The organism is Ureibacillus sinduriensis BLB-1 = JCM 15800, from assembly GCF_000772955.1.
In the GTDB taxonomy this organism is placed as follows: domain Bacteria; phylum Bacillota; class Bacilli; order Bacillales_A; family Planococcaceae; genus Ureibacillus; species Ureibacillus sinduriensis.
Genome location: NZ_JPVO01000055.1, coordinates 1 through 115,343 on the forward strand (window position 1 = coordinate 1; position 115,343 = coordinate 115,343).

Sequence of the window (115,343 nt, forward strand, 5' to 3'; positions counted from 1 at the left end):
GCGGTTTCTCTCCTTTTACGAGCGACTTTTTTCTTCTCGAGCGTTTCCGCACTCGTTACGAGCGGGCACCCTCTTTTTACGAGCGGTTTCTCTCCTTTTACGCATAGTAAGTCTGCTTTCGGTTTTATGTACCGAAGTGTTTCAAATAATGATGCAATCGAATTAAATAGAGGTGTCAAAACAATGACAATCCATATTGTCACGGTTTTGTCGCATTTATCGATGTAAATAGGCATTTTCCCAGCAAAAGATAGCAGAGTATCAATTTTTTTTGGTAAAATGGCGAAGGTATAGTTTAACTTCATTCAAAATTAGTACCTACAATTAATGAATGAGTTATAGTCTCTGGCTAGGACGGGTACAAATTAGACCAGGGCACATTTTGATAGGAGAGAGATAAATTTGAAACTTACGAAATGGATTAGCGCCACAGTGGCGTCAGCTTTAATCGCTGCATCATTCTCTTTAACGACTCCTGCTAAAGCACAGGAAACAAGAACGATTGCAGATGAAACAATATATGACTTACTGGTGGATCGATTTTTTAACGCCACTGCAGAAAACGATTACAATGCAGATCCCAAGGACAACACCCAATTTGCTGGAGGGGACTTCAGAGGATTAATCGATAAATTTTCATTAATTACAGATCTGGGATATAGCGTCGTCTCAATCGGCTCTATTTTCAAGACTGAAAAATATGACGGATCCATGGTCACAAGTTATGAAGAACTTGAATCGCATTTTGGTACAGCAGAAGAACTGGAAGCGGTAATTGATAGTTATAGTAAAAGTAACGTCAAAGTAATGGCTGACTTCCCGATGACGAATGTAAGCGAAAATCATGAATGGGCACAAGATCCCGAAAAAACGGGATGGATTGCAGGTAGCTCAGATGGCAAAGTGCAATGGGACCTTCAAAATGAGGATGTGCAACAAGCTTTGCTTGATGCCGTGGTAGACTTTGTTTCCACTTATAATTTTGGAGGCGTTCGGTTAACAAACCTGGGTAACGCGGATACTGAATTCTTAAATGAAGTAATTGGTGCAATAAAAGCAGTGAATGAGGATATCTATGTCATTTCAAACGAACAAAGCGGTGCAAATTTTGATGCAAAGTATTTTTCGGAAACAACCGAAGCTTTCCGTAATGTTTTCAAAAATGTGGACGAAGATTCATCCAATCTTTTAACGAATATTGAACCTTACGCACAAGGAAATCAAGTACCTACTCAACTTATGCTGGATAATCTGCTGACGGACCGTTTTACATTGACGAATGAAGCATTTCCTCCAACAAGGACAAGACTTGGCATCGTTGCGACATTGCTACTGCCGGGAGTTCCAGTAACCCAATACGGCACAGAACTAATCATGAATGGTGAAGCTGGCCCGGAAGCGCATCAGCTTTACAATTTCAAAACAGATGAAGAGATGACCGACTTTATCGGGGATATACAAACATTACGCTCGCAATCTGAAACTTTGAGAAATGGCGAGTTTAAGCTGCTTAAAAATGAAAATGGCTACTTGGCATTTGAGCGTTCTTCGGATCAGGAAAAGTGGATAGTGGTTATTAATAATACTGGTAAAACAACTAGACTTGATATATCAGAAGAAGAAATTGGCACCGGCAAAGAGCTTATCGCACTATTAGACAGTGATACAGTCCGTGTAAACAAGGATGGAAATTATCCGATTATACTTGATCGAGAAATTGTTGAAGTTTTCCAGGTGAAGGATGAAAAAGGGATCAATAAAGGCTATTTTGCGGCATTAGCAGTTGTCTATATATTATTTATTGCATTTATCATCACGATCATCAGACGGGGAAAACGAAATAGAGCGAAAACACAATAGAGGATAAAGGCAAGGTTACTTCGGTAGCTTTGCCTTTTTCTATTTGGTTAGTAATTATGTTGAAAAAGTATTGTGTAAATTATATAGCGATAATGTACTATTTCTAATAGATTTGACTCAATTTTTAGTTATTTCTGAAAAATAAAACTAAATTTTATTGACTTCATTTGTTACAGGAATATATAATTTATTGCAAGAATACTAAAAATATAGATAATTTAGTAAGTTTTTAATAATTTGAATATAATTTACTGTCATGAAAATTTGTAAAATTCAGTAATCATCATGACAACCGGAAAGGAGAGTTAATTTGAAAGGAAATGAACTTTTAAAAATCAATAACTTACATACTGGATTTCGAATTAAAGATACATTCTACGATGCTGTGGATGGTGTGTCATTAACAGTCAAGAAAAATGAAATACTTGCAATCGTAGGTGAGTCGGGGTGTGGTAAAAGTACTCTCGCAACATCCGTTATTGGACTATATGACCAGAATAAAACGCGCGTACAAGGCGAAATCCTTTTTGACAATAAAAACTTGGCGGCTCTTTCAGAAGAACAGATGAACGATATACGGGGTTTCCAAATTAGCATGATTTTCCAAGACCCGCTTTCTGCGCTGAATCCCTTGATGCGTATCGGGGAGCAGATCGAAGAGGGACTGGTCTATCATACGACTTTAAAACAGACCGAGAGAGAAAGCAGGGTTCTTGAATTATTGCAGCAAGTGGGGATTCGTAATCCGGAACGTGTCGCGAAGCAATTCCCTCACCAATTATCGGGTGGTATGAGGCAAAGGGTCATCATTGCGATTGCCATTGCGTGCAAACCCCAAATTATTATTGCCGATGAGCCTACAACAGCTTTGGATGTTACAATACAAGCGCAAATTCTCGATTTATTGATTGATTTACAAGCAGAAACAGAAGCTGGAATCATTTTGATTACCCATGACTTAGGCGTTGTAGCCGAGGTTGCGGACCGCGTGGCGGTAATGTATGCAGGGGAAATTATTGAAGAGGCTGCTGTGGAAGAATTGTTTGCAAATCCTAAACACCCGTATACACGCTCTTTATTTAACTCGATCCCACAGATGAATTCACAGTCGGATCGTTTGAATGTAATTGAGGGAATTGTTCCTTCATTAATGAATCTTCCGCGTTCAGGTTGCCGATTCTCTTCCCGTATCCCTTGGATACCAGGAGAAGCTCATGAAGAAAATCCAACACTTCACGAAATTTCACCAGGACATTTTGTCCGTTGCACTTGTTGGAAAGAGTTTCATTTTAAAACGGATAAAGGGGGCGGGACACATGAGCTTTATGCAAATAAATGATTTGAAAGTTCATTATCCTGTTCGCGGTGGTTTCTTCAATACGGTTATCGACCAAGTACTGGCAGTCGATGGCATTACAATGGAGTTTGAAAGAGGAAAAGCCTATGGATTGGTGGGCGAGTCCGGCTGTGGTAAATCCACAACTGGGAAAGCTTTGATCGGTCTGGAAAAAATTACGAGCGGAAGTATTATATACGAGGGCGAGAATGTCACAAATAAACGAAGAAATCGTAAATCTTCCTTCAATCGCGATGTGCAAATGATTTTCCAAGATGCGCACTCTAGCTTGAATCCCCGTAAGCGTGTAAGGGACATCATTGCCGAACCGATCCGCAATTTTCTAAATCTGACGCCGAAAGAGGAAGAACGAAAAATTAGTGAGCTATTGGAAATTGTCGGCATGCCTGAAGATGCGAAGCTAAAATATCCTCATGAATTCTCGGGAGGCCAAAAACAACGGTTGGGGATTGCACGTGCAATTGCCACCAATCCAAAGCTGATCATCGCAGACGAACCAGTCTCGGCACTTGACTTGTCTGTACAAGCACAGGTACTGAACTTCATGAAGGATATTCAAAATGAATTTGGTTTAAGTTATTTATTTATATCCCACGATTTAGGTGTTGTTAAACATATGTGCGATCATATTTCCATAATGTATAAAGGTAGATTTGTAGAAACGGGGACAAAGGCTGATATTTATACAAACCCGCAGCATATTTACACAAAACGCCTACTATCCGCAATACCGGAAGTATCACCAGTCGGAAGGGAAAATAGAAAACGTGAAAGAATCCGCGTCGAACAAAATTATCAAGCGGAACATAAAAACTATTTCGACGAAAATGAACGTGTATTTGATTTATTGCAAGTCTCGAACACGCATTATGTAGCGTCAACTTCACAAGTGAAGGGGGTCTTGTAACGATGTGGAAAACAATTGTCAGAAGATTTCTAATAATGATTCCTCAGTTGTTTGTACTAAGTCTTATTATCTTTATCCTTGCAAAAAACATGCCCGGTGATCCATTTACAGGATTGATAACTCCACAAACTGATCCGGCTCGTATTGTAGAATTAACCGAGAAAGCAGGACTGAATGATCCATGGTATGTTCAATATATGAGATGGGTAGGGAATGCTTTCCAAGGAGATTTTGGACTTAGTTATACGTATAAACGGGATGTAGCTGACTTAATTGGCGAACGAGCATTAAATACGTTTTGGCTATCTTTATTAAGTGTGCTTTTACTTTATTTAATCGCGATTCCATTAGGCATTTTAGCAGGAAGATATCAAAACAGCAGATTAGATAAAACAATTGTAATGTATAGTTTTGTTACATATGCAATCCCTACATTTGTTTTGGGATTAATCTTCCTTTTCTTATTTGGATATAAATTGGAATGGTTCCCTACAAGCGGCAGTGTGGATGTCCAATATGACCCAGGAACGTTTAGTTACTTTTGGAACAAGATCTATCACATTGTGCTACCATCCATAACTTATGCCATCTTAGGAACAACAGGTATTATCCAATATTTACGTTCTGAAATCATTGATGCCAAAGCAATGGATTATGTGCGGACAGCAAGAAGTAAAGGGATTCCGATGAGAAAAGTGTATTCAAAGCATATTTTCCGCAATTCTTTACTGCCAATTGCAGCGTTTTTAGGATTTACGATAACAGGCTTACTAGGTGGTTCTATCTTTATTGAAACAATTTTTGGTTATCCTGGGATGGGGGAGTTATTTGTAAGTTCCATCTTATCCCGTGATTACTCTGTCATTACAGCGTTAGTGATGTTATTTGGATTCTTAGCTCTTTTAGGCAGTCTATTATCCGATATTATTATGAGCATCGTCGACCCTCGGATTAGGATTGAATAGACAAAACCAAAAAGTGAAGGAGGATCCGAAATGGCAAGGAAAAATAAAAATACTGGAAACAACAACTATGTAAACTCTCCTCCTACAGGATTGCAGGTAATATTTCGAGAGTTTATGAAAGATAAATTAGCAATGTTCTCACTGCTCTTGTTAGTGATTGTAATTGTAGGTATCTTTGTCTGGACGTGGCTAGGGATTGATCAACAGCAGTTGCTCCGTGTTAGTTTAAGAGATAAATTTGCAGAACCTGGCGAGAAATTCTGGCTTGGTGCGGACCAAGGCGGTAAAGATATCGTCGGTCAAATGATTGTCGGTGCAAGAAACTCGATGTTAATCGCCATTGCCATCACCCTCATAACAGGCGTATTTGGTGTGGCAGTAGGTTTAATATGCGGATATTTTGGTGGTTGGATCGATAATCTGTTCATGAGGATTATTGACTTCTTTATTACCATTCCACAACTCATGTTAATCATTGTGTTTATCACAGTCGTTCCAAAATATACAGTCGGAGCATTCATCTTAATTATGAGTCTGTTCTTATGGACAGGAACTGCTAGGCTTGTCCGTTCCAAGGCCCTATCAGAAAGTAGGAGGGATTATGTTCTCGCTTCCAAAACACTCGGTACCAATGATTTTATCATTATTATTCGAGAAATATTACCTAATTTAAGTTCCATCATCATCGTTGAAATGACGTTGAACTTTGCTGGAAATGTCGGGATTGAAACAGGTCTTTCTTACTTAGGATTCGGATTGCCGCAATCAACACCATCGTTAGGTACTTTGGTAGCAAGTGCAAATAATCCGCTTGTATTGCAACAGTACTGGTGGTCATGGCTACCTGCAGCATTGTTTATATTATTCATGATGTTGGGCATCAACTATGTGGGGCAAGCATTGCGAAGAGCAGCAGATTCTCGTCAACGATTAGGATAGAGGAAAAAATCCCATTTATAAGTTCGGAAAATTTAATGTTTTGAAACTTTAAGATGAAACAGGGGTACCAACATATTTACAACAAGTCAGTAAATATGTTTAATTTATAAATAAATCTTATCGGTACAAATTAGAAAAGGGAGGAAAAGTTATGAAGAAAACGAAGTGGTCATTAATAGCATTGCTATTGTCGGTATTGTTAGTACTTGCAGCCTGCAGTGGCGGTGATGACGAACCGAAAACTGAAGAATCGGATGAAACATCATCTGAAGATACAACTAAGGGAGAACCAACATCTGAAAATTCAGGTGATCTATTTGAAATGGCTGTCACACACGAAGGCGAACCAATCGAAGGTGGAACACTTCAAGTAGCGATGGTTGCTGATTCGCCATTCCAAGGTATCTTCAACTGGGAACTTTATGAAGATAACTATGATTCAACTTTAATGGAATGGACAACAAACGAATTATTTGAAACAGATGAAAACTTCATGATTACAGATAAAGGGATTGCAACTTTAGAGGTTGACCAAGAAAACAAGAAAGCAACTGTTAAAATTCGTGAAGGTGTAAAGTGGTCTGACGGAGAACCGTTAACAATCGAAGACGTTATTTTACCTTACCATATTATTGGGCATAAAGATTACACGGGTATTCGTTATGATTCTGAATTCCAAAATATTATTGGTGCTGAAGAGTACCATGCGGGGACTGCTGATACCATTTCAGGCCTAAAAAAAATTGATGATCATACGTTAGAAATTAGCTTCAAACAAGTATCTCCGTCTATCAATTACGGTGGTGATGGATTATGGACTTACGCAGCACCGGCTCATCAAATTGCCGACATTCCTGTAGGAGAATTAGTCGAAAACGATGCAGTTCGTAAAAACCCTGTTACACTAGGTGCATTTAAAATCGATAAAATCGTACCGGGTGAATCCGTATCTTATGTGAGAAACGAACACTATTGGAAAGGTGTACCAAAGCTTGACGGCGTAGTAGTAAAAGTGGTTCCATCTAGCTCAATCTCCGTAGCTATCGGTTCCGGTGAGTATGATATTGTTCAAAGTTTCTCGGCTACAAAAATGCCTGAAATCCAAGACTTTGACAACATAACAATTTTAGGTCGTACAGAGCTTGCCTATACTTACCTTGGTTTCAAAGTGGGTAAATTTGATACTGTTGAAGGTAAAGTAGTGACAGATATGGAAGGCTCCAAAATGGGTAACCAACAATTGCGACAAGCAATGGGTTACGCTATAGATGTCGAACAAGTTTCAGAAGTGTTCTATGATAATTTACGAGAACGTGCAAATTCTCTTATTCCGCCAGTATTTAAGGCATTCTATGACGATGAACTAGCAGGGTACACATATGATCCGGAAAAAGCAATCGCTTTGTTGGATGAAGCTGGTTATGAAGATGTCGACGGAGACGGATTCCGTGAAGATCCAAATGGGCAACCGTTGGAAATTAAACTAGCTTCTATGGCAAGTGATGCTACTGCAGAAGAAATTGTTTCTTTCTACTTGCAAAACTGGGCTGATGTTGGCTTAAATGTGACATTAACAACTGGTCGTTTAATTGAGTTCAATACATTCTATGATATGGTTGAAGCAGATGACCCAGAAATCGATATCTTCATGGGTGCTTGGGGAACTGGTACGAACCCATCTCCATCAGGCTTATATGGTGATGCGGATCCATTTAACTTTAGCCGTTACACTTCAGAAGAACTGCAATCTGCTATTACAGCAATCGACTCTGCTGAAGCATTTGACACAGAATACCGTGCTAAACAGTTCAAAGCTTTCCAAGAACATATCGAGGAAGTGGCAACAACAATTCCAATGCAATTCCGTTATGAAATCTTCCCAGTTAACAAACGTGTGAAGAACTTTAGTATCGACTATGCGAATGAGTATAAATATCATTTACATGAATTAGAATTAGTAGCTGAAGAACCGATTGCTAACTAATTGCAACATCAAAGGTGAATCCGGGGTATAGATCCTTGGGTTCATCTTTTTTATTTTTCTTGTGGGAACTTCTAGGATGGCCGTGCACAAAAAAACGAGCTGTTTCTAAAAGAAACAACCCGGAAAAAATTAATAATCTTTATCTGTAAAGAAGATGGCGATTGTGCCAGGGCCTGCATGGGCACCGATACTTGAACCGACCATCGTGATTTCGAATGATTTCGGATGCAATTTCTCCTCAATCATCTTTTGTACCTCTTTGGCAAATTCAAGGTCATCCCCATGGCTAAGTCCGACTGTCTTGTTGGAGAAGTCGCCGCCACGTTCACTCATTAACTCGATGATCCGGTTGATGGCTTTTTTACGACCCCGAATTTTTTCTAGAGGAATCAGTTTTCCATCTTCTACATGTAATATCGGTTTGATGCTTAATAGCCCACCGATGAATGCACTCGATTTTGAAACCCTTCCTCCGGCAGCTAAATAACTTAAGTCTTCAACTGTAAATAGGTGATTCATATGCTCAGCCATACGGGTGATTGTTTGAGCTGTCTCATCGCAAGAATGGCCCTGATTTCGTAGTTGAACGGCTTCCTGTATAAGCATGCCAAGTCCAAATGAGACACACTTCGTATCAATAATTTTCAATTTCAAATTTGGATAACTTTCGCGTACTTGAGATGCAATCATCATAGCTGTGCTATATGTACCCGATAAATTGGAAGATAAGGCAATATAAATGCCTTCCTCATCATTTTTTGCAAGTTCTTCGAAACGATTTAAGAAGAGCTCCGGCGATACTTGGGAAGTTTTAGGTACCACTCCTTCCCGCATCGCGTCATAAACAACTTTCGGGTCAATATCCAAAACATCGTTGTATACCTGACCATTTAAATCCACACGTAATGTTAATAGTTCTACATTATTTTCGGTGAAAAATTCTTTCGGTAAGTCACTTCCACTATCTGTAAAAATTTTCAATTTCATACCTCCTTTTATAACGTGTTTCTAGCAAAAAGAAATAGCACTATTTCCACAATCTATACTTGCAACTTCAGTCTTTCAATAAGAATTTTGGCAATGCCATCCTCGTTGTTGCTTAAAGTAATTTCGTTCGCGATATTTTTCAAATCATCGATCCCGTTTGACATTGCGACACCAAGCCCTGCGTATTCCAGCATTTCCAGATCGTTATCCTCGTCCCCGAAAGCAATGATGCGATCACGTGGAATGTTCAAATCTTTTGCAACATGAGAAATTCCAACAGCTTTGTTCAACCCTTTTTTAACGATTTCCACGATATGGAAAGGGGCTCCCCAACGGCGATGTTCGATTAACTCGGCGTGCACGCTTTCCAAATGATCGCGAATGATTGGTACATTTGCTTCTTCAGCATGAATTAGCAAACTTGTTGGATCTTCGGTTAAATTTGTTTTTAGGTTTCCGATTGTTACACGTGGGTCGCCCATATTAAATATATCCATCATGCGGTTGTCCTCATTATGGATAAAGACATCATCCAGCACTTCGGCAATCAGGTTCTCATACTGATATTTATCAACCGATTCGACCACATCATGGACGACACTGATATCAATGGGGGAATGAATCATTTTCCATGACGCATTTGTAGGATGATGAACAAGGGCACCATTAAAGTTGACAATTGGGGTAGTTAACATCAGTTCTTTATAATACAGCTGGCTCGCCCGGAATGGACGACCAGTCGCAATCATCACCTGATGTCCTGCTTCTTTTGCCTTGAATAAAGTCATTTTCGTTTTTTCGGATATTTTTTTTTCATCCGTTAATAAAGTACCATCTAAATCTAATACAATTAAATGTTGTTTCATGAAGGAAATCTCCTTTCTGTCTCTTTAAATTTTATCCTTTTGGATATATTTAGTCAAAAATTGATAATCCGTTTTCTATCTTTCGCAAAAATTTTCCTTCAGTGATATGATAATTAAGAATAGTTTCTTCTGGGACGGACAAAAAAATTAGCTTTAGAAAAACTATTAAGGAATAGATCGACGAACCAGTTTAGGGGTGAAAGAAAATGTATGTTCAAGATGATATGTGGAATGGGATACCTTTATTACATGTTTACGATAATTCGATGGATGAGCAAACACCTGTGGTCATTTTTCTTCATGGCTTCCAAAGTGCAAAGGAGCATAACTTGCACTATGCTTACCAATTAGTGCAAAAGGGTGTGCGTGTTATCATGCCGGATGCTCATTTACACGGTGTCCGCAGTGAAAATCTTTCGGAAGTGAAAATGAATATGCACTTCTGGGAAATTGTCCTGAATTCGATACATGAAGTAAATACCATTTTTGGAGAATTGAAGGATCGGGGATATGGCGATGCCAAAATTGGAGTAGCGGGTTCATCCATGGGTGGAATCGTGACGGCAGGATGCTTGAATTCTTATGACTGGATAAGTGCTGCCGGGATATGTATGGGTGCTCCAGGATATGTCGAGTTAGCCAATTGGCAGATGGCCCAATTCGAGGCTGCAGGGATTAAATTGCCGATCGATGATATGCAAAAAGCGGAAATACTAAATCAGTTGGCCGAATATGATATTACAAAGGATCCAACACGGTTCAACGGGCGACCATTGATTTTTTGGCATGGACATAAAGATGGGACTGTACCTTTTAAAAATACATATCATTTTTATACACAATTGCGCTCACACTATGAGCATTCACCCGAGCAGCTTGTATTTATTGAAGCGAAAAATTCGGGGCATAAAGTTTCACGCAGTGGCGTGCTTGCCGTTACATCGTTTCTTTCGCAACATTTGGCATAAGGATATTCATTTGCTATGATAGAGTTAACACGTTAGAGAGAGGGGAATAAGAAAATGGCAATTAGCGAAGATATGAAAGAAAGCATGTTAGGCGCTTTAGAAAATGTAATCGATCCCGAGCTTGGCATTGATATCGTCAACTTAGGTTTAGTATATGAAGTAGATTTGGATGAAGAAGGACTGGCGACTGTTACAATGACATTGACATCTATGGGATGCCCACTTGGCCCGGTTATCGTGGATCAAGTGAACACGGCATTGGGTGAACTGCCGGAAGTGAAAAAAGTGGATGTGAATATCGTTTGGCAGCCAACATGGTCAAAAGATATGATGTCACGTTATGCAAAAATGGCATTGGGAATTCGTTAATATTAATTTTTAGCACATACACATGTTTTTGCCTTTCGGCCGCAGACAAACCAACTTGGGTTTGCCTGCGGTCTTTTTTTGAAATTGGGCGGCTCACAAATTTTCATGATTACCTTGCTTAAATAAGGGAAGTAACAATATAAGTTTGGAATATTGCTGAAAATCACTGAAAACTAGGAGGTTTTTAATATGAAAGCTGTTACTTTCCAAGGTGCCAAAGATATGCAAGTAAAAGAGGTAGCCGATCCCAAAATTGAAAAAAGTGATGATATTATTATCCGGGTGACGTCTACAGCCATTTGCGGCTCCGACCTTCACATCTATCAAGGAGCCCTTCCGGCTTCAAAAGATTATGTAGTCGGACATGAACCAATGGGGATTGTGGAAGATGTTGGACCTGCGGTAGAGAAAGTGAAAAAGGGGGATCGAGTGGTACTGCCGTTCAATATTTCCTGCGGCCACTGCCACTATTGCCAACATGATATGGAAAGTCAGTGTGATAACTCGAATCCAAATCCACATGTAGATTCAGGGGGGTATTTCGGCTTTACCGAACGCTATGGCGGTTATCAGGGTGGACAAGCTGAATTATTGCGCGTACCATTCGGAAACTTTGTGCCATTTGTTATACCTGAATCTGTAGAGCTTGAGGATGAGTCCTTGCTCTTTATGTCGGACGTACTTCCAACCGCCTATTGGAGTGTGGAAAGTGGGGGAGTTAAAAAAGGTGACACGGTGGTCGTCCTTGGATGCGGTCCAATTGGGTTGATGACACAGAAATTCGCCTGGATGAAAGGGGCGAAACGTGTCATTGCGGTTGATAATCTACCATACCGCTTAAACCATGCGAAGAAAATGAATAATGTCGAAATCATTAATTTCGATGATCATGAAGATACAGGAGATTATATTGCCGAAATAACAAAAGGCGGGGCAGATGTTGTCATTGATTGTGTGGGAATGGATGGGAAAAAGAATCCCCTTGAAGTTGTCGAGCAAAAACTAAAACTTTCGGGCGGTACAACGAGTGCCATTCGTATTGGAATGAAGGCAATCAAGAAGTTCGGTACATTGCAGATTACGGGTGTATACGGTTCAATGTACAATCACTTCCCACTAGGCAATCTTTTTGAACGAAATATTATCATCAAGATGGGACAAGCACCTGTTATCCACTACATGCCAATGCTATTTGAGATGATTAAGAAAGGTGAGATTGACCCAACCGAAATCATCACACATAAAGTGCCATTAGACCTGGCAAGTGAAGCCTACAAGACTTTCAATGATCACGAAGACGAATGTATTAAGGTTGTGTTAAAACCTTAAGCACTACAAGCTATAAAAAAGGTACGCAAGGATTTTTTGCGTACCTTTCTTTTTTATGGTAAATGTTGGTGCCTGCCAACTGTCCACCCTTCAATCAATTCGACAAATAGATGCGGGGCAATTTTCGCATGCTATTTCTTGCTTTAAGAAATTCAAATCCAGTACGGTGATATAGCCTTTTTCAAACGTAATAATATTTTGTTTCTTTAAATCATTCAGCATGCGATTAATCATTTCGCGGCTTGTCGAACACATATTGGCGATATCTGTATTAGTTATTTGAATATCGATGAAAAGTTCGTTTCCTTTATTTGGAAGAGGTTTTCCATAAGTGTTCGATAAACGGATCAATGTAGAAAATAGCGCCCCTTTTTTTCCATGGATCACTAAATCACGAATCAGGCTTTGATTTTTTAAATTCTCGGTTTGTATCCATTTTAAGTATTCAATCATGAGGGAAGGCTGTTCAGTTAGTATCATTTCCAATGAATGTTTGCCGAGTAGCAGTATTTCCGAGCGGGTGATCGCCTTTGCTGTAGTGGAGTGGAATGTGGAAGGACCAAATAATGAGCATTCACCGATGATACTTCGCTTGCCGCATACCCGAAAGGTAAGTTCCTTACCGTTTTCAGTTTCTTTGCTTATTTGGATTGAGCCATTCTTAATCAAAAATAGATCTCGCGCACTCTCGCCCTCATGGAAAATATGGTTCCCTTTTTCCGCCCTGATGAGCAGGCCATGTTTTTCAAATAGTTGATAAATATCCATTGATAAATGATCGGTCAATGTCATCCCACCACACCCTTTCGAAAGCCTAACTTGATATTAAGTAAAAAGTATTTTCAACCTATGATAGCACAGGTAACTTAAGCAAAATGTAAAATTTTAGTGCCAATTTTTGCAATTTGTCAGGAAACAACTTATAATCAGATTAGTCAAAAATGGTCAAACTAATTATAATCAGAAGGATTTGCTTAAGAACTTTTGAGTTATCTTTCGATAATAAAATACAATCTCTTGAAAGGGTGAACAAGAATGCAATTTCAACAGCAAGACAATCGTAGTCCATTGGAACAATTTGGTCGCAATTTAATTGAAGAAGTTAAAAATGGGAAAATGGATCCTGTTATCGGTCGTGATGAAGAAATTCGAAATGTCATTCGAATCTTATCGAGAAAAACGAAAAACAATCCCATCCTCATAGGTGAACCAGGTGTTGGTAAAACAGCTATTGTTGAAGGACTGGCACAACGAATTGTTCGGAAGGACGTACCTGAAGGGTTGAAGAATAGTATTCTATATGAACTGGATATGAGTGCACTAATCGCAGGAGCGAGCTATCGCGGGCAATTTGAAGAACGCTTGAAAGGTGTCTTGAAAGAAGTCAAAGATTCAGATGGGCAAATCATTTTATTTATCGATGAAATTCATACGATTGTCGGTGCAGGTAAAACAGAAGGCGCAATGGATGCCGGAAATATGCTGAAACCGATGTTGGCAAGAGGGGAGCTTCATTGTATCGGGGCCACTACATTAGATGAATACCGCATGTATATTGAAAAAGATCCCGCTCTTGAACGCAGGTTTCAGCAGGTGATCGTACGTGAACCATCTATCGAGGACACAGTCTCGATTTTGCGCGGCCTAAAAGAACGCTTTGAATTGCACCATGCCGTTCGCATTCATGATCGTGCAATTATTGCGGCTGCTGAGCTTTCAAATCGTTATATTACCGAGAGGTTCCTGCCCGATAAGGCAATTGATTTAATTGATGAGGCATGTGCCATGATACGAACTGAAATCGACTCCATGCCACATGAGCTGGATCTTGTGACCCGGCGTGTCATGCAGCTTGAAATCGAGGAACAGGCACTAACAAAAGAAAAAGATGAAGCAAGTAAAAAACGCCTTGAAGCATTAAGGGTTGAATTGGCTTCTTTGAAAGAATCGACTGACAAAATACGCAAACAATGGGAACAAGAAAAACAGGCACTGCAAATCATCCAAAAAAAGCGTGAACAACTGGATAGCAATCGCCGTGATTTGGAAGATGCGGAAAGTAAATATGACTTAAATAAAGCAGCAGAACTTCGCCATGGTAAAATTCCTGCACTGGAAAAGGAACTATCGGGATTGGAGGAAGCGTTGAAGCTTGGTTCTGAGTCAAGGATTCTCCGCGAGGAAGTAACAGCTGAAGAAATTGCCTCCATTATTTCGAGATGGACCGGCATCCCGGTTACGAAGTTGGTCGAAGGCGAGAGAGAGAAGTTGTTGAGGTTAAAGGATACCTTGAAGGAACGGGTGGTCGGCCAAGATATGGCGGTTAAACTAGTAACGGAGGCTGTATGGCGGGCACGTTCGGGCATTAAAGATCCCAATCGTCCAATCGGTTCTTTTATTTTCTTGGGCCCGACCGGAGTAGGGAAAACCGAGCTTGCGAAAGCACTAGCCGCACAGCTCTTCGATTCGGAGGATCATTTTATCCGCATTGATATGAGCGAGTATATGGAAAAGCATAGTGTGTCCCGCCTTGTGGGAGCACCTCCCGGCTATATCGGCTATGAAGAAGGCGGACAATTGACGGAAGTGGTCCGAAGAAATCCATATTCGGTCGTTTTGCTGGATGAGATTGAGAAGGCCCATCCCGATGTATCAAATATTCTTCTTCAAATTTTGGATGACGGACGTATTACGGATAGTCAAGGACGATTAGTGAACTTTACAAATACAGTCGTCATCATGACTTCCAATATTGGTTCACATTATTTACTTGAAGCGAAACCTGAAGACAAGCAATCAGTTGAAGATTTGGTGATGAGGGAATTACGCACCCATTTCAAACCTGAACTACTGAATCGTGTGGATGATATTATTACATTCCATGCATTGGGTGGTGCCCATTTCCATGCAATCGCTTTGAAATATGTCGGGCAATTGCAAGAGCGCGTTGCCCAACAAGAGATCGAGCTAAAAGTGAGTGATGAGGTTGTCGATTGGATTGTTGAACATGGCACGGACGCGCAATTTGGAGCAAGGCCCTTAAAACGTTTCATCCAACGCAATGTGGAAACAGCAGTGGCGAAAGAATTGCTAAAAGGGGAAGTGCTTCCGGGAGAAGCTTTACATGCTACATTGGACAACAATGAATTACTAGTGAAAAAATAACTAAAGTTGGGCAGCTTGCAATGCAAGTTGCCCACATTTTTTGTCCGGGGTTTCAACTCCAATAAAAAATGGGCAACCCGGTATAAGGGTTGCCCGTCTATTAACAAAATAAAAGCACTTCGATTAGAAGTGCTAAAACTCAAAATTAGTGATGATCAGCTTCTGGAGTCGGTTCGTTCGGAATAATTGCACTGATGATAAATACTAAAATTGTAAAAATAACGCCTAGAATTAAACTAGTTGTAACATCAAATGGTACAGCAAGAATAGAACTTACAACATAATTTAACATTAACATTAATAGTACAGACCAAACTAAAGTCATTACATATTGCATTCATTTCACCTCTATAAAACATTTTTAAATAGTATTCCAATTTTCATCTTATTTATCATATCATATACATTCATAAAAAAGAACTACTAACTTAAGAACAAATCGTGAATTAAAGGTTGAGGTTATTTTTTTTATGAGCTATAATTAAGACCAAGTACTAAATGTTAGTAGTAAAACGGGGGGATTTAAAATGAATGCAGGGATCGTTGGATTAGGGAAATATGTTCCAGAGAAGGTACTGACAAATTTTGATTTAGAAAAAACTTTAGATACAAATGATGAATGGATTCGTACAAGAACCGGCATAGAGGAAAGAAGGATCGCTGGAAATGAGGAGAATACTTCGGATTTAGCTCTTTCCGCTGCGAAAAAGGCGATTGAGGATGCGAATATTACAGCAGACCAGATTGGTTTAATATTGGTTGCAACGGTAACTCCAGATCGTGCCTTTCCAAGTGTTGCATGTCAAATACAGGAAAACCTAGGTGCTGTCAATGCGGCGGCTATGGATGTTTCAGCAGCATGCTCAGGATTTATTTATGGTCTTGCAACGGCAAAACAATTTATTGAAAGCAAAAGTTATCAATATATCTTAGTAGTAGGTGTTGAAAAGCTATCGAAAGTGACAGACTGGAATGACCGAAACACGGCAGTCTTGTTTGGAGATGGTGCATGTGCTGCGGTTGTTGGTGAAGTGAGTGAGGGAAGAGGTATTTTATCGTTTGAATTAGGGGCGGATGGAACTGGCGGTAAGCACCTATTCTTGAACGATGAACGTACAATCACGATGAACGGTCGCGAAGTGTTCAAATTTGCAGTAAGACAAATGGGTGAAACTGCGGTTTCTGTTCTGGATAAAGCTGGATTATCCAAGGAAGATGTCGATTTGCTTATTCCACATCAAGCAAATATTCGTATAATGGAAGCATCACGTGAAAGACTTGAGCTGCCGGAAGAAAAATTATCAAAACATATCCATAAATACGGAAATACATCTTCAGCTTCTATTGGTCTTGCTTTGGCAGACGAATTGGAAGATGGTAGAATTAAAGATGATGATATTTTGGTTTTAGTCGGTTTTGGCGGCGGCCTAACTTGGGGTGGAGCAGTCATCAAGTGGGGTAAATAATATCTTTTTAATACGAACTTATTTAAACACTAAGGGGGATATAAGAACGATGAAAAAAAGAGTAGTAATCACAGGAATTGGTGCTGTAACGCCTTTAGGTAACTCGATAGAAGAAACATGGGAAAACTTAATTGCAGGGAAATCGGGTGTTGGAGCGTTAACTCGATTGGATGCCGAAAAATTCCCGGTGAAAATAGCGGCTGAGGTTAAAGATTTCGATATTGAACAATATATCGAGAAAAAAGAAGCTAGGAAAATGGATCGCTTCACGCATTACGCTTTGGCGGCTTCAATCATGGCGATGAAAGATTCAGCGTTGGAAATTACAGAAGAAATCGCGCCTCGTGTTGGTGTATGGATTGGTTCAGGTATTGGCGGGATGGAAACGTACGAAAACCAATATATCACATTCCAAGAACGTGGTGTAAGACGAGTGAGCCCGTTCTTTGTTCCAATGATGATTCCGAATATGGCTTCAGGCCAAGTTTCAATCCATTTTGGGGCTAAAGGCATTAACTCTTGTTCTGTTACTGCCTGTGCATCAGGAACGAACTCAATCGGAGATGCTTTTAAAGTAATTCAGCGCGGAGATGCGGACGCAATGATTACTGGTGGTGCAGAGGCGCCAATCGTCAATATGGCGGTTGCTGGATTCTGTTCAAGTACAGCACTTTCGCTAAATCCAGATGCCGATATTGCTTCACGTCCTTTCGACGCGAATCGTGATGGTTTTGTTATCGGTGAAGGAGCGGGCATTTTAGTATTAGAAGAGTATGAATTTGCCAAAGCTCGTGGTGCTAAAATCTATGCTGAAGTTGTTGGGTATGGTTCTACTGGTGATGCGCATCATATTACGGCTCCAGCTCCGGAAGGGGAAGGTGCTGCAAGAGCGATACGTCAAGCGTTGGAAGATGGTGATGTTGATCCAACTCAAGTCGGATATATCAACGCCCATGGTACTAGTACGCCATATAATGATTTATTTGAAACGAAAGCGGTAAAAACAGTATTTGGCGAGCATGCGTATAATCTTGCCATGAGCTCAACAAAATCAATGACAGGTCATTTATTAGGCGCTGCTGGTGGGGTGGAAGCAATCTTTACCGCCCTGGCATTAAAAGAAGGCGTATTGCCTCCAACAATCAATCTGACAACTCCAGATCCAGAGTGTGATCTAGATTATGTTCCAAATACCGCACGTCATCAATCCGTAGAGTATGGGATGAGCAACTCGCTTGGTTTTGGCGGGCATAATGCAAGTTTAGTATTGAAAAAAGTTGACTAATTAGAAATGGTGTCGAGTTGCATGTGTAGCTTCTAGCCACTTCATAACTGCTTACAAAAATTTGGCCGATTGCAATGGATGTTTGCAATCGGTCTTAGTTGCCCTTATACAGATTATTGAAGGGTTTTCATTTAACGTATCAAAAAGCGTCTTTTGTCGATAATTCCAATTGTTTGGGTACTCATGATGCGGGTCATGAAGACGATGCAACAGGAGTGTTTTTGTTCTCGTTGACATGCCGGACGAGATCTACTGGCTCTATTATTGTCGATAAGTTAAATGCCTTTAGCGAACAGCTAAAGGCATTTTTGTGTTGGTAGATGAATATTTAGTTAATAAAGGGGATGGTGGACATGTTTCGATTTATGCTATTTTTGTTCAGCTATGGCATTTGCGTTATGTCGGTAGGCAATCTGCTTCTATATTTAAATTACCGTACACTTGGATATTCATGGTCGGCAGTTTGGGCATTTATAATTGGCACCCATGAACTTTATTTGGCACTTGCATCAATCATTGTGCTGTTTATCTTGATTTTCGACCTAATCCCATCGCGTTTTCCATTCTTGTAATTGTCTTTGAAGCGATGGCATTGGCTTTTTCTGCGCCTTCATCCAGGATCTTGTCTAATTCATCTGATTCAATTAACTCGTTAAAGCGGTGCTGAATCGGTTCTAGATGCTCGATAAGGCTGGTTGCTACGCCTTCTTTAAAGGCACCATAACCCAGGCCGTCATATTTTTGTACAAGAGACGGAATGTCGATCCCGGTTACTGCAGATTCAATTGTCAATAGGTTGGAAACACCAGGTTTATTTGCTTCATCAAATGCTACATAACCATCTGAATCCGTCACCGCGGATTTGATTTTCTTTTCGATTTGTTTAGGTGTATCCAGGAATCGAATGGTTGCTTTTGTATTTGGGTCGGATTTACTCATTTTTTTAGTAGGTTCTTGTAAAGATTTAATGCGCGCACCAGCTTTTGGCAATTGGATTTCCGGAACAACAAATACATCACCGAAACGTTTGTTGAAGCGTTCGGCAAGGTCACGCGTCAACTCGATATGTTGTTTTTGGTCATCCCCTACTGGAACGATATTCGTGTTATATAAAAGAATATCGCCAGCCATCAATGGTGGATAAGTTAATAGGCCTGCCGTTACCGATTCTTTTCCATCTGATTTATCTTTAAATTGCGTCATGCGCTCAAGTTCGCCGATTGTTGCGACACATTGCAACATCCAACCTGCTTGTGCATGGGCTGGAACTTCCGATTGTATAAATAAAGTCGCTTTGTTTGGATCGATTCCTGTTGCTAAGTACGTAGCGGCTAACGTACGGATACTTGAGCGTAGTTCTTTCGGATCCTGGGGAACTGTAATTGCATGCTGGTCGACGATACAGTAGATTGCATTTCCTTCATCTTGAAGTGACGGGAACTGCATAAAAGCACCGATATAGTTCCCTAAAGTAATAACGCCTGTTGGTTGGACACCTGAAAAAATGGTTTTCATTATATTAATCCTCCTAAAGTTTAAATAAAATAAAAAAAACATCATACGCCCTTACGTTTGCACGTAAAGGGACGAATGATGTTGAATCCGCGGTACCACCCAGTTTGTCAAAAATGACCACTTAGACTTCGTAACGTGAAGTGACGTGCTTTACTACTCATTTCATAAAGCCACTCAAAAGTCCATTCCAATTGCTCCGTCTTCTGTTTGCACCAACCACAGACTCTCTTTGCACGGGAGGCAAGTGTACTATTCTTTCTCATCGTTTTTTCATTTCATATTTCGCGATTGTTGAAAATTCGGCAAAACAATTCGCGGTTACTATTTTAAAGTTATATTAAAAATCATATACAAAAACGATTTTAAAAGCAAATTTTAATTTTTTATTCTTTTGAATGAAATAGCGCCGATTTGGGTAATAATTGTATCGTGAAAGATAATCATTTTCTTTTTGTGAAAACATTGTAAAATAAAGTTGTAATTAACAGAAAGTTGTGATTTTTTCTCGATTAATGTCGACTAATTGAGAATTTGCTATATCGCAATTATATTGGTTTACTTGAAGTAATTAAAGGGAAAATAATTGGTGTACTATAACAAAAATATGAATAATCCGCATAAAAGAGAAGAATAATGTAAAATTAATATTGCGTTATCTATCTTTTTTATATGTAAGCTATATCCAAATGACTAAGATTATTGTATAATTAATTCATTGATTTAATTAAACTAATTCTAAATTAATAAAACTTTATAATAGATCACACCATTCGTCCGGAAAGGAAGTGTAATAATGATTGTAACATTATTTACATCACCAAGTTGTACATCATGCAGAAAAGCGAAAGCATGGTTGGAAGAACATGAAATTGCTTATAAAGAACGGAATATTTTCTCTGAACCTTTAACAATCAGTGAAATAAAAGAAATCTTAAGAATGACTGAAGATGGAACAGATGAGATTATTTCTACACGTTCTAAAATATTCCAAAAATTGAATGTGGATGTTGAAAGTTTGCCACTTCAACAATTATATGAGTTAATTCAAGAATACCCTGGATTACTTCGCCGTCCTATCATCTTAGATGAAAAACGCTTGCAAGTTGGGTACAATGAAGATGAGATTCGACGATTCTTACCTAGAAAAGTTCGGGCATTCCAGTTACTTGAAGCGCAAAAAATGGTTAATTAATCATTTAAAGGAATATTCTAGAGAGTATATCGATAAAATCCATTATCACCGGATTTTATCGTTTTTATTTTTTGTACTTGTTTTAGGCGATCGAGCCCAGACATCCAGAGTATTTTTATTTCTTGTAGATTCATTACATATTTTTAGAAGATGAGGGAGATATTTCAAACTTTATTTTACTCGGTTTTGAAGACTTTCTACTTGATTTCAAATGTTTAGTCATCTACAATTTCAATATTCAAATTATTTTATTTTGCAGTGTTTTTTTCTTTTCATTTTATATAGGTAATCATACAATAGAATTATAGAATAAAGCATAGATATATAGAAAAACAGTTTTATTCTGCAGCTTGTTGAAATGTGTGACGTTTTGAATTGTTTGGTTAAACTTTAGCAATCCAAAACATACTAAGGACGCTTTCTTTGTTTTTCAACGAATGACTGTGAAGGGAGTTGAAGTCTAATGGACATCGAACGCGTAAACGAAAATACAATAAAGCTCTTTATTACTTACCGTGATATTGAGGACCGTGGTTATAGCCGCGAAGAAATTTGGTACAATAGAGCAAAAGGGGAAGAACTCTTCTGGGATATGATTGGCGAAATTAATACAGAAGATTACTTCGACCTTGATGGACCAATTTGGATTCATGTAAATGCTTCAGAACATGGTCTTGAAGTGATTGTAACAAGAGCTAATATAAATTCAGATGGGGAATCCAACTCTTTGCTATCCAGTTTCGAGGAGCATCGAGATGCTGCACATAAAAATTTAGATGAATCTATTTTTGACTCCTATGATGATGAGGATGTTAATCATCTGGATCTCAATAATATATCTCTTTATAAATTCAAGGATATTGATGAAATTATTCCTGTTGCGAACCGTCTAGTATCTTTTGGACTACAATCTTCATTGTATAAATTCGAAAAATACTATTACGTGGCGGTTGATTTCTCAAATATTGAAGAAAATCAGCAACGTCAGAATATCCGATCTATTATCAACGAATATCTCGCTGGTTCCAAAATGACGATCTATCGTATACAAGAATACGGTGAAACAATTATGGAAAAAGATTGTTTTGAAACAGTAATTCAATATTTTGCATAATATTTGAACAAAGTTTCATGCACATTGTTTGATAGTTAATATGATGGGTAATGAAGGAATTGTTTGACGGCAAATCCTATAAATCGAGGTGTCTATATAATGGGCATCTCGCTTTTTTCTTTTTAATTTTCCAAAATTCAAATTTGCTGATTTTTAGGCAAAAGGCATTGAATTGTCTCCTTATCCATTTTAGAATGAACATAAGGAGGTCTTCTATGCTTGTAGCTCACACAGAACAAAATAAGCCCTTTATTTTGGATTCAAGCATACCTCATACAACATTACACCAGCTTCGCAAGTCAAACAAATTTTACTGTCCCCTATGTAGACAACCATTATTATTAAAAATTGGCTCGTTAAAAATTCCCCATTTTGCTCATTACTCCAAAAGCAATTGTGAAAACCAGTTTTCGGAAAGAGAATCAGCGATGCATTTGAAAGGTAAAGAGCAATTGTATAGTCTATTTAAAGCATTGGAAATGGAGCCGGAGTTAGAGCCCTATTTACCAAATGTTAAGCAAAGACCCGACATCTTATTAAAAGGCAATACAACACAACGGATTGCTGTTGAGTTTCAATGCAGCCCCATTTCTGCAGAAAAATTAATCAATCGCAATAACGGGTATAAACGTGAGGATATACAGCCTATTTGGATTCCCATTACGCCAGATAAAATAATGAAAAAAGGGATTCGAAAAGTGTCAATTAGTAAAAATCACCAACAATTCAAAGTAACCGCAAGTCACCATCCATATATTATGTCGTACAATCCGAAAATGCGACAGTTTTTCTATATTTCCAATCCAGTCTACCTTCATGGCAATAGTTTCATTGCAAAAGTACAAACCATTCCGTTGACGACTCAGAAATTCCCCTTCTATCTGCCAAAACCTATAACCAATGAGGAATTCCACCAATATTGGCAAATCCTTCAGCAAACAAAACATAATTATTTACAAAAAAGAGTATTATTTACTAGAAGCGGTTTGAACGATCTTCTGCTTAGAAGTGCCTATGAATTGCGTATGAATTTACATTCATTGCCAAATTATATAGGTGTTCCTCTCAAGGGAAGTGAAGTGTTAAAGTTATCATGCATAGATTGGCAATTAGCCATATTTTACTTTCTTCATCTGACGAAAATTGAACTGCGCCAAATGAAAGGGGAAACACTCTATTATTTCTTAAAGTGGGCGAACTTGCCACAATCTAGAATTGCCTATGAAGCTGTCTCAAATTATTGCGATATTTTAGAGGAGCTATCAATTCAACACTGCTATCAAACGATTGAGGAAGAAAAGTTATTGGCGGTATTGTATCACCATTTTCTTGCAATGTAGACAAAATATTGAGAAAATGAACATGTTATTCGAATTACGAAATAAACGGTAACGGAGGTTTTATTAATGGCAAAAAAGTTATTAACTCGTGAAGAAGTACCTGTAGAATTAACATGGGATCTAGAAGGGATTTTTCAGTCCGATGAAGCATGGGAATTAGAATTCAAGGAAATTGCAAAGCTTATTCCAGAGGCGGAAAAGTTTAAAGGAAACGTTGCCAAAGGAGCTGAAAATTTATATGAAACATTACAATTTAGCGATAAATTATCGGAGCGCTTTGGCAGGCTTTACGTATATAGCCATTTGAAACATGACCAGGACACAACCAACGGCAAGTATCAGGCGATGGATAGCAGAGTGCGTTCATTGGGAGCGAAGTTTTCTGCTGCATGGTCTTTTGTTACGCCTGAAATTTTGTCAATTGATGAAGAAACAATCAAAAACTATATTCACGAGTATGAACCTCTAAGTCTATATAATCAAATGCTGACTGAGTTGAACTTGCAACGTCCTCATGTCTTATCGGCTGATAAAGAGGAGTTGCTTGCTCAATTTTCTGAAGTAACTGGTTCATCGGGTAATACATTCAGTGCATTAAACAATGCAGATTTGGAGTTCCCGGCTGTTACAAATGATAAAGGGGAAAAGATTCAGTTAACCCATGGTAATTATGTGACGTTTTTAGAGAGTGACAACCGAGAAGTGAGAGAAAGCGCATTTAAAGCCATGTACCAAACTTATGGCAAATTCCAAAATACTTTTGCTGCAACATTATCCGGAAACGTAAAAGCACATAATGTGAGGGCCAAAATTCGCAAGTATGATTCGGCTCGACAAAGTGCGATGAGTAATAACTACATTCCTGAAAAGGTGTACGATCAGCTGATTTCAACGATTCATGAATTTCTGCCAATTTTGCATCGCTACGTTGCACTTCGAAAAAAAGTGTTAGGTTTGGATGAGTTGCACATGTACGATTTATTTACTCCACTTGTAAAAGAAGTGAAGTTCGATATGCCTTACGACAAAGCGAAGGAAATTATGGTGAAGAGCTTTGAACCGCTTGGTGAAGAATATCAAGCAATTGTACAAAAGGGGCTGGACAGTCGTTGGGTCGATGTTTTGGAGAACAAAGGAAAACGCAGTGGCGCTTATTCTTCAGGTACATTTGGGACAAACCCATTCATATTGATGAACTGGCAAGATAACCTGAATAACCTCTTTACATTGGCCCACGAGTTTGGCCATAGTATGCATAGCTACCTTACTCGTCAAAACCAGCCATATCCTTATGCAAGTTATTCAATTTTTGTGGCCGAGGTGGCCTCAACATGCAACGAAGAATTATTATTTGATCATCTTTTAAAAACAACTGAGGATGCCCAAAAGAAAATATACTTATTAAATCATTGGTTGGACGGTTTCCGCAGTACAGTATTCCGTCAAACAATGTTCGCTGAATTTGAACATATTATTCATGAATTAGATCGCAACGGGGAAGCATTGACTGCGGAGCGTTTGACGGAAATCTACTACGACCTAAATAAACAATATTTCGGCGAAGAGATGACAGTAGACGAAGAAATCGGATTAGAGTGGGCAAGAATACCGCATTTCTATTACAACTACTATGTTTACCAATATGCTACTGGTCAAAGTGCAGCTACCGCATTAAGCAAGCAAATTTTAGAAGAAGGGCAACCTGCTGTTGAACGATATCTCAATAATTTCTTAAAAGCAGGATGCTCGAACTTCCCAATCGAAGTATTAAAAGCGGCAGGTGTGGATATGGAATCCCCTGCACCAATCCAGGAAGCATGTAAAGTATTTGAAGAAAGATTAAGTGAACTGGAAGCATTATTATTGAAATAAGTCCCTAGACTTGATGCGCCCCACAGTGTTTTTGAACTGTGGGGTTTTTGCCTTGTTGTTTTTAAATAACGGCTATTGTATATACTAGAAATTCTGAAGGATGACTTGAATAATAGAATCGAACGATCGCTAAAAAAGCAAAATTGGTGAAAAGCACTATTGCAAATCCTAAAAGATGATAACTAAGATAATTGCTATACAAATCTTAATGTAACTAAAATAGATTCCTTTAAGTTGTTATAAATATAATAACAATTTTGTATTCAATTTCATCCCATTGTTCCACATTTTTGCTTCTTACGAACAAATCATATTTATTTGAATGCTTATAAATGAGTAGATTTAGTGAAAACGGTTACTATTTGACGAATTTGTGAAACTATTTTCATAGTATTGCATACATAATTATTCCGTGATAAAGTAAATACGTGAAATAAATCACATAACAAACATACACCCCTTTGTTTGAACGTGAACATTTCTCCCATCCCCTTTAAGAGGCGTCAGTCGATGACGTCTCTTTTTTAATTCGTAGAATACAAGTAAATCCCCGACAACCTAATCCATTGCTATTCCCGTCCGCTTTTCATGCCGTTTGTTATTCATTGAAATGAATGTGGCTCCCCAGTGCAAATCATCACGATCTCTTGTAACACAAAAAAATAGACAAAGCCAAGATGACTTTGTCTAGTAATAATATAATAAGGTAATAGATTTTTAGGATTATGAGTGCCGATTAATTAATTTTATTGCGCCAGAGCGTAATTTCTTCACACTGAAGACGTTCAATTTTTTGTTGAAGCATACGTTTTTTTAATTCCCGTTCTGCATCTTGGATGGATATCGAGTAGATTTCGGCTACATCACTTGTCGTTAACGTCTGAAAACGAGAGAATAATTCATCAAATGTAGGAAGGGGATTACAAATAATCTCTTCATTCATCATTTCTTGCAATATTTGGACATACACTTCATAGGTGTACATTCCGCTTACTTTTAATCCCTCATCTTCAATACATTCATTAAAGAAAACAATGCTTGGGACTTCCTCAATTTCCATTTCACGCATGATATGTAAATCACATTGAAAAGCACGGGCCGCTTCCTTGGAGCCAAAATCCGAAGTGAATTCATCAATGTCAATATTGGATTCCTTGGCGATTTCTATGAGAGCGGAATAGGAAGTAACTTCCTTCGTTTTTAACAATGCATGCTCCTGCAACTTTAGCAGAAAGCGGGATGATGCACGTTTACCTTGCAATTCTGCAGCTTTCACCGCGATTGAAGGCAGTGCAGGGTGTGTAATATCCAGCTCAGCACCGGTCAGGCAACCTTTTGTCCGGCGCCCTAGAGTATTGAGTGAGGCAAGCTTTGTACTTAGAATATAGCGCCATGTAAAATAATGTTCATATTGCAGCTGAAGTTTACGCAGCATCGTTTGCATTGTCAGGGCTTTATTACAAAGCGGATCAATAAAAATATATAATTCTATTGGTTTGGTAGTAGATGCCGGGGCAGGTTTTGACAATAATTGAACATTATTCACTCTGAACCCTCCTCATCTTCATTTGGCGAGTTAATCATATGATTCGCTGTCAAGACAAGACGTTGGTAATAGACATCACGGAAGTTTCCTTCAAGTCCAACTTCATCCATTGCTTCTTTCATGCACTCCAACCACGCTTGAGCACGATCTGGTGTAATTTTAAATGGGATATGACGAGCTCTTAGCATCGGATGTCCATGTTCTTCTGTATATATATTAGGCCCACCTAGGTACTGGGTCTGAAATTGAATTTGTTTTCTTATTGTTTCAGTTAAGTCTTTCGGAAAGATAGGTATTAACTGTGGATGTCTCCCGACACGTTCATAAAAAGCGTGAAGGAGCTCAGAAAGTTTTTCAGCACCAATTTCCTCGTAAGGAATCGTGTATTTTCGATTCATAGGTGTACTCCTTTACTTCTTTTAGTATACGCAAGAAAATCCATGTATTGTATACTGTTTAGTCTATAACCACTGTTTAAAAATATATGTGGTAAATACATTCTAACAACGTATACCTTTTTTCTCAAACAAATAGCATGACCGAGCCGCAGGACCATATTCAAAATCAGGGAAAACAAGGTGAAAAATATATCTATAAATCAAGCATTATAATATTTCATTATTTTATTAACATAGTTTTGTGTCTCGTTAAATGGAGGGATTCCGCCATATTTTGAGACGTTTCCAGGGCCTGCATTATAGGCTGCTAAAGCCAATTCGATATTTTGATCGAATTTATTTAGCATTTGACTTAAATACTTTGTTCCACCCATTATATTTTGCACTGGATCTTTTGCATCATTCACACCAAGATATCTTGCTGTGCCAGGCATTAGTTGCATTAATCCTGTAGCGCCAGCCGAGCTGACGGCATGTTCATTGTAATTTGATTCTTGTTTCATGACAGCGGCAATCAATTTCCCTGGCACCCCATATTTTTGTGAGGCTTCCTCGATAATACCACTATATGCGTTAGCCCCTGCCAATACGTTTGTATATCCAGCGGTATTTGAGTAATCTTTATTTATATAATTGGAGAAGACATTTTCTTCATTTTGGATTAGGTCGTTATAGTAGGAGTTAGGTAAATAATTCTCCCTGCTATTGTAAGTAAAAGATGCTAAATAATTATTATCTATAGAATTTGCCGTTGTATTATCGCTGCTTGCATAATAACCGAGTAAATTTTCAGAGTTGGTTAATGAAGAAGTGGAAGAGCTCATCATTTCTTCAAGTAACTCCGTAAAAATTGACGGATCGTTCGCCAGTGACTCAACACTTTGTTGAGTATTGCCAATTGATTGAATTGCTTGCAGTTCTAACAACATTTTCATCGATGATATGTTCAATACAATCAACCTTTCTGCATTTTTAGTGCACTCATGAAGCGGGCGATTTTTTTATCTGCCGCTTTTTGTGGGATGTCGTTTTCTTTCAGGAAGTTTTCAAAAACTTTTCTACCGCGATTTTCTTCGTTTGTTTCATATTCTACCTCATAATCATCGCAGTTTAAATAGAAAGAATGGTCAAACACGAGAGTTCCACCTTTGTGAGATATTTCCACGCGTTCTGTCGATAATGTGCCGAAATGATGTAGATGTTCAACGGGGACCCCCAATTGAGACAATCTGATTTTTACACTTTCTGCAAAGAAGCCTCTCCCTGTAAGCATTAAATCAGCTTGTTCCCTTGTTATGACATCGGTTGTCTCAAGGTGGGTGTTCGTTGCGGTGCGTTCTTTTAGTGTACAGACAATCTTTTTATTTGTCACACGGATCCTTAAACCACTAAACAATTCCTTTAACCGAAACTCCTTTGTATCAAAATAGTGATTCGTCTGATGAACAATCATCTCATTCGATACGTGGAATTTTTTTAGCAAAGTTTCATATTGTTGTTTAGTTAAGACATTTTTAAATTCAATTTCTAACTCTTGTGTCATGTTTTTTCCTTCCTTAGTATGTATTTTCCACATTCTCTTTCTCGAATCGCGAGCAGCTATGTTAAAATATGAGAAGAAAAGTGTAGAAGGGAAACTTACATAATGCGAACTATTTATTTAATTGAAAAATACCAATTCGTACATAATGATTTACACCTTAGTTTAAACGAAAACCAAAGCAAAATTCAAATTCAACCTGCAGGGCAGATCCTGGCAGATTCAGACCATCTAGCATTTATCTATCTTGTTGAAGAACAGGGTGAATATAGCTATATATACATGCCGGAAGACTTATGGCCGGCATTGGTGAGGGTGTTGAAATCTGGAAAAAACCCTTATCTTATTTTAGAGGAACAAAAAATTGAACTTACGAATTTTACTGATGAATTACATATGCTCCTTTTCAATATCGAAGGAAATGAAAACTATGGAAATGCTTTCGTCGAAGCGGTAGAAACAGCTTTTGCCGAAATCTTAAAAGAAGAAGCATAGGATTTTCATAAAATCCATGTACTTAATATAAAAGTTTGAAAGTCATTGCATTTGGGAGGAGTCTTCGATGGGAACTTGGGGAAATTTTTTAAGCCCATATATTCAGGCAGTTGATGAGTTGAAAATAAAATTTAAAGGGATGCGCTCACAGTTCGGTGCTACAGGAACAACTTCTCCGATCGAATTTGTGACAGGCCGTGTAAAACCTTTGGCAAGTATATATGATAAAACCCTTGAAAAAGGGGTTTCATTTGAGCCTTCAAAACAATTGGCTACGGAATTGCAAGATATAGCAGGTATACGGATTATGTGTCAATTTGTTGATGATATTTCGACAGTGGTCAACCTAATACGGCAACGGGATGATTTGAAAGTGATTGAAGAAATAGATTACATTACCCATAGCAAGCCTAGCGGTTACCGTTCTTATCACATGATAGTAGAATATCCGGTGGAGACCATTCAAGGTAAAATCGAGGTATTGGCCGAAATTCAAATAAGAACGTTGGCAATGAATTTCTGGGCGTCCATTGAGCATTCAATGAACTATAAGTATAAAGGGTTATTCCCGGAAGAAATCAAAAATCGATTGCAAAACGCCGCAGAGGCTGCTTTCAAGTTAGATGAGGAGATGTCTTCCATAAGGAGCGAAATACAAGAAGCACAAGTATACTTTAGTGAATTCAAAGATTCAACAAATCCCAAAATACGAATTCAATCAACTACCGAGGAAAAGGAGCGTGAGTAAGCTTTGCGATTTTCAATCCAATCACGCAGAGATCCCCAATCAAATGAATTGATGGAGCTTGCAAAAACGTATTTAACAGATTTTGGTCTTATTTTGGATGAAGAAGAACCGGAAATCGTTATTTCAATCGGTGGAGATGGAACCCTTCTCCACGCATTTCATCGTCACGCCCATCGTTTGGATGAAGTAGCTTTCGTAGGGATCCATACGGGACATCTTGGCTTTTATGCCGATTGGAAGCCTTCTGAACTAGAAAAGTTGGTGCTTTCGATTGCAAAAAATGAATTTAATGTAGTGGAGTACCCGTTGCTGGAAGTGCAAGTGCATTGCCACAAGTCGGAAACGGTAAGATATTTGGCGTTAAATGAAGCAACCATTAAATCTCCGGATGTCACTCTCGTGATGGATATCGAGTTAAATGGCAATCAGTTTGAACGGTTCCGTGGAGATGGTCTATGCGTTTCAACGCCATCCGGCAGTACAGCGTATAATAAGGCACTAGGTGGCGCAATTATCCATCCGACCCTTCAGGCAATCCAGATTACCGAAATGGCCTCAATCAATAACCGGGTATTCCGTACTGTGGGGTCATCTCTTGTGTTGCCTGCACATCATAATTGCACTCTAAAGCCCGTAAAAGATCAACAATTCACGATGACGATTGACCATAAACACTTTGTACAGAGCGATTTAAAATGGATTACATTCAATGTGGCCAGTGAGAAAGTCCGTTTTGCTCGATTCCGTCCATTTCCATTTTGGGAACGGGTTCATGACTCATTTGTTTCGAATGACTGATTGGAGTTTGCATGAACATGGATAAAAGGTTCAAATTACAATTCCAAGCTACAAGCGATGGCCAGCTTTTGCGGGATGCAATAAGCAAGTTCGGTATATCTAAAAGAGGATTAACCTCCATCAAGTACAATGGTGGAGCCTTATTGGTAAATGGGCAGGAAAGGACAGTCCGGCATGTCCTAAATCGTGGAGATTTAATTACAGTTTTCTTTCCGCCAGAGGAATTCAGTGAGGGGCTTATTATCGAGCATAAAGATCTAGCAATTTTGTACGAAGACGATGCTTTTCTCATACTTGATAAACCCCCCTTTTTGAATATCATTCCTTCACGAGAGCACCCAACAGGCAGTTTAGCTAACTATATTGGTGGGTACTTTGAAGAAAAGGGCATTCATTCCACGGTACATATTGTCACGCGATTGGACCGTGATACTTCTGGTATCGTGTGTATCGCCAAACATAGTCATGTTCACCATTTAATGGGGCTACAGCAAAAGCAAAGCTTGATCAACAAACAATACGAAGCAATTGTCCACGGGCACTTAAAAGAAACCGAAATGTCCATCGAGGCGCCAATTGGACGTAAAGAGACAAGCATTATCGAAAGGGAGGTTCGTGCAGACGGACAGTATTCCCACACAGATGCCAAGGTAGTAAAAAGAGGATATACAAAAACGATGGAGCCGATCACCCATGTCAGGCTGAAACTGCATACCGGCAGAACACATCAAATTCGTGTTCATATGGCTCATATTGGTCATCCACTGGTTGGCGACGAGTTATACGGGGGTAGCAGGAAACTTTTTAATAGACAAGCGCTTCATTGTGTATTTCTGGAATTAGTGCATCCGTTAACTGGACAACAGTTACGTTTTACAAGTGAGGTTCCCCAACCGATGAGTGAGCTGCTGAATAATTAGACGAAAAGATGTTCGAGGAGAAAGCGAACATCTTTTGTTTTTGGCATCAGCTATGGAAAACGCCGATGCAATCATCAATTTGAATTTTTATCTTCAATTAATTGAATTATTAAAACTTTGTGATGTATTAAAAATCCCTTTACGACAAAACATTTTCCACCTATTATTACATTGAGAGGAGGGGACAAGCATGGTAGAACAACAAAATAATAAAAACGAAGAGCTCTTCAATGAAGAAGAATTACGGCAATACCTAATCGACGAGAACATCGACCAATTTCGTGAAATCTTTTTAGAGCTCCATTCCTATGACCAGGCCCAATTTTATGAGAAGGTAGGACCTGATATACGAAAAACCATCTATCTATTCTTGTCTCCTCAAGAAATGGCCACAATATTTGAAACAATTGAATTAGAGGATAAAGAATACGAGCAATTCCTGAATGAAATGGATACTGCATATGGGGCAGAAATGCTTTCCTATATGTATACAGATGATGCGGTAGACGTTTTGAATGAATTGGATGATGAACAACGCGAAAGTTATCTGGAAATGATGGACAGCGAAACCGCCGAGGAAATCAATGAACTTCTGGGATATGCGGAGTACACTGCCGGAGCAATTATGACGACCGAGTATGTTTCGGTTTATGAAAATTCAACCGTCCGTTCAGCAATGACCGTTCTTCGAAACGAGGCACCGAACGCTGAAACTATTTATTATGTTTTCGTTGTCGATGATGATCGGCGTTTAAGTGGCGTCATTTCCCTCCGAGATTTAATTATTTCCGATGAGGACACATTAATTCATGACATCATGAATGAACGTGTCGTGTATGTAAAGGCTTCGGATGATCAAGAAGATGTGGCACAAATCATGAAAGATTATAACTTTCTGGCGATCCCTGTTGTCAATGATGCGCAAGAAATGCTGGGAATCATTACTGTCGATGACATTATCGACGTAATCGATGAAGAGGCAACAGACGACTATTCCAAACTAGCAGGGTTATCCGATGTGGATGACGTCGAAGCCAGTCCCTTTAAAGCAGCGAAAAAACGACTGCCGTGGTTGATCATGCTATTGTTTTTAGGTATGATAACCGCCACGTTGATGGGACAGTTTGAGGCGACTTTGGACAAAGTGGCATTACTTGCCCTCTTTATCCCGCTCATTTCGGGGACATCCGGAAACAGTGGAACGCAAGCGCTCGCCGTGGCTGTGCGCGGTATCGCAACAGGCGAAATAGGGGATAAAAGTAAATTGAAAATGCTGCTTCGCGAGGTATTGACCGGATTAATAACCGGAATAGTTTGCGGCTTGATTGTCGTGGCCATTATATTTTTCTGGAAGCACAACTTAATCATCGGTTTATTGGTGGGTGCGGCAATCAGTACGTCCATACTTGTAGCCACAATTGCAGGTTCCTTTATCCCGCTGCTTATTCATAAACTAGGAGCGGACCCGGCAGTCGCATCAGGTCCCTTTATCACAACATTAAATGATGTGACGAGTATTTTAATCTACTTGGGCTTAGCATCCATTTTCTTGGGGCAGCTGATGTAACCAAGAAGCAAGATGATTAGAAATTTATCTCTTAGACGGGATTCACGAAAAACTTCAATTTGCATATTTATAAGTAAAAAAGGATGTGTAAAATGGAAGAGCCAATCCTGTTTATTTCAAGTCCTCCCGTTTATTTTACCGAGATTGCTGAGATTAAGGAAACATTCTTGGAAGAGAGTACATCTGTTTTTGTACCGAATCGTTCCGACCGTATAGCTGATCAAGTGATTGCCAGACAGCTTAATTACTTTTCACAGCCTATTAACCAATTTAGAACGTTGGTCTTTCATCTCGTAAATGGTGAAAAAATGGTGGGGAAAGTGCAGGAAGTTTTAGGCAGCGATGTAAAAATTAAGTCAGCCAACAAAGTAAAGTTGATTAATGGAAATGAAATAGAGACAATCACGATAGCAAATGATTTCTAGAATATAGGGAGCGGTTCACTTTTAAGGTGAATCGCCCTTTTTTATGTGAAAGATGTCTTTTGAATAAGCAAAAATTCAACAGTGCAAAAAAGCAAGGACGTATCTCGGTTGGCAAGAATGTGCAAATCACGCGAACATTTTTCACCAGGGTGCAGTATATACAAAAAAGCCGCCAACAGCCGTTTTACTCGGCTGTCGGCGGCTATGCCTGCTTAATGATGGTGGATGTTCAGGTCAACATCTGCCACACATTGAATTGCAGTGAAGTTATTTAAGTCAACAGTTACGCAAGTTTCTGTTTTCTTGAATTTAGTAATGTCTTCAAATGCTTCTGCTACCATTTCATTTGTTCCTTCTTCGAATAGCTCTACAGCTTCTTCTTCTTCAACAGCAACGACCGCACGTAAAGTAGCGCAGCAGTCACCGAATACATCTTCTACTCGGAAGAATGGTGTAAGTGAGTAAGTGCAATCTTTCCCCTTAGCTACCACTTTAAATGGTCTACCTAAGTTATCCAATAGCATGAAAACGCGAGTATCCGCGTGACCATGTTTTGTTAGACCACCAATTGGTTCTATGAAACAGCTAGTTCCGCAAGTATCGTCATTTCTTACTGCTTGATTTTGTAGCTTTAAAATTGTTTTAACAACTTCACAAATACAACCTGTATTCATCATCTCTTCTCTTGATGAACTCTCGAATTTATTTTTTCCACAACCCATTTTTGTTTCACCCCTCTTAAGTTTAGTTCAATCTACAATATGTGATTTCGGAAATGAAAACCGGGCTTTTGTACTGAAGGCTTAAAATTCCTCGAAATTTTCTTATGCGGAAGTACCGTTTAACCTAACTGTACGAATTGAATAGTTTGGATTTTTAATGCCCATAATAAGTAGAAAAAGGGGGTTGAATCTTGAAAAAATTGGTAGCGTTATTCTTTGTTCCACTTTTTTTAATTGGATGCTCTAATGAACAAACAATTGAAATATCCGGAGTCAGCACGGATGAAGTGAAAAAAGTTGAAATTGAAGACATGATCCGCAATTCCAAGGAAGTGTATTCAGGAACGGCCATAATGGTCAATAATGAATTGCTTGTTGCCATACAGGTCAAACCTTGGCTTGGGTTCAAAGAACAAAAGGTCGAGAAAAAATTACAAAAGGAAATAGAAGAAAAGTATCCCGACTTGGATGTCCTTGTGTCTTCGGACTACAAAATGCATTGGGAAACACAAAAGCTTCTGGAAGAAGGGGATAGCACTAAGGTAACAGAGGAAGTCAAGAAGCTGAAAAGTTTAGCGAAGGAGGAGACTTAATTGGATCCACAAGAATATCAACAAATCGAACAGAAGATTACACCTCCTACCCCATATTTTAAAAACGCACTAAAAGCATTTTTGGTAGGCGGAATCATTTGTACAATCGGACAAGCCATAACATATCTATATATTATCTTTTTTGATTTTACGGATAAAACGGCCGGAAATGCTACAGTTGCCACGATGGTATTCATAGCGATGGTGTTGACGGGTCTCGGTTTATACCGCAAGCTCGGTGCGTTTGCCGGAGCTGGCAGTGCTGTTCCTGTAACAGGATTCGGCAACGCGGTTGTGTCTGCGGCAATAGAAGGGCGGACAGAAGGATGGGTTTTAGGTGTGGGAAGTAATATGTTCAAACTGGCGGGGTCGGTAATTTTGTTTGGGGTTGGTTCAGCCTTTTTCATCGCATTGATAAAGCTGATACTCGTATCGATGGGTGTAGTGGAATGGTAATTTTATTCCCTTCGAAACCGTCCATCCTTGCTTGTGGTGCTGTAGCTGGTCCGCTTGAAAATAAAAGTGTTTTTAAATCATATTTTGATGCCATTTCCGAAGATGAAAGATGGGGTCAAAAAACAAATGAGCAGGGGCACTCCAAAATGATTCAAGAAGCCTGTAATATTGTCATGAAGAAAGTGGATTTGAAAAATTTGGATGTTGATTACTTTTTAAGTGGAGATCTTGTGAACCAGATGACCCCAACCAATTTTGCAGCGAGAGAGCTTGCTATATCCTTTATCGGGCTATTCTCTGCTTGTGCGACTTCTGTTTCTTCAGTAATTATCGCGAGTCTTCTAACAGAATTAGGGGCTTCTCAATTCGCTATTGCCGGGGCAGCTAGCCAACATAATGCAATTGAACGCCAATTCCGTTACCCAATCGACTATGGGGCACAAAAGCCGGCAACCGCTCAGTGGACGGTGACAGCAGCGGGGTATGCACTAATCGGAAAACATGATCCTAAACTACCCTCTGTCGTTGCAGCAACTGTTGGAAAGGTTGTGGATTATGGGGAGGTAAGTCCGTTTCATATGGGTGGAGCCATGGCCCCTGCTGCGTACGATACAATCAATTCCCACTTAAAGAAACGTCATCAAAAGATTACGGATTATGATCTAATTATGACGGGGGATTTGGGGAAAATCGGATTGAAGATTTTGAAGGCGATGTTTGCTCAAACAGGCGCAAAACAAGAAGAACTTGAATTATTCCGAGATGCTGGTGCGGAATATTACGGAGAAGATAAGGCATTCCAATCGGGAGCTAGTGGTGCGGGTTGTTCTGCATCTGTCTATTTCAGTTATATCGAACAACAATTGAAAACAGGACGCTTTAAAAGAGTATTATTAGTAGCAACAGGCGCTCTTCTTTCTCCAATGTCTTTCCAACAAGGGGAAACAATCCCCTGTACTGCGCATGCGATTGAAATTACGATGGAATGAGGAGAAAAACATGCTTTTTTTTAGTTTTTTAATTGCCTTTATTGTGGGCGGTTTAATTTGTGTGGTCGGGCAGTTAATCATGGATGTGGGAAAACTGACACCCGGCCATACATTAGCTATTTTAGTAGTGGCAGGTGCCGTCTTGGATGGCTTGGGATTATATGAGCCATTGATTGATTTCGCGGGTGCCGGAGCAACAATCCCCATCACTTCCTTTGGTAATTCATTAACCCATGGGGCATTGGTCGAGGCTGAAAAACATGGATGGGTCGGTGTGTTGACAGGGATGTTTGAAGTGACAAGTTCCGGCATAAGTGCGGCGATTGTCTTCGGATTTATCGCAGCATTAATTTTTAAACCAAAAGGAAAAGCAAACTAGACGAATACCCCAACTTTTCTTTGTGTACTGTCATAGTATACAAAGTGAAAGGAGGGGATTTTTTATGTGGAATCACTGCGGTCAAGTAAGCCCTGCCTATGATTATTGTGGACCAACTTACAGCATGCCTGCATATGATATGTGTGGAGGCGATGGAGGATACAAAGGTTCTTACTTTGTGTTAATCGTTGTATTATTTATTTTATTAATCATTGTAGGAAAGTGCTATATGTAAGGAGGGGAGATAAATGCAAAACCCTTTTTTTAAGCAGATAGAAAACAAAACCGGCGTAAGTATGGAGGAAATCTTTGCGCTGGCAAATGCAATTCAGCATGCTGATTTTACGAATGAAAAGCAAGTTCGTAAAATTATAAAACGAGTAAGCAAAGTGGCGAATAAACCGGTAACAAAAGAATTGGAAGATCAAATTGTAAAGTCGATTGTGCAAGATGGAAAATCATTGGATTTAGGTAAAATCCAAAAAATGCTTGGCTAATCAATCAAAAAGCAGTCGCCAAATATCGCGACTGCTTTTGTTAATCATTATGGAATCCTAGGGCTAAAGAATTGATTTCTCCATTGCACGATGTGGAATTCCCGCATCCAGAAATTCCGGGGATGTGACTGTGTAGTGCAGCTTCTCATAAAAAGGAACGGCATAGCTTTGTGCATTAAGCTTTAGCTTCACCAAGCCGAGCTCTTTTGCAAATTCTTCAATATTCTGCATGATGAGCAAACCAAGTTTCTTGCCTCTATATGGTTCAAGCACACAAACACGTTCCACTTTTCCGGTGTTTTCTTCTATTTTGCGAAGCCGGGCAGCTGCTATCGGCTGGTCTTTTTCTTTTACGATAAAGTGGGTAGAGGAAGAATCATGCTCATCCAGCTCCAGGTGCTCAGGCACACCTTGTTCTTCAACAAAAACTCTTTTTCTAACGAAAAATGCCAAACCAAGGTCTTTTTCGTTTTCTACAATGTCAAATTGATACAATTATTATTCAGCCCCAGTTAATCGGTAAGTTTCGTAAGTAGTCCAAGAGCCATCCTCAAGTTGGTATACTAGGTGAATTCGATCGATTACTTCCTGTTCATCGACACCAATCATTCGCAACTGACCATAAATATCGTCATGTTCAGTTTCAGTTAAATCCTGCGCAATGGTGAAGTGTGGGATGAAGACGTGTTTCGGCTCCCCGATATTCAACTGTTGCTGGAGGTCTTGATGTATTTTATTGAGCTGATCAGTTGGCTCCACTTTAAAATAGATGACATTCGTTATCGGAAAGAATGAACTAACTTTAGAAGCATGTATATTTAAAGGTGCATGGTTCTCTGCGATAGAAGCAATTGTTTTGGAAATCTTGCTGATTTCTTTTTCATCTGCTTCAAAAGCTTCTTTAAGTGTAAGATGCGGTGTGATTTTTGAATAATGAGAATCGTAACGTTTGCGATATGTGTTTGCTAAATCTTGAAATTTTTTGGATGGAAATGCTACAATACCGTATTTCATTATTTAAGCCCCCCTAAATTTTCTGATACTAACAATTATAACAGAATTTTAAAAAATTCGACATTTCTCATTCTGTTAATTAACTGAAATTTTGAATTAGTGCTCTTTTAAGATCAGGTTTCCAATATTTCCATGTATGATTACCATCGAATTCATCATAAAATGTTTTATAGCCCTTCGCTGAAAGTACCGAGTGCAGCTGACGATTCGGTGCCAGAAAGTCTTTGATCTGTTTATCTGTCGTTACGACCTGATCTTCACCTTTTCCAATAACATGATAAAATGAAACCGCATTCATGATATTCGATTCTTCCACGATTTTTAAAACATGCTCATCCACATACGGAGATTGTAAAATAGCTTTTCCGAAAATAGTTGGGTATTTTAATGCCGCTAGCAATGATACGGTTGCGGCCATTGAATCCCCAATTACACCTCTGGTCGAGCCAAGTTGCAAAGTGGAATATTCCTCATCCAAGTAAGGAACGAGCTCATGTGCGAGAAACCTTAAGTAGGCCTCGTGAAGTTTGCCGGTTGGGATATACTTCTGTCTCCGATCCTCCACACTCTTGTATGGAATACCAACGATAATCAAATTTTCGATTTCATAATCTTCGAGCAACTGATCAGCCAATCGAGGGATTCCACCCAATTGGAAATAATCTTTCCCGTCAGAAGCAATCAAAATGTTATATTTATTTAAGGGAGTATAGTTTGCGGGTACGTAAATTAATAACTCCTGTTCTTCATTCAGTGAAGTACTGAAAAATGGCACTTCCCTGATGGTTCCGTGGTTCATGCGGCTCCTCCTTCTATACTAAGGTGATTTACCGAAATTGTATCATAATGAAACTTCCACGTGTACTATGTAGTATGGAAATAAGTGCATAATAAAAAGACTTAAGTGTACATACTCTAAATGAAAGAGGCTTGATAATGTGCAAGATAAAAAAGAACGAGTGCCATCGGAAGCAGTTGCACAAGCAACAAAAGAAGCGTTGAAACGCCGCGGAGTGAAAATGGATGACATCGCTGATATTGTCTATCAATTGCAATTACCATATAATGCAAGCTTGTCGATGGAGGATTGTGTCGATTCAGTCGAACGAGTTTTATGCAAAAGGGAGGTACAACATTCTATACTGGTAGGAATTGAGCTGGATGAATTAGCAGAGAAGAAACTACTATCGGAGCCATTGCAATCAATCATCGAATCCGACGAAGGCTTGTTTGGGGTTGATGAAACCCTTGCACTTGGCGTGGTTATGACATATGGAAGCATTGCTTTAACCACTTTTGGTTATTTGGATAAGAGTAAAATAGGGATTATAAAAGAACTTGATACAAAACTAGATAGCAGTGTCCATACATTTCTGGATGATTTGGTTGCCAGTATTGCGGCCAGTGCGGCGTCAAGAATTGCACATCGACTGCGTGACCTGGAAGAAGATAGAAGCGCTATGGTGGATACTACAGAGCTAGTACTGGAATCTTCATCAAGTTCAAATTCAGATTTTTAATTTGAGTATATATATCGTAAAATAAAATAGTGATGAAATGAATTTTTAAGTAAATGGAGCAAAAAGATGACACCAAAAGATATAAAAACATTAATTACTAGCGGTACGGTGATTTTAGCCGTAGTTCTTTATTTATTATTTAGATAATGACCTAAAAGGCAGCCCCCCAGCATGAATGGAGGTCTGCTTCAAAGTATAGACAAAGTCGATCTCCGACTTTGTCTATACTTTTTTTAGGTTATTTACTTAAATGAAAAATTACCCAGACTGTCTTGGAAACGCTTGGCAGACAAGGCGGGCAGTTGAGTGAAGAGATGAATAGAACAAAGCGTTCATGAGGGGACGAACGAGACAACCAACGCAGGATGAAAGCGTTTGTCAACAGTCTGAAGCAGCCCACCAGCATAAATGGAGGGCTGCTTTTCATCGTTTTCTCAAAAGGAGTTTGAAAATAAATATAGACCCTTCTCAAAATGAAAAGGATCCAATTCTTTTTATTCAAACTTAAAAGTTTTCCAAAAACAAATACTACTTGAGATGATTAATAGTCAACTTGGTGCTGACCGAAATCAATCTGTGGCAATTCTTCCCCATCCTCTTTCAAGAATAAAAAAGATTCGTCCTTTAACTGATGTAATTTTTCTTCATTTAATCCAATAGACAAAGGTCCTGAAAAAATTTTCTCCCACCAAGTATCAGTCGAAATCATTTAAAATTGCCCCCTTCAGTTTGTCTCTTTCCTTCTAAATACCATCTGTACAATAAAATTAAACATTTTAGAAGGAATTAGACGATAAATTGTAGTAAATTGTACATAGTTATTATGAACAAATTAATTTTAATTATGTATTAAGGAAAGGGATGTAGATGGCAAAATATTCAGCACAAGACGTTGAAAAGATGATAGAGGAGCAAAAAAACTTTTTTTTAACAGGGTATACAAAAAATTTAGAATTTCGGAAAAAACAATTATTAAAGCTGAAAAATAAAATAAAACAATATGAAAAAGAAATATTGAAGGCTTTAAACTTGGACTTAGGAAAAAGCGAGTTTGAAGCTTATTCGAATGAAATCGGCATTGTGCTTGATAGCATTAACCACTTTATAAAAAATATCGATGAGTGGTCAAAACCTGTGCATGTTAAAACACCTATTCATTTCCAACCGGCAAAAAGTTTTATTATCAGGGAGCCGTACGGGGTTGTATTGATTATCGGCCCGTTCAATTATCCTTTCCAGCTTGTAATGGAGCCTTTGATTGGAGCGATTATCGGCGGTAATACAGCGATAGTGAAACCATCTGAAACAACTGCGCACACAACAGAAATTATAAAAAAGATTCTTGAAGAAACATTTGATACTTCCTATATCAGGGTGGTAGAGGGGGAGAAGGAGGAAGTGACCCACCTGATACACGCCTCATTCGATTACATTTTCTTTACTGGCAGTGTAGCGGTTGGAAAAGTAATTATGCGAGCAGCGGCAGAAAGGTTAACGCCCATTACATTGGAACTTGGCGGGAAAAGTCCTGCCATCGTCGACCAAACGGCCAATTTGGATGTGGCGGCTAAACGGATTGTTTGGGGGAAATTCAATAATACCGGTCAAACTTGTGTTGCACCGGATTACTTGTTGGTGCATTCTTCGATTTACGATGAATTCATCAAAAAATTGCAAAACACGATCGTACAATTTTATGGCGAGGATGCCCAATTCAGCGATGACTACGGGAGGATTGTCAGCAACCGCCATTTCACTCGGCTGCAAAAATTGCTTGAAGCCGAAAACGCGAATATTACATTCGGGGGCAAACTGGACGCCGAGAAACTTTATATCGAACCAACGATTCTGGAAAATGTTGATTGGTCCAGTCCCATTATGGAAGATGAAATTTTCGGTCCTATTTTACCCATTATGAAATACGATAATCTAAAATATACAATCCTTCAGATTCAAAAATTGCCTAAACCATTGGCTGCCTATTTCTTCTCGGAACACGAAAAGGCGATTGATTATTTCCTTGAAGAATTACCATTTGGAGGCGGCTGTATAAATGATACGGTGACGCATGTGGCTAACCCGTATTTACCATTTGGTGGTGTCGGGCCATCAGGTGTAAACGCGTACCATGGGAAAGCAAGCTTTGAAAACTTTACACATCCTAAATCCATCATGAAGCGTTCGTCGAAAATGGCGAATAACCTATTATTCCCACCATATAAGCAAAAATTGAAATTAGTAAGAACAATGTTGAAATAAGAATATTATTAAAAAAACAACGATTTCCGCAAAGCGCTAGCGGAAATCGTGTTTTTCAAAAAATCTATAACTTCCTTATTATTGGAATGCAATAGAAGTGGTATAATATTGTATACAAACATAAATGGAATGATCGCTTACCATTTTAAAAATAATTTGGAATTACATACTTTATAAGGTGTCGATTATTGTTGAATTTTGATATCATTAATTTATTTAGAAGTTACGGAAATTGAGGGGGCTTTTTAGTGAATAATGTATTTGATGAAAAACGAACAATTGATCTCTTGCATCAATTGGTGAATATTCCTAGTCCATCTGGTTATACCAATACAATTATGAAATTTATAGGGAATCATTTACATAACCTAGGTATTGCATTTAAACAAACTAATAAAGGTGCCATAATTGCTACAATGGAAGGTGAAAATACAAGTGATCACCGCCTATTGACTGCACATACCGACACTTTGGGCGCAATGGTGAAAGAAGTAAAATCAAACGGCCGATTAAAACTGACGATGATTGGCGGTTTTAAATGGAACGCGGTTGAAGGCGAATATTGTACAATCCACACCGCACAAGGCAAAAAAATCCGTGGTACAATCCTGCTCCATGAAACAACAGTCCATGTCTATCCGAATACAGATGCAATTAAAAGAGATGAAAATCATATTGAAGTCCGCATTGATGAAAAATGCTTCAATGCGGATGATGTACGCTCCATCGGTATTGAAGTGGGGGACTTCGTTACTTTCGACCCCCGCTTTGAGGTGACGGAAGCCGGCTTTATCAAGTCCAGACACTTGGATGATAAAGCAAGTACAACTCTACTCTTGCAATTAATGCAATTCATAAATGAAAACGATATTAAGTTGCCTTACACAACACATTTTTATATTTCTAATAACGAAGAGATCGGCTATGGCGGAAATTCCAATATTCCTGAACAAGTAGTAGAGTATATTGCCGTTGATATGGGAGCAATCGGGGATGGTCAAAGTTCTGATGAATACACGGTATCTATCTGTGCAAAAGATTCGAGCGGCCCATATCATTATGAGTTAACGAGACATTTAGTGGAACTTGCTAAATCGAATGCCATTGAGTATAAACTTGATATTTATCCATTTTATGGCTCTGATGCTTCTGCGGCTATCCGCGCAGGCTTCGATGTAAAGCATGCTTTATTTGGACCGGGTATTGAAGCTTCTCATGCCTATGAGCGTACTCATGTTGATTCATTGAAAGCGACGGCACAATTGTTATACGCTTATGTAATTTCACAAATGGATTCGGAGGATTAATATGTATACAGAGGAATTATTAAGCATCATCCCATTGAAGAAAATTACCGGGCAGTTACCGAATACAATTAAAGACATTTCAATCGATTCAAGAAGTGTACAGCCGAAAAGCTTATTTGTGTGTATTAAAGGCGAGACAGTGGATGGTCATAATTTTGCACAAAAGGCAGTGGATGCCGGTGCAACAGTAGTTGTAAGTGAGCGCGAGCTTTCTTTGGAAGGGGAAGTGGCCCAAGTAATTGTAAAAAGTACAGAACGTGCGCTGGGATTACTTGCTTCCAAATTTTTTGATTATCCTTCCAATGATCTGATGATGATCGGTGTAACCGGAACAAATGGAAAAACAAGTGTCTCAGGAATAATCCATCATATGCTTGTTGGGATGGGGGAACGGTCGGCACTGTCGGGAACAATCGGCTTCGAATTAAATGGTGTGCTATATGAGACAGCCAACACGACAAATGATGTGTTAAGTACGCAGCAGATGATCTTCCGTGCAAAGATGGAAGGTTGCAGAGCGATGGTCATGGAGGTTTCCTCCCATGGCTTGGCTTTGGGCAGATTGGCAGGTGTAGATTATGATGTTGCGGTATTTACAAACCTGACGCATGATCACTTAGATTTCCATGGAACAATGGAGGAATATGGAAATGCTAAGGGACTATTGTTCTCTCAAATGGGTCAAGACTTTACTAAAAACAAGTATGTTGTATTAAATGCAGATGATCCGTGGTCCGAAAAGTACGAGAAGATGACTTCTTATCCAGTTTGGACATATGGTTTAAAAAATGACGCTATCTTTAAAGCGGAAAACTGCAATTATGAAGACGGGCTAACAACTTTTGATATGCATACACCTGAAGGTAAATTCCCGGTATCCATGCATTTGCTAGGCGAATTCAATGTTTATAATGTGTTGGCGGCTACTGCAGTTTTTTACGCCAGAGGGTTCACGATTGAAGAAATCATCGAACAAATTGAGGATTTAGCGCCGGTACGCGGTCGGATGGAACGTGTCAAGACGGACTTGCCATTACAAATATTCATTGATTATGCACATACACCGGATGCCATTGAAAAAGCTATCAGTGCCGCATTACCTTATAAAAAACAAGAAAATAAATTGATTTTCTTGTTTGGAACTGGTGGGAACCGTGATAAATCGAAACGTCCAGCCATGGCAAAAGAAGCTTCACGGGCAGATTATGTGATACTTACAACGGATGACCCGCGTTATGAAGAGTATGATAGTATTACGAGTGATTTAGCTAAAGGGATGACCCACGACAACTATGCTTGTATCGGGGACCGCGCAGAAGCAGTTCGTCATGCAGTATCGATTGCGGAGCCGGGGGATATCATTATCTTCGCTGGTAAAGGGCATGAAGATTACCAAATCATCGAAAATACAAAATACCCTCATAGCGATGCTGAAATAGCGATCGAAGCCGGGCGACTAAAATTCGTTTAATGCAAAGAAAGAGGATATAACTTTTTGTCTTTAGGCTGTTCGGTAAGCGGTTGTTTACTGGGCAGCCATTAAAATTTAATTGGAAGTGCATGTTACCGGGACACTTGAAGGCAATTGTCCGTAATATAAAAAGCGGGTTATAGGAAAAATGGTTGTACTACCAACCGTTAATCTTTTATTATACTGATATGTACTTAAAATGAAATCGGAATAAGGAAAAACAAATCGCCATTGATTTGGCGATAAGCATATTTCCTTATAGCTTGGATATAGAAAAAGGAGAAAAAGAATGACTTCAAAATTAGAACAGGACATATTATCACGTCGCACTTTTGCCATCATCTCTCACCCGGATGCCGGTAAAACGACGATTACGGAGAAACTATTACTATTCGGTGGAGCTATCCGTGATGCTGGTACAGTAAAAGGGAAAAAATCAGGTAAGTTCGCTACATCCGACTGGATGGAAATCGAGAAACAACGTGGGATATCGGTTACATCCTCCGTAATGCAGTTTGATTACCTTGGAAACCGGGTCAATATACTGGATACACCTGGTCACCAAGACTTCTCGGAAGATACGTACAGAACTTTAATGGCGGTGGATAGTGCGGTGATGGTGGTTGACGCTGCAAAAGGGATAGAGGCACAAACATTAAAGTTATTTAAAGTTTGTCGTCTGCGCGGGATTCCGATTTTCACTTTTATCAATAAATTGGACCGACAAGGGAAAGAGCCCCTTGAGTTAATCGAAGAGTTGGAAGAAGTATTAGGAATCAATGCTTACCCAATGAACTGGCCTATCGGGATGGGGAAAGAATTTTTAGGTATTTATGATCGATATAATAAACGTATAGAACAATTCCGTACAGATGAGTCAGATCGATTTTTGCCGATTGATGAAGATGGAGAGCTAGCCATTGACCATCCAATGAAAGTTACTTCTTATTATACACAAGCAATGGATGACATTATGCTTTTAAACGAAGCTGGGAATGATTTTTCGGAGGATAAAATTCGACGTGGTGAATTAACGCCAGTATTCTTCGGATCCGCCTTGACGAACTTTGGTGTGCAGACATTTCTTGAGACGTACCTGCAATTCGCGCCCACACCACAACCGCGCTTAACAGAGGATGAGCAGTTTATTGACCCGGTAGAGCATAATGAACTTTCTGGATTCATTTTCAAAATCCAGGCAAACATGAATCCGGCTCACCGTGATAGAATTGCATTTGTCCGTATTGTATCAGGCAAATTTGAACGTGGGATGAATATCACCCTTTCACGTACGAACAAATCTTTTAAAGTTACGCAATCTACACAGTTTTTGGCGGACGATCGTGAAACGGTGGATGAGGCTGTTGCCGGCGATATTATCGGTCTTTATGATACAGGAACTTACCAAATTGGAGATACAATTGTTGGTGGCAAGAAAACGTTCCAATTTGAAAAGCTACCTCAATTTACTCCGGAGTTATTTGTCCGTGTAACGGCGAAAAATGTAATGAAATCAAAACAATTCCATAAAGGGATTTTACAATTAGTGCAAGAAGGGGCTATTCAATATTATAAAACGCTTCATACGGAAGAAGTAATTCTTGGGGCTGTTGGTCAATTGCAGTTTGAAGTGTTCGAGCACCGTATGAAAAATGAGTATAATGTTGAAGTGCAAATGCAGCCGATCGGTTCAAAAATCGCCCGTTGGATTGAAAATGAAGAAGAAGTGAAAGAATCCATGCATTCAACTCGCTCAATGCTTGTGAAAGACCGCTTCGATAACCTAGTCTTCCTTTTCGAAAATGAGTTTGCCATGCGCTGGTTTTCAGAGAAAAACGAAGATATTAAACTTTACAGCTTATTATAAAAGACCAAAGAGCCGCATTTTTTGGCGCTCTATTTACTAGTTAAATTCATCTTTTTAAAAAAATTATATTGCATTTACTCCCAACCATGCTATAATTAATTTAAATAATAACTGAATAACCATTTGACTATTGTCAAAGGGGAGTAGCTTATAAGTATTGAAAGATACTTACTTCACATTCGTCATTACATGGTGGGAACCATCGGGTGTGAAAGCAGATGAACAATCGATTTCAAATATTTTTGAAGTCATTCCAATTGCTTAGCAAGACCTTTGCCTATTTATTTAGGCATGGGTCTTTTTCTTTTTGCCTAAAGATGGTTATTCAGCAAAATTTATTTATAAGCAGTCAGGAAGGCAGCAAGATTTCCAGGCTGCATGAGTGCGGGCTTATCAAGACCTAATGATTGGATAAGCTATTTTTACTCATAAAAATCCCTTAACTAGGGTAAACAAATGTCAAGGAGGAAGATGTTGTGGAAATATTTTTGGAGTATGCATGGGTATTACTTGTACTGATTGTATTAGAAGGATTGCTAGCTGCGGATAATGCAGTCGTTATGGCTGTAATGGTAAAACATTTACCTGCCGAGCAACAGAAGAAAGCATTATTTTATGGATTGTTTGGAGCATTCATCTTCCGTTTTGCAGCACTGTTCTTAATCACGGTTTTAGTAAACTACTGGCAAATCCAAGCCATTGGTGCAGCTTATCTGTTATTTATCTCAATAAAGAATATTTATGATCAGAAATTTAAAAATGGCGATGAAGATGAGGATGATGTTGAAGAACACACTAAAAAAGGAAAGGGCTTCTGGGCTACAGTTGCAAAAGTTGAAATGGCGGATATCGCATTCGCAGTAGATTCAATGTTAGCTGCTGTTGCGATAGCTGTGACGTTGCCTGAAGTAGGTAATTTCGATATCGGTGGCATTAATGCCGGACAATTCGGTGTTATGTTCTTCGGTGGGGTTGTCGGCCTGATTCTTATGCGTTTCGCAGCTCAATGGTTCGTGAAGGTCTTGCATGATTACCCTGATTTAGAAACTGCTGCCTTTTTGATTGTAGGTTGGGTAGGTGTGAAGCTTGCTGTCTTAACACTAGCTCATGATAAGATCGAAATCTTGCCTCATGAGTTCCCTCATTCAACAACATGGAAACTGATCTTCTGGATCGTATTGCTTCTTATCGCACTTGGTGGATGGTTCCTTGGCGTTTCGAAAAAGAAGAAACAAACAGAACAACAATAGAGTAATAATCTGTTCCTCACAGAGTGTAGGCAAAGTCGATGTTCGACTTTACCTACACTTTTTTTAGGTTATTTCCTTAAATGAAAGATTATCCATACTGTTTTGAAAACGCTTAGTAGGCAAGGAGGGTGCCTAGTGAAGAATCGAATGGAACAAAGCATTCACGAGGGGACGAACGAGACAACCAGCGCAGTATGGAATCATTTGCCAACAGTCTGAGAGGGACGATGAAAACTGTTCCTCTTTCTATATGCTTGAATGAAATAAAATGTATTTAGCCAAACTATAATAAATGAATTCTCTTTATTAGAGGGTGTTCGAAGCATTATAGCTGGAATGTGGTTTGCAAATCTATGCAAAGTATTAAAAAAGTTGCAACAAAAATAAAGGTGGAAGGTTCACATTATTTTCTATTTCCATTATACTTGTAGAACTAGAACAATAAATAAAAGAGGCGAATAAAGTGGCCCGAAATCCAAAAAAAACTAGAACAATTACACCATTTCAGCTTCTTGTAAGTTATTACTTCATTGCGATAGCTACTTCCTTCATATTACTAAGAATACCTGCAGTGTACAAAGATGGAGTGGAGGTATCTCTTGTCGATACATTGTTCACGGCAGTAAGTGCGGTGAGTGTTACTGGTTTGACAGTCTTTGATATATCTGAAACGCTAACACCTTTTGGACTTGTTGTATTACTGGTAATTCTCCAGCTGGGGGCCATCGGGATTATGTCGCTAGGGACATTTCTATGGATTATTTTGGGGAAGCGAATTGGGATGCGTGAGAGGCAATTAATAATGATTGATCACAATCAATATAATTTATCTGGTGTTGTGCATTTATTGAAGGAAATCGTCAAGATCCTCTTTATAATTGAGGCAGTCGGTGCATTCATCCTATCGATCCATTTTGTCCGTTATTTCGATACGTGGGGTGAAGCAGTGAAGCATGGAATTTTTGCTTCGATTTCCGCTACGACCAATGGCGGTTTTGACATTACCGGCGATAGTCTCATACCTTACCATACAGATTATTTTGTACAATTTGTAGTCATGATTTTAATCGTATTGGGGGCAATTGGCTTCCCTGTATTAATAGAATTGAAAAAGTTCCTGTTTCGTAAAGAATCTGCATTTCGATTCAGTCTTTTCACCAAAATTACAACCGTAACCTATGGATTGTTATTTATCTTGGGTACTTTAGTTATTTTGCTGATAGAGTCGTTTCATTCGTTAAAAGGGATGGTATGGCATGAAAAACTATTTACTGCAATGTTTCATTCCATCTCTGCACGTTCGGGAGGCTTAACTACTTTTGATGTGTCTTTATTTAGTGAAGCTACAGACATCTTCTTGAGTTTCTTAATGTTTATAGGTGCTTCGCCAAGTTCGGTCGGCGGGGGAATTCGAACAACGACTTTTGCACTCGCCATTTTGTTTCTATATAACTTTGCAAATGGCCGAACAGAAATACAATTGTACGGGCGGGAAATTTATTTAATTGATATTTTTAGATCCTATGTAGTTATTATTTTGGCTTTCTTCATGGTAATGATATCGACAATGATATTATTAATAACAGAGCCTGCCGCCACAACTACACAAATTATCTTTGAAATAACCTCCGCGTTCGGGACGGCTGGAATGTCGCTGGGTATTACAGAACAATTATCGACTGAAGGAAAGTTCGTTATGATGATTCTTATGTTTATCGGTCGTGTCGGATTAATATCATTTTTATATACACTGGGTGGGAAAGTGGACAAACCGCCATATCGCTATCCAAAAGAGCGTGTAATAATCGGATAATTATACTAAGGCCTCATAGAATATGGGGCTCAGCGTGTAGACAAAGTCGATCTTCGACTTTGTCTACACGTTTTTTATTGGCTATTTCCTTCAATGAAAAATTTGCCCAGACTGTCTTGAAAACGCTTGGCAGACAAGGCGGGCAGTGAAGTGAAGAGATGAATAGAACATTGCGTTCATGAGGGGACGAACGAGACAATGAATCTAGGATGAAAGCATTTGTCAACAGTCTGGGCCCCATAGAATATAGGGCTATTTTGTTGGCGTAAAAAAATTTAGAATTTACAGATTTTTAACGTGCAATTTTTTGTAAAATTAGATAAATTAGAAGTAACTTACAAATATTATAAGTATTTTCTTTAGTTTTAATATTTTTACAAAACATTAATTAAATTAACACAGATAAATTTTACAAGTAAAAACACATATTATAGGTTAAAAGGACTGTGCTTATCGATTTTTCATACAATATGATAAGGCCGAATGACACAGATCTAAATGATTAGTGAAAATATATAATTACTAATTAGTATAAAAAAGCATTATTAAAATAGTTTTTATACTCTGAAAATGGTGTATTCTACCCATTTAATTTAAAAAATAACTATGGAATAATTTGTATTAAATGTATATTTTGAATATTTAGTATAATTTATATTACAAAGTCATAAAAACCCGAAGTTATTAATAGAATATATATATACGAATTGCGTGGAAGAGGTACTTTTTCCAAGTGGAAAGGATTGGTGAGGGGAAATGGTGAAAACTGTTCGACCTATTTTTAGGAAGTTGTTTCAAACCGTTAAAGATCCAGTACTAATATTAAATACTTCCTGTCAAATAGAGTCAGTTAATGACTTTGCAGCGCAAATGCTAAATATAGATCAGTCATCAAGACAACAATTAGAAATGGACGAAATTTCAAAGTTAAGATGGAAAGGCTATTTAGAAAAAATAAAAAGCAATTTGGGTGGATTTTGTAACCTCAACCTCAAAATTGATGAAAATCAATTCCAAGAGTTTCGAATGATGGGATATTATCATGAGAAAAAGGACCTCATCTTTGTCAGAATATCACCGCAATCCGAAACTAATTCCATTCTTCAAAGCAACAGCATCGACATCTATTCTATGCTCAATGATGTTTCTCATGGTCTTCTGCTGACCGATCTGGATGGAGAAATAGTGGATGCCAATGCATTGGCCCTACAATATATCCAGTGCGAAAAAAGTCAGATTGTCCAGAGACAGCATGAAGTGCTATTTGAACTTTTCACTGACTATGAATATAGCAAGCTTCAATACTTCGCCAATGTATTGAACACTGGACAGGCTTCCATAAATGTATCGGGTGTGAATGAAAATGGACAGATTACGTATTATCAATTGGATAGTAAGTTTAACTATAATATGAATTTAATTGTTACGACAATTACAGACCAGACAGAAAAAATCTTGCTTAAACAGCAACTTGATCAGCAAGAATCATTAAATTCGATCGGTCAAATGGCGGCTAGCATTGCCCATGAAATTCGTAATCCGATGACATCTTTAAAAGGGTTTGTGGATTTGCTAAGGCTAAACACCAACGATGAGAACCAAAATTACCTCAATGTCATGGATTCTGAATTGCAGCGGATGGAAACGATTTTAACAGAACTGCTGTACTTATCTAAGCCGAAAGAAAGGTTTTATGAGGAAACTTCAATAAGACAAGTGGTGCAAGAAGTTATTGAATTAATGATTCCTCATGCAATGAACCATAACATTATGCTAAAAATGGTTGATTGCAATTACTACCATATGCATATTATGGGGAACCATAATCGTTTAAAGCAAATGCTCATTAATTTAGTCAAAAATGCAATTGAAGTAATGGGTAATGGTGGAGTAATCAAAATAAAACTTGAAAGCCATGATGGTTGTGTAGAAGTCTCTGTCATTGATGAAGGCAGAGGTTTGTCAGATATGGAAATGAATCATCTATTCACTCCATTTTTTACTACGAAATCAACAGGGACTGGTTTAGGACTAGCTTTGGTTAAAAAGGTAGTGGAAGAGCACAACGGCTTTATTAATGTCGAAAGTTCAATGGGACTGGGGACAACCTTCAGAATCTCGTTGCCGGTTTGTGAGAGTCAATATATTCGGCATGAGGAAGATGAATCGATCGAACTGTGGATGAATCCCAAATCTTTAAACAGAATACCTGTTGTTTGAGTAATGTAAAGTTGAGGATTTTGACAAATGTTTCTTTTTATCGCTATAATTCATTTATATTATTGATAAAAAGGATGTTTTGTCATGTCTTCTAATGAAATTAAGCAATCGCTTAAATTGTATATTGTCTTGTCCAGGGCTAATAAGGCAATAAATGAAGTGACGAATCAATTTTTTCAACAGCAAGGTTTAAACCCGACTGAATTTGCAGTATTGGAGCTACTCTACCACAAAGGTCGCCAACCACTTCAGCAGATTGGAAACAAAATCTTACTTGCTAGTGGATCTATTACTTATGTGATTGATAAGTTGGAAAAAAGAGGATATTTAAATCGAGTCTCTTGTCCTTCGGATCGACGCGTTACATTTGCTGAAATAACAGAATCAGGTGCAGAATTTATGAAAAAACTATTCCCGGAACACGAAGAAAATTTGCATGAGTTATTAAGTGTTTTGACGCCCGAAGAAAAGGATACCGCTATTGAGCTGTTAAAAAAATTAGGGCTCTCCATCAAGGATTTGTCATATTAAAAGGAGTTGTCTCATCAAAAATGAGGCAACTCCTTTTATCATTCAAAAACAAGCCCCAAGTTACTCAATCGTTAATCCCATTTTGATCATCGCTTCAGATAAATCTACATCTAATCGGTCGAAAATAGTTAATCGAACTAGGTTATTTGCTTTTTCAAACACTACAGTAATAACCTCTTCACTATCAAGGTTAGCAATATAGGCTGTTGAGTTTTCTAAATCATAATCTCCGACAAAATCAGCAATATCATATTGTTCATAATCTTGACTGATAGCTCCCATAGTTTCCTCAGTATTGGCCACCAAGTCGTCAAAGGTCGAATCATCTGTTGTCATTGCTTCTATGCGCATGTTAATGGAATCATCTTCATCGTAATACAAAACATCTTTTCCAGGTTCTTCAGGTGTAAGGCTGAAACCAGGAATTACTTGGATACTGTATTGCTCACCGTCAACTTTGGAAAGTTCGGCAGTTTTGCTCTCTCCATTAGAAGAGAATGAAATGGTAGATTCAGTATCAGTTTCTTTTGACGTTTGATCTACTTTATTTCCTTCCTCTGTTGTTGGTTCTTCCGTATCTACAGATTCGTTCACTTCTTTGCCTTCAGTATGCGCACTACCTGTTGCACTATCTGTTTCTGTGGATTCTTGTTCAGTGTTACATGCTGCTAGAATCGTGATTGTTAAAAATAAAGTTATGATAAACTTAAGAGTTTTTGACATTTTTTATCCTCCTTAATAAATTAACGTATTAATACAATGAAAAGTTCCAAAATCATTCAAGTTACATCACAAGCTCAATGAAGTGGTAGTACCATAAACAATAGTAAAATAAAAATCTCATGAGAGACAATAATAAGAGGCATGCTTTTTTTCCACTCGTAAAGGAATCCCCATAACAACCCCGCAATGAAAGCTGCCACAACCCCTGGCCAGAAACCGCTGATTGCTACAGATAGAGAAAATAGGATACTGGTAATAATGACAGCATTGTTGGATGATACCCAATTTTTTAAATGCTGCTGTATAAAACCACGCCAAAATAGCTCTTCACCAATGACGATAATGAATATTAGCAAGATATAATGCCAAATATTATCTGGACCGTAATTTTTCAGGAACTTAGTAATCGCATTTTCTGCACCTGCGTCCACCTTTATGAGAAGAAAGTGGCCAAATCGTACAATTCCATAGAGTATCGTCCCGTAGCCAATGCCAAACAGCAGATATTGCCATGTTGAAATTTCATCTCTAAATTTCCCATATATTATCGCTATTGCAATGCCTACTAAAAGTGTAAAGGTGTATAAATACCAGAAGATCTTGATTTCTTCAAACGTTATATACAACATTACATAAATGAAGATTAAAGAAAGAAGGAGTCCGATCAATTGTTTAGATTTATCCATAAAAAAATGACCTCCTTCACATTATTTTATCAAAAAAAAAATCTCCTATCATCTATTAGCAAATGAAAAGAAGATTTTTATTTATTAACTTTGGATGATTCACTATGGAATCAACAGTTTTTACTTCCTATGCCTCCACCCATGGTTGCGAATCAACAAAGAACTCGTGGAGGGATTTGCCCGATGTTTTATTACAATTTATCGAGGCATGCTCATTCATTCTAGGAATACAAAAGGCTATGATTTATTTAATAGAATTAATGTTCATTAGGGTGGTTTAAAATCTTATAGCGTTTGTGATTAATAACTGTTTTTTCTTCCATATCCAGGTCATGGAAGTTTTCCATAATCGTTAAGTCTACAATGACAGAGTTTTCGTTTACTTTTTCAACCACTCCTTGTAAACCCTCTTTAAACTCGACAATATTTCCAACCTCTGCTATTTTCATAAGAGTCAGCTCCTTATCGATTAATATTAAGAAATTTTGCATGAAAAACCAAGAAAAGTAAAGTGAATTTTTGAATTTTTACTTAATTTTAACTAAAATTATTAAATAGAAGGTGATTTCAATGGAAAAATATGAAAAAATGATTGAACAACTTAAAACTGGAGAATTGGAAAACATCACGATTACTAAAGAAGAATTCCTGCAATTCCGCAAGCTTCTTGTACAAGATCCAATGTTCAAACACTTTCGTGGTGAAGCTCAACAGGGCGGAGATGTAACCTTCACGTTTTTAAAAGTTCCTAGGAGTTAAACCGCAGGAAATGTCGAACTTTGTCTAGCGATTTTCACCCTTTATCTCGCATGAACCTTTATAATAGAAGCATCATATTTTTTTAGGAGGAATGTAGTGGAAAGGGACCTTTTAAAAGAACTTGAGAAAAAAAGACAGCTAATGATTCAAACTGGAATACAATATGGTCTTCAAAACCATCGAACGATTCGTATCAGCAAAGAATTGGATCGTTTAATGAATGAACTAGATATTGAAATTGCAAATAGAGACGAACAATTAGAGGAAAATAAAGAGTACAATTATATTTTGTAAAAAATTTTGTATAAATTGTTTAAAAAGCGATTAATGGGGATATATTATTTATGAACACAGCAACATTCTCATTTCCCCCTTTTAGAGCAGGAGCATTTAGCTTCTGCTCTCTTTTTTTATTTTTATTTTTCGAAACACGTAATCGAAGGGAAGAAAAAGTTTTCTCCATTTATTAAGATATGACACCTTTAATGTAAAATTTATGTAATTATTTGCAATTTATAATCAATAATTAAAAAATGTTTGGTAAACTATAAAAAAACTTGATTTACAATCACTCTTCAAGGCAAAAGAAGATAGTATCAGATGCCATAAAATTTGCGAAGAAATGAATTAGGGAAGGGTTGTTAAAAATTATGATACATACGAAAAGGATTGCTTTTGTTGGAACTGGAGTTATGGGAGCTAGTGTAGTCAAACATTTATTAAACGCACAGTATGAAGTAACCGTGTACTCGCGTACGAAGTCGAAGGCAAATGACTTGATTGAACTCGGCGCAAACTGGGCTGGGACTCCGAAAGAAGCTGCAAATGAAAAAGATGTCATTTTTACAATGGTTGGTTTTCCTTCAGACGTTGAAGAGGTCTATCTTGGCGAGAACGGTCTATTGCAATCTGCAAAAGAGGGGTCAATAGTCGTAGATTTGACAACCTCTGAACCTACTTTGGCAAAAAAAATATATGAAGTTGCAAAACAAAAAGGGGTTTCTTCGATGGATGCACCAGTGTCCGGTGGTGATATCGGCGCGCAAAATGGCACGCTTTCCATTATGGTAGGTGGAGAGAAGGGTACTTTCGAAGAGTTATTACCGATTCTACAAATCTTTGGCGAGAATATAGTATATCAAGGAGAAGCCGGCTCAGGACAACATACAAAGATGTGTAACCAACTACTTATAGCTACGAATATGATTGGGGTTTGTGAATCAATCTCGTACGCACTGAAGGCTGGATTGGATATTGAAAAAGTGCTCCAATCCATTTCTGCTGGAGCAGCGGGGTCATGGTCACTTAGCAATTTAGGTCCACGCATGATTAAAGGAGACTTGGAACCAGGTTTTTATTTGAAGCATTTTATTAAAGATATGAAAATTGCAATTGATGAAGCAGAAAAAATGAACTTAGATCTTCCAGGTGTAAAGCTTTCAAAAGAGCTTTATAACACACTACTGGAAAAGGGTTACGGCGATAAAGGAACTCAAAGCTTGATCAAATATTATATGGATTAATGGCTTTATTTCGTTAATCAACCAATACAGTGTGTTTAATTTAAAGTTAAGGGAAAATAATTATGAGGAGCGAAGACTTTGGGGAAAACTTTCAATAACCAAAACTCGAAAACAAGAGGCCCACTTGCCTTATATCTATCGCTACCCATTATTTCATGGGCTTTCTATGATTTTGCCAACACTATTTTTTCATCCAACATCAATACTGTTTTTTTCCCTTTTTATATGGATGAAGTATTGGGAACTGACGAAGTTAGACAGCAGGTGGCAAGTACATTTATTTCGTACGCTAATGCCGTAGCAAGTTTCTTTTTGGTGATCTTTTCCCCTCTATTTGGAGTGTGGATTGACAATACGGGTTACAAGAAGCGTTTTATCGTCTGGTTTGCTTCCATCTCAATCCTCTTTACTTTCATGATGGGGGTTTTTGGCGGCTTACATATAAATGTAAATTATTCCGGTGTCCCCTTGAGTCTATTTTTAGTAGTTATAAGTTTTGTTATCGCAAAATTTTTCTTTAATTCAAGTTTAGTATTTTATGATTCAATGATGGGTGATTTGGGAACAAAAGAAGAAATGCCCCTAATTTCAGGTTTTGGGGTGGCAGTAGGTTACTTAGGTACTATTTGCGGTTTGCTCGTTTATTTGCTTGTCAGTGATGGGGATTTCCACCGTGCATTTATCCCGACTGCCATTCTCTATTTGATCTTTTCTCTGCCGTTATTTTTCTTTATGAAGGATAAGCCCGTACCTAAGGAACAAAGAAGAAAAATAAAGTTTTTTGAAGGCTACAAGGAGATTTTCCAAACCTTTAAGGAAATGAAAAAGTATAAGGCCATATTTACGTTTATGATTGCTTACTTTTTCTTGAATGATGCAATCGCGACAACAATCGCCATGATGGCTGTCTATGCAACAGCGATTGTCGGTTTCACATCATCCCAGTTCATCGTATTGTATCTAGTGAGTACGATTTCCACTGTAATTGGGTCAATGATTTTTGGATATGTCGCCAAATCAATAGGGTCAAAACGATCCGTGACAATTGTGGCGATTATTATGATTATTGCATTGTTCATTGCTGTATTTGCGACAGCTCAGTGGATGTTCTGGATTGCGGGCAGTTTATTTGGTGTCTCCCTTGGATCGATGTGGGTAACTTCTAGGACTTTAATCATTGAATTGTCGCCAGAAGAGAAGCGGGGCCAATTTTTCGGTTTATTTGCCTTTTCCGGCAAAGTGTCATCGATCATCGGGCCAGCTTTATACGGGACAATCACATTACTCCTTAAAGATTACGGCACAATAGCAAGTAGAACAGCACTTGGTTCGTTGATCATCTTAACTATAATTGGGCTAATCATCCATTTACAAGTAAAACCTGTAAAAAATAGATGATAGGAGAAAACCGTTCCCTATGTTACAATTTACTTAGAAAAAATGTATCAAAAGTTGCTAAAATTATATATTTTAGCCGGGAAAGGAAAGAGTCATTTGGAGCATAAAGGTATTTTACTAGAAAGTGGAACAAACGAACTTGAAATTGTAGAATTTGAAGTTGCTAATAATAAATTTGGCATTAACGTTATAAAGGTTAAAGAAATTATCCAGCCAATTCCTGTTACTTATATTCCACACGCACATCAGCATGTAGAAGGGATTGTCCAACTGCGTGGCGAAGTTCTGCCTGTGGTTAATATGCTAAAAGTATTAGGGATTTCCAATGCTTCATTTAGTGCACAACAAAAATATATTGTTGCTGAATTCAATAAGCAAAAAGTTGTATTCCATGTTGATAATGTTACACAGATCCACCGAATTTCATGGAATGATATTGAAAAGCCTTCGGATATGTACCAGGGCGGGTCAAGTCAAGTAATCGGTGTCATTAAACAACAGGATACAATGATCTTGTTATTGGATTTTGAAAAAATTATGGTCGACATCAATCCGGAATCTGGTATAAACGTGGATTCTGTCAAAAAATTAGGAAAACGTGACCGTTCAGAGAAGAAGATCGTCATAGCAGAAGATTCACCTCTTCTTAGAAAACTTCTGCATGATACGATGAACGAAGCAGGCTATGTCAACCTGGAATTTTTTGAAAATGGGCATGATGCCTATGAATATCTTGAATCACTTCTTCGTACAGGCAGCAATATCGAAGAACATGTACAGTTAGTGGTGACGGATATTGAGATGCCGCAAATGGATGGGCATCATTTTACGAAAAAAATAAAATCGCATCCACAATTAACAAAGCTTCCAGTCATCATTTTCTCAAGCTTGATTACTGACGATCTTCGACATAAAGGGGAAGTAGTGGGTGCCGAGGAGCAGATCAGTAAACCTGAAATTGCAGAACTAATATTAAAAGTAGATGAATTGATCTTATAACAAAGTATATTTTAAGGTATCCATAAATCTATATTTTATTTAGTAAGGCTCTTCCCATGGCGTATTGATTTGCATTTAGAACACGGTCGGATACCTTTACGGTTTTTCGGCCGTGTTCTTTTTTCTTCTCGTGTTTAAATATGGGATTATTCATCCATTCTTTAGTGTGTAGGGGAGTATCTCTTCCATATTAAAATTCAAAGAAAGAGTGATTACTATAGAAAATATGGAAAATTTAAGAACGGCTATAATCGATATCGGTTCAAATACAATTCGTCTAGTACTTTATAAATATAATAGGCTTGAAGGGTTAAAAGAATTCGGAAATATAAAAACAGTAGCAAGATTGCGAACATACTTGCAAGAAAACGGCGATATGTCTGAACAAGGCATTTCCTTGTTGGCTGAGACATTAAGTTCATTCAAAAAGATACTGGATGATTATCAAGTAAGCGACATTAAAGCCACCGCTACCGCTGCAATTCGACAAGCCAGGAATAATCAGGAAATTATCTCCCGTATGGAAAACGAAACGGGCATTCTCATTGATTTATTGACAGAAGAAGAGGAAGCGTATTTTGGATTCGTAGCCGTGGCTCATTCCATGGATACGAAATCTGCAGTGACGATTGATATCGGCGGGGGGTCAACAGAGATTACCCTGTTCAATGATAAAAAATTGCAAAAGACGATCAGTTTCCCTTTTGGTACGGTTTCGCTCAAAGAAAAGTTCGTTTCTGGTGAAATAATCAGTAAAGAAGAAAAGGACTTATTGCAACAATATATTAGGCAGCAATTTGAAAAGCTGGATTGGATTCGGCAACTCGGGATACCAGTAATAGGAATCGGTGGAAGTGCACGCAATATTGCACAGATTCACCAACAGTTAATTGACTATCCCATCTCAGGAGTACATCAATATGAACTGAAAATGGATGAGTTAGTAAGATTATGTGACTACTTAGAAAAATTGACGTTTGAACAGTTGAAACAATTGGACGGGCTATCTTCCGATCGGGCCGACATTATCGGAATTGCTTTGGAAGTGTTTAAAGAGTTGATGGCCCTCGTCAATGCAAGGAGCTTCCAAATAAGTAAAAAAGGCTTACGGGAAGGATTAATTTATAAACGTGTGATGCAAAGCAATGTTAGTGCTTTTGATAAGTACAATGTTTTTGATGCGTATGCAAAACGGATTACCTTCGAATATGGGCGGTCAGAAAAAGAAGGTGCATTCCTTCGATCAATCACAGAACAATTCTACAGGGAGTGCTGCAATTTAGGCTTCTTTCAATATAGTGAGCGACACCTTGAACTATTGAAAAGGGCTGCCCAAGTATTTGCGATCGGCGAATACATTGAACAGGACTCCTCCAATCAGCATACTTTTTATTTGCTGGCCAATCAATCCATTGCGGGCATGAATCATGTAGAACGTGTGAAGCTCGCACTTCTTGCATCTTATAAAAACAAAGATTATTTCAGAAGATTTTCTGCTCCATTTATAACTTGGATATCAAGAGAAGAGTTGAAAACGTTAAAAGATTACGGGGCTATGCTGAAGTTTATATATGCTTTAAATGTCTCTAAACGAAATATTGTGAAGTCTATAAAAGTGGAAAAAGTAGATGAATTCATTCAAGTGAATGTGGAAGCTGAACATCTACCAATGGCTGAGATTTATCAGTGTGAACGCCAAAAAAAACATATCGAACGACTGTTTAAAAAACCTGTGCAAATTCATTTTTATAAAAAGGGTGAAAAGTGATGACTACCGAAATTAGATTAGATTCCCATGGAGAGAAAAATAACGAAGAGCTGATGGATTATGAGCGTATTTTAGAAGAAATTGCAAAGCCGCAATATTACAATAACCGAGAACTAAGCTGGCTGGCATTTAATGAACGTGTATTGGAAGAAGCGGAAGATGCTACGAATCCATTGCTGGAACGTTTGAAATTTCTGGCTATATTCAGCTCTAATTTAGATGAATTTTTCATGGTCCGTGTAGCTGGCTTGCAGGATCAAGTCAGAGCAGGTTTTCATAAACCCGAGAATAAATCAGGTCTAACACCAAAAGAACAGTTGGCTGAAATTGCCCAAAAGACACAAGCCCTTGTACGTAGGCAAATGGAAGTTTTCCGTTATCTTGTATACGATTTATTGCCGCAAGAAAAAGTGTATGTTCGTAAATTTAAAGCATTAAATGAACAACAAAAGCAGTTTGTGAATGAATTGTTTGAAGAGACTATCTTCCCGGTATTGACGCCTGTAGCTGTGGATGCTTATCGTCCTTTCCCTACATTGATTGGGCGGACATTGAACTTGCTCGTGATGCTGGAGGAAAGTGTGTACAGTGAGCATAATGAGAAAGTTGCGATTGTGCAGGTTCCTTCCGTTTTGGACCGTTTTATAGAAGTACCGAGCGAAAAGGGGGAAAAGGTTTTCGTTTTATTGGAAGACGTTATCTCTTCCCATATCGAAACACTATTTTATGGATACAATGTTAAATCTATTCAAGCTTTTCGTTTAACTCGAAATGCAGATTTAACCATCCATGAGGAGGGGGCGCGGGATCTCCTTGTAGAAATTGAAAAAGAGCTGAAAAAGCGAAAATGGGGCGTCGGCAGCCGTTTGGAAGTGCGGGATGGGGAAATTAGCGATGATGTCCTTGACTATCTTTTAGAAGAATTTGAGATTCAGGAATCGGATGTCTTTAAAATTGGTGGACCGCTTGATCTAACATTCCTGTTTAGTTTTGTGAAGAAAATTTCTGTCGGGCGTGAACACTTGCAATATGAAAGCTTCATACCGCTCCGTCCAAAAGACTTAGCTTCGGACGAAAATATTTTTGATAAGGCGTTGTCACAGGATATCTTTTTCCATCATCCATATGAATCATTTGAACCCATTGTAGATTTTGTAACCGAAGCGGCAACGGACCCTTCCGTTTTAGCTATCAAACAAACTTTGTACCGGGTTAGTGGAAATTCTCCTATTATTAACGCCCTTAAACAAGCAGCAGAAAACGGGAAACAGGTCACAGTATTAGTTGAGTTAAAAGCCCGATTTGATGAAGAAAACAATGTTCATTGGGCGAAAGAACTAGAACAGGCGGGATGTTTGGTGATTTATGGAATGAATAATTTAAAGACTCATTCCAAAATTACACTTGTTGTTCGGCAAAATAATGGGAAAATTGAACGTTTTGTACATCTAGGGACAGGCAACTATAATGATGCGACAGCCAAAGTTTATACAGACATGGGGATCATTACATCAGTAAAGGAATTTGGAATTGATGCCACTAATTTTTTCAATTATTTAAGTGGGTATACAGAAAAACCAAAATTCCATCATCTGGTGGTGGCACCTTTTGATATACGGGACGAGTTTATTGAATTAATAGATGAAGAAATACGTTGTCATAAAAAATATGGTAATGGCTTTATTCGTGCAAAAATGAATTCATTAACAGATAAAGATTTAATTATGAAGTTCTATGAGGCATCAATAAATGGAGTCAAAATTGAACTTGTAATTCGCGGGATTTGTTGTTTGCGTCCCGGAATCAAAGGAATTAGTGAGAACATTACGGTAACAAGTATTGTCGCACGATTCTTGGAACATACAAGAATCTATTGGTTCCACCACAATGGTGAAAATAAAATTTACTTATCTTCAGCGGATTTAATGACACGGAATATGGTCAAGCGTGTGGAAATATTATTCCCGCTATATTCCATTGATATTAAAGAGAGATTAATGGATATTTTAACGACGCAAATTGCCGATAATGTAAAGGCGCGTATACAGGATTCAACTGGCAAATATCATTATAAAGTAGTAGATCATGCCGAAAGTAAAATCAATTCACAAGAACTGTTCTTACTTGAAGCAATGAGTACGGTAGTAGTGGAAGAATAATTTTTGAAGTGCATTGCAAATGTTATCTCCCGCCTTGACTGGTGGGAGTGAATTTTGAATAGGTAAATATTCATGGTTGAATATACATTTTTTTAGTGGAAATGGATTTGTTATACAATCGTCCTAAAAATAGATGGAAATATCATTACTTATTGGATTATAGTGTTATAATATAACTATATTTTATTTTGTGCATCACGTCGTGTAGCTATGGGGGATAAAAATGATTACTTTTCCAACAAAAGAGTTTGAAAGCTTCTTGCAAGATATGATGAAACTAAATCCATTTGATTCTGTCGTCATATTGAAAAGACATAATGGAAGAGAGTTTACTGTAGAGATGATAAATTCTAATGCCTCAGTTCTTTCCCCTGTTCCTTATGTAAAAGGAATGGATGCAAGTGTATTTTTTCAATGGATCGATTGGGAAGACTTATTGCAAATGCTCCAATATCCAAAGGAGGAAATAGAATCTATTTCCATTAGTCGGAACAAACAACTATCTATATATATTCAACCTATTACGATTTTTACCGAACAATACATTGCATTAATCATAAAAGAAATTAGTAACGAAACTACAACTTTTAGCCAGCTTACTTTTCAAAATGAAAATACAGGCCTATTGAACAAAAGGGCATTGAATATTAAATGGCATGAGCATTATCAAAATTATAAGGATTCTTGCAATATTTCTTTGTTACTTGTGGATTTGGATCGTTTTAAAAAATACAATGAGTCTCTAGGGAAGCATAAAGCAGATGAAATGATTAAACAAATCAGCGAACGCTTCAATCAAGTGCGGAGCGAATTTTGTGAACTTTATCATTATTCTGGTGACGAGTTTGTATTTTTGGTTCGCCATACTCTACGTGAAGAGGTTGAGCTAGTCGTCAATAAAATTTTCGAGCTGCTTAAGGAGCCTTTTCTAATTGATGTACATGAATATTTCGTTACTTGTTCCATTGGTATTTCAACGATTTCAGCCAATGGTGTCCGAGATTTAGAGACATTATTACGCCAAGCTGAACAAGCATTATTCTATGTAAAAAAACATGGTCGTGCCCATTTTAGGTTTTATCGCGAGGAAATGAGTCATACCTTCCAGAATGAAGTGCTGATGGAAGCCCATTTAAGAAGGGCCATCGATTTAAATGAACTTTCACTTCATTTACAGCCACAGATTGATTTCGATACATATGAAATAGACAGTTTTGAAGCTTTGATCAGATGGAACAATCCAAAGTTTGGATTTGTACCGCCCTCACAATTTATTCCCATTGCTGAATCGTCTGGGCAAATTATACAAATTGGGGAATGGGTATTAGAACAGGTTTGCAAATATCAGCAGGAATGGAAAGCAAAAGGGTACAGACCCGTGCGTATTGCTGTCAACATTTCACCAAAACAATTCAAACAAGAGGATTTTGCAGAGAAAGTAAAACGAGTGATCCTTAAATACAATGTCGAACCAAAATATATTGAACTAGAAATTACGGAAAGTTCGATGGTGAACGTGGATGAAACCGAGAGCATTTTGAAGAACTTAAAGGCTCTTGGCGTGTTCGTTTCAGTCGATGACTTTGGGACAGGCTACTCCTCGTTAAGCTATTTAAAGAAATATCCAATTGATATTATTAAAATTGACCAGTCGTTTATTGCAGATTTAAATAAAGACGACAAAAATGAGGCCATTGTGAAAGCAATCATCGCCCTATCTCAAAATTTAGAAATGGATGTTATAGCTGAAGGCGTGGAGGAAATTTCTCAAGAAAATTTCCTGAAACTCCATCACTGCAAAAAAGGTCAGGGCTACCTTTATAACAAGCCCTTGCCGGTAGACGAAATTGTAGAAAAATACCTAATCAAATAACTGGAACCAGCAACCAGCAAATTTTATGGACCATAAAATTTGTTGGTTTTTTTATGTTAGATTTGCGTGTGATTTAAGTAGAGACTAAGAATAATAGCTCCAACGTTTCGAACCAATTTTACTGAAATGCTTTTCGAGAATGCGTTGGATGGTCTTTTTAGAGGTGTCCATATGACACCATTCATGAATTTTGCTCGTTGTAATGTTTTCTAGGGGAAATAATATTTTGAATTCTTTCAACGTGCGGAGAATTGCGATTTCAATCTTTTCTTTATAGCCGCAACTAGTACAAGTTACAATTCCTCCATATTTAGTTGAACTGATGGAAAAAGACTCGCAAATAAAACATTTGACACCTTTTTTCAAATTAGGATACTCGTAAGCTGGCAGCTGTTGAAGGGGGTGCTCCGGCATATGTTCCGCTACTAATTTTCCCGCCAGCTCTTTATCTCTTTGGTTGAGTGTAAATTGTTCATAATTGAGATTTTTAATGAGTTGATTCAGTTGAGTAGGTAAAATAAAAGGCTTGTCTAATGGGGCTTTGTATAGTGTGAACTCTGGGTTGATAAAAATAACTGAAGGTTGAATGGATGTTGGCAATTGATAATGTGTTAACCACTGGCGGAGTAACGATTCTGTTCGTTGTAATTGGGTGAGGGGATTAAAAATTTCAGTCCCGTCTTTCTGGAAAAATCGATCCGATTCAAAATAAAAGTCACCTTTATAATTTTTAATTTCAAACAGATGAATCTGATTATTTAAGATAAGTAAGGTATCAACTTGAAAAGTTTGATTGTTCACTTTTAACAACAAGTCGTTTAGAACTAAACAGTCACACTTTAAATCTTGCAGCAGTGCGTCAAAAAGTCTTTCCCCTTCGTAACCTTTCGAGAGATTATAGTAAGTTTGTTGATCTAACTTTGACAATGCCATTCTCGATTTTAAGGTTCTAAGAAGAACTAGTTGCGAAGGTTCTTGCCGTTCTTTATAAATCAGAAGCATTCATCCTTTCCAAATTTTGATACCACTATTTTAGTAGAAATCAATCGGACTTTCTAGATTTTTTTGAAACAAATTTGTCTATTAAGTCAATTCTCAGAGACAATTATTGTGGAAGCAGGTGGAAATTGTCCAATAGGTGGTGACTCAAAGACAAATACCTGGTGAAACGGTTAGGTTTGTCTAATAGAAGCGGTTTAAGAGACAAATACGTTGTGTACAGACAAAGAGAGTCTAATAGAATCAGTCTAAAAGACAATTAGTTAGAAAACCCCCGAAGAGAGTCCAATAGAGGCGGTCTAAAAGACAATTAGTTAGAAAACCCCCGAAGAGAGTCCAATAGAGGCTGTCTAATAGACAAATACATCGAAAATCCCGAAAGAGTGTCTAATAGAACCGGTCTAAAAGACAATTAGTTTGAAAACCCCCAAAGAGAGTCCAATAGAGGCGGTCTAAAAGACAATTAACTTGAAAACCCTCGAAGGAGAGTCCAATAGAGGCGGTCTAAAAGACAATTAGTTAGAAAACCCCCAAAGAGAGTCCAATAGAGGCTGTCTAATAGACAAATACATCGAAAATCCCGAAAGAGTGTCTAATAGAACCGGTCTAAAAGACAATTAGTTTGAAAATCCCGGAAAAGAGTCCAATAGAGGCGGTCTAAAAGACAATTACTTCGAAAAACCCCCAAAGACTGTCTAATAGAGGTCGCTATGAAGATAAATAGCCGGGGAATTGAATACGTAGAAAGACATCAACCTGGAGACCGGAGACAAGTTAGCGGGTAAAGGAGTTCCTATACTTGTCAATAGTTGTCTATAAATTCAGAAAACTGTATGACTTTATTGTAAATTTATAGTAAGATAAAAGTGAATGGACATTCATAAAGGGGTAGGGGGAATTTTCATGGTGAGAAATGAGACGATTATTATTACGGGTGGTTCCAGTGGGATGGGACTTGCTATGGCGAAACAGTTTGTAAAAGATGGAGCCAATGTTGTGATTACGGGCCGGGATAATGAACGGTTGCAAAATGCGAAAAATGAAATTATGGCGTTTGGTGAAAGTATAAGGACATTTCAAATGGACGTGCGTGAAATTGACCATGTTAAAGCAATGGTTCAATTTGCTGTCGAGGAATTCGGCAAAATCGATGGATTAGTAAACAACGCAGCAGGAAACTTTATAGTGGCGGCGGAAAAGCTTTCGCCAAATGGATGGAAAGCGGTCATTGATATCGTTTTGAATGGAACGTTTTACTGCTCATCTGAAATAGGCAAGTATTGGATCGAGCATGGAATTAAAGGCAAGATATTAAATATGGTAGCGACATATGCATGGGGAGCGGGTGCAGGTGTGGTTCATTCCGCTGCTGCCAAAGCAGGGGTATTGTCGTTAACCCGCACTTTGGCTGTAGAATGGGGACACAAATATGGAATCCGCGTAAATGCCATTGCACCAGGACCAATTGAGAGAACAGGCGGTGCGGGGAAATTGTGGGAGTCGGAAGAACAAGCAAAACGTACGTTAAATTCTGTTCCATTAAAGAGACTTGGAACACCGGAAGAAATTGCTGATCTTGCTTTGTTCATCATGTCCGAAAAGGCTTCTTATATGAATGGTGAATGTGTCACATTGGACGGCGGACAATGGTTGAATCCGTTTCCGTTTTAGTATTGTATACGATATTTTCCAAAGGGTAGCCTGAAACAATCTAGAAAATACTGGCATCCTTTGTATTAAAGAATAAACAATGCGGTGTTGGTTGCATACTAATTACACTTTCTGAACTTAGAGAAAAGGGGGGTGTAATGATCATGGGTATGTGGACAATACCGACGATTATTGCAGGGGCACTGATCGTTCTCGTATCATACTTACTGACAGCTGGTGTGATGAAAAAGACAAGGCACCGTGAATCTGCAGCCGATGTACCAATCAGCAAAATTGTCAGGGACCATCCCGTGGCGATGAACCCGATCATTATTATGTATCTTATTTTCGGGCTATTTACCGGAATCATCATCTTTTATTATTGGTCAATTTATGGATATTAGTATGTGATATTTTTTTGAAATCATCCTTCTACTCCAAAATACTGGTTCCATATCATGGTCAATTGTGAACAAATTGTGATATGATATAAGGAGAGTGTAGTTTCCCTGTTTGAAAGTTATTGACAGGAAAAGGAGTAGAAGGTCATGATTTCAACTAACACAAGAGCATTATTGGAGACACCAATTAGTGACTTTATTATTTCATCAGAAAAAGTTGCACATGTACAAATTGGTAATAGTGCCGAACATGCTTTACTCGTCTTAACAAAGACAGGTTATTCTTCTGTGCCCGTATTGGATATTAAGTATCGCCTGCATGGTCTATTGAGCAGTAAGATGATAACGGAATCCATATTAGGATTAGAGCGAATCGAATATGATAAGTTGGCGAATATCAAAGTTGACGATTGTATGGATTCTGATGTTACGTATTTGAAAATAACTGATACTTTCCAAAAAGCATTAGATTTAGTCATTAATCATGCTTTTTTATGTGTGGTGGATGAAGAAGGAACTTTTGTCGGTATTTTAACTCGTCGCGTCATTTTAAAGCAGCTAAAAAAGTATATTTATCAAGTAGAAGATTAATAGATTTCATAAAAAGACTCGACAAAACCTACGAAAGGGTTTTGTCGTTTTTTACACTTAGACTATATGAGGGGGGAGTTAGATGACAGCAACTGAGACAGAAATCATCAAGGTACTGGCAGAAGAGAAAAATATGAGAAAAGCTGCAGAGCGTTTGTTCCTGACACAGCCGGCCCTCTCCCAAAGATTGCAATCAATCGAAAAGGATTGGAATGCACAGCTTTTTATTCGTTCACAAAAGGGGCTAACGCCAACTCCTGCCGGGGAATTGGTCATTCAATATGCAAATGAAACCATACTCAGGAAAGAGCAAATCTTTGAGACTATCCAAGCACTTAATTCGAAAGTGCATGGAACATTAAAAATCGCTTGTGCATCAATCGTCGGGCAAAATTGGCTGCCAAAAGTGCTGAAGGAATTTGTAACCATCTATCCTGATGCCAAAATTTCACTCATTACAGGGTGGAGTTCAGAAATTGTAAAAGCATTGTACGAAGGGGAAGCGCATGTTGGGATTGTGCGCGGGCAGGTTGAATGGAAAGGGAAAAAAGTGCATTTGTTCCGGGATATGATGTACCTTGTCGATAAGGAAATCGAAAAAATCGATGATATTTTAACGACGGATCGTCCCTTCATCCAATTTAGAAGTGATTCGAACTATTACCAGGAAATTCAACTGTGGTGGCAACGTCATTTCTCTTCAAACCCGAAAAGGCAAATTATCGTGGATCAAATTGAAACATGTAAGCAGATGGCCATGAATGGAATAGGCTATGCCATTCTGCCATCCATCACTTTAAGTGGCGAAGAAGAGGTAAACAAGATTCCATTAACCCAAAATGAAAAAGATACCGGCCTTACGCGTGACACTTGGCTAATTGGCTACGATTCATCTTTTGAGTTAAGGCAAGTAGCTGCTTTTATGGAAGTGGTGACCCAACATGCCAGTTGCCTTTATGATTATACGAAGTAGTGTATATTTATTACGAGAAACTAGGCTGATTTGCGTGCTATTTATTTGAAAATTTAGTACAATCAATAGGTGAGTATATTTTACATAGATAAGGAGATTTACAAAACAATGACTACTAAACTTAATGCACAAGAAATTATTCAATTTATTTCTGATTCAAAAAAGGTAACACCTGTGAAAGTATACGTAAAAGGTGAAGGTGCTGCTTCTTTATCATACGGGGAAAACTCCAAAGTTTTCGGTGAAGGGAACAGCGCCGTTGTATTCGGCGAATGGAACGAAATTGAAGCAAGTTTAAAAGAACACGGAAGCAAGATTTTGGATTATGTGGTTGAAAATGATCGCCGTAACTCTGGTGTCCCTTTATTGGATCTAAAACATCAAAATGCACGTATTGAGCCGGGTGCCATCATTCGTGATCAAGTAACAATCGGGGACAATGCGGTAATCATGATGGGTGCAATCATCAATATCGGCGCTGAAATCGGTGAAAAAACAATGATCGACATGGGGGCTGTATTGGGCGGCCGTGCAACTGTCGGTAAAGGGTGCCATATTGGAGCAGGGACGGTTCTGGCAGGCGTAATTGAACCACCATCAGCGACTCCGGTAATCATTGAAGATGATGTTGTAATTGGTGCCAACGCAGTAGTGTTGGAAGGTGTACGTGTAGGGAAAGGTGCTGTTGTTGCAGCCGGTGCAATCGTCATTAGCGATGTGGAACCTTATACAGTTGTCGGTGGTGTACCTGCACGCGTTTTGAAACAATTAGATGAAAAAACAAAATCTAAAACTGAAATTATCGATGCTCTAAGAAATATTTAAGAAGGTGTTATGATGGATACACTCATTCAAATCCGCAGGGAGTTACATCAAATACCTGAGTTGGGCTTTCAGGAATTCAAGACCCAACAGTATTTGCTGAATAAGATTGCTCAGTTTCCGCAAGAAAACATTCGTGTAACGACATGGGAAACAGGCATCGTAGTGAAAATTGTAGGCAGTCAGCCAGCCAAAACGATTGGTTGGCGTTCGGATATTGATGGTTTGCCAATTGTTGAAGAAACTGGCCTGCCTTATTCCTCTACTCATGAAGGAAATATGCATGCTTGTGGACATGATTGCCATATGACGATCACACTTGGCCTGGTGGAAGCGTTAGCGAACAATCAGCCAAAGCACAATGTAATCATTTACTTTCAACCAGCTGAAGAAGGCCCTGGTGGTGCCGAGCCGATGCTGAATTGGATTGAAGCCGAAAGACCTGATCTTTTACCTGATGAAATCTATGCGCTGCACGTTGCACCGGAATATCCAGTCGGGACTGTAGCAACGCGTCCAGGGTTATTGTTTGCCAATACATCAGAGCTTTTTATTGATTTAAAGGGACTTGGAGGACATGCTGCCTATCCGCATAAGACGAGGGATATGACTGTGGCTGCTGCTAATCTGATAATGCAGCTGCAGACGATCGTAAGTCGGAATATTAACCCGATGGAAAGCGCAGTGATTACCATCGGAAAACTCACTTCTGGTACTGTTCAAAACATTATTGCTGAAAATGCAAGACTGGAAGGAACCATTCGTACGCTCAATGCGGAGGCGATGGCCGATGTGAAGAAACGTGTCGAGGCCATTTGTGCCGGAATTGAAGCTTCATTTGAATGTGAGATTCACATTGATTATGGATCGATGTATTACGAGGTTAATAATGATCCGGAATGTGCAAAAAAATTACTCGAGTTTGCTGAACAATACGAGGGGGCAACATCTTATGAGTGTCCTGCAGCAATGACGGGTGAAGACTTTGGTTATTTCTTGAAAGGAATACCCGGAGCGATGTTTTGGGCAGGTGCTAATTGTGATTATGGACTCCACCATGCAAAAATCAACCCAGATGAAGAGTTGTTATCCTTTAATGCAAAGTTTGTTGAGCAATTTATTAGAAGCCTATAATAAAAAGAGGAAATGCCCTTTTATGGACATTTCCTTTTTTTATTTTGAATCGGTTGTTGGAGATAGTAAATGAGGCGATTTTTTCACTGTCCAGACGTAGGCTAATCCAAAGCAGCCCAGTAAAATAACAGCGCCTAATATGAATGGGATCGACAAATGCCATTCCAATAACACCCCTGCAAGTGCGGGACCAATCATATTCCCCAAACTCATATACGCATTGTTCATGCCCGCTGCAAAGCCTTGCTCATTACCAGCAAATTTCGAAATCAGTGTATTAACTGCTGGTCGGATAAATACGGTTGCAATCTGGAACAAGGTTGCCACCGCCAGAATGATGAAGAACCCTCCGACATACACCATGGCCACCATAGTTATTGCTGCTACAACTAAGTTGATTAATATAACTTTCATCTCCCCAAAACGTTTAAATAATTTATCAATGATAAACATTTGGAGAACAACACCAGCGAATCCACCTACAGTGATAACAATTGCAATATCAGTTGCCGTGTAGTCAAATTTATACGTTAAAAACATCGATAGTGTTGATTGGAAGTTCGAGATTCCAAAGCTAAAAGTGAACACAACAATGAGTATGACGAAATAAGGTGTTTTAACAGACCGAATTAGTTGATTGATCAAGTTTTCACGAGGTGCATTTTTTACTGTCTCATCCACCTGTGGCTGAACATTCGGTAAAATAATGAATGACAAGAGAGCTGCTGCCAGGGAGACAAAGCCTGCTAAAAAGAATGGGAAATGTAAATTCACATTTGCCAAAAATCCCCCTAATCCAGGCCCAATCATGAAGCCCAGAGAAATGGCGGCCCCGATTAATCCCATGCCTTTTCCGCGTTCTTCAACCGTTGTAATATCGGCAACATAAGCCATAATCGTTGTCATGATGAAGGCAGCCCCAAAACCGCTTAGAAAGCGCCCTAAATATAAAATCCAAACTTCTGTAGCAATACCGAAGAGAAGTTGTGAAATGCCATATATTATAAGTCCGCCAACGATAAATACTTTACGACCGAAACGGTCTGATAAAGTTCCGGCCAGGGGCGAAAATAAAAATTGTGCCAAGGCGAATACTGCAATTAACGTGCCGTAGACCTCGCCACCTACACCGAAAATATCCAAGTATGAAGGGAGTACAGGAATGACAATTCCTACTCCACCCATCGTAATAAACATATTAAGCATCAGTATCATTAAAGTTAGTTTTTTCTTTTTTTGTGACATCCCAGTCCACCTTTCCTTATATCCCCAAAATTTTAATTCGTGTATCTAAAAGCTTATCATATTGTATATCGTTAAACTACTTTTAACTAGTAGTCTTTAGGCCGAAATTCGAAAGAAAAGCCGATGAGATTCTTGAAGAATGTCATCGGCTTGTGTAAGAGCTATATTAACGTATACTCATTTTAAATTTTAAGAACTGTTCATTATATTTCCCTAGCCATTCAAGACCAAGGTTTTCATAAACTTCCAATTTCGCGCGAAGCTCTTCATTTGGGTAGAAGCGTTCATCCTCTATCACTTCTGGATCCATCAGTTCCATTGCTGCGGCGTTTGGTGTGGAGTATCCGACATAATCATTATTTTGTGCCGAAATTTCTGCATCTAACATGAAGTTGATAAAGGCGTGGGCTCCATCGATATTGGCCGCTGTCTTTGGAATTACAAAGTTATCAAACCATAAATTTGAACCTTCCTCAGGAACCGCAAAGTCAAGGTCTTCATTTTCCCACAACATGTCCGCGGCCTGGCCGGACCATATAAGAGCAACCGATGCTTCATTATTAATCATTAGTGGTGTGATTTCATCACCAATGATGGCTTTAATATTAGGCGATAATGAAGTTAATTTTTCCGTTGCTGAACGGAGAAGGGCATCGTCCTTTGCATTAAGGGATTCACCTAAGGAGTTCAACCCCATTCCCATTACTTCACGGGCTCCATCAACCAAGAATACTTTGCCTTTCAAGGATGGGTCCCAAAGGTCTTCCCAAGATTTAAAAGTTAGATGATCTCCCACTATACTTGGATTAAAGACAACTCCAACAGTTCCCCAAAAATAAGGAATAGAATATTTGTTTCCTGGATCGAAAGCTAAATCGAGGAAGTAGGGATCAATATTTTTGAAATTAGGCAGCTTCGAATGGTCAATCGGTAGAAGCAAATCTTTTTCTTTCATCATTTCCACCATATATTCGGATGGCACGGCCACATCATAAGCCGAACCGCCTTGTTCCACTTTTGTCATCATTGCCTCATTAGAATCGAAAGTTTCATAAATGACTTTAATGCCGGTTTCCTCTGTAAACTGATTCAATAAATCTGGGTCTATATATTCACCCCAGTTATAAACAGTAATCGTATCTTTACTTCCTGCAGAACCAGCTGACTCCAGGCGGTCTACTGCAAAGAACAGGAGAGCACAAACGACTAGGATGGCAATCGCAGCTTGAATTAATGATCTCATCGTTGTACCTCCTCATTTACACGTTTTGCACGATTTGTTACGAAATAGTAGCCAATGACTACTAAAATGGTTACAAAGAAGACTAGGCCTGAAATTGCGTTGACAGTTAAAGAAATTCCAGCGCGCGCCATGGAATAAATTTCAATGGATAATGTAGAAAAACCATTTCCGGTTACAAAAAATGTAACAGCAAAATCATCCAATGAATAGGTTAAAGCTAAGAAGAACCCTGCAAAGATTCCCGGTTGGATATAGGGAAGAATCACCCGTGTTAGTACATCACGCTTCGATGCGCCCAAGTCGCGTGCCGCATCGATGAGGGAAGTGTTCATTTCCAGCAGTTTTGGCAGTACCATCAGGACAACGATGGGAATGCTGAAAGCTACATGCGATACTAAAACTGAAGTGAAGCCTAGTTTCACTCCAATCATTGTAAACAGGATTAAGAAACTTGCCCCAATAACAACATCAGGACTTACGATTAGTACGTTGTTTAAAGAAAGTAAAGTTTTGCGCATTTTCTTATCTTTAATGGACACGATTCCGATGGCTCCTAATGTACCGATAATTGTCGCGATCAGTCCCGATAATAGAGCAACAATCACAGTATTGATCAGGATGACAATCAGTCTCGAGTCTTCAAATACGGCTTTGTAATGCTCGAATGTGAAGGACTCAAAGTTATTCATGGAGCCCCCACTGTTGAATGAATAAAAGATTAGATAGAAAATCGGCGCATATAACACAACAAAAACTAACAGTAGATAGACTTTTGATGCAGTGGATAATTTTTTCATTGTGCACGGCCCCCCTTCTTCTGACCAGTCAGGAGCATAATAATGACCATAATAATAATCAGGAATACTGCAATCGTTGAGCCCATGCCCCAATTTTGGGAAACAAGGAATTGTTGTTCAATCGCTGTTCCCAATGTTATCACTTTATTACCGGCAATTAAGCGGGTAATCATGAATAATGAAAGCGCCGGTATGAATGTTACCTGAATTCCGGACTTCACCCCATCAATTGTCAACGGAAAAATAACACGACGGAAAGTGGTAAAACTAGAAGCACCTAGGTCACGTGCTGCATACACTAGTGTCGGATTCAATTTATCAAGTGAGTTGAATATCGGAATAATCATAAATGGAATAAAAATATAAACAGAAACAAATATAAAGCTGAAATCCGTGAATAAAACTTGCTGTGCATCCAGGCCAAATACTTCCAAGAAGGCATTGATTGGACCATATAATCCGAAGATGCCGATAAAAGCATACGTTTTTAATAGCAAGTTAATCCAGGATGGGATTATAATCAGCATCAACCATAAATGTTTATGCTTGGTCTTTGTTAAAAGAAAAGCTGTCGGGTAGGCGAATAATAATGTAAACAACGTAATTAAAAAGGCATACCAAAAGCTTGTCAGAGTCATTTTTAAATAGACCGATGAAAAGAAAGTTTGATAATTATTCAGAGTAAAGTTTCCGTTTAAATCCAACATGGAATAATAAACAATTAGGACAATTGGCGCGATGACAAATAAGGCAATCCAGATAGTATAGGGAAATAGCGAGCCCTTTGATGCTTTATTAAACATTATCTTCTTCTCCGTAAGACTCTAGTCGTTTATCAAACTCTTCTTCAGTTTCGTTTAAACGCATAACATGGATGCTTTCTGGGTCAAAGTCCAATCCTATTTGCTCGCCAACTTCTGCCTTTTTAAGTGAATGAACGAGCCATTCATTGCCATCTTTGTCGTATGTAGATAGTTCATAATGAACACCACGGAATAGTTGTGTATCTACAGTTACAATCAGTTTCCCTTTATCCACTGTTGTAATCTCGAGATCTTCCGGACGTATAACGATATCTATTTTCTCATTCGGTTTCATACCTTGGTCAACACAATCAAAAGTTTTCCCGGTGAATTGTACTTTAAAGTCCTCAACCATGACACCGTCGACAATATTCGATTCACCTATAAAATCCGCAACAAAACGGTTGATTGGTTCATCATAAATGTCCACCGGTGTGCCGGATTGTTGAATTTCGCCATCGTTAAGGACGAAAATTTCATCAGACATGGCTAGGGCTTCTTCTTGGTCGTGTGTCACAAATACAAAAGTTTTGCCTAGGCGCTGCTGTAATTCGCGAAGCTCGTATTGCATTTCGGAACGCAGTTTTAAGTCGAGTGCAGATAAGGGCTCGTCCAAAAGGATGACTTCAGGATCATTTACAATTGCACGGGCAATGGCTACACGTTGTCGCTGACCGCCGGACATTTCTGAAATTTCACGATTGCTAAAGCCTGCCAGGTTAACGAATTTCAAAGCCTCCAATACACGGTCCTGAATTTCTTTTTCTTTAAGCTTTTTAATGCGAAGACCAAATGCGACATTTTCAAACACATTTAGATGGGGAAACAAGGCATAGTCCTGAAAAACTGTGTTAACTTGACGCTCGTTTGCAGGAATTTGGTTTATCTTTTTATCATTAAAATAGATTGAACCTTCAGTTGGGTCTGTAAAGCCGGCGATAATTCGAAGGATTGTCGTTTTTCCACAACCGGAAGGACCTAGAAGTGTGTAAAACTTTCCTTTTTCAAGTTCAAAATTGATATTTTTTAATACAACTGTTCCATCGTCATACGATTTGGTAACATTCTCAAATCGGATAATTGTATTGCTCATCCTCTTGCCTCCTAGACTATAAATAAGATTCTGTTGCAACTAACAGCAATTCGGTTTTTCCATTATTAGCATTGAATATTTGATGATTGGCTGATGCTTCATAATAAATCGCATTCCCTTCACAAGCAATATACTCATGATTATCTAATACAACTCTTATACGACCTTTTATCACATAAATAAATGTCTCTGCCAGAGAAGGTTCGAACTGTTTATACTCGCCGTTCTTTTGAAGAGTTATCAGTACAGGTTCCATTTCCTTTTCATTCGAAGTGGGTATGAGCCATTGGATTTTATAACCTTTATCTTCATCGACAAAAGAGGTTTGATCGTTTATGTCATATACTACTTTTTGTTCCGATAAAGAATCGTCGAAGAAATCCTTTGGGGTTGTGCCTAATACTTCCAAAATGGAAAACAGTGTTTCAATCGATGGCGAATTTAAATCACGTTCAAGCTGGGAGATATAACCTTTCGTTAAATCAGTTCTTTCACCTAACTCTTCTTGAGTAAGTCCTTTTTTAAGTCGTAATGCTTTAATTTTCGAACCAATTTGCACATGAATAACTCCTTGTCAGTTTAATATACATAAACTTAAAGTATGAAAGTTTACTATTTTATAACTTAATGTTTACTATTACCGATACTATTATACAGAATCATTTAAGCAATTCAATAGACGATTAACAAATATCTCCCAAAAATTTTAATGTTCTTTGAAACTGGTAGTAAGGGATTCTTCAATGTTGAACTCTGCTATGTACTTCAAAACTGGAGGAAGCAAAATGCATGATTTAGTAGTTGGCAAAACTGCACCAAACTTTGTGATGGAGGCCGTGATGCCCGATAAGACTTTTGGAAAGGTATCTTTGGAAGACAACATAAAACAAGAAAAGTGGACAGTTTTATTTTTCTACCCGATGGATTTTACGTTTGTTTGTCCTACTGAAATTACGGAAATGTCCGATTACTACGACGAATTCGATGAACTTGACGCAAGGTTGATCGGTGCTTCGACAGACACGATATACACACACCTTGCATGGATTAATACAGAACGAACAAAAAATGGTCTTGGCCAACTCCGATACCCCCTGGCAGCGGACACTAATCATCAAGTCGCTAGGAAGTACGGAGTTTTGGTAGAAGAAGAGGGGGTTGCTCTAAGAGGGTTGTTTATTATTAGCCCTAAAGGAGAACTTCAATACATGGTAGTGCATCACAATAATATTGGCCGTGATACGGAAGAGGTGCTCCGTGTGCTTCAAGCACTACAGACAGGCCGCCTTTGCCCGGCAAGTTGGCGACCAGGTGACGACACGATCTAACACTAATCGTTGGAAGCCTGATACTTTTAAGGGGGAATTTGATGAAATTACGATCACAAATGCCAGAGTTAAAGGGTGAAGCTGCATGGTTAAATGGAAGCGTCAAGCGGGAAGATTTGGTGGGAAAAAAGCCAACCATCATTCATTTTTGGTCCATGAGTTGCCATGATTGTAAAGAAACAATGCCTCAATTAAATCAATTCAAAATGCTATATGAACAGCGGGTCAATTTTATATCCGTTCATATGCCAAGATCGATGGAGGATACGGATATAGGGAAAATAAAAAAAGCAGCCCGTCGATATAAAATGACACAACCAATTTTTATTGATAACCAAATGACGCTCACCGATATTTTCAATAATCAATATGTGCCTTCTTATTATCTATTCGATCAAAATGGGGTACTGCGACACTATCAATCTGGGGGAAATGGCATGAAAATGCTTGAAAAACGAGTGCTTAAACTACTGAATGAAATATGAAAAGATTCATGGAAAAAAGTGTAGACGCAATGAAGATTGTCTACACTGTTCCAAATTATACCGACTTTGATTGTGCCAGCTTCATTAAATAGTACTGTTCCTCTCTAGCCATATGGTCAGCCATTAATGCGGAAAATATCCCCAAGCTTTCCGCATTAAGCTCCATCTCCTCGAGTTCATGTAAAAACGTTTTGAACAAGTTCATCTCGATTTCCACATCCTCATTGAACTTTGACAAGGCAGGGAATTTATGGACATTTGTTCGTAAAAAACCAGTCAGCTCCACAGCTTTTAAATAGAAATGGTCAAAATGCATTGTAAAGTTATGACTTTTTTCTTTCAGTCTTCTTTCAACACCATCCAGACGATCATTAATTGCACCGGCATGGCCGGAAGCATCCAGTAGCCAAAGTAAATGATGATGGAGCTCATGGAAAATTGGAGGGATTTCTCCTCCCCCTACAAAACCAATGATGCGTTGGTATTCTTCCAATTCATTAACCATATGATTAACAAAGCTTGGGGTAAGATGGATTTTAATTTCTCCTGTTATATGGCGTCGGATGATGGAAAGTTTAAATGCTTTCAGATGGTTCACATGATCCTCCACTTGTTTTGTGAAAGGAATCATTGTAGATTCATTTTGTTTTTCTACTGATCCAAGCAATTGATCAAATATTTGAATGAACCGAGCTGCTTTTGCAATATCCTCTTTTTCAGAAGGATATAGAGAATCGTGTATAAATCGAGAGTGGTCGCCCAGAATTCTTAACCAAAACTGATGTTCAAACACCGCACTTTCAAAAAAGAGAGACAAGCTGTTCACACCTCCAAATTTGATCCAGCACACTATTGTATTCAATTGAGAATGGGTTTATTAAAAATCCATCTTAATACTTTTTACTTATAAGTCTGATAATATATCGGTATATTCACTGAATAGCTTTTACAATATGATGTTAGAAGATAAAAAAGGAATTGCCATGGTAAAATATTGAAGGATGGAGCAAAAAATTACTCGCGGGGAAAAGGGGAAAGGCTAATCTCATGCGGAACAGGGATATAGAAAAAGTAAAGGTTATTTGTACAAAATAAAGATACTAAGTTAAAATAGTAACATTGAATATTGTACGGAGGTTTAAGATGAAAAAAGAATTTGTAGTAGTAGGGTTGGGACGTTTTGGCGGAAGCATCGTGAGGGAGTTGATTCGTCTAGGTGCAGACGTTTTGGCCATCGATGCAGAGGCTGAACGAGTAGATGAATTTGCAAAGATCGCAACACAAGCTGTTATTGCGGATACAACAGATGAAGAGGTAATAATTTCGTTGGGTCTTCGGAATTTTGAACATGTAATTATTGCGATTGGCGAAAACATTCAAGCCAGTATTTTAACAACGTTAATCCTGAAAGATCTGGGCGTTCAACAAATTACCGTTAAAGCGCAGAATGATTATCATGCAAGGGTTCTCCATAAAATTGGCGCTGATCATGTAGTCCATCCTGAAAGGGACATGGGTATCCGGATTGCGAACAATATGATGTCAAGCAATGTACTGGATTACTTGGAGCTATCCGATGAACATTCCATCATGGAGATACGGGCCAATGACCGTATTGCAGGTTATTCATTATTGGATCTGGACATTCGTGCAAAATATGGGATTAACATTGTCGGACTTAAAAGAGGGGAATCTATTATCATTTCTCCTGCAGCAGACGACAAAATATTGCTTGGCGATATTTTACTTGTCATCGGTGCAGATGTAGATATTAATCGATTCGTAAAAAAAATGATGAGCTAATTGCGGAGTAACAGGAAGAGTGTTCATTACGTCTGTCTTCTCCGGCAAAATAAAAAAGGTTGTCCAATGTCGGACAACCTTTTTAAATGCCTAAACTTCCATAATGATTGGCAAAATCATTGGACGTCGTTTTGTTTTTTCAAATAAATATGGCCCTAGAACGTCGGTAATTTCATTTTTCATTTCAGTCCATTGTGTAGACTTACCTTGGACCATTTCATTTAAATGACTATTTAACATTTTTTGAGCTTCGCTAATTAGTGAACCGGATTCACGCATATAAACAAATCCGCGTGAGATAATATCCGGACCGGCAACAAGTCTTTGTTTTTTCATATCGACACTAACAACGACAATGACTAAACCTTCTTCGGATAGAATACGTCGATCGCGTAAAACGATATTTCCGATGTCCCCGATCCCACTTCCGTCAATATATACATCTCCAGAAGGGATTTTGCCTGCAACATGGGCTTCGTTCGAGCTTAAAGCAAGCACTTCTCCGTTTTCCATAACAAATGTATTGTTTATTGGAACATCGCAATCCTCTGCTAGTTTAGTATGCATTTTTAGCATACGGTACTCACCGTGAATCGGCATGAAGAACTTCGGTTTCATTAAACGGAGCATCAGTTTTTGCTCTTCTTGAGAACCGTGTCCAGAAGTATGGATATTATTTAAAGATCCATGGATAACTTCTGCGCCAGCTCGGAACAATAGGTTGATGATCTTATTGACACTCATCTGATTTCCTGGGATAGGTGAAGAAGAGAATACAACCGTATCGCCAGGTTGGATTTGAATCTGTCTATGTGTTCCGTTAGCAATCCTTGATAATGCTGCCATTGGTTCACCTTGTGAGCCTGTACATAATATCAAAACTTCATTCGCCGGTAAGCGGTTAATCGTTTGCGCATCGACGAATGTTTCTTTTGGTGCCGTTATATAGCCTAATTCACGTCCGATCGAGATGGCATTATCCATTGATCGTCCGAATACTGCGATTTTTCGCCCGAACTGTGCCGCAGCGTCAGTCACTTGCTGCAAACGATGGATATTGGAAGCGAATGTAGCAAAAATAATTCGGCCATCCACTTTTCGCAGAATATCGTCAATGCTCTCGCCGACTTTACGCTCAGACATTGTAAAGTTCGGCACTTCTGCATTTGTACTGTCGGATAGCAAACACAAGACACCATCGCGGCCGATTTCAGCCATTTTTGTTAAATTTGCAGGTTCACCAACCGGTGTGAAATCAAACTTAAAGTCTCCAGTGTGCACAATATTGCCAGGAGGTGTTTTAACAACAATTCCATATGCGTCTGGAATACTGTGAGTCGTACGGAAGAAGCTAACTGATGTTTTTCTGAATTTGATGACATCATCTTCTTTAATTTCAATAAGCTTTGTTGTACGTAATAACCCGTGCTCGTCCAGCTTGTTTCGCAATAGTCCCAAAGCAAGCTTGCCGCCATACACCGGAATATTTAATTGGCGCAATAGATAAGGAATTCCGCCAATATGGTCCTCGTGTCCGTGGGTAATAAATAAACCTTTGATTTTATCGACATTTCGCACTAAATAAGTGTAATCCGGAATGACATAGTCGATTCCTAGTAAATCATCATCCGGAAATTTGATTCCAGCGTCAATGACAATAATCTCATCCTGGAATTGTACCGCATATGTGTTTTTTCCGATTTCGCCCAGTCCGCCGAGAGCGAATACCGCTGCCTGATCATTTTTTACAAATTTCATAATAATCTAGGCATTCTCCAAATGGAAGTTCGGGCTATTTTTTTCATACTCTAAATAATTGCCCTCAAGTAATTGGATATACTCAATATTGTAATTACGATCTTTTAGATAGCTGCGCACTTCTCTTTCTGAAGCTGCTTCTAAATAAAGACTCTTAGTATTTTCGCGAACTGGTACTTCTTGAGCATTTTCTTGGTAATAAACTTTGTAAATCATGATTTCTCTCCTTTAATTAACGTACATTTGCGTGCATCGTTTAGATTATTTAAAGTGAACTACTTGCCATAAAAGAGTAGCGTTACAATTGCATAAAATAAAGATAATAAAAAATGATGGATCAAAAGCTACCGATTTTGCAAAAAGCTTTATCTTCTTTTCAATCATTTTTTAAACACGAAAAAACACTTGTACCCATTTTACCATCAATTGGTCAAAGAGTCTTGTTCAACTAATAAGGTAATTTAAAATTTCAAAAACAACCATATAAATTGGCGATCTTTTGTATCTTTGGATAGAGTTTGTCTTTTCGATATTGTAAGAAGATAAATGTCAATAATCCAGGGTTGGAGATGCATTTCCTTTATATTATCACGCGTCTGTCCTAAAATAAAGAAAAGCCCTCCATTTTGAAGGGCTCAAGCAATTGATTTTTTTCCGAGGATGCCATTTAATCGTTTCAGAATTCTCTTTTTGAGTCGCTTTAACATGGCGTATCACTCCTAACTTAGAGAATAATGACTTTTCTCTATGTAAAGTATTTTCCGTTTACATATAAATATGTGTATAGAGGGGTAAGAAATGACAAGTATAATATTTTTCGATGTTGACGGTACACTGTATAATAGTGAGAAAAAAATTCCCGATTCAGCCAAGAAGGCAATTGAAGAGGCACGCGGCAATGGATATGAAATAGCGATTGCAACAGGCCGGGCACCTTTCATGATTCAAAGCATACTAGACGAGCTTGAAATCGATACTTATGTTACATTCAACGGACAGTATGTAGTGTATAAAGGGGAAGTGATATACACCGATAGTGTCCCGAAAGAATACCTAGCTAAAATTATTGATTTTGGGCACGAGCGAAATCATCCGGTAGTGTTTATTGATGACAAGGAAATGATTGCGTCGATTGAAGGACATTCTTTTATCGAACAGAGTTTAAACACTTTAAAATATCCGTACCCTATGAGCAACCCTTTATTTTACAGGGACAATGACGTTTATCAAACACTGATATTTATGGAAGAATCAGAAGAACAATTGTATAGGGACACCTTTTCGGAAGTCAATTTTATAAGATGGCATCCGTATTCATGCGATATTTTGCCTAAGGATGGTTCGAAAGCTAGAGGAATTAAGACGTTATTGGAAAAAATAAATATACCCATTGAAAAAACGATTGCATTTGGCGACGGGCTGAATGATATTGAGATGCTTCGAGAAGTTGGCACTTCCGTCGCCATGGGCAATGGGGTGGAGCAGGCAAAGGAAGTAGCCGACATTATCACGGATCATGTCGATCGCGATGGCGTAGCGAAAGCGATGAAAATCCTTCATATCATTTAGATAGAAGAATTTGCTCACGTTGATACAATCCTTCTTACTAGTCTATGTAGTATGTTTTAAAATGCTTAGATTATAAATAAAATAATTTGTTAATAATGAAAGTGGGCGTCTAAAAAGCAATTTTTGAGACGCCCACTTTGCATTTATGGCCAAAATTTCAGGCTCGAAGCGAAAAAGAGCTCATTTCCTAATTCTATTTGATAAAAGAATAAGGAAAAGGTGTCCAGAAGTAACTCACTGAACACCTTCATATTTATTCAGTTATTCTTCGCCCAGTGGGAATGAGTTCGGCACTTGCTCGAATGGGTTATCGTTGTTGATGTAGTCGTAAAACATGATTCCATTCAGATGATCCAGCTCATGTTGGAAGGCAATGGCCGGGAATCCTTTTAGACGCATTTTCTTTTCTTCCCCATCCACCGTGAAGAACTTCACCGTAATTCTTGCATAACGTGGGACATACCCCGGGATTGATCGGTCGACGGATAAGCACCCTTCCCCGGAAGGAAGGTATGTTCTTTCGACAGAGTGACTAACAATTTTAGGGTTTACGCAAACAAAGCTGATTTTTTCGCCATTTTCATCGTCCAAATGCAGGGCAAACATCCTTTTTAATGAGTTGACTTGATTGGCTGCCAAACCAACTCCAGGACGCAGACCATATTTTTCGGATAGTTCAGGATCCTGGCTGTTGATCAAATACTCCAGCATGTCACTGGCTAGTTTTTTATCTTCTTCAGTTAGAGGGAACTTCACTTCCTGTGCTTTTGTTCTTAAAGTAGGGTGGCCTTCACGTATAATATCTTCCATTAAAATCATAAATAAACTTCCTTTCAAAAAACTATGTATTTAAAGTATAGTAGTAAACTTTGCTTCTCGCCAAGTATTCTTTGGGCAAAGCTTGGATGCTCTTAACGAAAGAACCTTATTTTTTCTACTTTCCAAAATAGCACATGTTGCTTTTTTTTGCTTAGGAAAAGTTTAGGTATAAAAGTATATGTGAATACAAATAAAAACGATTCTCATGGGGGAAATTATTTGAGGAAACTAATAACTATATGAGTTGGTAATTTCTGTTGTAATACAGTTTTGTTATTAATATATAACAGTGGTGTTTAAAAGGGGAAGGGATTATTGAGAGAAAAAGTGCAAAATAAACGGAAATCAATGATTGACCGAATGAATTTATTTCTATATACTCAAGTTAATAAGTTATTGTACTAATATATTTGAAATTAATTTTAATACAGATTATAAGGAGAGGTGCTATATGGGAGAAAAAAATTTAAAACAATTTGATCCAGCTGCAACTTTAGCGTCAATAGAAAATAATTTTGAAATGTTCCAAATTCTGAATGAGGAAGGAAAAGTTGTCAACGAGGAAGCGATTCCGAATTTATCCGACGAAGAGTTGATTGAACTAATGTCGCGTATGGTATATACGAGAATTCTTGATCAGCGTTCTATTTCGCTGAATCGTCAGGGAAGACTTGGTTTCTATGCCCCAACTGCTGGTCAGGAGGCATCTCAATTAGCTTCTCACTTTGCATTGGAGAAGAATGACTGGATTCTGCCAGGTTACCGTGACGTCCCGCAAATTGTTTACCATGGTCTACCACTTTGGAAAGCTTTCCTATTTAGCAGAGGACATTTTGTAGGCAATCAAGTTCCCGAAGGAGTAAACGTTCTTCCGCCACAAATCATTATCGGTGCGCAATTCGTTCAAGCTGCTGGGGTTGCACTTGGCATTAAAAAACGCGGTACAGCAGATGTAGCCATTACTTATACAGGCGACGGCGGTTCATCCCAAGGCGATTTCTATGAAGGAATCAACTTTGCAGGCGCATTCAAGGCTCCGGCAATATTCATCGTACAAAATAACCAATTTGCTATTTCAACACCACGTGAAGTGCAAACAGCTGCAAAAACAATCGCACAAAAAGGGATTGCTGCAGGTATCCCGAGTGTGCTAGTTGATGGCATGGATCCACTTGCTGTTTACGTAGCAACGAAGGATGCACGCGATCGTGCCGTTAGAGGCGAGGGTCCATCATTAATCGAAACTATGTGTTACCGATATGGTCCACACACAATGTCGGGCGATGACCCAACACGTTACCGTACTTCCGATATCGATAATGAATGGGCAGCAAAAGACCCAATCGTTCGTTTCCGTATTTATCTGGAAGGTAAAGGATTATGGAATGAACAAAAAGAAACAGAAGTGATTGAACGAGCAAAAGAGGAAATTAAAGCAGCGATTAAAAAAGCTGATGAAACACCTAAACAAAAAGTTACGGACTTAATTTCAAATATGTATGAAGAAAAACCATTTAATTTACAAGAACAATATGAAGTTTTTGAAGCAAAGGAGTCGAAATAACCTATGGCACAAATGACAATGATTCAAGCGATTACGGATGCACTCCGATGTGAACTAAGAGATGATGAAAATGTTCTAGTGTTCGGTGAAGATGTAGGTGTAAACGGTGGGGTTTTCCGTGCTACAGAAGGTCTTCAAAAAGAATTCGGTGTAGATCGAGTATTTGATACACCACTTGCCGAGTCTGGAATCGGTGGATTGGCAGTAGGTTTATCTCTGACTGGTTACCGTTCAGTTCCAGAAATTCAATTCTTCGGATTCGTCTACGAAGTAATGGACTCAATCAGTGGCCAGCTGGCTCGTTACCGCTACCGTACGGGTAATACTTTCAATATGCCAGTGACGATTCGCTCACCATTCGGCGGAGGCGTCCATACACCTGAAATGCACTCTGACAGCCTTGAAGGGCTAATGGCTCAACAACCAGGCTTGAAAGTAGTCATTCCTTCTACACCTTATGACGCAAAAGGATTGTTAATTTCATCAATCCGAGACAACGATCCGGTTATTTTCTTGGAGCACTTGAAATTATATCGTTCTGTAAAAGAAGAAGTACCTGAGGAGTCATATACAATCCCCCTTGGTAAAGCGGATGTTAAACGAGAAGGAAAGGATTTATCAATCTTTGCTTATGGTTTGATGGTCCACGAAAGCTTAAAAGCAGCACAGGAGCTTGAAAAAGAAGGATACTCAGTGGAAGTGGTGGATTTACGTACGGTTCAACCATTGGACATCGAAACAATTATTGCATCCGTCGAAAAAACCAACCGCGCGATCGTAGTGCAAGAAGCTCAAAAACAAGCTGGTATTGCAGCAAACGTTGTAGCAGAAATAACGGAACGTGCAATTCTAAGCTTGGAGGCGCCAGTTCTGCGAGTAGCAGCGCCGGATACAATCTATCCATTCCCGCAAGCTGAAAATATTTGGTTGCCAAACTATAAAGATATATTAGAAACTGCGAAAAAAGTTTTAACATTCTAATGATTTGTAACACGAAAGGGTGAAAAATATGGCGTTTGAATTCCGCATGCCTGATATTGGAGAAGGTATACATGAAGGTGAAATTGTAAAATGGTTCGTTAAAGCGGGCGATAAAATTCAAGAAGATGATGTACTATGTGAGATTCAAAATGATAAAGCTGTCGTAGAAATGCCTTCACCAGTAGAAGGAACTATCCAAGAAATACTTGTTGAAGAAGGTTCTGTAGCGGTTGTAGGGGATGTCATCATTCGAATTGATGCACCTGGCTACGAAAATTTACAGTTCAAAGGCGATGATCATCATAAAGAAGAGTCAACTTCTACGACGAGTGAACAAGTTCAAGCTACTGCCGAAGACGGAAGCGCTGTTGAAAAGGCACCAGTAGAAGGGGATTCTAAGGAAGATCCGGCAGTTGACATCTCAGGAGAATCTACAAGTAATTCACAACGCATTATTGCTATGCCATCTGTTCGTAAATATGCGAGATCAAAAGATGTCAATATTCAGCTTGTAAGTGGTTCAGGCAAGAATGGGCGTATCCTGAAAGAGGATATTGAAAGCTACTTGAATGGGGAAACAACATCTCCTAAAAATGAAACAGCAGCAGCTGAAAGCACTATTGTTGAGAATGCAACAACTGAAGAAACAGTCAAGCCAACAGCACAAGTGAATCTTGAAGGCGAATTCCCTGAAACTCGCGAGAAAATTTCTCCAATCCGTAAGGCGATCGCCAAAGCAATGGTTCACTCTAAGCAAACTGCGCCACATGTTACATTAATGGACGAAGTGGATGTATCAGCATTAGTGGCACACCGCAAAAAATTCAAAGATATCGCTTCGGAAAAAGGAATCAAGTTAACATATTTACCTTATGTAGTAAAGGCTTTGGTTTCTACATTGCGTGAATATCCAGAATTCAACCGTTCGTTTGATGATGCAACGAATGAAATTATCCAGAAGCATTACTTCAATATCGGGATTGCAGCAGATACTGAAAAAGGCTTACTAGTACCTGTTGTAAAACATGCTGATCGCAAATCAATATTTAATATTTCTGCCGAAATTAATGAATTGGCGACAAAAGCTCGTGAAGGTAAACTTTCACCTAACGAAATGAAAGGCGGTTCATGTTCGATCACGAATATCGGGTCTGCTGGAGGTCAATGGTTTACACCAGTAATTAATCATCCTGAAGTAGCAATTTTAGGCATTGGAAGAATTTCTGAGAAACCAGTGATAAAAAATGGTGAAATTGTAGGTGCACCTGTGTTAGCATTATCTTTGAGCTTTGATCATCGAATGATCGACGGAGCCACAGCACAAAATGCTTTAAATCATTTAAAACGTTTGTTAAGTGACCCGGAACTTTTATTAATGGAGGCGTAAAACAATGGTAGTAGGAGATTTCGCAATCGAAATTGACACTTTAGTAGTAGGGGCTGGACCTGGTGGTTATGTTGCGGCAATTCGCGCGGCTCAAACTGGTCAAAAAGTTACAATCGTAGAAAAAGATGTAGTAGGTGGCGTTTGCCTTAACGTAGGATGTATTCCTTCAAAAGCGTTAATTTCAGTTGGTCACCGTTTTGAACAAGCACAACACTCGGAAGATATGGGTGTATTCGCTTCTGAAGTGAAACTTGATTTTGAAAAAGTTCAGAACTTCAAAAACAGTGTAGTTAATAAATTAACTGGCGGTGTTGAAGGTCTTTTAAAAGGCAATAAAGTAGAAATCGTTAAAGGGGAAGCATACTTCAGTGATGCAAATACAGTGCGTATCATCAATGGAGATTCCGCTCAAACATATACATTCAAAAATGCAATTTTAGCAACTGGTTCTCGTCCTGTTGAAATTCCAACTTTCAAATATACAGACCGTGTACTAAATTCTACAGGTGCTCTTAACTTAAAAGAATTACCAAAAAAATTAGTAGTAATCGGTGGAGGCTATATTGGTACGGAATTAGGATCTGCTTTTGCAAACTTCGGAACTGAAGTAACAATCGTTGAAGGCGGAAAAGATATCTTGGCTGGCTTCGAAAAACAAATGACGGCAATCGTGAAAAAAGGTCTTAAGAAAAAAGGCGTTACGATTGAAGTGAATGCATCTGCAAAAGGTGTAGAAGAAAACGAAAACGGTGTAATCGTTACTTATGAAGTTGGCGGGGAAGAGAAAAAAGTTGAAGCTGATTACGTATTAGTAACTGTAGGTCGCCGTCCAAATACGGATGAAATCGGCTTAGAGCAAATCGGTATCGAATTTGCTGAACGTGGTTTAATCAAAGTTGATAAACAATGCCGCACAAACATTCCTAACATTTATGCAATTGGTGATATCGTTGATGGTCCACAACTTGCTCACAAAGCTTCTTACGAAGGTAAAGTTGCTGCAGAAGCAATCGCTGGTGAAAAATCAGTTGTTGACTACTTAGCAATCCCAGCTGTATGCTTCACAGATCCAGAAATGGCTACTGTCGGCTATAGTGAAGAATCAGCAAAAGCTGAAGGCTTAGAAGTGAACGTTGCAAAATTCCCATTTGCAGCTAACGGTCGTGCATTAGCATTAAACCAAACTGAAGGTTTCGTTAAATTAGTTGCACGTAAAGAAGACGGTTTACTTGTAGGTGCTCAAATCATTGGTGCTGGTGCTTCCGATATGATTTCCGAGCTTTGCTTAGCAATCGAAGGCGGTATGACTGCTGAAGACGTTGCGCTTACAATTCACCCTCACCCAACATTAGGTGAAATTACGATGGAAACTGCTGAAGTATTACTTGGCAACCCAATTCATATTATTTCAAAATAATCATTGAGTCTAAACGCATTATGCTACAATTTTTGTAGCACAATGCGTTTTTTTTATTAGGAAGGGAAACTGCTAAATTTGGCTGTAGGACTTTATCTTTACATGCACGGAATAATCATGTCAGTAGTTGCCAGTCAAAATGCTTTTTAAAAGTTAGTAAGCTGATTTATATCTTTGTTCTTTTAAAAATTAATTTTCAAAGCTATAAAATATTTGGAAAATTCTTTATAATAGTGTTACTAGTATTTACATTTACATTCGGGGGAATAAATGAAGTTACATTCCATGCAGTCAAAAATATTTTTATATAATATTATAATTATTTTTTTAATCTCAGTAGCGATTGGAATTTCTTTTTATCTCACATTATCCAATGCTATCAAAGAAGAGATAGGAGCAAAGGCACTTCAAATAGCGAAGACTACCGCCATTCGGGATGATGTAATAGAGGGTTTCTACTCGAAAAATCCTTCTGATATATTACAGCCCATCGCTGAGGAAATTCGAGAGGAAACAGGTGCTGAATATGTCGTAATCGGTAATCGAAATGGCATACGTTATTCACATCCAGTGGAAAGTCGGATTGGAGAGAAAATGGTAGGAAACGATAATGAAGGAGTATTTGAGAATGGGTTATCATACATATCGGAAGCGACGGGGACCCTTGGGCCGGCCGTAAGGGGAAAGACGCCTGTATTTGGCGATGAAGGTCAAATAATTGGTGTGGTATCGGTAGGGTATTTAAAAAAAGACATGAGCGATATTTTCTCTAAATATATAGATAATATCGTTTGGATAATTGCGCTTTTTATTATCGTGGGTTTGACATTTGCTTCTCTTTTATCAACGAGGATAAAAAAAGATTTACTAGATTATGAGCCGACCGAGATAGCGGAACTTTTGAAAAGACAAAACGCGCTAATTGAATCAGTTCGCGAGGGAATTATTATGGTCAATGAGGAGGGATTAATTACTGTCTTGAACTCGGCCGCATACAAGATGTTATCAAATGGGGAAAATATTCAGCTTGTAGGAAAACATATTCGCAACGTTTTACCGAATACCCAAATGGACCAAATCCTATCAACGGGAGAAAAACATCTCGACCGCCATATGGAGATAAATGGCAATAAAGTATTGGTGAATCGAATCCCTATATTAAATGGGGACAGGGTAGTAGGTGTTGTCTCAAGTTTTCGCCTGCAATCTGAAATTGATCGACTGGCAATGGAACTATCGCAAGTGAAAAAATATACGGAAGCTCTAAGGGCTCAAACACATGAATATAACAATTTCTTATATACGATATCTGGACTTATCTATCTGCAAAACTATGAGGAAGCTCTTGAGTTAATCCATAGTGAACGGGAAGCACAAGGGAATTTGATTCACTTTATTTCAGATCGGTTGCAGGATCCGTTCATAAGCGGAATATTAATTGGTTTTTTCAATCGAGCCAAAGAGTTGAAAGTGCAACTTATTATTGATGAAGATAGTAGATTGGAATCTTTGCCCAAACACATCCAAAAGCATCTATTTGTCTCGATAGTGGGGAATTTAGTGACAAATGCATTTGAAGCGGTAGAACATTTGCCGGAAGAAGAAAGACTTGTTCGCATACTAATACTGGATAATGGAAAAGAGCTATTGATAGAAGTGGAAGATAGTGGGAAAGGAATTGATCATAAAGTTAAAGATTTACTTTTTGAACAAAGGATTTCAACAAAAGGGGCACATAATGGTCAACATGGCTTTGGTCTAATGAAAGTCAAAGTGAACCTCCGTGAATTGGGAGGAGAAATATATATGGAGGATGGCGATCTTGGGGGAGCGCTATTCATTGTTGTCGTACACAAGGGGGAAAATGAACGTGAAGGACAAAATAGAGGTGTTAATTGTTGAAGACGATAAAAGGATTGCAACCATTCATCAAAAATTTTTAAGTAAAATTGAAGGATATGAATGTATAGGGGTAGCCCATAGTGGCGAAGAAGCATTTGAATGGATAGAAACTATAAAACCGGACTTGGTATTGTTGGATGTATACTTTCCTGATTTATTGGGAACGGAAATTTTAGACTATATAAAAGGCAATAGCCCGGAAACCGACATTATATTTATTACTGCCGCCTCTGAAACAGATATTCTAAAAAAAGCAATACGCGGCGGGGTTGTGGATTACTTATTAAAGCCGGTTACATTCGAAAAATTTCAAGAGTGTATGGAAACCTATCGTGCCAAAAGAAGGCTTCTAGAAAAAAATTCAACTCTTGAGGAACAGGAAATTAAAGAATTGTGGAACGTATCCAAACCGTTGCAAATAAATGAAATTACACCAAAAGGAATCGATGTAATTACAAATGGGAAAGTATTTGATTATTTACAAAGATATCCTGAAGGTATAACAGCTGAAAAGCTCGGGAAGAATCTGGGGTTGAGCCGTTCAACCGCGCGTCGTTATCTGGAATATTTAGTTTCAGAAAATAAAGTGTATACTGATTTAATTTATGGGACGGTTGGCAGGCCTGAAAGAAGGTATATACCAGAAAAGGAATATAGCAAAAAGTAGAATTGGTAACTCAGAAACCGTTTTAAATCTGGTTTTTGAGTTACTTTTTATTTTGGATCAATAATTAACAAAGGAGAAGTCGAACGTACTCCCAGTCTCCATACCGTGAACAATATGAGCAAAATCGCTTTTATGGAAAAAATATCAACTTATAATCGTTTTATTGTAAAAAGTATGCGCTTTCATTAAGTTATTCATATACATTTGTATTCTAAAAGTGAGTGTATAAAAAGGGGGAAATGAATAATGAAGAGGGTAGTATTACTTTGCTTGGCAATATTTATGGCAACGCTGCTTGCAGCATGCCAAGGGGATACAGGTGGAACCACAGAGGCTGAAGGTGCTTCTGGCTATCCAGAAAGCAATATTACGATTGTAGCGCCATCTGGAGCTGGTGGTGGCTGGGATTTAACAGCCAGGGCAATCGCCAAAGTGATGTCGGAAACTGGTTTGGTCGAAAAGCCAATTACAGTCGAAAATAGAGCGGGTGGCGGAGGAGCTGTGTTTATGGCGGAGTATGCCACGAAAGAAACGGAAAATGATTATATGCTAATGGCTAAATCACCGCCTATTATCATTAATAATTTAAAGGCAGAAGGCAATAGTCCGTACGGTTATAAAGATACAACACCACTTGCGCAATTAACAAGGGACTATGGGGCGATTGTTGTAAAAGCGGATTCGGAGTTTAATTCATTAACTGATTTATTAGATGCGATTAAAGCCGACCCGACATCCATTACTATGGCGGGTGGTTCGGCACCTGGATCTATGGATCATCTTGTAGGGATCTTGCCTGCTTACGGATATGGAATCGATCCTAAAATCGTGAAATATGTTTCATATGATGGCGGTGGTGAAGCGATAGCTGCATTATTGGGCGGGAATGCTGATGCCATCGCGACTGATGCATCCGCAATCGGTGAATATGTGAAATCTGGGGATGTAAAAGTATTAGCGGTTAGTTCAACTGAAAGGTTATCAGGTGAACTAGAAGACGTTCCGACGTTCCAGGAATTAGGGATTGATGCTGAGTTTACAATCTGGAGAGGGCTATTCGGACCAAAGAATATGTCTGAAGAGGTTGTGAAATATTGGTCCGAAAAGTTAAATGAAATGGCTGCTAGTGAAGAATGGATTACGGAATTAGAAAGAAACGGTTGGCAAAACGAGTATAAAAATGCAGAAGAGTTTACTAAGTTTTTGGAAGAACAAGAGACAGTTGTAAGTGAGTTGCTCGAAGCATTAGATATGCATAAATAAAGGGAAGCTGTCCAATAAGAGTCGTCTTATAGGACAGCACTTTTTTAAATGATTGGAGGTGCGGGAATTGGTAAAATCATTCGACAAAATAAGCGGAGTTGTATTTTTGGTTATTAGTATCTTGTTTATCACAGGGAGTTTGCAAATCTCCGGCAGCGCATACGGATCCGCGGTCGGACCGAAAACATACCCGTTGATCTTGGGAATAATATTGGGTCTTTTAAGTTTAAGGTTAATATATGAGACTTTTAAAAAAAATACAGAAAGTCAAAAAAATGAAAAACCACAAATGAAATATAAAAATCTCGGAATAATTTTAATTTCGGCAATCCTTTATATTACCCTGCTGGAAATTATAGGATTCGTATTATCGACATTTCTATTCTTATTAGTAGCTTTCCAAGTAATGGAGAAAGGAAAAATAATATCCTCAATTATTATAGCGGCAGTTTTCTCGATTGGGGTGTACTTGATGTATGTAAATTTACTCGGAGGCACGTTACCGAAATTTTCTTTATTTTAAAATTGGGGGATCTAAATGGACACAGTTCAATTCTTAATGGATGGTTTTGCTACGGCATTACAGTGGCATAACATATTATTTGCTCTTGTTGGAGTAATTATTGGTACTGCAGTTGGAGTTCTGCCGGGCATCGGCCCAATGAGTGGGGTGGCATTGCTAATTCCCGTAACTGCAACAATAACATCGGGAATGCCAACCGAAGCAGCAGCAGCTAGTTCGATTATTCTTCTTGCCGGGGTATATTACGGAGCCATGTATGGGGGATCAACAACATCCATTTTATTAAATACCCCGGGTGAATCTTCTTCCGTAGTGACAGCCTTGGATGGATATCAGATGGCGCAGCAAGGGAGAGCGGGGGCGGCATTATCTATTTCAGCTATCGGCTCATTTGTCGCGGGGATAATTTCTCTAATTGGGCTAGTTTTGCTAGCCAAACCCTTATCAAATCTTGCTTTGGAGTTTGGACCTGCAGAATATTTTTCATTGATGCTTTTAGGATTGTGTGCAGTGAGTGGGTTGGCAGGCAAATCCGTAACAAAAGCGTTGATTATGACGGTTCTCGGATTAATGCTTGGAACTATAGGGATAGATGCAGTATCGGGAATAGCGAGATTCACTTATGACATTCCTGTTTTATATGGCGGCATCGAGTTTTTAACAATTGCTGTAGGCTTGTTTGCAATTGGGGAAGTGTTCAAAACAATCTTGGAACGTGAGGTGGATGAACAACCGATTGCAAAAATCAATCGAATTCTACCGACGAAGCAAGATTTGAAAGATAGTGCAAAACCGATAGCGCGTGGATCGTTGTTGGGATTTTTTATAGGAGTGCTTCCGGGAGCAGGAGCAACACTTGCATCCTTTTTTTCTTATATCACGGAGAAAAAAGTCAGCAAAAAACCGGAATCATTCGGTAAAGGGAATATTGCTGGTGTGGCTGGTCCTGAATCTGCCAATAATGCTGCTTCAGGCGGGGCGATGATACCGTTGCTGACTTTAGGTATTCCTGGTTCAGGTACAACCGCGATCTTGATGGGTGCGCTGATTATGTACAATGTTCAGCCGGGTCCATTATTGTTCAATGATCACCCGGATATTGCCTGGGGTCTAATTGCAAGTATGTTCATCGGAAATTTAGTATTGTTAATATTGAATATGCCTTTAGTAAAGGTATTTGCAAAGATCATTCAAACGCCTAAAAAATATTTATTGCCTATTATCATCGCAATTTCATTCTTCGGTGTTTATGCTGTCCAGTATTCGACTTTTGATTTATATTTGCTGATTGCCTGTGGGGTATTTGGCTATTTATTTACCAAGAACGATTATCCGGTGGCGCCATTAGTTTTAGCGTTAGTTTTAGGGCCGATGATTGAAAATAACATGCGCCGTGCATTGACTATTTCAAATGGGGATTGGGATATATTCGTGACAAGTCCTTTATCTCTGCTATTTTTAATCATTGCAGTTGCTTGGATTGTCGTGCCGCTTATTTTGAAACTATTAGGACGAAAAGTTGTTATCAATGAGGAAGAATAAAGGGAGATGAGATGGAGAAATATTTCTTTGTCTCATTTTTATTTGGAATTTTCTCTTAATATACAAGGTTTTATTTCGAAGAGTTATAGACATTGTTAAACTTGAAGAGTAAAATATCGTTTATTAAGGGGGGTGAATGGCAATACAAGCAATCGCGCTTAACTATTGCCTATTGATGAGAATCATAAGAACCATCGCTCAAATTCTAATACTTTATGTTTTCTACTATTCCGGGGTTTTTATTGTTGAGATGACCGGACTGCCTCTACCGGCAAGTATTATAGGGTTAGTGCTCCTGGCTTTCTGTTTGCAAATGAAATGGGTGAAAGTAGAATATATTCGGGAAGGTGCCGGCTTTTTAATTGCGTTTATGACGCTATTTTTTATACCTCCGATTGTTGGAATCATTGATTATCCTCAATTATTATCGGTTGAAGGCTTTCTCCTTCTTGGGACGGTATTCGTCAGTACGTTATTTGCCATCTTGATCTCGGGCAAGTTTAGTGAAATCATTGAGAAAAAAGAATTAGAGCTAATCGAGAAGAAAGAATTTGAGAATGCTATAAGAAGAGAACAAGAATTGGTACAAAACGAATTTCAAGAAGAAGCACGTTCGGAAGTGGGCAATCAACCCGATTCCGTTTCAATGGACAAAAATAGCCAGCAACAAAATGAAAGATCGAAGGAGGATGGGGCACTTGAAAGCAATCATCTTCATCGCTAGCACTATCGTTATATTTGCGATTATGTACAAGATTCATAAGAAATTTCCAAATCCATTGCTGTTGCCGATTTTAACGACGACAATCGTCATCATAGCCGCTTTATTGGTTCTCCAAATTCCATTTTCGGATTATATGGAGGGCGGCAAATATATCCAGCATCTATTGGGTCCAGCCGTCGTGGCTCTTGCTTATCCTTTATATAATCAAAGAAAATTAATTGTGAAATTTAAATATACAATTCTTTCCGGTATTCTGATTGCCATGATAAGTGGACTAATCAGTGTCTATGCTATGCTGAGGTTAATGAAAATGGATACTGCCCTGATTTTGACCTCTTTGCCAAAATCGTTGACTACACCTGTTGCAATGCAAGTTAGTGAATCAATTGGAGGAATTGCCCCCTTGACTGCGGTATTTGTAATGATCGCTGGTTTCACAGGTGCAATATTTGGCCCGGCAATTTTTAAGTATTCAAAAGTTACCTCTTCGATTGGTAGGGGTGTTTCGATGGGCAGTGCCAGCCACGGAGTAGGTGTCACTAAACTAGGGGATTATGGAGAAGAAGATCTGTCCGTTGGTTCTTTATCTATGGGTCTGAGTGCCGTTTTGGGTGCAATAATATGCCCGATCTTTGTATTCCTATTTATTTGATCTAGCATGAAAAGGACTAAAAAGAATCGATTAAATAAAAAACACGATTTTCCGCTAGTATAGGGGAGAATCGTGTTTTTAAATGTCGAATGATAGCATATTAGATGATTGGCATACGCTCTTTTATCACGCGAATTGTTTTAAGAGTTAAATCTTCTGGACCTTGAACAGGAAGTCCAGCTTCGATATTCGTTTTAATATAATCGATGATATCTTGAGTAATTATTTCCCCGGGAATGAATATCGGGATACCCGGCGGATATACCATGATGAATTCTGCGCAAATATACCCAACCGAGTCTTCTAACGGCATTACTTCTGTACTAGCATAGAAAGCATCTCTTGGTGTCATTGCTAATGCGGGAATATCCGGTACATTAACGATTGTTTCTTTTTGAAACGCTTCTGATTCGAATGTTTGGGACATTCTTTGCAGTGCATTCACGAGCAGATTGATTTCCTTTTTAGAATCTCCTAATGTAACTAGGCAAAGGATATTATAAAGGTCGGATAATTCTACTTCAATGTTGGCATTTTCACGCAACCATTCTTCAGCTTCATGACCTGTAATTCCCAAATCTTTTACACTGATAAGGATTTTTGTAGGATCCATATCATATGTTGCGGATGAGTGAAGTTTCTCTCTTCCAGCCACTTTCAAATGAGGAATTTTATTGATTCGTTTTCTTGCATCCTTCGCTAGGCGAATGGACTCATCAATCAAATCATGTCCATGAACCGCCAATTGACGTCTTGCACAGTCTAGGGATGCCAAAATTGGGTAGGATGTTGATGTAGTAGTTAACATCGATAATACAGATTGTACTCGATTGACTGAAACGAGCCCTTCACGTACATTTAACACTGAACTTTGTGTCATCGAACCACCAAGCTTGTGAACACTTGTAGCAGCCATATCAGCACCTGCCTGCATAGCGGACAAAGGGAGTTCATCATGGAATTTAATATGAACACCATGCGCCTCATCTACAATGACAGGGATGTTGTGTGAATGGACGATATCAACGATTCGTTTTAAGTCTGTTGCAAACCCGAAATATGTAGGGTTAATGACAAGCATAGCTTTTGCATCAGGATATGTTTTTAATGCTTTTTCTACTGATTCTGCAGAAATACCATGTGCGATTCCATATTCTTCATCAACTTCAGGATGGATAAAAATTGGAATAGCACCAGATAGAACAATCGCAGACATTGTTGATTTATGAACATTCCGTGGTACCAATATTTTATCACCTGGACTGACGACGGATAATATCATCGTCATGATGGCGCCACTAGTACCTTGAACGGAAAAGAATGTATGATCAGCACCAAAGGCTTCAGCTGCTAAGTTTTGTGCTTCTTTAATCGCGCCTTTTGGTGAATGTAAGTCATCTAGTGGAGCAATATTGATTAAATCAATTGATAAAACGTTGTCGCCGACGAACTCACGAAAAGCAGGGTCCATTCCTTGACCTTTTTTATGTCCTGGAATATGAAATTGTATTGGATGTCTGTTTCGATGTTTGAGTAATACGTCGAACAATGGAGTCTCTAACTGTGACAACGCAGGTACCACCTCGCTTTATATAATTTTGAAAACAAAAAGAATTATAGCATCTATTGTACTTCATGACTACAAAAATAAAAGGTTTTTTTTCTGGCAAAGAGAAGTAATTAATATAAAGGTTAAAAAAAGGGGATGGACAAATGAATTGGGAAACAAGAATTTCAAGATTACTAGGAGTGAAGTATCCAATCATTCAGGGAGGACTTGCCTATTTAGCTTATTCAGATCTGGCGGCGGCGGTGTCTAATGCGGGTGGTTTGGGCCAAATCACGGCGATGAGTCTGCAATCACCACAGTTGTTAAGAGAAGAAATACATAAGGTTCGTGAGAAGACAGATCAACCTTTTGGAGTGAATTTTGCAATAGGTATGCATGGCAAAGGATATGAGGCGATGGTTAAAGTTGCAATTGAAGAGAATGTGCCGGTCATTTCAATGACAGGGGGGAATCCTGCACCAATCTTTGATATGCTGGAAGGGACAAGTATTAAAAAATTAGTTTTGGTTGCTGCCAGACGCCAGGCTCAAAAAGCAGAAGAACTTGGAGCGGATGCTGTAATGGTAGTTGGCCAAGAAGGTGGGGGGCATTTGGGTCGCGATGATGTCGGTACAATGGTGCTGGTGCCCCGGGTTGTAGATAGCGTTTCCATTCCGGTAATTGCCTCGGGAGGTATTGGGGATGGCCGTGGTTGGATGGCAGCTCATGCATTAGGTGCAGAAGGAATAGAAATGGGTACCAGATTTATAGCGACGAAGGAATGTGTACACGCTTCACCTGAATACATTAAAAGCTTATTAAGTAGTACAGAAACAGACACTACGATTATTAAGCGCTCTATTGGTGCTCCTGCCAGATGCATAAAAAATGACTTTACAGAAAAAATATTAGAAATTGAAAAGGTCACCCCTACTTATGAAGCATTAAAGGATTTTATAAGTGGGGAGGCCAATAAAAATTTTATTTATGATGGCGATCAGGATAGTGGTTTTGGTTGGGCTGGTCAAGTAACTGGAATGATCGAAGATGTTCCAACAGTAAAGGAGTTAATTGGCCGAATGGTTGCAGAAGCTGAAGCTATCAGAGTAAAATGGGGACATTAAATTAAGAAGGTAGGTTTTTCTATGGAATACTCATATCCATTTTCACCAGATTGGTCAACAACAGAAATTATTGATGTTGTCCGATTTTTTGAAGGCGTGGAGCAGGCATATGAAAAAGGAATAAAAAGAGAGGATATGCTTTCTAGGTATCGTCGTTTTAAGGAGATTGTGCCCTCTCAGGCAGAGGAAAAAACGGTTTTTCGCGAGTTTGAAGAAGCAAGTGGCTATGTCAGCTACAAAGTTGTGAAATTAACAAAAGAGCAAGAAGACGGTCAACTGATTAAAATGTAAATACTTTGAGGGTGATATCCAACGAGCATTAAAGAAATGTTCGTTGGATATCGCCCTCTCTTATTGGATGCCTCTTTTAACATAAAGTGCATTTTTGAGTTTTAGGCTATTGAGGAGAATGGCAACTTGTCCATCTTTTCTTTTCTTATAGGCGCTACGATATTGGCGTCTTCATTTTTTCTTCCGGCAATAAGATCGCTGATGATATTGGAACCTAATGCACTATACACGGTACCATTTCCACCATATCCGTGTAAGTAATAATGATGCGGCTTTGTCGGATGTGCCCCGATAAAAGGCAATTGGTCTTTGGATTCGGCAATGGTTGAAGCATAGCAGCAATCAACTTCGAGTTCCAAATGGGGGAAAAGTGACTGTACTTGTTTTAATAGCTTCAGGGCACATTTCTCAACAACCCTTTCATCCACAGGCGCTTCCGATATATGCTCATCCATTCCTCCTGCCATTATGCCTCCTTCCGGCGTTGTACGTAAATACAGATAAGCTCTCTTTGTTTCCCAAATCATCGCCTTCTCATGCCATTGTGTATTAGACTGTACAGGCTTTGTTACCATAACGTAAGATCGGTTAAAAATGACATCATCTTTCTTTGCATTTTCGTTTTCTTCACAGCCGATTGTATATACTACATCTTTGGCTTGGAATAGATGAGTTGTAGTTTTTAGCTGAACAAGCTGATTGTCATACGAAGATTCGGTAACAACTGTCCCCTCGAATAAATCAACTCCTCTATCCTGTAAATATATCAATAAATTTGTAATGAATTTCAAGGGATTGATTTCTGCATCACGAAAAGTGACCAATGCAGCCGGCTTTTTAAAAGGCATATAGAACGACAGCGTCGACTCATCCCAGAATTCGCATGGAAAATGATTCATATACAACGTCTCGTATTCGTTACGCAGTTTATTGACATCGGTTTCATCGCTGGCATAGCGGATACTAGGCCTGCGTACGAAGTCAACATCGTGCGGCAGCTCATTCACTATATTCTCTATATCATCCAAAGCTTGATAGCATAATTGATAAAAACGGATAGCTTCCTTTTCCCCGATTTGCTGGATTAGTTCGGAGAGCATAATATCATTTGAGTAGTGCAATAAACCCGTACTTGCAGCAGTACTACCGAAACCAAATTTCCCTTTTTCTAAAATCGCCACGGAAAGGCCTTCTTTCATTAACTTATAAGCAGTCAAACAGCCCGATATTCCACCTCCGACGACAATGGCATCATATTGTTTTTTAGGTAGTTCGGGGGATTCTACAGAAAATTCAATAGAATTTGTGTTTGGCCAATATAAAGTTCCGTTATGAAGTTTCATTTATATACACTCCTTGAAGTTGTCAAAATAAGTCCAATGACTATACCCCTTTTTCAACATAATTAATCCTTTAGGTCGTGTTTAGTAAATTCATACGGTGAAATGTTACCGCCTGGGAGATGGAAAATGAAGATGGACAATAAGGGGAAAAGTTGCGTTGGATGAAAATGATGATTCACTGAAATAAAACGTTGGAAAATAAAAAGAAATAGTAGAAATATGTAATGTTTGTCAGTATCTTGTGCATATTAATGATACAACACACCAAAAACGAAGCAGTCGCTCCAGTTTTGCTTTCTGCTCGATTTAAATTAAAAGGCCGACAGTTAAAACGTTTATTTGAAAAGACAAAAGTTAAAAAGATAACTTTTGTCTTCAAGGTGTAGATGTTACTATTTCCCAATAATCGTGTTATAAACCGGTATTAATGATTCGAATGTTTCTTCTGTCAGCTGCAAAAATTGTTCCGACGAAAGTTTGACCGCCTCTTCCTTTGGAATGTGTCGGCCAACTAGAAACTCGCCTTTCTTAACATCCCTTAATCGGACCAATAATTCTTCCAGCTGTTCTTCACTCCCTGTTTTTAAAGGTATTGAGTCTTGTGACATATGATCGCCTGAAAGGATAAATGAGTCGGGCAACTCGTCAAACAGGTGCAAAGCATCCAATAAGCGGGTTGCCATCTCGGATTTTTGTGGTGCTTCATAAATAATTGCCACAATTATGAATAAATGTGTATTCCAAAGCCCAATTTGAAAATGAGGAAGAGATTTATAACCACGCTTATAAGGAGCAAATGCAACCCAGGAATCTTTAGGTGGATTTATCGTTCTTCTAGCATGCTTTGCAACATGTGGGAAAAACTCATCCCCAGTCTTAGCGCTAAAATAGCTTGAAAACATTTCACCCAATTCTTGGAACTTTGGACGAACAACTGTTGTCAGAGCTTCCATTCGTTGTTCCAAACCATCAATTTCAAACACTTCAAAGTCTTTGTTTGTCCATTTGATTTTGTTCATTTATTTGTGCCCCCTCTTGATTTACATGTTTATTTTATCAGCTTTTTGGGAAAAATTTTGTAACAAACCATTACATGAGACTAAATCTTATAAAATGAAAGGGAAGTGATTTACTATGAAACAGATGATTAAAATTATACGTAAAGTTGACATTGAAAAGCAATACGAACAAGTTTTGCGTCTGGAGCTCGACTATGAGTTAGCCTCATTATACGTCGCAATGCAGGATAAGGATGAAAAAGAAATGGATAAAAGCAAAAAACGACTTAAGGAAATACAGGATGAATTAGATGGTCTCCACGCATATGTATAACAACTTAATATTTTATTAAAAATCACTTGCTCTCATTTTGACTGCAAGTGATTTTTGTTATACTAAGGATAAAGATGGAATTTTTGGAATACTAAGCGATCCTCTAAGTGTTGTCTTTTTGATGGATGGGGGTAAATGACTGATAGGGATTGTTCTAAGAAAGTGGGGATTCTATGGATTTACATGAAGTTGACAAGTTTGCCAAGGGAATTATTATTGAAGCAGGAAAACGCATTAGGGATGCTTTTTCCCATGATATTAAAGTGGAGACAAAAGCAGATGCGAATGATCTGGTGACGAATATCGACCGAGAAACGGAAGTTTTCTTTATCGAACAAATAAAAGCCTTTGATTCCAGTCACAAAATATTGGGCGAAGAGGGCATGGGTGAAGGCATCGACTCGCTGGAAGGTGCAGTCTGGCTTATTGATCCGATAGATGGGACGATGAATTTTGTAAAGCAACATCGTCATTTCATGATTACGATTGGTTTTTTTGTTGATGGTGTAGGAAAACTTGGGTACATATATGATGTGATGAGAGAGGATATGTTCTTTGCCATGGAAGGACAGGGGGCATGGTATAATGACACTCCATTAAGAAGGTTGCAACCCTTGCCATTAGAAGAAGCTGTAATCGGCATCAATGCGAGTTGGGTGACGCCGAATAAGCGCGTGAATCATGAGAAAATGACTGAATTAGTTCAAAAAGTAAGAGGTACACGTTCCTATGGTTCGGCCGCAATGGAAATCGCATTTGTTGTCAGTGGAAAGCTGGATGCATATATATCCATGAGATTATCTCCTTGGGATATCGGAGGTGGAACAATTATTGCTCGTGAGGTGGGGGCTATAGCCACAAATTTTAAGGGACAACCTTGCAATTTAATGTCCCAGGATACATTTATTATTGCCAACCCTTCCATTCACCAGAGAATCTTGGATCATTATATTGAAGAAAAGTGATCACAATATAGTTTGGGGAATTTTAGTTGGAAGTGTCATTTCTTGCCGTACCCTTTGGTGAGTTGTATTCTTATGTGAAAAAACACGAATTTGTCGAATTGTATCATTCAACAAATTCGTGTTTTAAAGACGAATTAATTCAGACTCATGTGGCAGGCTATGTGTATAGGTTATAACAACCCTTGTTCACGGAATTTACGTTTGATCTTAAAACCGATGAACATGACAGCGCATAAAGCTACAATTCCTGCGAATGCTCCGAGGATTGTTTTTGCTGCAATTGCATATCCGATTGAAATCATGGATAACATCGCGGCTACTGCAAAAATAAACATGACTGCTTTCGCTTTATTCATGAAAATATTCCTCCTTAATATGTACGTAAAAACAGATTTATTTATATTATTGTCGAATTGTAAAAAAACATGAAAAGACAATATGAACTTCTTGTGCTATAATAACACAGTTAATCATATGAAAAAAGAATATGGAGTGGAATAATGACAAAGTTACGCGAAGATTTACGCAATATCGCAATTATCGCACACGTTGACCATGGGAAAACAACTCTAGTTGACCAATTGTTAAAACAATCAGGTACTTTCCGTACTAATGAACATGTTGAAGAACGTGCAATGGACTCAAATGATATCGAACGTGAACGCGGGATTACCATCCTTGCTAAAAATACAGCTGTAAACTATGAAGGAACAAGAATCAATATTCTTGATACACCTGGGCATGCCGATTTCGGTGGAGAAGTAGAACGAATTTTGAAAATGGTAGACGGCGTTTTACTAGTTGTCGATGCATATGAAGGTTGTATGCCTCAAACTCGTTTCGTATTGAAAAAAGCTCTTGAACAAAAATTAACGCCTATCGTAGTAGTAAACAAAGTAGATAAAGATTCTGCGCGTCCAGAAGAAGTGGTAGATGAAGTGATTGACTTGCTAATCGAATTAGGCGCTGATGAAGAACAATTGGAATTCCCTGTAGTTTTTGCTTCTGGTGTTAACGGTACTGCTTCTCTTAGCTCGAACCCGGCAGACCAAGAAGAAAACATGAAATGCTTATTCGAATCGATTATCGAGCATATTCCTGCACCTGAAGATACAACTGAAGAACCATTACAATTCCAAGTAGCTTTACTTGACTATAACGACTTTGTTGGTCGTATCGGAATTGGCCGTGTATTCCGCGGAAAAATCCACGTTGGTCAACAAGTAGCTTTAATGAAACTTGATGGCACTGTGAAGAATTTCCGTGTAACAAAAATATTTGGTTTCTTCGGTTTAAAACGTGAAGAAATCCAAGAAGCATACTCTGGTGATTTAATTGCCGTTTCTGGGATGGAAGAAATCAATGTCGGAGAAACAGTATGTCCTGTTGAGCATCAAGAAGCGTTAACACCATTACGTATTGATGAACCAACTTTACAAATGACTTTCCTAGTAAACAATTCACCGTTTGCGGGTCGTGAAGGAAAATGGATTACTTCAAGAAAAATTGAAGAACGTCTTCGCTCACAATTACAAACAGACGTATCCCTACGTGTAGAAGATACAGATTCACCGGATGCTTGGATTGTTTCTGGTCGTGGAGAGCTTCACTTATCAATCCTGATCGAAAACATGCGTCGCGAAGGCTATGAATTGCAAGTATCGAAACCACAAGTAATTATCCGTGAAATCGACGGAGTGAAATGTGAACCAATCGAACGTGTGCAAATCGATGTACCCGAAGACAGCGTAGGTTCAATCATCGAATCACTTGGTAACCGTAAAGGTGAAATGTTGGATATGATCAATGAAGGCAATGGACAAGTTCGTTTAATCTTCATGGTTCCAGCACGTGGATTAATTGGCTATACAACTGAATTCATGTCTCTGACAAAAGGTTTCGGTATTATTAACCATACATTTGATTCTTATCAACCTGTCGTTGCAGGCCGTGTTGGTGGCCGTCACCAAGGGGCGCTTGTCTCGATGGAAACAGGTAAATCAACAACTTATGGTATGATGCAAATTGAGGACCGTGGTACATTATTTGTTGAGCCAGGTACTGAAATTTACGAAGGTATGATTGTTGGTGAAAATAACCGTGATAATGATATCACTGTTAATATTACAAAAATGAAACAAAAAACAAATGTACGTTCAGCAACTAAAGACGCTACGAACGTGATTAAGCGTCCTCGTATTTTAACGCTTGAAGAAGCACTAGAATTTTTAGATGAAGATGAGTACCTAGAAGTAACACCTGAATCTATCCGTTTACGTAAACAAGTTCTAGATAAAAACGAACGTGAAAAACAAGCGAAAAAGAAAAAATTCGCTGAACGATAATAGTTTGTTTTTTGCTCAGATTGTGAAAGGTGTTGTTTAAGTTGAACTTGTTTGGGACATTGAATTTTATTCAAGCATCCGCACCTGCGAGTACAGGTGAAACAGCCTTTGTATTCGGACGTATGTCAGGTATAACTCGATATCTTTATGAAAATCTGCCAAGCTATGCAGTAGCCGGTTATATTACATTTTTGTTGATATTTATCCTTTCGGCGATTGTTTATAAGCTTGGATTTGCTAAAAATGATTTGAAATTAATACAAAATATTATTATTTATATTTTCCTATTTATAGGATGTATCGTTTTGACGTTTTTAGCACTTTTCTTGCCAATGATTGAAGGTTTAATTGTTGCAGCGCTAATTTTGATTCTTTATAAAACACGTTTATGGCGTGAAAAAAGAGAAGAAAAACGAGCAGCATCTTAACAAATTGCTAATCAAGAGGTAGACCCAAAAGGTTGTTCTTACAAACAACTTTGGGGACTACCTCTTTTTCTGTTGAGAGAAGGTTAATAAACAGTTCTCCTTTGGGAACGATAGCAGAAAAATTGAAAAAAACACATTTGATTCTATTTAATTTTCAATTGACCGCTTAACAAGACGCTCCACTAGGTAATCACACATTTTTCTTCCAAAGCATACTCTACTCTTGATAAACAGTATGTTAAAGGGAGGTTGGAGCATTGAAAAAACGGGTGAAGTCTAGTCTGTTGATTTTTATAACAAGTATGATGGTTCTTTTTATTGCAGCATGCAATGATTCAGAGGAGCTTCAAACTGTCAAAGTCGGTGAAGTTACTCGCTCCATTTTCTACGCACCTCAATATGTAGCCATTACCCAAGGGTTCTTTGAAGAAGAAGGGTTAAATATAGAATTATCTACAGTCGCGGGTGGTGACAAAACGATGACCGCTTTGTTGTCCGGTGGTATTGATATAGCCCTTGTCGGTTCGGAAACATCTATTTATGTGTCTGCACAAGGAGCAAATGATCCGATAAAAAACTTTGCTCAGTTGACTCAAACGGACGGCACTTTCTTGGTTGCACGAGAAGAGATTGCAGATTTTTCGTGGGATATGCTTGAAGGTTCAACGTTCCTTGGTCAGAGGAAAGGTGGAATGCCTCAAATGGCTGGTGAATTTGTTCTGAAAAAACACGGCATTGATCCACAAGCAGATTTAGAGCTGATTCAAAATATTGATTTTGCTAATATTTCAACAGCATTTGCTTCCGGGACGGGTGATTTCGTTCAATTATTCGAACCAACTGCAAGTGTTTTTGAAGAAGAGGGAATCGGGCACATCGTTGCTTCGTTCGGTACAGAGTCAGGTCATCTACCTTACACAGTTTTCATGGCAAAGGATAGTTTTTTGAAAGAAGATCCAGAAACAATTGAGAAATTCACAAGAGCATTGAAGAAGGCTCAGGACTTTGTTTACGAAGCTTCCGTATCGGAAGTTGCAGAAGCGATCCATCCTTACTTTGAGGATACAGAAGTTGAACTGATTGCAACCGTGGTTGAACGATATCGTGAACAAGAATCCTTTGCGAAAGATCCAATACTGGATGAAGAAGAGTGGAATAACCTGCAGGATATTATGGATGAAGCTGGAGAATTACCAAAACGTATGGATTATAACGAATTAGTAGATACGACTTTTGCTGAGAAGGTTTTGGAGTAAATGTCTTTCCTGACAGTCAGCAACGTCCACCATACGTATTTTTCAACAGAAACAGCAACGGAGGCTTTAAATGATATTAATCTATCAATAAGTAAAGGGGAATTTGTTTCCTTTATCGGTCCGAGTGGCTGTGGTAAAACAACGCTTCTCTCAATTATTGCAGGTCTTTTTAAACCGACTTTTGGCTCTGTTCAAATTGAAAATCAAGAGGTTTATGGAAATACGGATTTGTCGATTGGGTATATGCTGCAACAAGACTATCTCTTCCCGTGGAAAACGATAGAAGAAAACATCACTTTAGGGCTCAAGCTTCTTAAGGGCGGCAAGAAGGGCCACGGAAATGTCGCTTCTGCTCTTTTAAGTGACGTCGGTCTTCCACCAGTGGAGAAAAAGTATCCAACGGAATTATCGGGAGGAATGCGTCAGAGGGTAGCTTTGGCAAGAACACTAGCGGTAGATCCGAAAATCCTGTTACTAGATGAACCCTTTTCGGCACTTGATTACCAATCGAAATTAAAATTGGAAGATTTGGTATCTAATAAACTGAGAGAATATGGAAAAACAGCTATACTTGTTACACATGATCTGGGTGAAGCCATTGCCATGAGTGATCGGATATTTCTATTTTCAGCCCGTCCCGGCAGGCTGCATCAAACGTTTGAGGTGCCACAGGAATTAAGAGTGCTGACGCCTTTTGAAGCAAGGGCGCATTCAAGCTATTCCTCCCTATTCCAAACGATATGGAAGGAGCTTGAGAGTCTTGAATAATCAAAAACTTCACAAGCAATTTCTGCAATCTCTTCGAAAAGAAAAAAGATGGATTCGATTTTATCAATTGGTGATCCTCATCGCATTTTTCGGGTTATGGGAAATAGCCTCCCGTCTCACTTGGATTGATCCATTGATATTCAGCTCGCCTACAAAAGTAACGACTTTACTTATAGACAATATTGCTGATGGTTCCATTTTAGTCCATATTAGCTATACATTGTTTGAGACGGTACTGGGATTTATTATTGGGACCTTGCTGGGAACAATATTAGCCGCAATTTTATGGTGGTCTCCATTTTTATCCAAAGTGCTGGATCCATACTTGGTCATACTAAACTCTATGCCAAAAGTTGCTCTTGGCCCGATTTTGATTGTGGCGATGGGACCGGGAATGGGCTCGATCATTACGATGGGGGCAATTATTTCGGTCATCATCTCAACCATTGTTATTTATACAGCCTTTAAAAATGTTGATGCCAATTACTTGAAAGTACTGCAGACCTTTAATGCTACCCGGTCTCAAATGTTTAAGGAAGCGATTTTGCCATCCTCCTTCCCAACAATCATTTCGACATTGAAAGTGAATGTTGGTTTATCATGGGTTGGGGTCATTGTAGGGGAGTTCCTGGTGTCTTCAAAAGGGCTTGGTTATTTAATCATTTACGGTTTCCAAGTATTTAACTTCAACCTGGTTCTCATGTCTTTGCTCATAATTGCAGTGTTTGCGACAATTATGTATCAACTAGTGGAAATGCTTGAAAGAAAGCTTATTAAAAATGAATAAAAATAAAATCCTTGAACGATTTATAGCCGTTCAAGGATATTTTATTTTATGCATTCAAATTAGAAATCTTCATCAATGGGTGACGAAGTGCGGAAAAAACGAAAATTCCCCGTTGCTAGTCTGCCTTCCGTATTCTCGGCAATCCGTCCGTAGCATTCTTTGCACATATAAGTATGAATTGGCCGATTACGCAATTTCTTAGCTAAAGGAAGATCATCATCAAGCTCATTGATAGCATCACAAATCACACATTTGACTCGCATCTACAATTTCCTCCTATTAGTCAATTCGAATGGCTTCAATATTTTTAATAGGATTATCAACGTTTGAACCGTCTGCATATAAAAGATGTACAGGTCCGCCATCCGTAATTGGTTTGCCATCCTGGCTGAATTTGAAAAGAAGTGTATTTGCTTCGTCAATGGAAAAAGCAACTTCCTGCCCGTCTGCCAATTCGAAGACAACTTGTTTTGCCGTTTCTTCCAGTTCGGCATTTTTCAGGAAATGTTTAATTTCCATTCCAAAAGTGCCCGTCTTCATTCCTTGACGATCAAACTTTCGTTCTGTTTTTAGCGTAGGAGGAAAAGTTGCACCCTCCATGATTTCACGTGACCAATGTCTGCCTGTATTTAAAAGGTACTTCAAGTCCTCATCTTCAACTTCCTGCTTTTCCAGGAAGTAAGTTTTCAAATCTATTCGTCGATCATCAAAAATCCATACAGTGGGATCTAAAGTGATTCTATATTTAACTGCACCTTTAACCGGTATAATACTTTCCATTTCAAAAGTCCCCCTAAATCTATATATCCATTTTAGTATAACGCGATTGATGGTAATTAATAAAGAAATATAAATCAAAGTTACCTTTTCACATGTATACACTTGCAATTTTACCGGCTAAAAGATAAACTTTAATAAGATAGAATAGAAGAAATTCAAATGATGGGGGCGTCCTCATGGATACGAAATCACAAGCTTCCTTCCAGGAACAAGCTTTAGAATTACTGCTTAAGGATGCAGATAAAATTGCACGTTTAATAAAAGTTCAAATGGATCATTTAACAATGCCATCATGTCCTTTATATGAAGAAGTTCTAGATACTCAAATGTTTGGCTTATCGCGTGAGATTGATTTTGCTGTAAAGCTTGGGTTAATCGACCGTGAACGAGGGAAAGAAATTCTAGATACATTAGAAAAAGAGCTCTCCTTGTTGCATGAAGCGTATACAAACAAATAATTTAAAACTCAAACGCATCTTGGCGATTTGAGTTTTTTTTACAGATAAGTACGGCGAAATAGTCTGATCTGCATAAGGGAAAATGAAGCGATTTCAAGCAATCAGCAGTTTTCTAAATAAGATGGGGAATTGAAAATGAAAAAATATCTTAATTATTATGTGAGGAATTTTGATTATCCTTTGTTCTTTACATATTTGTTTTTATGTCTATTTGGACTTGTTATGATTTACAGCTCAAGTATTATGGTCAGTATTGTTGATGCAGATGGAACTCCTACATATTACTATCGGAAGCAACTGTTCAACTTAATCGTGGCAGCTTTTGCATTTTTTGTAGGTGCTTTTTTTCCATACAAACACTTCAGCAACAAAAAAATCATGCAAATATTGTTATTTATCACCTTCATCCTCCTTATATGGGTGAAAATTAAAGGTGAGGAAGTAGGGGGAGCGCAAAGTTGGATCAACTTGTTTGGCGTTACAAACTTCCAGCCCTCTGAATTTGCCAAATTATTTATAATCTTATATTTTGCTGGTGCCTTTTATAGAAAAAGTTTAAATAACCCGATGGAAAATTTAGAGCCAAACAATATTGTTTACCCAATTATCGTTTGGTTGGCAATTATCTTGTTTGTCGGAACAGAAACAGATTTGGGAGCTGTACTGATCCTATCCGGGATTGCGGTGGGGGTAGTTGCTGCGAGCGGTATACAATTCAAGAAGTTCGTCAAGTTTTTCACCGTATTGATAGGCTTTGGTTCTGCACTTATAGGCTTGATAATATTAGTCAAAGGCAACGAAATCCTTACAGATAACCGAATGGGCAGGATCAAATCATTTTTGAACCCTTTTGAATATGAAACCGGCTCCAGTTATCAAATAATTAATGGATATATAGCAATAGGTTCTGGCGGTTTAGAAGGGGTTGGTTTGGGCCAATCGATTCAAAAACTGGGTTATCTTCCAGAACCTCAAACCGATTTTATCATGGCAATCATTGCCGAAGAACTAGGCATTTTCGGCGTGATTATTGTGCTCGGTGGTTTAGGTTTTATCATATTCAGAGCCCTGATTATTGCTCTGAAAACGAAAGATCCGCTTGCTAGAATGATAGCGGCCGGAATCGGTAGTTGGATTGCTGTTCAATCGTTTATAAACCTTGGGGGATTATCGGGACTTATCCCGTTAACCGGTGTTACGCTACCATTTATCAGTTATGGCGGAACATCTATATTGTTATTATCTTTTGCGATGGGAGTATTAATCAATATTTCCATGTATGTCAAGTTGGAGAAGAAGTTATAAGGGGGAATCGTTGTGAGGAAAATTAACAAAATTTTAGTAGCAAACCGGGGAGAAATTGCAATTCGTATTTTTCGTGCATGTAACGAATTGAAACTTAAAACTGTAGCAATTTACTCTAGGGAAGATAGTGGTTCATATCATCGTTATAAATCGGATGAATCATACCTAGTCGGGGAAGGAAAAAAACCGATTGATGCTTACCTGGATATTGAAGGGATCATCGAAATCGCCAAGCGAGCGGACGTTGATGCCATTCACCCTGGATATGGTTTCTTATCGGAAAATCTTGAATTTGCCAGACGTTGCGAAGAGGAAGGCATTATCTTTATCGGCCCTACTTCTGCTCATCTAGACATGTTTGGTGACAAGGTAAAAGCAAGAGAACAGGCAATTGAAGCAAAGATCCCGGTTATCCCAGGAAGCGATGGCCCTGTTTCCAGTGTGGAAGAAGTATTGGAATTTGGGGAGTCTCATGGCTATCCATTAATGATTAAAGCAGCTTTGGGCGGCGGAGGCCGTGGAATGCGATTGGTCCATTCCAAAGAGGAGCTGGCGTCCAGCTATGAACGTGCAAAATCTGAAGCAAAAGCAGCTTTTGGTTCAGATGATGTCTACGTAGAAAAAGCAATCATTAAACCAAAGCATATTGAAGTGCAAATACTGGGAGATGCTTCAGGAAACATCGTCCACCTTTACGAACGTGATTGCTCGATTCAAAGAAGGCACCAAAAAGTAGTTGAAATTGCTCCATCCAATTCAATATCAAATGAGCTCCGTAATCGAATCTGTGATGCTGCTGTACAATTAATGCAAAATGTTTCGTACATAAATGCAGGTACTGTAGAGTTTTTAGTGTCAGGTGAAGATTTTTACTTTATTGAAGTAAACCCAAGAATTCAGGTAGAACATACCATTACTGAAATGATTACGGGAATTGATATCGTTCATGCGCAAATTAAAATTGCTGAAGGTCATCTTCTGCACTCAGAGGAAATCGGTATTCCAAAACAAAATGAAATCCCGCTTTTCGGTTACGCAATCCAATCACGTGTTACGACAGAAGATCCAGCGAACGACTTTATGCCGGATACAGGTAAACTAATGGTTTACCGCTCAAGTGGCGGGTTTGGGGTACGTCTGGATGCAGGTAATGGTTTCCAAGGAGCGGTTGTTACACCTTATTACGATTCACTGCTAGTTAAGATTTCTACGTGGGGCATGACTTTTAAAGAAGCATCCGCGAAAATGCACCGTAATTTAAGAGAATTCCGTATTCGCGGTGTTAAAACAAATATTCCGTTCCTGGAAAATGTTGTACTGCATGATCATTTTATTTCCGGGAAATTTGATACAAGCTTTATCGATACAACACCGGAATTGTTCAAATTCCCTGTCCGTAAAGATAGAGGAACAAAGATATTGAACTATATAGGGAATGTAACATTGAATGGTTTCCCAGGTGTCGAAAAACGTTCGAAACCTATTTTGGTCCAACCAAATAAACCGAAATTTGATTTAAAAACCGAAATCCAGCCAGGTACGAAGCAAATTTTGGATGAGCGTGGTGCACAAGGACTGGTTGAGTGGGTTAAGGCGCAAAAAGAAGTGCTGCTGACGGATACAACTTTCCGTGATGCACACCAATCCCTGCTGGCAACTCGTGTACGTTCACAGGATATGTACCAGATTGCTGATTATAATGCCCGCATGTTGAATGACTTCTTCTCATTTGAATTATGGGGTGGGGCAACATTTGATGTAGCGTATCGATTTTTAAAAGAAGATCCATGGGCGCGTCTTGAAAAGTTGCGTGAGCAAATGCCGAATGTTTTATTCCAAATGTTGCTGCGTGGAGCAAATGCAGTAGGGTACAAAAATTACCCTGATAATTTAATTCGAGAATTTATTAAAGAATCAGCAACTTCTGGAATTGATATTTTCAGAATATTCGATAGTTTAAACTGGATCAAAGGAATGGAAGTTGCAATTGATGAAGTGCGTCAAACAGGAAAAATAGCCGAAGCGGCAATTTGCTACACTGGCGATATTTTTGATGATTCACGCGCGAAATATTCAGTTCAATATTACAAGGATATGGCGAAAGAATTAGAAGCCGCTGGCGCTCATATTTTAGCTATTAAAGATATGGCTGGGCTTTTAAAACCGGAAGCTGCCTATCGTTTAATTTCAGAACTGAAAGAATCGACAGACTTGCCAATACATCTTCATACACATGATACAAGCGGAAATGGTATCTATACTTATGCGAGAGCCATAGAGGCAGGTGTTGATATTATAGATACGGCTCTTGGTTCAATGTCAGGCTTGACTTCACAACCAAGTGCAAATTCATTGTATTATGCGATGAAGGGCAGCAAACGCGAAGTTCGTGCAGATATCGATGCACTTGAGCAATTATCAACTTATTGGCAAGATGTCCGTACATTCTATAGTGACTTTGAAAGTGGCATGAATAGTCCACATTCAGAAATTTATGTTCATGAGATGCCAGGTGGACAGTATAGCAATTTACAACAACAGGCTAAAGCGGTTGGTTTAGGCGATCGTTGGGATGAAGTGAAAAAAATGTATGCACGAGTTAACCTCTTATTTGGTGATATCGTGAAAGTAACGCCTTCATCGAAAGTTGTAGGGGATATGGCATTGTTCATGGTGCAAAATGATCTGAATGAGGAAAATATTTTCGAACGCGGCTTAAACATCGACTTCCCGGATTCAGTAGTGGAATTGTTCCAAGGATATTTAGGCCAAATCCCAGGCGGATTCCCTCAAGAATTACAAAGAGTCATTTTAAAGGATAGAGAAGCGATTACTGTAAGACCTGGTGAATTGCTTGAGCCAGTAAACTTCGAAGAGCTCGAAAAAACGTTGGCGGATAAGTTGGGTCGTCCAGTGTCGCATCAGGACGTTTTGGCATATGCCCTTTATCCTAAAGTGTTCGAGGATTATGCAACAGCTCAGGAACTATTCGGAGATATCTCGGTATTGGATACACCAACTTTCCTTTATGGATTAAAACTAGGTGAAGAGATTGAGGTTGAAATCGAAAAAGGAAAGACTTTAATTATTAAATTGATAGAGATTGGTGAGCCGCAACATGATGGAACGCGTATAATGTACTTCGAGTTAAACGGTCAATCCCGCGAGTTGGTCATCCAGGATATGACGGTTGAAGTAGATGGAAACGTATCATTAAAAGCAGATCCAAGCAATCCAAATCAGATTGGTGCAACAATGCCTGGTACAGTACTTAAAGTGGTTGTATCAAAAGGTAGCCCTGTTAAACGTGGCGATCATTTGCTGATAACAGAAGCCATGAAAATGGAAACAACTGTGCAAGCACCGAAGGATGGAATAGTGAAGGAAGTGTACGCTTCTGCTGGAGATGCTATTTCGACTGGGGATTTATTGATAGAATTAGAATAGTAGAATGGGCAACGGAAAACTCCGTTGCCCTTTTTTTGAGCTGAATTTCCTTTTAAGTTGGGGGCGGAATCGAGAGATCATCACTTGAGAACGTATCAGTGATTGGTATACTCTCCATCCGAAAAAATTAAAAAGAGTAGCCAAAACCCGTCTTGCCATACACTTCGGGTAGGGGAAAAACCATTATAAGATTATAAAGAAACAACACAACTCGTCTAGGATGGACGAGTTGTGTTGTTTAATTGCTTTTCTCATTATAGTTACTGCGTGAGATTAACAATATCATATAGCAGAATAGACCAAACAAACACGAGATAAATAATGAGTGCAATAACGA

The 115,343-nt window shown here is 38.6% G+C and carries 115 protein-coding genes, 1 pseudogene and 1 other annotated feature (1 of these 117 running past the window's edge); of the genes and pseudogenes, 80 read left to right on the top strand and 36 right to left on the bottom strand.

Annotation, left to right across the window (positions count from 1 at the left end):
- Window positions 1-305, bottom strand: a 305-nt coding sequence (locus tag CD33_RS15965; protein WP_036202411.1) for a hypothetical protein, incomplete at its 3' end; no start/stop codon positions are given.
- Window positions 306-402: 97 nt separating this feature from the next.
- Between CD33_RS15965 and CD33_RS15970 the strand changes: the two genes are divergently transcribed.
- The 6 genes from CD33_RS15970 (at window position 403) to CD33_RS15995 (ending at window position 8,012) form a co-directional block, all read left to right on the top strand.
- Window positions 403-1,860: an alpha-amylase family glycosyl hydrolase gene (locus CD33_RS15970; RefSeq protein WP_052130311.1), complete on the top strand. Its 1,458-nt coding sequence runs from the start codon at window positions 403-405 to the stop codon at window positions 1,858-1,860.
- A gap of 310 nt (window positions 1,861-2,170) precedes the next feature.
- Window positions 2,171-3,199 carry an ABC transporter ATP-binding protein gene (locus CD33_RS15975; RefSeq protein WP_036202414.1) on the top strand — a complete coding sequence of 343 codons (1,029 nt, stop codon included), beginning with the start codon at window positions 2,171-2,173 and terminating at the stop codon, window positions 3,197-3,199.
- Window positions 3,177-4,124: an ATP-binding cassette domain-containing protein gene (locus CD33_RS15980; RefSeq protein ID WP_036202417.1), complete on the top strand. Its 948-nt coding sequence runs from the start codon at window positions 3,177-3,179 to the stop codon at window positions 4,122-4,124. Before CD33_RS15975 ends, CD33_RS15980 begins: the two co-directional genes overlap by 23 nt.
- A 2-nt stretch (window positions 4,125-4,126) precedes the next feature.
- Window positions 4,127-5,089, top strand: a complete 963-nt coding sequence (opp4B, locus tag CD33_RS15985; protein WP_036202420.1) for an oligopeptide ABC transporter permease — start codon at window positions 4,127-4,129, stop codon at window positions 5,087-5,089.
- A gap of 30 nt (window positions 5,090-5,119) precedes the next feature.
- On the top strand, window positions 5,120-6,028 hold the full coding sequence (locus CD33_RS15990; RefSeq protein WP_036202421.1) for an ABC transporter permease: 909 nt from the start codon (window positions 5,120-5,122) through the stop codon (window positions 6,026-6,028).
- Window positions 6,029-6,179: 151 nt separating this feature from the next.
- The gene (locus tag CD33_RS15995) at window positions 6,180-8,012 is read left to right on the top strand and encodes an oligopeptide ABC transporter substrate-binding protein (RefSeq protein ID WP_036202423.1); all 1,833 of its coding nucleotides are present in this window, start codon (window positions 6,180-6,182) and stop codon (window positions 8,010-8,012) included.
- A gap of 129 nt (window positions 8,013-8,141) precedes the next feature.
- On the opposite strand, the gene fakB is transcribed toward CD33_RS15995, so the two are convergent.
- Both fakB and CD33_RS16005 read right to left on the bottom strand, forming a co-directional pair.
- Complete coding sequence (fakB, locus tag CD33_RS16000) at window positions 8,142-8,993, bottom strand: DegV family protein (protein WP_036202426.1); 852 nt, start codon at window positions 8,991-8,993, stop codon at window positions 8,142-8,144.
- Between the two features lie 59 nt (window positions 8,994-9,052).
- Window positions 9,053-9,865 carry a Cof-type HAD-IIB family hydrolase gene (locus CD33_RS16005; RefSeq protein ID WP_036202430.1) on the bottom strand — a complete coding sequence of 271 codons (813 nt, stop codon included), beginning with the start codon at window positions 9,863-9,865 and terminating at the stop codon, window positions 9,053-9,055.
- Window positions 9,866-10,071: 206 nt separating this feature from the next.
- Between CD33_RS16005 and CD33_RS16010 the strand changes: the two genes are divergently transcribed.
- The 3 genes from CD33_RS16010 (at window position 10,072) to CD33_RS16020 (ending at window position 12,531) form a co-directional block, all read left to right on the top strand.
- A complete protein-coding gene (locus tag CD33_RS16010; RefSeq protein WP_036202432.1) occupies window positions 10,072-10,833 on the top strand; it encodes a prolyl oligopeptidase family serine peptidase in 762 nt (253 codons plus the stop codon).
- Window positions 10,834-10,887: 54 nt separating this feature from the next.
- Window positions 10,888-11,202 carry a metal-sulfur cluster assembly factor gene (locus CD33_RS16015; RefSeq protein WP_084591393.1) on the top strand — a complete coding sequence of 105 codons (315 nt, stop codon included), beginning with the start codon at window positions 10,888-10,890 and terminating at the stop codon, window positions 11,200-11,202.
- 189 nt (window positions 11,203-11,391) lie between these two features.
- Window positions 11,392-12,531 (top strand): zinc-dependent alcohol dehydrogenase, encoded by a 1,140-nt coding sequence (locus CD33_RS16020; protein ID WP_036202436.1) that lies wholly within the window; start codon window positions 11,392-11,394, stop codon window positions 12,529-12,531.
- A gap of 90 nt (window positions 12,532-12,621) precedes the next feature.
- Here CD33_RS16020 and CD33_RS16025 read toward each other — a convergent pair whose 3' ends face one another.
- Window positions 12,622-13,323, bottom strand: a complete 702-nt coding sequence (locus tag CD33_RS16025) for a Crp/Fnr family transcriptional regulator (RefSeq protein WP_036202438.1) — start codon at window positions 13,321-13,323, stop codon at window positions 12,622-12,624.
- Between the two features lie 243 nt (window positions 13,324-13,566).
- Here CD33_RS16025 and CD33_RS16030 point away from each other — a divergent pair, with 243 nt between their 5' ends.
- On the top strand, window positions 13,567-15,696 hold the full coding sequence (locus tag CD33_RS16030) for an ATP-dependent Clp protease ATP-binding subunit (protein ID WP_084591394.1): 2,130 nt from the start codon (window positions 13,567-13,569) through the stop codon (window positions 15,694-15,696).
- Between the two features lie 145 nt (window positions 15,697-15,841).
- Here CD33_RS16030 and CD33_RS16035 read toward each other — a convergent pair whose 3' ends face one another.
- Entirely contained in the window at window positions 15,842-16,033 is a 192-nt protein-coding gene (locus CD33_RS16035) for a YjzD family protein (RefSeq protein ID WP_036202441.1), read from the bottom strand.
- A 190-nt stretch (window positions 16,034-16,223) separates the two neighbouring features.
- Here CD33_RS16035 and CD33_RS16040 point away from each other — a divergent pair, with 190 nt between their 5' ends.
- From CD33_RS16040 to CD33_RS20005, 3 genes are all read left to right on the top strand, one after another.
- A complete protein-coding gene (locus CD33_RS16040; RefSeq protein ID WP_036202443.1) occupies window positions 16,224-17,162 on the top strand; it encodes a beta-ketoacyl-ACP synthase III in 939 nt (312 codons plus the stop codon).
- A gap of 49 nt (window positions 17,163-17,211) precedes the next feature.
- The gene (gene fabF / locus CD33_RS16045; protein WP_036202446.1) at window positions 17,212-18,447 is read left to right on the top strand and encodes a beta-ketoacyl-ACP synthase II; all 1,236 of its coding nucleotides are present in this window, start codon (window positions 17,212-17,214) and stop codon (window positions 18,445-18,447) included.
- 353 nt (window positions 18,448-18,800) lie between these two features.
- A complete protein-coding gene (locus CD33_RS20005; protein ID WP_084591395.1) occupies window positions 18,801-19,019 on the top strand; it encodes a hypothetical protein in 219 nt (72 codons plus the stop codon).
- Here the strand turns inward: CD33_RS20005 and trpS are convergent.
- Window positions 18,973-19,962: a tryptophan--tRNA ligase gene (gene trpS, locus CD33_RS16050; RefSeq protein WP_036202450.1), complete on the bottom strand. Its 990-nt coding sequence runs from the start codon at window positions 19,960-19,962 to the stop codon at window positions 18,973-18,975. The two genes, CD33_RS20005 and trpS, sit on opposite strands and share 47 nt — an antisense overlap.
- Window positions 19,963-20,026: 64 nt before the next feature.
- Window positions 20,027-20,234: a binding site (T-box leader), on the bottom strand.
- A gap of 524 nt (window positions 20,235-20,758) precedes the next feature.
- Here trpS and spxA point away from each other — a divergent pair.
- The 5 genes and pseudogenes from spxA (at window position 20,759) to pepF (ending at window position 25,480) form a co-directional block, all read left to right on the top strand.
- Complete coding sequence (gene spxA, locus CD33_RS16055) at window positions 20,759-21,154, top strand: transcriptional regulator SpxA (RefSeq protein WP_176400049.1); 396 nt, start codon at window positions 20,759-20,761, stop codon at window positions 21,152-21,154.
- Between the two features lie 463 nt (window positions 21,155-21,617).
- A complete protein-coding gene (gene mecA / locus CD33_RS16060) occupies window positions 21,618-22,268 on the top strand; it encodes an adaptor protein MecA (protein WP_036202456.1) in 651 nt (216 codons plus the stop codon).
- Between the two features lie 215 nt (window positions 22,269-22,483).
- A pseudogene (locus tag CD33_RS20970) lies at window positions 22,484-22,657 on the top strand (competence protein CoiA family protein); the annotation flags it as partial.
- A 39-nt stretch (window positions 22,658-22,696) separates the two neighbouring features.
- Window positions 22,697-23,608 (top strand): competence protein CoiA, encoded by a 912-nt coding sequence (locus tag CD33_RS16065; RefSeq protein ID WP_445013744.1) that lies wholly within the window; start codon window positions 22,697-22,699, stop codon window positions 23,606-23,608.
- A 66-nt stretch (window positions 23,609-23,674) separates the two neighbouring features.
- Window positions 23,675-25,480 (top strand): oligoendopeptidase F, encoded by a 1,806-nt coding sequence (gene pepF / locus CD33_RS16070; RefSeq protein ID WP_036202458.1) that lies wholly within the window; start codon window positions 23,675-23,677, stop codon window positions 25,478-25,480.
- A gap of 736 nt (window positions 25,481-26,216) precedes the next feature.
- Here the strand turns inward: pepF and CD33_RS16075 are convergent.
- From CD33_RS16075 to CD33_RS16090, 4 genes are all read right to left on the bottom strand, one after another.
- Window positions 26,217-27,026, bottom strand: coding sequence for a DsbA family protein (locus CD33_RS16075; protein ID WP_036202461.1), 810 nt, complete (start codon window positions 27,024-27,026; stop codon window positions 26,217-26,219).
- Complete coding sequence (locus tag CD33_RS16080) at window positions 27,023-27,424, bottom strand: globin domain-containing protein (RefSeq protein WP_036202463.1); 402 nt, start codon at window positions 27,422-27,424, stop codon at window positions 27,023-27,025. The genes CD33_RS16075 and CD33_RS16080 overlap by 4 nt, the downstream gene beginning before the upstream one ends.
- A gap of 200 nt (window positions 27,425-27,624) precedes the next feature.
- The gene (locus CD33_RS20010; protein WP_036202466.1) at window positions 27,625-28,374 is read right to left on the bottom strand and encodes a lytic transglycosylase domain-containing protein; all 750 of its coding nucleotides are present in this window, start codon (window positions 28,372-28,374) and stop codon (window positions 27,625-27,627) included.
- A 5-nt stretch (window positions 28,375-28,379) separates the two neighbouring features.
- Window positions 28,380-28,967 (bottom strand): CYTH domain-containing protein, encoded by a 588-nt coding sequence (locus CD33_RS16090; protein ID WP_036202469.1) that lies wholly within the window; start codon window positions 28,965-28,967, stop codon window positions 28,380-28,382.
- 102 nt (window positions 28,968-29,069) lie between these two features.
- On the opposite strand from CD33_RS16090, the gene CD33_RS16095 reads away from it, so the two are divergent.
- The 6 genes from CD33_RS16095 (at window position 29,070) to CD33_RS16120 (ending at window position 33,917) form a co-directional block, all read left to right on the top strand.
- Window positions 29,070-29,459, top strand: coding sequence for a UPF0738 family protein (locus tag CD33_RS16095; RefSeq protein ID WP_036202472.1), 390 nt, complete (start codon window positions 29,070-29,072; stop codon window positions 29,457-29,459).
- A 67-nt stretch (window positions 29,460-29,526) separates the two neighbouring features.
- Complete coding sequence (yjbM, locus tag CD33_RS16100) at window positions 29,527-30,207, top strand: GTP diphosphokinase (protein WP_036202475.1); 681 nt, start codon at window positions 29,527-29,529, stop codon at window positions 30,205-30,207.
- A 3-nt stretch (window positions 30,208-30,210) separates the two neighbouring features.
- Window positions 30,211-31,005, top strand: coding sequence for an NAD kinase (locus CD33_RS16105; RefSeq protein ID WP_036202478.1), 795 nt, complete (start codon window positions 30,211-30,213; stop codon window positions 31,003-31,005).
- A gap of 17 nt (window positions 31,006-31,022) precedes the next feature.
- A complete protein-coding gene (locus CD33_RS16110) occupies window positions 31,023-31,925 on the top strand; it encodes an RluA family pseudouridine synthase (protein ID WP_036202481.1) in 903 nt (300 codons plus the stop codon).
- A gap of 190 nt (window positions 31,926-32,115) precedes the next feature.
- Complete coding sequence (gene mgtE, locus CD33_RS16115) at window positions 32,116-33,492, top strand: magnesium transporter (protein ID WP_036202483.1); 1,377 nt, start codon at window positions 32,116-32,118, stop codon at window positions 33,490-33,492.
- Between the two features lie 92 nt (window positions 33,493-33,584).
- On the top strand, window positions 33,585-33,917 hold the full coding sequence (locus CD33_RS16120) for a hypothetical protein (RefSeq protein ID WP_036202485.1): 333 nt from the start codon (window positions 33,585-33,587) through the stop codon (window positions 33,915-33,917).
- Between the two features lie 212 nt (window positions 33,918-34,129).
- Here the strand turns inward: CD33_RS16120 and CD33_RS16125 are convergent, their stop codons facing one another.
- On the bottom strand, window positions 34,130-34,639 hold the full coding sequence (locus tag CD33_RS16125) for a CotY/CotZ family spore coat protein (protein WP_036202487.1): 510 nt from the start codon (window positions 34,637-34,639) through the stop codon (window positions 34,130-34,132).
- A 191-nt stretch (window positions 34,640-34,830) separates the two neighbouring features.
- Here CD33_RS16125 and CD33_RS16130 point away from each other — a divergent pair, with 191 nt between their 5' ends.
- The 6 genes from CD33_RS16130 to CD33_RS16150 all read left to right on the top strand — a co-directional run bounded on the left by CD33_RS16130 (window position 34,831) and on the right by CD33_RS16150 (window position 37,553).
- Window positions 34,831-35,232: a YhcN/YlaJ family sporulation lipoprotein gene (locus tag CD33_RS16130; RefSeq protein ID WP_052130313.1), complete on the top strand. Its 402-nt coding sequence runs from the start codon at window positions 34,831-34,833 to the stop codon at window positions 35,230-35,232.
- Window positions 35,233-35,688: a stage V sporulation protein AC gene (gene spoVAC, locus CD33_RS16135; protein ID WP_036202491.1), complete on the top strand. Its 456-nt coding sequence runs from the start codon at window positions 35,233-35,235 to the stop codon at window positions 35,686-35,688.
- Window positions 35,682-36,677 carry a stage V sporulation protein AD gene (locus tag CD33_RS16140; RefSeq protein WP_036202494.1) on the top strand — a complete coding sequence of 332 codons (996 nt, stop codon included), beginning with the start codon at window positions 35,682-35,684 and terminating at the stop codon, window positions 36,675-36,677. Before spoVAC ends, CD33_RS16140 begins: the two co-directional genes overlap by 7 nt.
- A gap of 10 nt (window positions 36,678-36,687) precedes the next feature.
- Entirely contained in the window at window positions 36,688-37,056 is a 369-nt protein-coding gene (spoVAE, locus tag CD33_RS16145; RefSeq protein WP_036202496.1) for a stage V sporulation protein AE, read from the top strand.
- 64 nt (window positions 37,057-37,120) lie between these two features.
- Window positions 37,121-37,291, top strand: coding sequence for a YjcZ family sporulation protein (locus tag CD33_RS20840; protein ID WP_084591397.1), 171 nt, complete (start codon window positions 37,121-37,123; stop codon window positions 37,289-37,291).
- 13 nt (window positions 37,292-37,304) lie between these two features.
- Window positions 37,305-37,553, top strand: coding sequence for a stage VI sporulation protein F (locus tag CD33_RS16150; RefSeq protein ID WP_036202498.1), 249 nt, complete (start codon window positions 37,305-37,307; stop codon window positions 37,551-37,553).
- Window positions 37,554-37,616: 63 nt separating this feature from the next.
- Here the strand turns inward: CD33_RS16150 and CD33_RS16155 are convergent, their stop codons facing one another.
- From CD33_RS16155 to CD33_RS16165, 3 genes are all read right to left on the bottom strand, one after another.
- Window positions 37,617-38,048, bottom strand: coding sequence for a GNAT family N-acetyltransferase (locus tag CD33_RS16155; RefSeq protein ID WP_036202501.1), 432 nt, complete (start codon window positions 38,046-38,048; stop codon window positions 37,617-37,619).
- Between the two features lie 3 nt (window positions 38,049-38,051).
- Window positions 38,052-38,567 (bottom strand): YjcG family protein, encoded by a 516-nt coding sequence (locus CD33_RS16160; protein ID WP_036202503.1) that lies wholly within the window; start codon window positions 38,565-38,567, stop codon window positions 38,052-38,054.
- Window positions 38,568-38,646: 79 nt separating this feature from the next.
- Complete coding sequence (locus CD33_RS16165) at window positions 38,647-39,366, bottom strand: alpha/beta hydrolase (RefSeq protein WP_036202505.1); 720 nt, start codon at window positions 39,364-39,366, stop codon at window positions 38,647-38,649.
- A gap of 139 nt (window positions 39,367-39,505) precedes the next feature.
- Here CD33_RS16165 and CD33_RS16170 point away from each other — a divergent pair, with 139 nt between their 5' ends.
- Window positions 39,506-40,087 carry a phosphatidylglycerophosphatase A family protein gene (locus tag CD33_RS16170; RefSeq protein ID WP_052130314.1) on the top strand — a complete coding sequence of 194 codons (582 nt, stop codon included), beginning with the start codon at window positions 39,506-39,508 and terminating at the stop codon, window positions 40,085-40,087.
- Window positions 40,088-40,628: 541 nt separating this feature from the next.
- On the opposite strand, the gene CD33_RS20560 is transcribed toward CD33_RS16170, so the two are convergent.
- Complete coding sequence (locus CD33_RS20560; RefSeq protein WP_176400036.1) at window positions 40,629-40,796, bottom strand: hypothetical protein; 168 nt, start codon at window positions 40,794-40,796, stop codon at window positions 40,629-40,631.
- 158 nt (window positions 40,797-40,954) lie between these two features.
- Between CD33_RS20560 and CD33_RS16175 the strand changes: the two genes are divergently transcribed.
- The 8 genes from CD33_RS16175 to CD33_RS16210 all read left to right on the top strand — a co-directional run bounded on the left by CD33_RS16175 (window position 40,955) and on the right by CD33_RS16210 (window position 52,805).
- Window positions 40,955-42,346, top strand: coding sequence for an aldehyde dehydrogenase (locus CD33_RS16175; protein WP_036202507.1), 1,392 nt, complete (start codon window positions 40,955-40,957; stop codon window positions 42,344-42,346).
- A 248-nt stretch (window positions 42,347-42,594) separates the two neighbouring features.
- Window positions 42,595-43,653 (top strand): M42 family metallopeptidase, encoded by a 1,059-nt coding sequence (locus tag CD33_RS16180; RefSeq protein WP_036202510.1) that lies wholly within the window; start codon window positions 42,595-42,597, stop codon window positions 43,651-43,653.
- A gap of 1 nt (window position 43,654) precedes the next feature.
- Window positions 43,655-45,124, top strand: a complete 1,470-nt coding sequence (locus CD33_RS16185; RefSeq protein ID WP_036202513.1) for a UDP-N-acetylmuramoyl-L-alanyl-D-glutamate--2,6-diaminopimelate ligase — start codon at window positions 43,655-43,657, stop codon at window positions 45,122-45,124.
- A 289-nt stretch (window positions 45,125-45,413) separates the two neighbouring features.
- The gene (locus CD33_RS16190; protein WP_036202516.1) at window positions 45,414-46,991 is read left to right on the top strand and encodes a peptide chain release factor 3; all 1,578 of its coding nucleotides are present in this window, start codon (window positions 45,414-45,416) and stop codon (window positions 46,989-46,991) included.
- A 476-nt stretch (window positions 46,992-47,467) separates the two neighbouring features.
- Window positions 47,468-48,241 carry a TerC family protein gene (locus tag CD33_RS16195; protein WP_036202519.1) on the top strand — a complete coding sequence of 258 codons (774 nt, stop codon included), beginning with the start codon at window positions 47,468-47,470 and terminating at the stop codon, window positions 48,239-48,241.
- Between the two features lie 463 nt (window positions 48,242-48,704).
- Entirely contained in the window at window positions 48,705-50,054 is a 1,350-nt protein-coding gene (locus CD33_RS16200; protein ID WP_036202521.1) for a TrkH family potassium uptake protein, read from the top strand.
- 756 nt (window positions 50,055-50,810) lie between these two features.
- Window positions 50,811-52,274, top strand: a complete 1,464-nt coding sequence (locus tag CD33_RS16205; protein ID WP_052130315.1) for an ATP-binding protein — start codon at window positions 50,811-50,813, stop codon at window positions 52,272-52,274.
- Between the two features lie 84 nt (window positions 52,275-52,358).
- Window positions 52,359-52,805: a MarR family winged helix-turn-helix transcriptional regulator gene (locus tag CD33_RS16210; protein ID WP_036202524.1), complete on the top strand. Its 447-nt coding sequence runs from the start codon at window positions 52,359-52,361 to the stop codon at window positions 52,803-52,805.
- A gap of 60 nt (window positions 52,806-52,865) precedes the next feature.
- On the opposite strand, the gene CD33_RS16215 is transcribed toward CD33_RS16210, so the two are convergent.
- The 3 genes from CD33_RS16215 to CD33_RS16225 form a co-directional block, all read right to left on the bottom strand.
- Complete coding sequence (locus CD33_RS16215) at window positions 52,866-53,528, bottom strand: DUF8580 domain-containing lipoprotein (RefSeq protein ID WP_036202527.1); 663 nt, start codon at window positions 53,526-53,528, stop codon at window positions 52,866-52,868.
- 74 nt (window positions 53,529-53,602) lie between these two features.
- Window positions 53,603-54,214 carry a CPBP family intramembrane glutamic endopeptidase gene (locus CD33_RS16220; RefSeq protein ID WP_036202529.1) on the bottom strand — a complete coding sequence of 204 codons (612 nt, stop codon included), beginning with the start codon at window positions 54,212-54,214 and terminating at the stop codon, window positions 53,603-53,605.
- Window positions 54,215-54,471: 257 nt separating this feature from the next.
- Complete coding sequence (locus CD33_RS16225; RefSeq protein WP_036202531.1) at window positions 54,472-54,663, bottom strand: YkvS family protein; 192 nt, start codon at window positions 54,661-54,663, stop codon at window positions 54,472-54,474.
- A 115-nt stretch (window positions 54,664-54,778) separates the two neighbouring features.
- Between CD33_RS16225 and ykzS the strand changes: the two genes are divergently transcribed.
- From ykzS to CD33_RS16265, 8 genes are all read left to right on the top strand, one after another.
- Window positions 54,779-54,973 carry a protein YkzS gene (gene ykzS / locus CD33_RS16230; RefSeq protein ID WP_373906712.1) on the top strand — a complete coding sequence of 65 codons (195 nt, stop codon included), beginning with the start codon at window positions 54,779-54,781 and terminating at the stop codon, window positions 54,971-54,973.
- Window positions 54,974-55,069: 96 nt separating this feature from the next.
- On the top strand, window positions 55,070-55,267 hold the full coding sequence (locus tag CD33_RS16235) for an aspartyl-phosphate phosphatase Spo0E family protein (protein ID WP_036202535.1): 198 nt from the start codon (window positions 55,070-55,072) through the stop codon (window positions 55,265-55,267).
- Window positions 55,268-55,623: 356 nt separating this feature from the next.
- Window positions 55,624-56,496 carry an NAD(P)-dependent oxidoreductase gene (locus tag CD33_RS16240; protein ID WP_036202537.1) on the top strand — a complete coding sequence of 291 codons (873 nt, stop codon included), beginning with the start codon at window positions 55,624-55,626 and terminating at the stop codon, window positions 56,494-56,496.
- Window positions 56,497-56,574: 78 nt separating this feature from the next.
- Window positions 56,575-57,894, top strand: a complete 1,320-nt coding sequence (locus CD33_RS16245) for an MFS transporter (RefSeq protein ID WP_036202539.1) — start codon at window positions 56,575-56,577, stop codon at window positions 57,892-57,894.
- A 96-nt stretch (window positions 57,895-57,990) separates the two neighbouring features.
- Window positions 57,991-58,893 carry a chemotaxis protein gene (locus CD33_RS16250; RefSeq protein WP_036202541.1) on the top strand — a complete coding sequence of 301 codons (903 nt, stop codon included), beginning with the start codon at window positions 57,991-57,993 and terminating at the stop codon, window positions 58,891-58,893.
- 226 nt (window positions 58,894-59,119) lie between these two features.
- Window positions 59,120-60,661, top strand: coding sequence for a Ppx/GppA family phosphatase (locus CD33_RS16255; protein ID WP_036204058.1), 1,542 nt, complete (start codon window positions 59,120-59,122; stop codon window positions 60,659-60,661).
- Window positions 60,661-62,820: an RNA degradosome polyphosphate kinase gene (locus tag CD33_RS16260; RefSeq protein WP_036202543.1), complete on the top strand. Its 2,160-nt coding sequence runs from the start codon at window positions 60,661-60,663 to the stop codon at window positions 62,818-62,820. The genes CD33_RS16255 and CD33_RS16260 overlap by 1 nt, the downstream gene beginning before the upstream one ends.
- A 223-nt stretch (window positions 62,821-63,043) precedes the next feature.
- A complete protein-coding gene (locus CD33_RS16265; RefSeq protein WP_052130316.1) occupies window positions 63,044-64,693 on the top strand; it encodes a putative bifunctional diguanylate cyclase/phosphodiesterase in 1,650 nt (549 codons plus the stop codon).
- A gap of 84 nt (window positions 64,694-64,777) precedes the next feature.
- On the opposite strand, the gene CD33_RS16270 is transcribed toward CD33_RS16265, so the two are convergent.
- Window positions 64,778-65,695 carry a nuclease-related domain-containing protein gene (locus CD33_RS16270; protein WP_235863130.1) on the bottom strand — a complete coding sequence of 306 codons (918 nt, stop codon included), beginning with the start codon at window positions 65,693-65,695 and terminating at the stop codon, window positions 64,778-64,780.
- A 900-nt stretch (window positions 65,696-66,595) separates the two neighbouring features.
- On the opposite strand from CD33_RS16270, the gene fadH reads away from it, so the two are divergent.
- From fadH to CD33_RS16300, 6 genes are all read left to right on the top strand, one after another.
- Window positions 66,596-67,363 carry a 2,4-dienoyl-CoA reductase gene (gene fadH, locus CD33_RS16275; RefSeq protein WP_036202544.1) on the top strand — a complete coding sequence of 256 codons (768 nt, stop codon included), beginning with the start codon at window positions 66,596-66,598 and terminating at the stop codon, window positions 67,361-67,363.
- 137 nt (window positions 67,364-67,500) lie between these two features.
- Window positions 67,501-67,746: a short-chain dehydrogenase gene (locus CD33_RS16280; protein ID WP_258517058.1), complete on the top strand. Its 246-nt coding sequence runs from the start codon at window positions 67,501-67,503 to the stop codon at window positions 67,744-67,746.
- 144 nt (window positions 67,747-67,890) lie between these two features.
- Complete coding sequence (gene cbpB / locus CD33_RS16285) at window positions 67,891-68,334, top strand: cyclic-di-AMP-binding protein CbpB (protein WP_036202546.1); 444 nt, start codon at window positions 67,891-67,893, stop codon at window positions 68,332-68,334.
- An 82-nt stretch (window positions 68,335-68,416) separates the two neighbouring features.
- A complete protein-coding gene (ccpC, locus tag CD33_RS16290; RefSeq protein ID WP_036202548.1) occupies window positions 68,417-69,307 on the top strand; it encodes a transcriptional regulator CcpC in 891 nt (296 codons plus the stop codon).
- Window positions 69,308-69,415: 108 nt separating this feature from the next.
- The gene (gene dapD, locus CD33_RS16295; protein WP_036202550.1) at window positions 69,416-70,132 is read left to right on the top strand and encodes a 2,3,4,5-tetrahydropyridine-2,6-dicarboxylate N-acetyltransferase; all 717 of its coding nucleotides are present in this window, start codon (window positions 69,416-69,418) and stop codon (window positions 70,130-70,132) included.
- Between the two features lie 12 nt (window positions 70,133-70,144).
- On the top strand, window positions 70,145-71,263 hold the full coding sequence (locus tag CD33_RS16300; RefSeq protein WP_036202552.1) for an N-acetyldiaminopimelate deacetylase: 1,119 nt from the start codon (window positions 70,145-70,147) through the stop codon (window positions 71,261-71,263).
- A 39-nt stretch (window positions 71,264-71,302) separates the two neighbouring features.
- Here the strand turns inward: CD33_RS16300 and CD33_RS16305 are convergent, their stop codons facing one another.
- The 6 genes from CD33_RS16305 to CD33_RS16330 form a co-directional block, all read right to left on the bottom strand.
- On the bottom strand, window positions 71,303-72,508 hold the full coding sequence (locus CD33_RS16305) for an MFS transporter (protein ID WP_036202555.1): 1,206 nt from the start codon (window positions 72,506-72,508) through the stop codon (window positions 71,303-71,305).
- A 166-nt stretch (window positions 72,509-72,674) separates the two neighbouring features.
- Window positions 72,675-73,751: an ABC transporter substrate-binding protein gene (locus CD33_RS16310; protein WP_036202557.1), complete on the bottom strand. Its 1,077-nt coding sequence runs from the start codon at window positions 73,749-73,751 to the stop codon at window positions 72,675-72,677.
- Complete coding sequence (locus CD33_RS16315) at window positions 73,748-74,548, bottom strand: ABC transporter permease (protein ID WP_036202559.1); 801 nt, start codon at window positions 74,546-74,548, stop codon at window positions 73,748-73,750. Before CD33_RS16315 ends, CD33_RS16310 begins: the two co-directional genes overlap by 4 nt.
- Window positions 74,545-75,351, bottom strand: coding sequence for an ABC transporter permease (locus CD33_RS16320; protein ID WP_036202561.1), 807 nt, complete (start codon window positions 75,349-75,351; stop codon window positions 74,545-74,547). Before CD33_RS16320 ends, CD33_RS16315 begins: the two co-directional genes overlap by 4 nt.
- The gene (locus CD33_RS16325; protein WP_036202564.1) at window positions 75,344-76,444 is read right to left on the bottom strand and encodes an ABC transporter ATP-binding protein; all 1,101 of its coding nucleotides are present in this window, start codon (window positions 76,442-76,444) and stop codon (window positions 75,344-75,346) included. Before CD33_RS16325 ends, CD33_RS16320 begins: the two co-directional genes overlap by 8 nt.
- Before the next feature lie 16 nt (window positions 76,445-76,460).
- Entirely contained in the window at window positions 76,461-77,003 is a 543-nt protein-coding gene (locus CD33_RS16330; RefSeq protein ID WP_036202569.1) for a helix-turn-helix domain-containing protein, read from the bottom strand.
- Between the two features lie 226 nt (window positions 77,004-77,229).
- Between CD33_RS16330 and CD33_RS16335 the strand changes: the two genes are divergently transcribed.
- Together CD33_RS16335 and CD33_RS16340 are read left to right on the top strand one after the other, a co-directional pair.
- Window positions 77,230-77,772 carry a peroxiredoxin gene (locus tag CD33_RS16335; RefSeq protein WP_036202571.1) on the top strand — a complete coding sequence of 181 codons (543 nt, stop codon included), beginning with the start codon at window positions 77,230-77,232 and terminating at the stop codon, window positions 77,770-77,772.
- 41 nt (window positions 77,773-77,813) lie between these two features.
- Window positions 77,814-78,257 carry a TlpA family protein disulfide reductase gene (locus CD33_RS16340; RefSeq protein ID WP_036202573.1) on the top strand — a complete coding sequence of 148 codons (444 nt, stop codon included), beginning with the start codon at window positions 77,814-77,816 and terminating at the stop codon, window positions 78,255-78,257.
- Between the two features lie 55 nt (window positions 78,258-78,312).
- On the opposite strand, the gene CD33_RS16345 is transcribed toward CD33_RS16340, so the two are convergent.
- The gene (locus tag CD33_RS16345; RefSeq protein ID WP_036202575.1) at window positions 78,313-79,074 is read right to left on the bottom strand and encodes a DUF2935 domain-containing protein; all 762 of its coding nucleotides are present in this window, start codon (window positions 79,072-79,074) and stop codon (window positions 78,313-78,315) included.
- Window positions 79,075-79,400: 326 nt separating this feature from the next.
- Here CD33_RS16345 and CD33_RS16350 point away from each other — a divergent pair, with 326 nt between their 5' ends.
- On the top strand, window positions 79,401-80,060 hold the full coding sequence (locus CD33_RS16350; RefSeq protein ID WP_036202577.1) for a potassium channel family protein: 660 nt from the start codon (window positions 79,401-79,403) through the stop codon (window positions 80,058-80,060).
- Window positions 80,061-80,150: 90 nt separating this feature from the next.
- On the opposite strand, the gene rnjA is transcribed toward CD33_RS16350, so the two are convergent.
- Both rnjA and CD33_RS16360 read right to left on the bottom strand, forming a co-directional pair.
- Complete coding sequence (gene rnjA, locus CD33_RS16355) at window positions 80,151-81,818, bottom strand: ribonuclease J1 (RefSeq protein ID WP_036202579.1); 1,668 nt, start codon at window positions 81,816-81,818, stop codon at window positions 80,151-80,153.
- 6 nt (window positions 81,819-81,824) lie between these two features.
- A complete protein-coding gene (locus CD33_RS16360; protein ID WP_036202581.1) occupies window positions 81,825-82,034 on the bottom strand; it encodes a DNA-dependent RNA polymerase subunit epsilon in 210 nt (69 codons plus the stop codon).
- 582 nt (window positions 82,035-82,616) lie between these two features.
- Here CD33_RS16360 and CD33_RS16365 point away from each other — a divergent pair.
- A complete protein-coding gene (locus tag CD33_RS16365; RefSeq protein WP_036202583.1) occupies window positions 82,617-83,387 on the top strand; it encodes a Cof-type HAD-IIB family hydrolase in 771 nt (256 codons plus the stop codon).
- Between the two features lie 261 nt (window positions 83,388-83,648).
- On the opposite strand, the gene def is transcribed toward CD33_RS16365, so the two are convergent.
- Window positions 83,649-84,206, bottom strand: a complete 558-nt coding sequence (gene def / locus CD33_RS16370) for a peptide deformylase (protein ID WP_036202586.1) — start codon at window positions 84,204-84,206, stop codon at window positions 83,649-83,651.
- Window positions 84,207-84,657: 451 nt separating this feature from the next.
- Here def and pdhA point away from each other — a divergent pair, with 451 nt between their 5' ends.
- The 11 genes from pdhA (at window position 84,658) to CD33_RS16425 (ending at window position 96,828) form a co-directional block, all read left to right on the top strand.
- A complete protein-coding gene (gene pdhA, locus CD33_RS16375) occupies window positions 84,658-85,770 on the top strand; it encodes a pyruvate dehydrogenase (acetyl-transferring) E1 component subunit alpha (protein WP_036202589.1) in 1,113 nt (370 codons plus the stop codon).
- A gap of 3 nt (window positions 85,771-85,773) precedes the next feature.
- A complete protein-coding gene (locus tag CD33_RS16380; protein ID WP_036202592.1) occupies window positions 85,774-86,751 on the top strand; it encodes an alpha-ketoacid dehydrogenase subunit beta in 978 nt (325 codons plus the stop codon).
- 28 nt (window positions 86,752-86,779) lie between these two features.
- Window positions 86,780-88,138 carry a dihydrolipoamide acetyltransferase family protein gene (locus CD33_RS16385; protein ID WP_036202594.1) on the top strand — a complete coding sequence of 453 codons (1,359 nt, stop codon included), beginning with the start codon at window positions 86,780-86,782 and terminating at the stop codon, window positions 88,136-88,138.
- Window positions 88,139-88,142: 4 nt separating this feature from the next.
- Window positions 88,143-89,555 (top strand): dihydrolipoyl dehydrogenase, encoded by a 1,413-nt coding sequence (gene lpdA, locus CD33_RS16390; RefSeq protein ID WP_036202597.1) that lies wholly within the window; start codon window positions 88,143-88,145, stop codon window positions 89,553-89,555.
- Window positions 89,556-89,825: 270 nt separating this feature from the next.
- Window positions 89,826-91,457, top strand: coding sequence for an ATP-binding protein (locus tag CD33_RS16395; protein WP_052130317.1), 1,632 nt, complete (start codon window positions 89,826-89,828; stop codon window positions 91,455-91,457).
- A complete protein-coding gene (locus tag CD33_RS16400; RefSeq protein WP_036202600.1) occupies window positions 91,426-92,124 on the top strand; it encodes a response regulator transcription factor in 699 nt (232 codons plus the stop codon). Before CD33_RS16395 ends, CD33_RS16400 begins: the two co-directional genes overlap by 32 nt.
- Window positions 92,125-92,370: 246 nt before the next feature.
- The gene (locus tag CD33_RS16405; RefSeq protein WP_036202602.1) at window positions 92,371-93,387 is read left to right on the top strand and encodes a tripartite tricarboxylate transporter substrate binding protein; all 1,017 of its coding nucleotides are present in this window, start codon (window positions 92,371-92,373) and stop codon (window positions 93,385-93,387) included.
- Window positions 93,388-93,454: 67 nt separating this feature from the next.
- Window positions 93,455-93,910: a tripartite tricarboxylate transporter TctB family protein gene (locus tag CD33_RS16410; protein ID WP_036202606.1), complete on the top strand. Its 456-nt coding sequence runs from the start codon at window positions 93,455-93,457 to the stop codon at window positions 93,908-93,910.
- Window positions 93,911-93,925: 15 nt separating this feature from the next.
- On the top strand, window positions 93,926-95,452 hold the full coding sequence (locus CD33_RS16415; RefSeq protein WP_036202609.1) for a tripartite tricarboxylate transporter permease: 1,527 nt from the start codon (window positions 93,926-93,928) through the stop codon (window positions 95,450-95,452).
- A 136-nt stretch (window positions 95,453-95,588) separates the two neighbouring features.
- A complete protein-coding gene (locus tag CD33_RS16420; protein WP_235863131.1) occupies window positions 95,589-96,176 on the top strand; it encodes a CidA/LrgA family protein in 588 nt (195 codons plus the stop codon).
- Window positions 96,142-96,828, top strand: a complete 687-nt coding sequence (locus tag CD33_RS16425) for an LrgB family protein (protein ID WP_036202612.1) — start codon at window positions 96,142-96,144, stop codon at window positions 96,826-96,828. Before CD33_RS16420 ends, CD33_RS16425 begins: the two co-directional genes overlap by 35 nt.
- Before the next feature lie 100 nt (window positions 96,829-96,928).
- On the opposite strand, the gene CD33_RS16430 is transcribed toward CD33_RS16425, so the two are convergent.
- Window positions 96,929-98,398, bottom strand: a complete 1,470-nt coding sequence (locus CD33_RS16430) for an aminotransferase class I/II-fold pyridoxal phosphate-dependent enzyme (protein WP_036202615.1) — start codon at window positions 98,396-98,398, stop codon at window positions 96,929-96,931.
- A 143-nt stretch (window positions 98,399-98,541) separates the two neighbouring features.
- Between CD33_RS16430 and CD33_RS16435 the strand changes: the two genes are divergently transcribed.
- Both CD33_RS16435 and CD33_RS16440 read left to right on the top strand, forming a co-directional pair.
- A complete protein-coding gene (locus CD33_RS16435) occupies window positions 98,542-99,501 on the top strand; it encodes an NAD(P)H-dependent flavin oxidoreductase (protein WP_036202618.1) in 960 nt (319 codons plus the stop codon).
- Between the two features lie 21 nt (window positions 99,502-99,522).
- On the top strand, window positions 99,523-99,792 hold the full coding sequence (locus CD33_RS16440; protein WP_036202620.1) for a UPF0223 family protein: 270 nt from the start codon (window positions 99,523-99,525) through the stop codon (window positions 99,790-99,792).
- 101 nt (window positions 99,793-99,893) lie between these two features.
- Here CD33_RS16440 and CD33_RS16445 read toward each other — a convergent pair whose 3' ends face one another.
- Window positions 99,894-101,135 (bottom strand): NAD(P)/FAD-dependent oxidoreductase, encoded by a 1,242-nt coding sequence (locus tag CD33_RS16445; protein ID WP_036202622.1) that lies wholly within the window; start codon window positions 101,133-101,135, stop codon window positions 99,894-99,896.
- 392 nt (window positions 101,136-101,527) lie between these two features.
- Window positions 101,528-102,154, bottom strand: a complete 627-nt coding sequence (locus tag CD33_RS16450) for a YktB family protein (RefSeq protein ID WP_036202624.1) — start codon at window positions 102,152-102,154, stop codon at window positions 101,528-101,530.
- A 115-nt stretch (window positions 102,155-102,269) separates the two neighbouring features.
- Between CD33_RS16450 and CD33_RS16455 the strand changes: the two genes are divergently transcribed.
- Both CD33_RS16455 and CD33_RS16460 read left to right on the top strand, forming a co-directional pair.
- A complete protein-coding gene (locus CD33_RS16455) occupies window positions 102,270-102,467 on the top strand; it encodes a YkzI domain-containing protein (protein WP_036202626.1) in 198 nt (65 codons plus the stop codon).
- A gap of 173 nt (window positions 102,468-102,640) precedes the next feature.
- The gene (locus CD33_RS16460; protein WP_036202629.1) at window positions 102,641-103,432 is read left to right on the top strand and encodes an inositol monophosphatase family protein; all 792 of its coding nucleotides are present in this window, start codon (window positions 102,641-102,643) and stop codon (window positions 103,430-103,432) included.
- Window positions 103,433-103,602: 170 nt separating this feature from the next.
- Here the strand turns inward: CD33_RS16460 and CD33_RS16465 are convergent, their stop codons facing one another.
- On the bottom strand, window positions 103,603-103,788 hold the full coding sequence (locus CD33_RS16465; RefSeq protein ID WP_036202632.1) for a DUF5325 family protein: 186 nt from the start codon (window positions 103,786-103,788) through the stop codon (window positions 103,603-103,605).
- A gap of 144 nt (window positions 103,789-103,932) precedes the next feature.
- Here CD33_RS16465 and typA point away from each other — a divergent pair, with 144 nt between their 5' ends.
- The 5 genes from typA to CD33_RS16490 all read left to right on the top strand — a co-directional run bounded on the left by typA (window position 103,933) and on the right by CD33_RS16490 (window position 109,016).
- The gene (gene typA / locus CD33_RS16470; RefSeq protein ID WP_036202634.1) at window positions 103,933-105,777 is read left to right on the top strand and encodes a translational GTPase TypA; all 1,845 of its coding nucleotides are present in this window, start codon (window positions 103,933-103,935) and stop codon (window positions 105,775-105,777) included.
- A 122-nt stretch (window positions 105,778-105,899) separates the two neighbouring features.
- Window positions 105,900-106,205, top strand: a complete 306-nt coding sequence (locus CD33_RS16475; RefSeq protein ID WP_088291727.1) for a YlaH-like family protein — start codon at window positions 105,900-105,902, stop codon at window positions 106,203-106,205.
- A 302-nt stretch (window positions 106,206-106,507) separates the two neighbouring features.
- On the top strand, window positions 106,508-107,461 hold the full coding sequence (locus CD33_RS16480; protein WP_176400051.1) for an ABC transporter substrate-binding protein: 954 nt from the start codon (window positions 106,508-106,510) through the stop codon (window positions 107,459-107,461).
- Window positions 107,462-108,229, top strand: coding sequence for an ABC transporter ATP-binding protein (locus tag CD33_RS16485; RefSeq protein WP_036202639.1), 768 nt, complete (start codon window positions 107,462-107,464; stop codon window positions 108,227-108,229). It begins immediately after the preceding gene.
- Window positions 108,222-109,016, top strand: a complete 795-nt coding sequence (locus CD33_RS16490; RefSeq protein WP_084591398.1) for an ABC transporter permease — start codon at window positions 108,222-108,224, stop codon at window positions 109,014-109,016. Before CD33_RS16485 ends, CD33_RS16490 begins: the two co-directional genes overlap by 8 nt.
- A gap of 59 nt (window positions 109,017-109,075) precedes the next feature.
- On the opposite strand, the gene CD33_RS16495 is transcribed toward CD33_RS16490, so the two are convergent.
- Together CD33_RS16495 and CD33_RS16500 are read right to left on the bottom strand one after the other, a co-directional pair.
- Window positions 109,076-109,279 carry a YlaI family protein gene (locus CD33_RS16495; protein ID WP_036202643.1) on the bottom strand — a complete coding sequence of 68 codons (204 nt, stop codon included), beginning with the start codon at window positions 109,277-109,279 and terminating at the stop codon, window positions 109,076-109,078.
- 16 nt (window positions 109,280-109,295) lie between these two features.
- Window positions 109,296-109,796 carry a hypothetical protein gene (locus CD33_RS16500; protein WP_036202645.1) on the bottom strand — a complete coding sequence of 167 codons (501 nt, stop codon included), beginning with the start codon at window positions 109,794-109,796 and terminating at the stop codon, window positions 109,296-109,298.
- A 176-nt stretch (window positions 109,797-109,972) separates the two neighbouring features.
- On the opposite strand from CD33_RS16500, the gene CD33_RS16505 reads away from it, so the two are divergent.
- From CD33_RS16505 to pyc, 3 genes are all read left to right on the top strand, one after another.
- Window positions 109,973-110,254, top strand: coding sequence for an Fpa/YlaN family protein (locus CD33_RS16505; protein ID WP_036202648.1), 282 nt, complete (start codon window positions 109,973-109,975; stop codon window positions 110,252-110,254).
- A gap of 135 nt (window positions 110,255-110,389) precedes the next feature.
- On the top strand, window positions 110,390-111,559 hold the full coding sequence (locus CD33_RS16510; RefSeq protein ID WP_036202651.1) for an FtsW/RodA/SpoVE family cell cycle protein: 1,170 nt from the start codon (window positions 110,390-110,392) through the stop codon (window positions 111,557-111,559).
- A 12-nt stretch (window positions 111,560-111,571) separates the two neighbouring features.
- Window positions 111,572-115,006 (top strand): pyruvate carboxylase, encoded by a 3,435-nt coding sequence (gene pyc / locus CD33_RS16515; protein WP_036202655.1) that lies wholly within the window; start codon window positions 111,572-111,574, stop codon window positions 115,004-115,006.
- A 238-nt stretch (window positions 115,007-115,244) separates the two neighbouring features.
- On the opposite strand, the gene CD33_RS16520 is transcribed toward pyc, so the two are convergent.
- Window positions 115,245-115,343, bottom strand: the final stretch of a protein-coding gene (locus CD33_RS16520; RefSeq protein ID WP_036202657.1) for a COX15/CtaA family protein. 831 nt of this gene lie beyond the right edge of the window; 99 of the gene's 930 nt are visible here — the last part of the coding sequence; its start codon lies off the right edge, out of view; its stop codon occupies window positions 115,245-115,247.

What these genes read in the sequence shown, in the direction of transcription:
- CD33_RS15980 (WP_036202417.1), top strand. Translation starts at nt 3,177, where the DNA reads ATGAGCTTTATGCAAATAAATGATTTGAAAGTTCATTATCCTGTTCGC.
- fabF (WP_036202446.1), top strand. Translation starts at nt 17,212, where the DNA reads ATGAAAAAAAGAGTAGTAATCACAGGAATTGGTGCTGTAACGCCTTTA.
- CD33_RS16015 (WP_084591393.1), top strand. Translation starts at nt 10,888, where the DNA reads ATGGCAATTAGCGAAGATATGAAAGAAAGCATGTTAGGCGCTTTAGAA.
- CD33_RS16480 (WP_176400051.1), top strand. Translation starts at nt 106,508, where the DNA reads ATGATGGTTCTTTTTATTGCAGCATGCAATGATTCAGAGGAGCTTCAA.
- CD33_RS20560 (WP_176400036.1), bottom strand. Translation starts at nt 40,796, where the DNA reads ATGATTTCGACTGATACTTGGTGGGAGAAAATTTTTTCAGGACCTTTG.
- ccpC (WP_036202548.1), top strand. Translation starts at nt 68,417, where the DNA reads ATGACAGCAACTGAGACAGAAATCATCAAGGTACTGGCAGAAGAGAAA.
- CD33_RS16165 (WP_036202505.1), bottom strand. Translation starts at nt 39,366, where the DNA reads ATGAACCACGGAACCATCAGGGAAGTGCCATTTTTCAGTACTTCACTG.
- CD33_RS16310 (WP_036202557.1), bottom strand. Translation starts at nt 73,751, where the DNA reads ATGAGATCATTAATTCAAGCTGCGATTGCCATCCTAGTCGTTTGTGCT.
- CD33_RS16325 (WP_036202564.1), bottom strand. Translation starts at nt 76,444, where the DNA reads ATGAGCAATACAATTATCCGATTTGAGAATGTTACCAAATCGTATGAC.
- CD33_RS16475 (WP_088291727.1), top strand. Translation starts at nt 105,900, where the DNA reads ATGTCAGGTATAACTCGATATCTTTATGAAAATCTGCCAAGCTATGCA.
- trpS (WP_036202450.1), bottom strand. Translation starts at nt 19,962, where the DNA reads ATGAAAACCATTTTTTCAGGTGTCCAACCAACAGGCGTTATTACTTTA.
- CD33_RS16320 (WP_036202561.1), bottom strand. Translation starts at nt 75,351, where the DNA reads ATGTTTAATAAAGCATCAAAGGGCTCGCTATTTCCCTATACTATCTGG.
- CD33_RS16080 (WP_036202463.1), bottom strand. Translation starts at nt 27,424, where the DNA reads ATGAATCGAAAATACACGATTCCTTACGAGGAAATTGGTGCTGAAAAA.
- cbpB (WP_036202546.1), top strand. Translation starts at nt 67,891, where the DNA reads ATGATTTCAACTAACACAAGAGCATTATTGGAGACACCAATTAGTGAC.
- CD33_RS16500 (WP_036202645.1), bottom strand. Translation starts at nt 109,796, where the DNA reads ATGGAAAGTATTATACCGGTTAAAGGTGCAGTTAAATATAGAATCACT.
- yjbM (WP_036202475.1), top strand. Translation starts at nt 29,527, where the DNA reads ATGGGAACTTGGGGAAATTTTTTAAGCCCATATATTCAGGCAGTTGAT.
- CD33_RS16465 (WP_036202632.1), bottom strand. Translation starts at nt 103,788, where the DNA reads ATGAATAAAGCGAAAGCAGTCATGTTTATTTTTGCAGTAGCCGCGATG.
- CD33_RS16025 (WP_036202438.1), bottom strand. Translation starts at nt 13,323, where the DNA reads ATGACATTGACCGATCATTTATCAATGGATATTTATCAACTATTTGAA.
- CD33_RS16340 (WP_036202573.1), top strand. Translation starts at nt 77,814, where the DNA reads ATGAAATTACGATCACAAATGCCAGAGTTAAAGGGTGAAGCTGCATGG.
- pepF (WP_036202458.1), top strand. Translation starts at nt 23,675, where the DNA reads ATGGCAAAAAAGTTATTAACTCGTGAAGAAGTACCTGTAGAATTAACA.
- CD33_RS15995 (WP_036202423.1), top strand. Translation starts at nt 6,180, where the DNA reads ATGAAGAAAACGAAGTGGTCATTAATAGCATTGCTATTGTCGGTATTG.
- CD33_RS16225 (WP_036202531.1), bottom strand. Translation starts at nt 54,663, where the DNA reads ATGAAAATAGCAGAGGTTGGAAATATTGTCGAGTTTAAAGAGGGTTTA.
- CD33_RS16215 (WP_036202527.1), bottom strand. Translation starts at nt 53,528, where the DNA reads ATGTCAAAAACTCTTAAGTTTATCATAACTTTATTTTTAACAATCACG.
- CD33_RS16305 (WP_036202555.1), bottom strand. Translation starts at nt 72,508, where the DNA reads ATGTCACAAAAAAAGAAAAAACTAACTTTAATGATACTGATGCTTAAT.
- CD33_RS16315 (WP_036202559.1), bottom strand. Translation starts at nt 74,548, where the DNA reads ATGAAAAAATTATCCACTGCATCAAAAGTCTATCTACTGTTAGTTTTT.
- CD33_RS16350 (WP_036202577.1), top strand. Translation starts at nt 79,401, where the DNA reads ATGAAAAAAGAATTTGTAGTAGTAGGGTTGGGACGTTTTGGCGGAAGC.
- CD33_RS16460 (WP_036202629.1), top strand. Translation starts at nt 102,641, where the DNA reads ATGGATTTACATGAAGTTGACAAGTTTGCCAAGGGAATTATTATTGAA.
- CD33_RS16445 (WP_036202622.1), bottom strand. Translation starts at nt 101,135, where the DNA reads ATGAAACTTCATAACGGAACTTTATATTGGCCAAACACAAATTCTATT.
- CD33_RS16380 (WP_036202592.1), top strand. Translation starts at nt 85,774, where the DNA reads ATGGCACAAATGACAATGATTCAAGCGATTACGGATGCACTCCGATGT.
- CD33_RS16485 (WP_036202639.1), top strand. Translation starts at nt 107,462, where the DNA reads ATGTCTTTCCTGACAGTCAGCAACGTCCACCATACGTATTTTTCAACA.
- CD33_RS16150 (WP_036202498.1), top strand. Translation starts at nt 37,305, where the DNA reads ATGCAAAACCCTTTTTTTAAGCAGATAGAAAACAAAACCGGCGTAAGT.
- CD33_RS16425 (WP_036202612.1), top strand. Translation starts at nt 96,142, where the DNA reads ATGGGGCACTTGAAAGCAATCATCTTCATCGCTAGCACTATCGTTATA.
- CD33_RS16220 (WP_036202529.1), bottom strand. Translation starts at nt 54,214, where the DNA reads ATGGATAAATCTAAACAATTGATCGGACTCCTTCTTTCTTTAATCTTC.
- CD33_RS16120 (WP_036202485.1), top strand. Translation starts at nt 33,585, where the DNA reads ATGGAAGAGCCAATCCTGTTTATTTCAAGTCCTCCCGTTTATTTTACC.
- CD33_RS16360 (WP_036202581.1), bottom strand. Translation starts at nt 82,034, where the DNA reads ATGATTTACAAAGTTTATTACCAAGAAAATGCTCAAGAAGTACCAGTT.
- opp4B (WP_036202420.1), top strand. Translation starts at nt 4,127, where the DNA reads ATGTGGAAAACAATTGTCAGAAGATTTCTAATAATGATTCCTCAGTTG.
- CD33_RS16435 (WP_036202618.1), top strand. Translation starts at nt 98,542, where the DNA reads ATGAATTGGGAAACAAGAATTTCAAGATTACTAGGAGTGAAGTATCCA.
- typA (WP_036202634.1), top strand. Translation starts at nt 103,933, where the DNA reads ATGACAAAGTTACGCGAAGATTTACGCAATATCGCAATTATCGCACAC.
- CD33_RS16020 (WP_036202436.1), top strand. Translation starts at nt 11,392, where the DNA reads ATGAAAGCTGTTACTTTCCAAGGTGCCAAAGATATGCAAGTAAAAGAG.
- CD33_RS16395 (WP_052130317.1), top strand. Translation starts at nt 89,826, where the DNA reads ATGAAGTTACATTCCATGCAGTCAAAAATATTTTTATATAATATTATA.
- fadH (WP_036202544.1), top strand. Translation starts at nt 66,596, where the DNA reads ATGGTGAGAAATGAGACGATTATTATTACGGGTGGTTCCAGTGGGATG.
- CD33_RS16505 (WP_036202648.1), top strand. Translation starts at nt 109,973, where the DNA reads ATGGATACGAAATCACAAGCTTCCTTCCAGGAACAAGCTTTAGAATTA.
- CD33_RS16110 (WP_036202481.1), top strand. Translation starts at nt 31,023, where the DNA reads ATGGATAAAAGGTTCAAATTACAATTCCAAGCTACAAGCGATGGCCAG.
- CD33_RS16270 (WP_235863130.1), bottom strand. Translation starts at nt 65,695, where the DNA reads ATGCTTCTGATTTATAAAGAACGGCAAGAACCTTCGCAACTAGTTCTT.
- CD33_RS16035 (WP_036202441.1), bottom strand. Translation starts at nt 16,033, where the DNA reads ATGCAATATGTAATGACTTTAGTTTGGTCTGTACTATTAATGTTAATG.
- CD33_RS16030 (WP_084591394.1), top strand. Translation starts at nt 13,567, where the DNA reads ATGCAATTTCAACAGCAAGACAATCGTAGTCCATTGGAACAATTTGGT.
- CD33_RS16385 (WP_036202594.1), top strand. Translation starts at nt 86,780, where the DNA reads ATGGCGTTTGAATTCCGCATGCCTGATATTGGAGAAGGTATACATGAA.
- CD33_RS16420 (WP_235863131.1), top strand. Translation starts at nt 95,589, where the DNA reads ATGGCAATACAAGCAATCGCGCTTAACTATTGCCTATTGATGAGAATC.
- CD33_RS16265 (WP_052130316.1), top strand. Translation starts at nt 63,044, where the DNA reads ATGATTACTTTTCCAACAAAAGAGTTTGAAAGCTTCTTGCAAGATATG.
- CD33_RS16510 (WP_036202651.1), top strand. Translation starts at nt 110,390, where the DNA reads ATGAAAAAATATCTTAATTATTATGTGAGGAATTTTGATTATCCTTTG.
- CD33_RS16440 (WP_036202620.1), top strand. Translation starts at nt 99,523, where the DNA reads ATGGAATACTCATATCCATTTTCACCAGATTGGTCAACAACAGAAATT.
- CD33_RS20840 (WP_084591397.1), top strand. Translation starts at nt 37,121, where the DNA reads ATGTGGAATCACTGCGGTCAAGTAAGCCCTGCCTATGATTATTGTGGA.
- CD33_RS16185 (WP_036202513.1), top strand. Translation starts at nt 43,655, where the DNA reads ATGTATACAGAGGAATTATTAAGCATCATCCCATTGAAGAAAATTACC.
- mgtE (WP_036202483.1), top strand. Translation starts at nt 32,116, where the DNA reads ATGGTAGAACAACAAAATAATAAAAACGAAGAGCTCTTCAATGAAGAA.
- CD33_RS15990 (WP_036202421.1), top strand. Translation starts at nt 5,120, where the DNA reads ATGGCAAGGAAAAATAAAAATACTGGAAACAACAACTATGTAAACTCT.
- dapD (WP_036202550.1), top strand. Translation starts at nt 69,416, where the DNA reads ATGACTACTAAACTTAATGCACAAGAAATTATTCAATTTATTTCTGAT.
- CD33_RS16065 (WP_445013744.1), top strand. Translation starts at nt 22,697, where the DNA reads ATGCATTTGAAAGGTAAAGAGCAATTGTATAGTCTATTTAAAGCATTG.
- CD33_RS16415 (WP_036202609.1), top strand. Translation starts at nt 93,926, where the DNA reads ATGGACACAGTTCAATTCTTAATGGATGGTTTTGCTACGGCATTACAG.
- def (WP_036202586.1), bottom strand. Translation starts at nt 84,206, where the DNA reads ATGATTTTAATGGAAGATATTATACGTGAAGGCCACCCTACTTTAAGA.
- CD33_RS16260 (WP_036202543.1), top strand. Translation starts at nt 60,661, where the DNA reads ATGACTACCGAAATTAGATTAGATTCCCATGGAGAGAAAAATAACGAA.
- CD33_RS16095 (WP_036202472.1), top strand. Translation starts at nt 29,070, where the DNA reads ATGCGAACTATTTATTTAATTGAAAAATACCAATTCGTACATAATGAT.
- CD33_RS16210 (WP_036202524.1), top strand. Translation starts at nt 52,359, where the DNA reads ATGTCTTCTAATGAAATTAAGCAATCGCTTAAATTGTATATTGTCTTG.
- rnjA (WP_036202579.1), bottom strand. Translation starts at nt 81,818, where the DNA reads ATGAAATTTGTAAAAAATGATCAGGCAGCGGTATTCGCTCTCGGCGGA.
- CD33_RS16040 (WP_036202443.1), top strand. Translation starts at nt 16,224, where the DNA reads ATGAATGCAGGGATCGTTGGATTAGGGAAATATGTTCCAGAGAAGGTA.
- CD33_RS20005 (WP_084591395.1), top strand. Translation starts at nt 18,801, where the DNA reads ATGTTTCGATTTATGCTATTTTTGTTCAGCTATGGCATTTGCGTTATG.
- CD33_RS16280 (WP_258517058.1), top strand. Translation starts at nt 67,501, where the DNA reads ATGATCATGGGTATGTGGACAATACCGACGATTATTGCAGGGGCACTG.
- CD33_RS16300 (WP_036202552.1), top strand. Translation starts at nt 70,145, where the DNA reads ATGGATACACTCATTCAAATCCGCAGGGAGTTACATCAAATACCTGAG.
- CD33_RS16160 (WP_036202503.1), bottom strand. Translation starts at nt 38,567, where the DNA reads ATGAAATACGGTATTGTAGCATTTCCATCCAAAAAATTTCAAGATTTA.
- mecA (WP_036202456.1), top strand. Translation starts at nt 21,618, where the DNA reads ATGGACATCGAACGCGTAAACGAAAATACAATAAAGCTCTTTATTACT.
- CD33_RS16240 (WP_036202537.1), top strand. Translation starts at nt 55,624, where the DNA reads ATGATACATACGAAAAGGATTGCTTTTGTTGGAACTGGAGTTATGGGA.
- CD33_RS16125 (WP_036202487.1), bottom strand. Translation starts at nt 34,639, where the DNA reads ATGGGTTGTGGAAAAAATAAATTCGAGAGTTCATCAAGAGAAGAGATG.
- CD33_RS16255 (WP_036204058.1), top strand. Translation starts at nt 59,120, where the DNA reads ATGGAAAATTTAAGAACGGCTATAATCGATATCGGTTCAAATACAATT.
- lpdA (WP_036202597.1), top strand. Translation starts at nt 88,143, where the DNA reads ATGGTAGTAGGAGATTTCGCAATCGAAATTGACACTTTAGTAGTAGGG.
- CD33_RS16090 (WP_036202469.1), bottom strand. Translation starts at nt 28,967, where the DNA reads ATGACACAAGAGTTAGAAATTGAATTTAAAAATGTCTTAACTAAACAA.
- CD33_RS16455 (WP_036202626.1), top strand. Translation starts at nt 102,270, where the DNA reads ATGAAACAGATGATTAAAATTATACGTAAAGTTGACATTGAAAAGCAA.
- CD33_RS16140 (WP_036202494.1), top strand. Translation starts at nt 35,682, where the DNA reads ATGGTAATTTTATTCCCTTCGAAACCGTCCATCCTTGCTTGTGGTGCT.
- pdhA (WP_036202589.1), top strand. Translation starts at nt 84,658, where the DNA reads ATGGGAGAAAAAAATTTAAAACAATTTGATCCAGCTGCAACTTTAGCG.
- CD33_RS16005 (WP_036202430.1), bottom strand. Translation starts at nt 9,865, where the DNA reads ATGAAACAACATTTAATTGTATTAGATTTAGATGGTACTTTATTAACG.
- CD33_RS16175 (WP_036202507.1), top strand. Translation starts at nt 40,955, where the DNA reads ATGGCAAAATATTCAGCACAAGACGTTGAAAAGATGATAGAGGAGCAA.
- CD33_RS16205 (WP_052130315.1), top strand. Translation starts at nt 50,811, where the DNA reads ATGGTGAAAACTGTTCGACCTATTTTTAGGAAGTTGTTTCAAACCGTT.
- CD33_RS16450 (WP_036202624.1), bottom strand. Translation starts at nt 102,154, where the DNA reads ATGAACAAAATCAAATGGACAAACAAAGACTTTGAAGTGTTTGAAATT.
- CD33_RS16495 (WP_036202643.1), bottom strand. Translation starts at nt 109,279, where the DNA reads ATGCGAGTCAAATGTGTGATTTGTGATGCTATCAATGAGCTTGATGAT.
- CD33_RS16405 (WP_036202602.1), top strand. Translation starts at nt 92,371, where the DNA reads ATGAAGAGGGTAGTATTACTTTGCTTGGCAATATTTATGGCAACGCTG.
- CD33_RS16190 (WP_036202516.1), top strand. Translation starts at nt 45,414, where the DNA reads ATGACTTCAAAATTAGAACAGGACATATTATCACGTCGCACTTTTGCC.
- CD33_RS16010 (WP_036202432.1), top strand. Translation starts at nt 10,072, where the DNA reads ATGTATGTTCAAGATGATATGTGGAATGGGATACCTTTATTACATGTT.
- CD33_RS16335 (WP_036202571.1), top strand. Translation starts at nt 77,230, where the DNA reads ATGCATGATTTAGTAGTTGGCAAAACTGCACCAAACTTTGTGATGGAG.
- CD33_RS16365 (WP_036202583.1), top strand. Translation starts at nt 82,617, where the DNA reads ATGACAAGTATAATATTTTTCGATGTTGACGGTACACTGTATAATAGT.
- spoVAE (WP_036202496.1), top strand. Translation starts at nt 36,688, where the DNA reads ATGCTTTTTTTTAGTTTTTTAATTGCCTTTATTGTGGGCGGTTTAATT.